Origin of the sequence: Aporhodopirellula rubra (genome assembly GCF_014192335.1) — a bacterium.
Taxonomy (GTDB): Bacteria; Planctomycetota; Planctomycetia; order Pirellulales; family Pirellulaceae; genus Rhodopirellula; species Rhodopirellula rubra.
Window position 1 is genome coordinate 1 of record NZ_JACHXU010000028.1, and the last position, 115343, is coordinate 115343.

Consider the following 115343-nt stretch of genomic DNA (forward strand, 5'->3'; position numbering starts at 1 on the left):
GCCGTCGGCGAATCCCTCACGCTGACCTACACCATCACAGTCACCGACAGCCAAGGCGTCACCGACACGCAAGACGTCCTCATCACGATCAACGGTACCAACGACACCCCCGATATCACGACCGAGACCGGCGACAGCAACGCGGAAACGCTGACGGAAAACAACACCACATTGACGACCAGTGGCACCCTCACGACAACCGACCTGGATCTCTCCGACACCACCGCCTCCACGGTCAGCGGTGTCGTCGCCAGTGGCAACACGAGCGGCCTAGCGTCGGACAACGCTGCCCTGCTCGCAATGTTCAACTCGACCGCATCTGTCCTTGACGCGACCGAAACGTCAGACACGTTGACATGGAGTTTCAATTCAGGCAGCGAGCACTTTGAGTACCTCGCAGCAGGGGAATCGCTCGTCCTGACCTACACGATCACGGTCACCGACAGCCAAGGCACCACCGACTCACAGAATGTCACCATCACAGTCAACGGCAACAACGACCTACCGGTGATCACCGTCGAAACAGGTGACAGCTCAGCCGATTCGCTCACGGAAACCGACACCACCTTGAGCACCTCGGGAACACTCACCGTTTCGGACATGAACCTATCCGACACAGTGACATCCGCGGTCAGCGGAGTCGTCGCGAGCGGGACCACCACTGGCCTACCGTCAGACAACGCGGCACTCTTGTCGATGCTGAACTCAACGCCAAACGTCATCGATGGTACCGAAGACACCAACCAACTGACATGGACGTTTAACTCCGCTGGCGAATTCTTCGATTACCTAGCAACCGGGGAATCGCTGACGCTGACCTACACCATCACCGTCACCGATAGTCAGGGAGCAACCGACACGCAAAATGTCGTCATTACCATCAACGGAACCAACGACGCTCCCGATGTGACGATCGGCGGCGGCAGCGCTGCCGTGACGCTCACCGAAACCGACACAACGTTGTCCTCCACCGGAACGCTCACCGTCGACGACCTCGACTTGTCCGACAACGTGACCTCAACCGTCAGCAGTGTTGTCGCGGGCGGAACGACAGCAGGGATGGCGTCCGACAATGCCGCCCTGCTCGCGATGCTGACCTCAACGGCCAACGTCATCGATGGAACCGAACTCACCGACACGCTAACGTGGAACTTCAATTCCGCAAGTGAAGCGTTCGACCATCTGGCCGTCGGAGAGTCACTCACACTGACCTACACCATCACAGTCACCGACAGCCAAGGCGTCACCGACACACAAAACGTCCTCATCACGATCAACGGCACCAACGACACCCCCGATATCACGACCGAGACCGGCGACAGCAACGCGGACACGCTGACGGAAAACAACACCACATTGACGACCAGTGGCACCCTCACGACAACCGATCTGGATCTCTCCGATACCACCGCCGCCACGGTCAGCGGCGTCGTCGCCAGTGGCAACACGAGCGGCCTAGCGTCGGACAACGCTGCCTTGCTCGCAATGTTCAACTCGACCGCATCTGTCCTCGACGTGACCGAAACGTCGGACACGTTGACATGGAGTTTCAATTCAGGCAGCGAGCACTTTGAGTACCTCGCAGCAGGGGAATCGCTCGTCCTGACCTACACGATCACGGTCACCGACAGCCAAGGCACCACCGACTCACAGAATGTCACCATCACAGTCAACGGCAACAACGACCTACCGGTGATCACCGTCGAAACAGGTGACAGTTCAGCCGATTCGCTCACGGAAACCGACACCACCTTGAGCACCTCGGGAACACTCACCGTTTCGGACATGAACCTGTCCGACACAGTGACATCCGCGGTCAGCGGAGTCGTCGCGAGCGGGACCACCACTGGCCTACCGTCAGACAACGCGGCACTCTTGTCGATGCTGAACTCAACGCCAAACGTCATCGATGGTACCGAAGACACCAACCAACTGACATGGATGTTTAACTCCGCTAGCGAGTCCTTCGATTACCTAGCAACCGCGGAATCGCTAACGCTGACCTACACCATCACCGTCACCGATAGTCAGGGAGCAACCGACACACAAAATGTCGTCATCACCATCAACGGAACCAACGATGCTCCGGTGATCACTATCGAACCTGGTGATAGTACCGCATCAGCGATCACCGAATCAAACACCGGATTGACAGACAGCGGCACATTAACGATCACCGACCTTGATCGAACGGACAACGTCACCGCGACCGTCGATGCAGTCAGCGTGAGTGGCACCGGAATAGCGAGCCTTCCGGCAGGACTCGACAACACCACCCTAGAGAGCCTTTTATCTTTGACGCCGTCCGCCATTTTGGACGGAACCGAGACCAGCCAATCGTTGACTTGGAACTTCAACAGCGGCAGCGAAGCATTCGACTTCCTCGCAACCGGTGAAACACTCATTCTGTCCTACACCATCAGCGTCACTGATGACGACGGTGCTCCGTTGACCGACACCGAAACCATCACCGTCACGATCACCGGAAGCAACGATGCTCCTGTCATTACCGACGGACCGGACACACTCGCGTTAACCGAAACCAATTCCGGATTGACCGGCCTCGGTTCACTAACAATTGGTGACGTGGATATGACCGACACGGTCACCGCAGCGGTTGACAGCCTGACCGTCAGTGGCACTGGGGCCGGCAGTGTCCCCGGATCGTTAACCAACACCATGATGGAAGGTTTCCTGTCGGTTTCGCCGTCTGCGATTTTGAACGGAACCCAAACCAGCAATTCCCTCGGATGGTCTTTCGATAGTGGCAGCGAAGCTTTCGATTTCCTTGCCAGCGGCGAGACGTTGATCCTTACCTATACCTTGAGTGCGACCGACGACGACACCACGCCTCTGAGCGACACCGAAACGGTGACCGTCACGATCACCGGAACCAACGATGGCCCGGTCGCAGTCATCGACACTGCAACAGCTGCCGAAGCCGGCGGAATTGCCAACGGGACCCCAGGCGTGGATCCCTCGGGTAACGTACTGGACAACGACACCGACGCAGACATCTCCGATACGAAAAACGTTAGTGGAGTCGTTGCAGGCATCTCCGCGAGTGCGTCGGGTTCGGTGGGAGCCCAGGTCACCGGTGTTTACGGAGCGATCACAATTGATAGTGATGGCAATTACACCTATCTCGTCGACAACGCCAACGCGACCGTTCAAGCACTGCGGACGTCTGCGGACACGCTTGACGATGTCTTCACATATACTGTGATCGACTCCGACGGCGCTGAATCGAGCCAACAGATTACGATCACGATCCAAGGTGCGAACGACACACCTCACGATCTCACCGCAGTGGGAATGACGATAAACGAAAACCCAACCAACGGTGACATCGCTGGCAAGGTATCGACCAGCGACGTGGACACGGGTGACACTACGACTTACCAATTGACCGACGACGCAGGAGGCCGATTCGACATCAACAGCTCCGGCGACGTCATCGTGATCAACTCGAGTGGCATCAACTATGAGGTCAATTCGCAACACGACGTCACGATCGAAGTGACGGATACTGCAGGTGCCACTTATCTCGAAACATTCACGATCTACATCAACGATATCGACGAATTTGATGTCGTCGGCTATGGCGACTCAGACGGGTCCGCTAACGAAGTCGATGAAAATGCCAACTCCGGAGTCGGTGTTGGCATTACCGTGTCCGCCAGCGACGCCGATGGAACCAACAACACGATCACTCACTCGCTGATCGATGACGCAGGGGGACGATTTGATATCAACCCGAGCACCGGAGAGATCATCACCTCGTCATCGGCGCCACTGAACTACGAGGTCGACAGCTCCCACAACGTCACCGTCCGGAGCGTTTCCTCCGACGGCAGCGAAGTGACCCAGACCTACACCATCGCGATCCGTGATATCAACGAGGCTTCCGTCGCCAACGATGACTCGTACAACACGCTCGCCGGACAATCAGTTACGCTCACGACCCCCGATCCGTTGGGCAACGACACCGACGTTGATGGTGACGAATTGGAGATGTTCCTCGTCACCGGTCCTTCATCGGGAACACTCTCGATCGATTCCAACGGTGTGATCACTTACACACCACAATCGGGATTCTTCGGCACCGACACGTTCACGTACCGCAGCGACGACGGCATGCTATTGAGCGATAACGTGGCTACCGTTTCGATCAACGTTCAAGCCGGAGGCGGTGGATCCGGAGGCGGATCCGGAGGCGGATCGGGAAGTGGCTCGGGCAGCGGATCGGGCGATGGCGGTTCCGGTGACGGCGGCGGCTCCGGCGATTCCGGCAGCGGAGACGGCGGCAGCGGTGACGGAGGAAGCGGCGACGCAAGTCCCACCGATTCAGCAGCGTCGGGCGAAACGCCTATCGGTGGTCTCGCCAACGACATCGCTGGTGATTCACGCGGCCAATTCGACGCCAACACGACACAGGCAAATCGCGGACCATCACAGCAAAACGGTGATTCGAACGAACAAGAAGGCACGGCAAACGAAAAGCGAGACTCCATCCTCGGCAGCAACTCAAACCACGTGCTGAACTCGACACTGCGAACCTCATCGACCCAGCAAACCGAAATGATGTCCGTCGCGTCAATCTTTCAAAAAGGACTCGCCGATGCCCTTTTGGAAATCGACGAAGACTCACTGTTATCTTGGTACGCACTGACCAACCCGACCCAGCACGCGACGGGTGAAGCTGAAGAACACGAATTCATGGTCGGCGGTGTCGGCACCACGCTCGGCATCGCATCGATCGGATATGTCCTGTGGGCACTCCGCGGCGGCATGTTCGTCGCGACCATGTACGCGGGTATCCCGGGATGGCGAATGCTCGATCCAACCACCCTTCTCAACGCCTACCGAGGCGACGACTCGCCGAAAGACCGAGTCGAAGAGATGCTCGATGCCGAGGAAAAGTAAGAAGCAACCTCAAACGGTTCACCGGGGCTTAACGGCCCCGGCAAAGGCTCTGCCGGCCCTCCGGGCCTCATTCTGGTCGTCAGTAATGCCGTTCATGTCCCCTGAGATCACTGCGTGAGTTACCGCTAGGCTTTGCGGATGAACTCGAACGTGTAGCAACGTACTTCGCCGCCGCTGAGCACTTGCACCATTAGGCACGGCGTGCCGACACAATCACTGCCGGGGGTGCCAACCCCCGGCAACAAAGTCAACGACGCAGGCAGGCCCGGAGGGCCGATACAACCTTTAGCGACCTGCTGCAGAACCGTCCTTGTGTCGGCCCTTCAGGCCTCTCGCGATGAAGGGATACGTTCACCGGCGTTTAACGGCCCCGGCAAAGGTTCTGCCGGGCCTCATGCCGGTCCCCAAACTTCCCAAACCAATCTCGCTAATTAACTTGCACCGGGTTGGTTGCCTGTTTGATCTTTTGCCTCATCAGATCCGTTGGTGCGTCTTGGCCGGTAAACAGACGGTACTGGTACGCTGCTTGACGGACGAACATGTCGACGCCCGTGATCACGCGCGCGCCCTTACGTTTGGCTTGCTTGATCAGCAGCGTGTTCTCGGGGTTGTACACCGTATCAAACACAACCATGTACTCGTTCAACGCGGTCATACTGTACGGCGAACTGTCGACGTTCGGATGCATTCCCACTGGCGTGCCGTTGATCAACAAGTGAGCCTTCGTTTCATGCCGCTGGTCCCACTCGACCGCGTGGCAGCCCAGTTCACCGGCCAACATTTGAGTGCGTTCCATCGTTCGCGACGCGATGTAAACGTCGCACTTGCGTTGACGCAATCCCCACGCGAGAGCACGCGAGACACCACCGGCCCCGAGGATCATCGCGACTTTACCCTGCATCGAATTTTCTTGGCCACGCTTCAATCCAAACGTCTCTTCGATGCAGTCCATTGCCGCGCGATAATCGGTGTTGTATCCGATCCGATCCTCGCCGTTGAAAATCATCGTATTGATCGCACCAATCCCCGTCGCACTCGCTTCGGCTTGGGTGCAGTACGCCACCGACGCCTCTTTGTGCGGGATCGTCACGCTGATGCCCTCAACGCCGATGCTGTGGCACGTGTTCATGAACGTTTGCAGATCGTCTTTTGGCAAACGAAACGGCAAGTAACGCGCGTTCAATCCCGCGTCAACAAACGCGGCGTTGTGAATCAGTGGGCTGTGACTGTGGGCGACCGGGTCGGCAATCACACCGAACAACGCGGTGTCCTTATTGATCGTCTCGTAATGGTAGATGCTGTTCATCTCCTTCCAGTTCAGCTGGCCCGGCGCGAGCTTTTTGTCAGTGCTGAAAGTCGCGTACGTGAACGGCGATCCAACGCGATTGGCGAGGATCCGCGTCAGCATCCCCAACTCGCCCATGCAGATTCCGATCGTGGGAACGGTTGCCTTTTGGACCAATTGAATCATCCGGACGTTGTCCGAAAACGTGTTCGCCATCGTCGCGATCTTAACGATGTCCGCATCCTCGGCCGCCATCGCCGCGTGCAGTTCCTCCAATTCGTCCGGCGTGCCCGAGAAATCGTGGTAACTGATAATCCGTTTCGTCGCCCCGTATCGCGGAATCTGAGACGCCACGTCGGCTTCGATGTCGACGTATTCCACGCCCGCCGCGATGGCACTACGCAACAGAACCAATCGCTCCTGTTCGGTGCCTTCCCAGCGTCCGCCGTCCTCTTTCCGCCGAACGGACAAAACCACGGGGCCCGGTCGATCTTGGACGAGTCGTTTCAGATTCACCGCACGGGTGATGAAATCCAGACGTAACTCGACGAGCTCAGCCCCCTGTTCCACCAAAAATTGGTGTTCCGCAATCATTTTTTGGTGGCGGGCACGCCCAAGACTAACACAAATCATTGAAAATAAACTCGAAAGGCAAACAGATTGGTTCCGGCATCCGGTCGGTCCCCGGTGTCCGACAGTTTATAATAGTCCGTATGAAATCGAATAGACCGTGAACGATCGACAGCGGTTCACTCGTTAATGATTTGCGATGCCATCGGCTCGTAAAAAACTCCGCGGTTCGCGAAAACGCCTCCCCACCGCAAAATCCCACCCATTCGCCAGCCCACCCCCATTCACCTGCCCAATAACACGATCTATGACCGCAGCCATTGCTCGATTGACGTTCACCGCATTGGCGGTGCTGAGTGTTTTCCATCTCGGCGCGAACGACATTCTTCACGCGAGCGACAATCAGCCTGTCGCGTCACCACCATTACCGACGTGGACCATGTCGCGGGCGGACATCGGCGCCAGCGGCGCGGTGCCTCAAACCTTGCCGCGAGATTTGAAAATCCTCTGGGAGACTCAAACCGAAGAAGCCATCGAGACCACGCCCGTCAGCGATGGTGTTCGCGTCTACATCACCGATGTGATGGGAAGCGTCGAAGCCCTCGATGCGCAAACCGGAAAATCGATCTGGCGGCGATCCTTTGACACCGGCTTTGTCGCCCCCGCGGGCCTCTATCTGCCCTCGTCGGTCACGCCGAGCGACTCCATCGAAACCGCGAAACTCCCAGTGATCGATGTTCAAAAGAGCATCACCGACGCGTCATCCGATCCCCTCAGCAACGACGACACAACCGGCCGCACATCGGGGTTCGAACAACCGCTCCTGATCGTCGGCGACGTGGAGGGAAACGTGGAGGCCATGAATCCGGAAACCGGTGAATCCCTTTGGAAATTCACAACCGACGGTGAAATCAACGCAGCCCCCGCGTTCTTTGCCGTCCCACTGCAACGCGATCCTTCCTCGAGCAACGCAGAGAAGTCCGAACAATTCGAAATCCGATTGTTGCAAACCAGCCAAGACGGATGCCTTTACTGCCTCAACGCCCACACCGGCGAGTTAGTCTGGAAATACGAAACCGGAGACCAGATCCGATGTGCCGCATCGATCGGTTCGGGAAAAACTTTCCTGGGCGGTTGCGACGGTGCGTTGCACATTGTTGATTTAGCGACCGGCGAAGCGGCCCGCGAGGCGATGCCTTTGGGAGGCCCGACCGGCAGCACCCCGGCAGTGATTGGCGACGAAGTTTTTCTGCCGATCATGGACGGTGCCGTGTTCGCGTTTAATCCCACCTCAGGTGAGATCCGATGGAAATTCGAAGACCCGGAACGTTTGCAGGAATACCGCAGCAGCCCCGCGATCGGCCCCGACCGGATTATCGTCGGCAGTAACAACAAACACATCGACGCCCTCGATCGCAAAACCGGGGAACGAATTTGGCGGAAAACACTCCGCCGCCGAGCAGACGCCTCGCCACTGATCGCCGGAGACGATGTCTGGATCGCATCCACCGATGGACTGCTGCAACGTTTGTCTTTGGCCGACGGTGAAGAAACCTGGTCGTTCGAATCGCGTGGCAAATTCATTGCCGCCCCCGCGATCCTCGGTGACCGTCTCATCATCGCCGACGACGACGGCCTCGTCCGCTGTTTCGCCGCCCCGAGTCCCTAACGTTAAGAGAAAACCACGCCCCACACGTTCTCTGGACACAATCAATCCTGCGTCCAATCGCCTCCCGCGTTAGAATGAGACACACGCGTTAAAATCTCTGACACGCCGCCTCCCCAAAACGCCAACCTTCTCCCACCATCGCTCACACTCCATCGGCGATTCACGTCCTACCCGCACCCCCGAGCCACCATCGATGACCAGCACTTCCAGCGACGATAAAACCGAAGTAGGCAGCGTCTTTATTTCGAACTACCCGCCGTACAGCCAATGGAATGCCGAGGCTCTCGAAGACGTCCGTACGCGGATGCAGTCACCACCGGCCAACGACAACCCGCTCGGCCTGTACTTGCACATCCCGTTCTGCCGCAAGCGTTGCAAGTTCTGTTATTTCAAAGTCTTCACGGACGTTAACGCGGGCGAAGTCCAACGGTACGTCGATGCGTTGTGCGACGAAATCTCGATGGTCAGCAAACTGCCTGTCATGGGCAACCGACCGTTTCGATTCGTTTACTTCGGCGGCGGCACACCCAGTTTCCTATCACCGAAACAACTCACCAAACTCGCCGACCGCCTGCACGAACACATCACATGGGACGGCGCCGAAGAAGTCACGTTCGAGTGCGAACCGGGCACTCTGAGCGAAACGAAAGTCAAAACTCTTCGTGAAAAACTCGGTGTCACCCGCCTCAGTCTCGGTGTCGAAAACTTCAACGACGCGTTGCTCGAAGAAAACGGACGTGCCCACCTCAGCAAACAAGTCTTTGCGGCGTGGGAATGGATCGAAGCGGCAAATTTCCCGAACGTGAACATTGATTTGATCGCGGGCATGGTTGGCGAAACATGGGACAACTGGCGTGACAACATCCGGCGCACGATTGAGATGTCACCCGAGAGCGTCACGATCTACCAAATGGAATTGCCGTTCAACACGATCTACAGCAAAGACATGCTCGGCAACAAAACCGAGAGTCCGGTCGCCCCATGGCAAACCAAACGCGATTGGGTCGACTTCGCCTTCGATGAACTCATCGCCGCGGGCTACAAAGTCAGCAGCGGTTACACGCTCGTCAAAGACACCGGCAAAGTGAACTTCTCCTACCGTGACAATTTGTGGCGGGGTGCCGATTTGATCGCCACCGGTATCGCGAGTTTCGGACACGTCCACGGTGTGCACTACCAAAACCTCCCGCACATGAACGAGTACCTCGAAACCGTCGAGGCGGGCAATCTGCCACTGGGCCGTGGTTACGTGCCCACGCCGCATCAATCACTCGTCCGAGAACTCATCCTCTTACTCAAACGCGGCTTCGTCGAACGCGACTATTTCCAAGAGAAGTTCGGCGCCGACATCCTGACGCAGTGGCGTGAGGTCTGGGATCGCTACGTCGAACAAGGGCTCGCCGAAATTCACGACGATCAGATCCGTCTCACCCGCGAAGGACTCCTACGCGTCGACTCCTTGCTGCCCGCGTTCTTCGAACCCGAACATCAAAACGTGCGGTACACCTAGAACGTCGCAAAGGTTGAACTGCCGCTTTTCAACGTCCCTGGACTGATTCAGACGTCCGGCCTCCGAGGCCTGACAACATTGGCGATCGGGCGGCGACGTTGGCTCAAGCATTTCCCAACGGATGTCGACGGTGAACACGAAAAAAGCCCACCCCGTTCGGCCGTGCCGATCGAGATGAGCTTTCGCGACGACGGGAACCACATCGACAGGGTGACTCGGACGCTCTCTGCTTACGCGGTCTGAATTCTGCTCTACCGCAACTCATTCAGCCTATTGCTGCGGACGCAGCTCGCTAGGTTCTCGCTGATCCCTCAGCAGTTGCTCAGCAGAGCGATATCTAAATCAAAACTCGTCGCTAATGACTTCGTTGGATCCACGCGTGCCGAGCGATCCCCACAACCCGAAGGGGCTCGCCGAACCAGGAACGGACAACGTGTCATCGTTCTGGCTATCGACAGAAACCATCGCTCGACCGGATAGATTTCCTGCGTCGATGGAATCAGTGATGAACCGAACGGCACCATCGCCCATCAAAACGTGCGCGCCGCCTTGGTGACGGCTTCCCGGCGGGCACACTGCCTCAGCCTGGTGCCAGTTGGCACTGAAGCACAACTCTCGGTTCGGTGGCAAAACCGTGTAGACACCGCTATGGAGATGCAAGCCCCAGGCCCAACGATAACCACGCCGATTGTCCACGGCACTCGAGGTGAACGGTGCACCGGAGTCCCAGAACGAAGGTCGTTCCGCGTCGACGAATGACTCACAGGCCACCGCACCGCCGGTCGACTTCAACGGCCCGGTCGGCCCAGATGTGCCGTTCACCGGTCGTGTCCGTTTGTCATCGTCACCGATGTCGGTGACCATTTCACCCATCGCGATTGTGTTTGAAAGGCCGTCCAAGACATCACGAAAGGCGGACTTTAACTGACTCTTAAAGAAGCCTCGATTGCTCGCGTTGGCCTCCTGAAAGATCGATGACGATTTCGGCGTTCCGTTAGTGTTGTACACCTGACCAAGATTGGTCGCGTCAATCGAGTCGCCCATGCAAACGCCGTAATTGGTTCGCCCCATCGCGGGAAGCCCGACGCCCGGATCACTAGGACAACGGAACGTTGCGATATCCGATTCGTAGGGATCATATGGACCGGCATCGGATGCAACGAGACGGCTGAACACGCGGCCTGGGTAAGGGCCCATCGGAGCGTAAACATTCCCCGCTCCCGGAAGCCCCGCGGGAACTTGATACGGGTTGGAAACCTGTTCCCAAAGCGTCTGCTGTTCGATGAACGGTGTCAGGCCTACCAACGCGGACAATTCGAGACTGTTGCTTCCGGGAACTTTTTCCCGCCCCGAGATCAGGGTCGAGGTCCCACCGCCTTGAATGGGCAATTGATTGTAACTGGAGTGATAGTTGTGAATCGCCAAGCCGATTTGCTTGAAATTGTTACTGCAACTCATTCGGCGTGCCGCTTCTCGTGCGGATTGAACGGCCGGTAGCAACAAGCCTACCAGCACGCCAATGATTGCGATCACCACGAGAAGTTCCACCAACGTGAAACCACGATCTAATTTTTGCCTAGACAAAATTCACTCTCTCTTATGTAGGTTTGCCGGGATACAACGAGCCAGAATGCTCTCATGACGTCAACGCGCGAAGTCTCGTCCTACCAACCGTGCAACTCGTGGGGTGAAGCACTAGATCGAAAGAACGTGAACACCACTGTCCAACGTCAGCGACAAACAATAGACAGGCCGCTGGTCTTGCTATTGGAAGAAACAATCACCAAAACGATATCGATGCGCACACCAAAACAGCGTGCGTGTCCCCTCCCTGAAACGGCCACTAAAGACACAATGTGTCCCCTTCTGATTCGCCGTTTTCGCAACCCTGGTAAAGAACTTTGACGGCATGGATGCCTATCGCTGCCCCCGAGGACCAGCAACTCGCCACTGCATTCCGTTACGGTGCGGGTTTTCGCCGAAAAGAATCAAACTCGCTGTCGAGACATTTTTTTGAGTATTTTTCGCTGACCAGCGCAAGAGCCTGAAAAGCTAGCCGAGCTTTCCTGCAAGTGCCGTAGGCTTTCAAAGGCGCCTACGTTCACCGGACCGTGCCCCACTCTCCGTCGACGGTGCCGGCGCCAAATTTTGTAGACTCAGAATGGGCATCATTGTGGCATCGGTTCTCAGACCGATCGGATTGGGTGTCGCAACTACCGGCCACCGGCCCAAACGCCTCAGTCGTACAAGCCCAAGGACGAACAAAGGCTCGCGACGCGCCAACACTCAGAAAAGGCTAGCAAGAGACGAGTGCGAGTTGAGTCTGCCTCGTCGCTATGCGCTGCTTTTGGCGGCGTACAGTTCGGCGTATTCGATTGCCCAGGTATCGATCAGCTGACTGAACTCGTCCGGATCGACGTCGGCGATTTTGGCGTAGTACGAACGGTTGAAGATCTCACGATTGAGCACCGTGCCCTTACCTTTGAGATCGAGCACGCGGAGATCGCTGTAAGGACGGATCGCGATTTCGAGCCGGCTGTACAGGTTACTGCGTTTACCGGCATCGAGCCGCAAATCGTCGCGATAGCAGGCTTCGCCCCATCCCTCTTCGCCGAACACCGATTCGGTGCGGAAGCCGGGAAAGTGATCGGCGACTCGCTGCACCGCTTTCTCGATCTTCTCCGACAGCGTCAAACGATACGAAGCATGCAGCCGCTTCAGATCCTCTTCACTGAGTTCCTTGCGGCGTTCTTCAGATGCCTGATATTCAGCTCGACGACGACCGCGTTCGATCGCAGACTCGAGCCGTGACTCGAAATCGTCGCTCATCACGCATTCTCCCCCGAAGGGTTCGTTTCCGCGGTCGCGGCAGCCGATTCAGACGGGGCTTCCGGTTTCGACTCGGCAGGAGCCTCAACGGCGACGGGTGGTTCAGCGGCGGGTGCCTCTGGCTCGGCCGGTTTGCTCGCTTCGGGTTTCTTGTCTGCCGGCTTCTTCTCAGCCGGTTTCTTCTCGGCTTTCGGCTTGTCCTTGTTGAACAGTTGCATCAGGTCACCGAACGATCGCAATGGTTCTTTGCCTTCTTGCATCGCGTCGGAGAGCGGAGCCGAATCGGGTTCTTTCCCGACGACTTCGTAGACTTCTGGACGCCGTGGGCCGCGTCCGCCGCCACGTTGTTGGTCGCGTCGACCACCGCCGGCTCGTCCGCGTCCGCCGTCACGTCCTCCCCCGCCACCGCGGCTGTCACGACGTGGCCCGCCGCCACCGGATCGCGATCGATCGCCTTGCCCCTTGCCTTGGCCGCCCCGTGCAGGTCCTGCACCAGCGGTTCCGCCGCGGCTTTGCGGTGCTCCGCCGGATTCGCGTGCACCCGCTGCGGCTGCACCTCGGCCACGACCGCCTCGATCACCACCGCGTGGCGGACGTGAATCATGACGTCGTGCTTGCAACTCCGCTTCGCGTTGTGGCGAGATCGCACTGAGTCCGACGCGGCGACGCTTGCTGTCAATTCCGGTCACCCAAGCGGTCACGACGTCACCGACCTGGACCGCCTCATGAAGGTCTTCGACGAAACCATCCGAGATTCGGCTGACGTGAATCAGCCCGCTGCACTCGGGGGTCAGTTCGACGAAAACGCCGAACGGCATCACGCCGACGACAACACCGATGACTTGGTCGCCTTCCTTGAGTTCATTCAACGCTGGCATGGTCGTCATGACGGCCGGTGCCGGTCCGTTGACCGTGCCCTCACCAAATGGTTCGCACAACCAGTCGACGATTTGTTTGGATCGACGAACGCCGACCTGCCATTCTTTGATCAGTTTGTCGACCTTAGCACGCTCCGGCTTCGGTTGACGGAATGGCTCGGGAACCGACGGCGCGGCCGGAGTCTCTGCAGCTGGTTGTTCCTCCGGTGCGTCTTCGGATGATTCAGCAGCGGGTGCTGCAGATTCGGCCTCGCCTTCGGTCGAATCAGCGGAAACCTCTTCGGCGGGCTTCTCTTCCGTAGGTGCGTCTTCGGTCACGGGAGCCGCATCGAGCGAAGCCGTCTGATCCGCAGGTGCAACCGGCTCCGATTCGGAATCACTGGATGCTTCCGTAGGCGTTTCGGTTTCGGCGGATGCTTCCGCACTCGAATCGTCTGAATCGCTCGGCCCGAACGCTTTTTCCTCATCCGCGGAAGCTTCCGCGGCTGGCTTGTCACCAGCCTCTGCACCGGAGTCCGCAATCGTCTCGACCACGGTCGGCTTCGGCTCACTGTAGTCGGGCAGTTCATAGCCCGGTGGCGTTTGTGGTGGCAACTCGATCTCGAGTGCTTTGGCCAATCGCTTGGCGAGCGCGTAATCCTCAGGGTGAATCAGCGTACCGTCGAGAGTCTCTTCGCTGCCGAAGACTCGCAGGAACGGCAACGCCTGACGCGTGTGAATCGGCGAGGCCCACGCGGCACGAGCGAGCAAATCGTCACGCGAGGCGATCAGTTTTTCACGGCGCTCCGTATCGATCCTCGCGGCCGTTTGTTCCGTCATACCCGGCAAACGTTCCAACCATGAAGCGGTGGTCGAGTTCACGTCGACACCTCCGCGAGCGGCACCGCTGACGAGGACGTCTTCGAGCGCGTCCAAAACGGCTTGGTCGGACAACTCACGTTGGAAGGAACCTAAACGCAGTTTCAGTGGGTCGACTTTAACCATCGCCTGCGACGGTTGCAGAGTCGAGAACGCGATCCACGCCGCTGAACGGAAACGTCGCGGGGTCGAACGCATTTCTTGGTCACCCGCGGCACTGCCGGCGTAGGCGTCAGCACCACTGCGATCGGCGAGCGTCCAGCGAACCGATTGGTCGGCGGACTGTTTGATCAATTCACCCACCGCGATCATGCACGCCCGGCGGGCGGGACCGTTGCTGATCACGATCAGATCGACGTGATACTGATGGATCAACTCACCCATCTTGGTCACCGCGAGGGTTCGCATCGCGGCGGACAATTGGCAAGGAATGTCTTCGTTGTGCAACACGCGTCCGTCGGCGGCAACGATCGAGGTCGCTGCGGTGCGCGGCCCGATTGCGTCGATCGACATCACGACTTTGGCTTCCACGCCACCGCGATTGATTTGCCGGTGCAAATTATCTGCAGCGATCGCAACGAGGCGAGCCGAGGCTTGCTCTTGAATTTCGTCCCACCACGCACTCTCGGCGGCGTCACGAAGTGCGGCTTCGTTCGCCAAAACGATCGCAGCAAGCCGATCGCTGAAGTGACGGTTCAGATTCGAAGCGGCCTTTTGAACTTCCGCAACGAGCTGGGCTGCGTCGTAGTCGAACGCACACGTGGCCACTTGGCTGCGCAACGCCCGGCTTAACATCACGATTTGGAAAGCGCTCAGTTTGTTCGCTGGCATGCGTTTGCCGGCGAGCGGTTTGAGCGTGCTGACGAGCCAACGACGACGACGTTGACGCGGCGACACCTTTTTCTTCTTCGCGGGTTTCGCCGCAGGAGCCGCTTTCTTTTCGGTCGCCGTAGCTGCGGGTGCTGCCGCAGCCTCGGTCGCGGGAGCCGCTTCCGCAGCGGTGGGCTCGGTCGACTCAGCAGCCGGTGCCTCGGCCGCTGGTGCCTCGGCCGCTGGTGCCTCGGCCGCTGGTGTTTCGGTCGCGGGCGTTTCAGTGGCATCCGCGGCAACCGGTTCAGTCGCGGCAGCAGGCTCCGGCTTCACTTCCTCAGCGTGAGGAGCCTCAGCACTTTCGGTTGCGGGCGACTCGGCAACGGATGTTTCAACCGCTGGTGTTTCGGATGCGGGCTCGGCAACAGCTTCAGCAGCAGGAGATTCCGTTGCCGGGGCATCGGTAGCGACCGCGTCAGCAACCGGCGTTTCAGCCGAAGCATCCGCAACGGGTGCGTCCGCGACAGGAGTTTCGGTGGGCGACGCTGGCTCGGACTCATTCGAGGACGCCGAGGCGTCGGCAACAGGCTCGCTGCTGACTGACGCATCACTCGCGGGTTCCGTGACTTCAGGAGCATTCGCGGCTTCGCCGGTCTTGCTCGCTTCGGCTTCGGCCGATTTACCTTTTTTCTTTTTCTTGTTCTTTTTGCCCGACTTAGCCGGCTGCTCGTCGCCTTCGTCGCTACCGCCGTGCGGGTCGGTGACTTCGAGAATGTGAATTTTGGCGTGGCGTGACAGCCAACGAACGGCGGCGCCCATGATTCGCGGGTCTCCGCTCATCCGTTTCGCCAACGCGTCGTCGAGTTTCGCGATTGCGGACTCTGCCGAAGGAGCCGACGGTGTGCCGGACTCAGTCGAATCTTCTGGGGTCGCCCCATCTTCGGACACGGGAGCCGCGGAATCCGACTCCGACGGTGCCTCTGGGGTCTTGGGCGTTTCGGGCGTTGGAGTCGCAACGGCCTGCATCAACTCCCCAGCGAGTGCCTCGAGATTATCGCCGTCGCCTTTCTGAGGGCTCAAAACGCGAACCGCCAAACGCTGAGTCAAACTGCCGGACTCACCCGATTCCGACTTCACCCGGCGACTGAGTCGGTCGAGCAAACGACGTGATTTCGCCCCTGAAATCGCCCGTCCGATCGCGGGATCGGCCAATTGCGTCGCACTCCACGCCGAATGCAACTGCTCGCGGTACTCGTCGAGCCGTTGTTGGGTGCGGACGGCGTGGGAGAGGGCCCACAGGCTGGGTTCGTCGAGACCGCCTAGCTCATCACGCCGGTATCGGGCGAGAAATGGCGGCGTGTAACCTTGCTCGATCAACGGCAGGGCCAAACGTAAACTCGAAACCTCGCAACGCCCGCGTTGGGCGATTGCGTCCAGATCAACGTTCATCAGATGTTCGGTCGCTTTACTAACTTTGGGGGAACGACACGAGAGTCAAACGGTCGTCCACGAAACACGCGAAAGTGGTTATATGATCGAGCGGACGCCGTCGCTTGGGTGTACCGAAAGGTGCCAGCACGCATTCTTAAAACGAATGCAAAACCGACCGAATCGAAACGCTGCGAGGACCATAGACGAACCGCTCTAGATCGAGCCTGGGGAGAATAAAGCCGGGAGCCCCTCATTGTCAACCATCGCACATTTTGCCATCCCCCAACGATCCCATCCCCAATCGCCCCTCAATCACGTCAAAGCGACGAGCCACGAGAGACGAGCGACCTGTCACCTGTCACCCCCAACCAACCTCCACAAACAAAACGCCATCAATCCCCCTCGCATCGACCACGCGATCGTGCGGATCCAATTACTCGACACCAGACGTCGGTACACCTGTGGATCGAAACCGTCAGCCAATCGTGAGTGACAGGGCACCTGCAAAAACGCCGTGCTCGCCCAAATCACCACCAGTAACACGAACCCGAACACCATCCAGGACCGCGGGACAATCTCCGATCCCCAAACAATCAACCCCGCCGCACTGACGATCTCCACCAGCATCGGAACCATGACAATCGGCGTGATCAATCTCGCGTGATCGACCGCATACCGCGCGAACGCCTCCTCACCGACGCGGTCGAACATCTGATAGTGAACGATTTGCACCATCCAAATCAGCCCCACCATGTACCACGTGGAGACCAGATTCAGCACGAATAAGAGTTGCGGGATCATTCAATCTATCGTTTTGTATGGTTCGTTTCAGTTCGCGGCCGAATCAAACTTCGACGCACGAGCGACCTCAAACTTCCGAGGGCAGCCGGTCTTTTCCGAGCGAGTAACTCAGCACTTCGGCGAGCGACTGAAAACGGAACTCGTACCCGCTCGACGATAACTTTTCAGGAATCACCCGCGTGCTGGCGAGCAACAACGCATCGGCCATTTCACCGACCGCAACCCGTAACGCCGCCGCCGGTGCTGGAAACAACGCGGGACGACCAAGGACACGGCCGAGCGTTTTGGCAAATTCACGATTGGTCATCGGAGACGGTGAAACAAAATTGACCGGCCCCGACACCGAGTCGGTGTGGATCAAGTGAACGATCCCACCGAGAACATCATCCAACGCGATCCAGCTCCAGTACTGCCGCCCGCTTCCGAGCGATCCACCACAGAACTTCGCCGGCACCAGCATCTGCTCGAGCGCCCCGCCCTTGGGCGACAGCACAATTCCGAATCGAGCGTTCGCGACTCGCACGCCTGCCTCGGCCGCCGCCTCACACGATCCTTCCCATTGCTGCGACACGCCCGCGAGGAAATCGTCGCCCGGTGCGGACGTCTCGTTCAATATCTCGTCGCCGCGGTTGCCATAAAATCCAGTCGCCGATGCACAAATCAAGGTTTCCGGTCGGTTGGACAGCTTCGCCATCCGTTCGCACAACTCTCGCGTCTTCAAAACGCGACTGTCACGGATCTCTTGCTTGACGTCATCGGTCCAACGCTTGCTCGCGATCGACTTCCCCGCGAGATGAACGACCACGTCGACATCGTTGAACTTTTCAAACTCTTCATCGCTCGACCAAGCCGCGATCTCATCCTCACCACCGGTCTTTCCTCGCGTGATCTTGACAACGCGGTGCCCCAAAAGCGTTAACAGATTGCACAATGCGGAACCGACTAACCCCGTCGCTCCCGAAACCGCAATCGTTTTCGGTTCCGACGGATACTTCGCCATCAACGCCAGATCGTCTCGCGTCACGCGGTGCCGGTACGCGAACATTGCCTCCAACTTCGATCGCACCATCGATCCGCCTAGCACCTCGCCAAACGTTTTCATGGGCACCTGATACGACACGTCATCGGTCATCCGCGACGCATTCGGGCCCGTGCCTTGGAACCGATGCTGGTGATGCCAAAACGCGAACGGACCGGAATCTTGCACGTCCGCGAACAGGGTCGGAGGATCGTACAGCGTATGGCGAGCCTTCCATCGCAGCGACACACCAAACAGCCCCGTCTTCAACACCACGCGACTGCCAACGGCGAGGCTGTTGTCGCTGTGTTCGATTTCGACCGATTCCCACGGCGGCACCAATCGGCCCAGACAACCAGGACGCGAGTGGTAGTCATACGCGTCTTCCACCGAGACCGGCAAATCCACTCCCGCCACATACCGCGACGCACCGGCGGGCGTCTCCACGGCATCCCCGCTCGCGCCGCCGTCGGCGGTCTCCGCACCGTTACTCATGCCGTTGCCCGCACGCGTCATCGCATCGTCACCAGTAAGATCGCTCGAATCTTGCAAAATCTTTGCCTATATAAGTGGATTTCATTCGTACTGTTAGAGAGGGTCAACACACACGCGACTCTCAGTAGACCATTCGGCATTGAAACCTGCTCTGCCATTCGCCGGTTTAACCTGCTCTACCATTCGGCAGGAAAACCTACACCGCCCTTTGAGCGATGCGCGCACACAGCCCGAGCACCATCGACTCAAGACGCGGCGATGCAAATCACAGGCCGTTCGTTGTCAGACACACGCCCCGCCGGGATCGTCCAACGCAATGCGTTGCCCCGGCTTCCCAATTCGCAGACTCACCAATGCCTCCCTTCATCAAGATACAATGACGCCGGTCGAGTGAACCCTTTCTCACGGTGGTCCACTTTCCTGCCGATCCCCATTCCCACCTGATTCCCACGCCCCACCATCATGATGATTCGCTACCAGCCTCGGATTCGTCCTTCGTTCCTGACTCCGCCTCGAACATACCGTCACCCCCAAAACGCTGCGACTCGTGCCCTGTGGGCGTTCAGTTTGTTTCTCGTGTTCGGTTCACTATTCGCACCTGCCCGAACAGTTGATGCCACCACGCCTCCCAACGCGTTGATCATCTTAGCCGACGATTGCACGTTCAACGATTTGCCGGTCTACGGCGGCGTGAATGCCAAGACGCCGAACCTCGATCAATTTGCCACCGAAGGCATGGTATTCAATCACGCCTATCTCGCCGAGGCGATGTGCCAGCCCTGCCGCGCGGAACTTTACACTGGGCAGTACCCGATGCGAAACGGTTGTGCATGGAACCATTCGTCTAGCCTCAGCGAAACGCAAAGCATGCCTCATCACTTGGGCAAAATCGGATACCGAGTCGGCTTAGCGGGCAAAGTCCACGTCGCACCTCGCAAAGCGTTCCCGTTCGAAAAAGTCGACGGCTTTGAACCCGCCTGCACGCACAACCCCACTCGGCCCCATGACCTATCGTCGGTGCGTGAATTCATCACACGCAGTGGCGACGAACCTTTCTGCCTCGTCGTTGCGTTGGTCGACCCGCACGTGCCGTGGGTGATGGGCGACGCGTCGAAGTACCCGCCCGCTGAACTGGAGTTGCCGCCCAACATCGCCGACACGGAACTGACACGCGAAGCGTTCTCACGCTATCTCGCCGAAATCACTTACATGGACGGCCAAGTCGGCGAGCTGCTCTCGATGCTCGACTCCACCGGCCACACCGATGACACGTTGGTGATGTTCTCATCCGAACAAGGCTCACAATTCCCGGGCAACAAATGGACGAACTGGGACACAGGACTGCATACCGCGTTGATCGCGCGATGGCCGGGCGTGGTTCCACGCGGCGTCCGCACCGATGCGTTGGTCCAATACGCCGACGTGCTCCCCACCCTCGTCGACGTTGCCAGCGGTACGGTCGACACCGATGCTTTTGATGGCACCAGCTTCCTGCCCGTGCTCAAACAACAGACCGACACGCATCGGCAATATGTCTATGGCGTGCACAACAACGTGCCTGAAGGACCTCCCTACCCGGTTCGCTCGATCAGCAACGGCACCTACCGCTACATCCGCAACCTCAGCCCCAACAATCTCTATATCGAGAAACACGTGATGGGCACGCAGCACGAAACCAACGTCGCTCGTAACTATTGGCGCACCTGGGTTTGGGACTCCACGACGTCGCCGGACATCTACAATCTCGTCCTTCGCTATCAACATCGGCCCGCCGAAACACTCTACCACACCGCCAGCGACCCGTATGAAATGCAGAACCTAATCGGCTCCGATTCCACGGCATCGATTCACCAGGAACTCAGCAGCGAACTCGATCGTTGGCTCGAATCTCAAGGCGACCCCGGCATCGATCAAGACACCATCGCCACCCACCGTGCCGCGAAACAAGGCAACCACCTCTACCGTGCCCCGGCGGCCAAATCAGATTCGAATTAGCGATGCGTCGTCGATAAGAACGGGCGGCACGAGCAGCCTTGCGAGTAACTTCGTTCTGCATACGAGCGAGGTTCGCCAGGACCTGATCCACCGCCGAGCGACGGTGGCTACAACCAAATGGAAATGCTCTAGCGCGGGCGGATTCAGAAGACGTGGAAATGCTTTCAACCATCGCGAATGCGGATCGGCTTCTGGCAGACCTCCAGCCCAGCAGACCTCCAGCCCCAACCGCGACTGACGCTTGAGGCACCAAAGCAATCCGCCTATCGGCTCGCGATCGTATAGCCGCTCCAGTAGTCCGGTTCCGACTTGTCGGGAAAGTCTCCGATAGGCGCAACGGGATCGTCGAACTGATGCTGCATAGGCAAAACTTGATACGGCACGAGCGGAAAATGAAAAGTACGTTCGCGATCCGCATCGATCGCTTGGTGGGATGACCTGAATCCGAGGGCTCGAGACATCGGAAAATCAAAAAGCGCCCCCTCGCAATTCTCCGACTCTGCCGCGGGCTTGGGTGCGATGCCGTTTATCCAATCAGCAGCAGAAGCAAACCCGGGCGACAAAGCGATCACCACCATCAAAACGCCTGTATTCAGTTTCCCTGTATTCAGTCTCATCGTACACTCCTTGTAAGAACGCGTGAAACTCGAAAATAGCGACCCAGCCCCCCCCGACAGATCAGTTTCGCCTTTTAATGAACTCTCGTCGAAAGTGGCAAAGCGGCTTCGTTCTTATCGAGCCGCGTTGGCAGTTCAATAGGCCGAAAACTCAGCTTTTGTGTCTAGCAAGATCGCCAAAACATCCTCTCGTTCCCTCGTCGATAAGTGGGCGTATTTCTCTCGAGTGTCTTTCCCCTGGAGCACCTCTCTCAGCCGACGATACACGGCGTCGAGCAACGGTTGTGGAAGAGCGTCGAACGATTCAGAGTAGATCAGATAACTACAGCGATATCGAAAAACGGTCTGTTGTAGGTTCAACTCTCGCAACGAGCGGCCACTGCGATCATGGGGGCCACGTTCAGAAAACGCTTCTGCAAATCCGCTCGTCCCTGACACCGGCTCGCTCAATTCGACTTCGCCAACCATCAATACCCCGTCAACCAAACGTTCAGCGATTTGATCCAAAATGATTTCATCCTCGGCTGACAACCCAAGCGATTCCTGTCCCCTTTTTTGACTCCTTTGCTCCGATCGATGAATCATGATTCGTGCTCGATGGTTGGACTCGGTGAGCAAATTATGCATCGAAACTTGATGCTGCAAAACAAGCAGCGCCACCAGATCGCTGTGCGGCGACAAATACTTCGACACATCGAACCACTTCGACAAATCAACCACATTCCCATTACCGTGGTTAACCTCCCCGCTGACCTCGTTACCCCGATCGATCATCAGGTTCCCCAAATGCGATTGATTGCCATGTCGACCGCTGACGAACCAACCCGCCCAACGTGTTTCGATCGGTCCGGCCGCATTGGGCAATATCGAATCGGAAGGGAACATCCGATCGCCATTTCGATTCACGAACACCGATTGCATCATCAGCCCGGGAACTCGTCCGGTGTCACTCGACGCGTGACAAAACAAACACCGCTCCGTCTTGCGAACAACCTGAACCGGCGTACTCGGTTGCGATTGATCGACGGTGTAAAAAACGGTTCCTAACAACGCATCCGTCGATGCAATCTCGATCGTTTCGGCACCGGGAATCCACGCAACATAGGTATCGTCATTGAAGTAAATCGCACGTGGATTGGCGGACGAGATCAGATGCCGCTGGAGGCTCGTTTTGGAAAACACGAGCGTCTGTGACGACACCGGAATTTCCAATTCGGTCAACAGCGAAACTAAGTATCCATATTGAGTGTCGCTCGCGAGCGTGCTCTCGCCGCGTTCAATACGCTGCTGCAACGCGGATACAGGATCGGTCGCGGTTGCCTTGGAATACTCGATCGGGCGCTGCTCGTACGACAACTGAGCAGCAGCACGGTTGCCTGCCATGCCAATCACTAACGTCACGAAAACGATCGTACTCGATGGCCACGTTTTCATGCTGACGGTTCTCAGTCTAAAGGATGGATCAAAACGATATTGTATTAGGAAGATCATTCGGAAACGACATTAATTCTTGCGCTGCGATCACTTGCTGCATATCACGGGGCATCGGTCGCTCTCATTTTCTGCCACGAAACGCAACCACCGGGAACAGACGTTCCTCAATGCTCCTCGATTCGCGGGATGCTATATTCCCAACCCTTATTCGAAAGTACTACCGCGACCTATCAAACGACGAGAACGAGAAACATGAAACCGCTTCCGCTCTTTCGACTTGGACTCCTCTTCTTCACGTTGATCACGGCATCCACGTACACTCGTCTCGCGGCTGAAGAGTTCACGCTGCGTGGAATCGTTCGCGATACGAGCGACAATATCTTGCCGGGTGTGTCGATCGAAGTTTCCGGCTCGGAGGTCGCAACCCGTTCCGATGAAGACGGGGCGTTTTCTCTGGCGATCGATTCCTCTGAATCAATCCGGTTGGACTTGTCCAAGGATGGGTATCTCGCCAAACAAATGCTGATCTCGCAGCTCGGCAAACCAATCGAAGCCACACTCGTCGCGAAGACCGATGACACCGGATTGATACGACTGATCAAACCGATCTCAATGTCACACAGTCTGGGTGAGATCCGCCGTGATCGTGCCAAATACGAGAATCGAGCGATGGACGAGAAACTCTACCAAGAGATCGTCGAACGCTATGGTGAAAAGCCCGCCGAGGAAGCCGCATTCCGAATCTACCTCCCTCCACGCGTCCCCACGATCAATGGGTTGTTCCTGATTTCAGAACACGGCGTCGGTGGCCCGATGATCGAACATCCTCTCGTCAGAGAATTTGCGGACCGACATCACTTGGCATTGATCGGAGTCCTAGGAAACGCGATTCAACGGGGAATCTTTCCGGCCAGCGTCTTGGATGAAATCCTGGTCGACATCGCCCAACAAGTGAACCATCCCGAAATCGCGTCGGTTCCGGCATTCACGTTCGGACACTCCAACGGCACGGGGTTCTCCGCGTCCTACGCCGCGATGCGACCGGACCGAGTCATCGGCTGGGTTTCGTTTCACTCCGGCGGCAGTTGGCATCTTGTGTTCCCCGGTGTCGAGAAAGTCCCAGGGCTCGTGATGCACGGAAACCAAGATAGTTATTTCGATCAAGGACAGACGGAAGCCGTCGAGAGCCTTCGACGCGAACGTCAGGCGCCGATCGCACTGCTGGTCGACGGTGAGTCGGGGCATTGGCCTCGCAACCGAGAGCACACCTTTTCGTTGGTACTCGCGTTCTGCGAATCGTGCCTTCGCATCCGCTTAGCGGCCACCGATGAAATTGACAGCGACAAAACGTGGAACCGCTCCGAATTGCAACCCGCGGTAATTCAATCGGGCTGGCTCGGCGGCGCCTATGATCGCTCCGCCGGCGGAATGCAAATGCTCGAAATTGCTCGCTTTGCGGACTTCCCAGGCGACCGAGATATAGCCAACTGGTTACCCGACGAATCCTTCGCCAAGGCCTGGCAAACCTATGGAGCCACTGGGGCTCCGTTCACAGCACCTGCTAGTGCCCCGCTCGCGGAATAGCAACGCAGCCCGACACGAACCCGCTCATCGGTTGCCGGATTCTCAAACCAGACGACGCCCCACCCGCCGTTTTCTTCGGTGGTGGAGATGTCGGTGTCTCCGTCGACATTGCCATTGCCATTGAGATCGAGGTCGAGATCAACCAGGTGGGCGTTATCGATCTTCTTACCCGACTCCGGGCCGGGCACGTCCATCAAGGTGCTCGTCCAGTCACGCGGGAACATGCCGTCGCCTGTCAAAGTCAGATACCAAAGCTGGGCTTCGTACTCTGGAATGATCACGATTTCGGGATGACCGGAATCGCCGTTGATCTCCATGATCGCAACGCCTTTCGGTTTGCCCTCTAACTTCACACTTTCAGGAAGGGTTGGCGCCGGCACGGTGATCTTTTGGTACCGCGGTGATCCGGCGTCATTGGTGCGGATGTGAGACTGAACGTGCTCACCAACAACAAACCCAATGCCGTTATTACCCGCATCCAATTCAAAGCTATCGTTCCATTTGCATTTCCGTGGGCTCTTTCGTTCGCCGCGGTTGTAAACCAAACGCGATGATCTTCGATTCGATGATGGCCCTCTTTTTCAAGACGGCACGAACCAAAACGGGGCGATTCGTTTCCTCTTTCTCTTATTTCGTGAAATTTCCGTACGACGTGTAAGAAAGGAGGCAACGCGTGTCACTAACGGGGTGTTCGGTGTCCGAACCGCTTTTCATCCCCCGTTCTGAGGAAAAACAACATGCCCCACATCGCTCGCAGCAAATGTCGTAAACCGATCCCGAAAAACTCACGTCGCCGGTTGCTCTACCAGACCTTCGAAGATCGACAGGTACTCAGTGCCGTCGGTGTGCTCTCCGATGGTGTTGTGAACATCCAAGCGAATGATCAAGACAACAACATTTCGGTTCACACCGTCCGCGAAACTCAAACCCTCGTCGTGACTGTGGACGGGCGAGTTGCCGAGTTCCCAAACGCCCGTGTTCGGCACCTTCAGATAAATGCTGCGGGCGGCGACGACATCGTAACGATCGATGACAGCGTTCGCCAAACGACGAGCATCCGCGGCGGACTCGGCAACGACGTGATCTTCGGCAGCAAACAAGCCGATCGAATCGCCGGAGGACCAGGCTACGACACGATCCACGCCGGGGCCGGCAACGATTTCATCTCGGGTGGGGCCGATGGCGACTATATCGAAGGAGGTGATGGAAACGACAGAATCAAAGGCAACGCCGGAGTCGACATTCTGTTTGGTGGGGCGGGCAACGATCGGATCGAGGCAGGCGACGGCGACGACTACGCCATCGGCGGGTCCGGCAACGACGAACTGTCCGGTGGCGATGGCGACGACTGGCTGTTCGGCGACGCAACGAACAGTTACCCGGAAGGATACGTGGATCCGGTCGAATACGCTCGCGATTTTTCGGACAGCAACCGTGGCCACGACGTGATCGATGGTGGTGACGGCAACGACAAGATTCTCGGCGGCCGCGGTGATGACCTTCTCTACGGCGGCGCCGGCAACGACATGATTCGTGGTGGAGCAGGCGACGACGGCATCCGAGGCGGCAATGGCGACGACGAAATCCACGGTGGCATCGGCGACGATAAACTTGGCGGCGGTGAAGGAAGCGATGAAATCAATGGCGATGCGGGCGACGACGTCCTCATCGGTGGTGCCGGTCGGGATCGCCTCAACGGCGGTGAAGGGCGTGATCAAATCAATGCCCGCGACGGCGTCGTCGATTTCATTCTCACCGACGGATTTGACGATCTTCGCGTCGACCGATTCGATGTAATCGCGATCCACGTCGACGAAGATTGACGTATCACGAAACCAACGCCGTTCGCTCGGTCAACGCGTGCCCCAGCATCGCAAGGCAGAGCAAACAAGGCTGAGCGAACGGGCCCCCATCAACTGCTCGCGACAACATCGACCGACACAGGCAGGTCACGTGATTCCAGAATCGCCGCGTCTCCGGTATCCACATCGTGTACCATCGGTTAACACCGCGAGTGAGCATTGTTTTCCAATCGCGGTTCTAAACCCTTTGATCGAATTCCAGGCCTATTAAGTTGCAGCGAACCAGGTCCGCCGGCTGCACGGATGTCGACGCGCCAACCTCACACGACGAAGATCGTGCGTTGGTGGATCGACTGCTGCGCGGTGACGCAATCGCTTGGCAAGAGTTTGTCTCACGTTTCGGACGGATCGTTCGCAGCCGGGTTGCCGACGTCGCGGTGGCGTTCGGCAAAGGCAATGACGATGATGCCGTTGATGACGCAACCGCTGACGTGTTTGCCGTCATCTTGGCGAACGATGCCGCGGCACTGCAGGCATACGAAGGCCGCTCTGCGTTGGTGACCTACCTCGCGGTGATCGCCACCCGCTGTGCGACGCGCGGGTTCGCTCGCAAACGTATCGACGTATCGGACAACGAGCAAAATGAGTCGCTCGAATCAGCGGCAAGAGGCGATGATGAACCCGTTCGGCGAATCATCCTCAAAGAACAACAGCAACGATTACTCGAAACTCTCTCCGAACTGCCTGAAAAGCAACAACAGGTGGTTCGATTGTTTCACCTCGAGAGTCGATCCTACACCGAAATTAGCGAACGGTTGAACATGCCGATCGGGTCCATCGGCGTGACCCTACGGCGTGCCGAAGAACAGCTCCGACGAAAACTCGAACCTGATTCGTTCGACTCATCGTAGATCGCTCCAACGCGGCCGCGCTAACCAAGACAACACCAACCTTCGACTGACTGAAACCTCTTTTTCGTGAACCAACAAACGCTCCTCGAAACGATTCACCGACACCTCAGCGATTCTCGCAGAGATACCGAACCGGTGCGCACGCTGAGCGAAATCGTATGTTTGGTTGCAAACGACATTCGTCAACAAACGCCTCCCGGCGATGTCCGGTCACAAATCATTCCGATCGGAGTGGTGACGGCGTTCGTCGATGGGAACGTTTCGGACGACGAAGCTCAATGGGTCCTCAATGCTGTCCAAGTCGACAACAGCGTCATCGCTGAACTGGTCGCAGCCGTGAAGGCGAAACAAGAAATCCAAACCGAAACGACGAGCATTTCCGACACGCTCAGCAGTCGTCTTCTAAAAATGGGGCCACCAACGGTCTCCGCAATCGGTGGCATCGACACGCGTTCAAACGCGGACGCGGCAAGCGACACGATTTCGCAGCCGATCACGTCAACGCTCCCCGACGTTCAACCGATCACTCGCTCGAATCCTCGATCTCGATCACCACTGAAGTGGCTCGCATTGGCAATTGCCGCAACTGCGGCTGCCTGGTTGGCGTTTATCTCGATTCGTCCGAGTAACGAGTCTTCGTCGCCTGAAAATCGAATCGTTCACAGCCCTGGCCCCGATGTCGAACGCCTCCCTGAAACGAACGACCTTCCCAACCCCGAAACATTCCCCGAAGAACGTAGACGCGAATTCCAAATCGTCGAGTCTCCTCCTCCGGTTGATCTCGCCCCAACCGAAACACCCAATCCTCGACCGTCACTCCCGGCGGCAATGGATAACCAACGCAACACCGACGACAAAGTTGCCGCCACGCCTGCGTCCCCGACTCCCTCCCCCATTCCCGCTCCGACTCGGGAGGTCACCCCATTTAACCAACTCGTTTGGACTCGCATCACGGGCTTGGCTGCGACTCAGCCGGAGGCCCCCGAAAGTCTTGATTACGGTCGTGGTGAAAGATGGTCTGCTCTCGAGGAGTCCATCACTTCGATGGGTGATGCGCGCGAGCGCACCTCCCTGAACGTGGTGACGTTGCCGTTGTCGCGCGCCGAAGCCAAAGTTCAAGAAAACGGGCGTTTGGTCCTCGCACCGGACTCGCAAATCGAACTGCGACGCGATGCCGGTATCGCTGCCGTTCGACGTGACGCGTCCTGTGTGATCGATGTCCTGCACGGATCAGTCGCCTTGGCCGACATCCTTACGGGGACAGTCGTTGATGTGCGTGCGGCCAGTCAACCGATCGCGAAACTGCGTTGGGACACCGACGGTTCTGTTGTGATCGGTTTCCTCCCTGTCGGTTTTGCTGTTGAAGTCCATTCTGGCACCGTGTCGATCGATGACGATGCCTTCGAAGACAGCTTGCTGGTCCTGTCGACGCACGACAAACATCGCGTCGAAGGCAACGCGAAACGGATGCCGGGCTGGGTCAATCGCCCGATCGACACGATCCCCGTGACAAACGTCGTGCTCGCTCAACTCTCAACGTCGAAAAACATGCTGACCGACATCGCAGGGCAAACCAAGCGACTCGCGTCGCTGCCGAACAGGAACGCCAACGACGCACGAACGCTCGCGACTCTGGCGATGTGGCAGGCATCGCTGTCGAATCAAAACCTCGCACGCTTGTTCAGCCGAACCGAACCCGAAGTCCGAAACCCCGCATTCGCTCGATTGATCGAAACGCCCGCCTGGGACGCTCGCTACGATGCGATTTGGGCTGGAGTCAGCCGCATTATGCGTTCACCACGCACTACTGCGCAAGTCCAACAAATGTGCGAGAACCTACGCCAAAGGATCGGATTAAATTCGAACCAAATTGATCTGTTGTTGACCGGGCTCGCCGGACCGTCACTCGCACACCGTGCAATGTGCGACTATTTGCTGCGCAGTAACTACGGAGGCGGGCCGCCATTCGACCCCGCCTGGACCGGCCAAAATCAAGTGCGAGCGATCAGTCTATGGCGCCGCGCCGCAGGCAGGTAACACCGAACGCCCCCTGCATCCAGTCAATCCAAACGGCTAGGCCGCAGGCCAGAAAAAGGCGAAGATCAAACCAGTAACCGCGGCGTACACGACCCCATCGAGAATCTCCATCGCGATCCGTCGCTTGAACCAAAACACGTGCGGGAAGTGGGCGGCGCAGTGTGTCAGCAATCCCGCCGTCGCCACGAATTGAATCACTTTCCCAAACGGTGCCCCTGGAGCCAACGCGAGAGAAGCGAGAGAAGCGAGATATCCGATTACGAATGCGGACACAAAAAAGAACGCAATCGTTTTCGCGATCGCAGTCCCCATGTTAATCGGCGCGTCCCACAGGATCAACGTCCCCGTGCACTTGGCTTGTTTGCCCTTAAACGCTTCCGATTTCATCTCATCGGGACGGTCACAAAACGGCAGCATGTACTGCCCGGGCGGAATTTTTTCTAAGACCACCAGATCTTGAAGCTGATCTTCCGACGGCAATTTCGTCCACTCAGGCTTGTGGTGTGGAAACACCATCCAATTCAACGTGCTCAGAATATGCGTTGCCAAACCAGACAAAAGAATCGGCAACCAAAGATCAAAAACGCTCATCAGAAAGTTCCGAGGTTAGGAAGGGGACTCTTGTCAATCTCAACCAAATACAGCGTCATAATCTAGCCTCCTGCTGCCTCCATATATAACGCCCTGATCGAAGTGAAAAGGGGATGTCCCGTTAGTTGTTGAAACTCGCAATGGTCTCTGTGGTAAAAACGTAGGTGATCGGGTTTGAGTGAGCAACAAGCCCCATCTCCTTGAGCTCGGTTTTGGTTCAGGTTTCGCCAACGCTACCAACAGATGTGGTAGTGAGTTGCATCCAGTGATCCCGCGGAAGACTTTCTCGGCCTCCCGCAAAACGCATAAAAGCCATCGGCTTGCTTGGTCCGCCTCTGCCCGAAAACGCGTTACACGGTCGAGCTTGCGACCTGTCGTGCGGAACGAGCTCTCGATCGCATTGGTGATCAGCAGGTAACGAAGAAGCGTCCGTTCGGCAGTCGCTACTGCTTACAATGCCATCCCCCGACCCAAGCGATCTTAGTTGCCGCCGAAGCAACGATGGACTTGTTGCCGGACGTCGAAGATGCGTTGGACGCCGGGGAACAATCTGCTGACGCAGGCCTTGTATGAGTCGGCCGAAAACACAGCCTTGAATGCCACGACGATCGCATCAAAACCATGCTAAAAAAAGGAGTTTTCGAGGAACCGAGTGTTCCAGCCAGCTTTTTTCGCTTCTGCTTCAGGCTTCGCTTCGTACTGTCCCGTTTAGGCAGGGTTGTCAGGTAGCGTCTTCTTCAGTGTGTTACGGATCTTGCGAGCAGCTTCTTCCGTAGGGACCGGTATCAAATCGAACGCTGCCGACGCGTCAACACTTGTTGGGTGGCACCCAGGACAGATCACGTTGGGATCTTTCACCACACGTTTGTTTTCGAAACGCCACTATTTCCGAAACGCCACTTGGACACCCGATAGCCAAAGAAAACGCAAACCGAGCTTCGACGGGTTTGATCGTTGCTATCGTTTCGTTGAGTTCTTAGAAACCTTTCGAATCCACGTTTGATGTCCTGGACATCACTGCGGCGATTCAGGCTTGACTGGCGTTTGTCGCAATATCGCGGTCACGGGGTAATGATCCGACGGGGTCCGTCCATCACGTGACGTGCGATCGATATTCGCCGCGAGCACATCGATACCCCCGGCCACGGCGATCCAATCAATTCGAGAACCGTCGACGACGCCGGCGCGAAAACCTGAAAAGGTTGCTTCGCCGGGCTGGTCCTTCGGTGCCACCTGTCGATACGTGTCGGTGAACAGGCGAGGGCGAGGTGAATCGGATCCCGGTGGACGACGTTGTGATTTGTCAAACAGCCGTTGGTATGGCAAACTATCCACAGCGGCGTTGAAGTCGCCCGTCAAGATAATGTCACACCCCTTGCCGAGCACCGAGGCCGTTTGCCGGATCAGCTTGGCCGATTCTTCGCGAGCCTCTTTGCCCTTGTGATCGAAATGGGTATTGATGAACAAGATCGGTCGATCAAATTGGCCGCGTCGGTCTTTCAGTCGCACCCATGACGCCATCCGTGTCAAGCTGCTGTCCCAGGAAATACTACCGGTCACGTCTGGAGTTTCCGACAACCAGAAATGTCCTTCGTCGAGCTTTTCGAACCGTTCGGTTTTATAGAACAACGCCGTCATTTCACCGGTATCGCCGCCGTCATCGCGTCCTACACCCAACGACGTGTAAGCGGGCAATTTTTCGTTCAGATAGTCTTTTTGAAATCCCAGTGTTTCCTGGGTGCCTAATAAATCGGGAGAAAATACTCCGATCGTTTCAGCAACAAACTCTTTGCGTTTGTCCCAATGGTTGCCGCCATCGCGGGCGGTCCCATAACGGAGGTTGAAACTCATCACGCGCAGATCATCCGCAACCACCGACATCATGGGCGAAACGATCAAGAGCAGTAGACACCAAATTCGATTCATGATTGTTGCACTGTTGTGAGGTGCATTCGCCCGTTCACACATCAATCTACTGCGGGACCGACAAGAAATGCCTTGTCGGATTCGTTCTTCCAATGAAAACGATCTTGGAAATCCGACGGGGTGAAAATGCGGTTGGATCCGTCTTCCAGCAGGACAGTATAAACCAAGTGAGAGTCGATCGCTTCACTGCCGCGATAATGACCGTTCGCTCCAATCACAACCCACTGGTCTTCAGCAACGTCGCCAAACAGCACTGGTAAACGCGTTGAAAACAACCATCGATCACACGCCGCCACTGCAGATTGTCCATGGCCAACAGGCCACGCATCGTGGTCGTCCCCGGATCGCTCGACGAATGTTGCGAATCGGATGGAAACAATTGGAGTTCCCTCAGTCCTTTTCGATTTGAGAAACGCGTTAGAATGCGTACGCGACGGCTTGTGTGGCCCGCCAGAATCCGCAAGGGGATTCGGTGTTGATCGTGACGTAAAAGACAGATAGTAATCGATGACCGACCACATGGAACTATCCATCACTCACTGGTTCACATCGCTTCGCGAGCGAGATCGGGACGCAAAAACCGTTTTGTACGAACACATTTTCCCTCGCTTGGTCCAGCTCGCTCGGCAACGCTTCGATGCAGATCGTGATCCGGCGCAGGGTGCTGACGCAACAGCATAGAGCGTTTTTAAATTGCTCGCCCATGGAGCCAAACGGGGCCGGTTTGATGGCGTGGCCGATCGCGATGACCTGTGGCGACTTTGGGTGTTGGCCACTCGTCGCAAAGTCATCGACCAAACTTGCAACCGACAGGCGATCAAACGTGGTGGCGGAATGACGGAAACACCATTATCAGCAATCGTGGAAACCTTGGCGGCGACTCCGGATGCGATCATGGCAATGCAAGAAAAAATGCACCACCTGCTAGTCAACTTCGCGACGACACGTTTCGACCAATCGCTCTGGACCGTTTGGCGGGATACATGAATGGCACAGTCATTTGCGTAACGACTTGTTTTCAAACGAGTTGTCTCCTTTGGCCGAGCGGGCACGCAATTCTTCGTGGGGTTGCATCATCAAGTTGTAGTTGCTGCCGCGTTTCTTTCGCACACGCGGTTCAAACCGACCTGGCCTCCTGATAACAAGGCACTTGCCAATCTGCTCAATCCGGCCGCAACAGTACTGGCGATGCGCCATGCCCGTCTTTTCGAGAACGACGTCCCAGGCTGCAAGAAAACGGCCAACAGCTGACATCGCTTATCCCTCGTGGCTTCACACCGGTCCCCAAGCTCCACCAAGGGCCGTCGTCTGGATCGCGTTGCATGCAAGCATCGTTACCCAGAACTCCTTGCGGACCATCTCGGGAATCTAGCACCTGAGTTGATGCAAGTTCATTTGTGTCTTGATTCTGCGAATGTCCAGCTCCACGTAGCACCGAAAACCAAATAGCTCCGCGAGATCTTCCTTCGTCACACCATCCTCACCGGCAACCTCGAGCATCTCCGCATCGATGCTAAAGTCGGCTAACGGGCCTGAGTACGAAATATTTCCGGCGTCTTGAACCTCATCGTATCCGCCACGATTTCCCGCCGCATCGGTTGAATACGCTTTTGAAAGAGAGGTGCCGCCAGGCTGCTCTGACAAATCCGATACCACTTGGCCCCGTGCGTCGTATTTGAATGGTCATCGGGTGGGCGGCACCATACGCTATACTACCAACACGGCGTGTTCGTCGACGAAGCCACGGGCTGGGATATTTATGGGTACGAGTTTTAAGATGAAAACGAACCAACGTCATGGGGTCTCGCAAACCTGTTTTCGACAATGCGTTTGCATTATTTTTTCGATACTCCCACTATCAGGCTGCATGGAAGATTTGACAATGCCGAAGATCCCCGGCGTGAAACGGACCTTTCATGAGGCGGTTGGTTGGAAAGCCGAAGACTTCTTCAATGACTCGGCGGTCGTCGAACTCTGTAATGCGATTGAGGCCAATGACATTGCGAAGATGAAACAATTGATCGCCGAGGGCGTCGACGTCAACGCGATCGGGGAAGGTGGTGTCACGCCATTGCTTTGGGCATTCGTGGACAACCAACCGGAACGATTTCAACTCCTTCTGGAACACGGGGCTAATCCCAACATCAAGACCACCACCCGGCTCAATGCCCCCAATGCATTCGCCGTCGGCGATTCGGTGACCACACTGGCCGCCAGTTCCTATTTCGTCGGTCCGTATGAAGCGGTGCTTCAACACGGAGGTGATCCATCCATCGTGGGTCCCCACAAGCAGCCTATGTTGCACGTCATTGTCGCCGCCCCAATCTCTCAGGAATTGAAGAAGAAACGCATTTTAATGGCAGTGGAATACGGTGCGGACATCAATCAAAAAGACTCCAAGGGAACGATCGGCAGAACCGCCGTCGCTGCTTTCCAGCAATGGGAACTCGCCCTTTGGCTCTTGCAGCAGGGCGTCGATCCTCATTACTATCCACCCCATGATGACACCAACATGGTAGGGTCTGCACTTAGCCATGGTGAGCTGATCACGCCCGGTCGAAAAGAAGCTTACGAAAAGCTCCTACAGTGGTTTCGAGAGGACGGTTACGACTTAGAAGCGATTCAAGAGACGACACGTCAATTGCGTGAAATCAAGGTGATCAAAAGCAGGAAACGTTTCATCCAACGCAAAATTGCGGAGCAAGTTCGCCAGGGACTTCGTCCCGATCCGAACCTTGACGCGGAAGCTCAAGACGAATGGTATGCCGAGCGGCGTCGAGCACGGCAAAGGCAAGCGGAGTGATGATGGGCTTGCAAGCCATTCATCACCAGCCTTGGTGGTTGCTAATTTGCTTCTCGTTGCTGTTGTCTTTGATCACCGGCTGCATGGAAGATTTGACCACGTTGAAAATCCCCGGCGTGAAACGGACCTTTCATCAGGCAATTGGTTGGGAAGCCGAAGACTTCTTCAATGACTCGGCAGTGATCGAACTCTGTAAGGCGATTGAGGCGAACGACCTTGCGAAGATGAAGCGATTGATCGCCGAAGGCGTTGACGTCAACGCGATCGGGGAAGGTGGTGTCACGCCGCTGCTTTGGGCATTCGTGGACAACCAACCGGAACGATTTCAGCTCCTTCTTGAAAATGGAGCCGACCCCAACGTCAAGACCACCACCCGGCTCAATGCCCCCAATGCGTTCGCCGTCGGCGATTCAGTGACCACACTTGCCGCCAGTTCCTATTTCGTCGGTCCTTATGAAGCGGTGCTTCAACACGGTGGAGATCCATCCATCGTGGGCCCCCACGAGCAGCCCATGTTGCACATCATTGTCAGAGCCCCGATCTCTCAGGAGTTGAAGAAGAAACGCATTTTGATGGCAGTGGAATATGGTGCGGACATCAATCAAAAAAACTCCATGGGAACCATTGCAGCTACCGCAGTCGGGGCTTTTCAGCAATGGGAACTCGCCCTTTGGCTCTTGCAGCAAGGCGTCGATCCTCATTACTACCGACCTGTCGAGAGCACCAACATAGTTGGAGTCGCGTTGAGTCATGAGGATCGTTTGACTCCTAGTAGAAAAGAAAGCTATGAGAAGTTAATGCAGTGGTTTCGAGAGGACGGTTACGACTTAGAAGCCATCCGAGAGAGTTCTCGTCAGATCCGTGAAATCCGGGTGCCCAGTAGCAGGAAACGTTTCATCCAGCGCAAAATTGCGGAGCAAGTTCGCCAGGGACTTCGTCCCGACCCAAGTCTGGACGCGGAAACTCAAGACGAATGGTATGCCGAGCGGCGTCGAGCACGGCAAAGGCAAGCGGAGTGATTATGGGCTTGCAAGCCATTCATCACCAGCCTTGGTGGTTGCTAATTTGCTTCTCGTTGCTGTTGTCTTTGATCACCGGCTGCATGGAAGATTTGACCACGTTGAAAATCCCCGGCGTGAAACGGACCTTTCATCAGGCGGTGGGTTGGAAAGCCGAAGACTTCTTCAATGACTCGGCGGTGATCGAACTCTGTGATGCGATTGAGGCCAACGACGTTGCGAAGATGAAACAATTGATCGCCGAGGGAGTCGATGTCAACGCAGTCGGTGACGGTGGTGTTACGCCACTGCTTTGGGCATTCGTGGACAACCAGCCAGAACGATTTCAACTCCTTCTGGAACACGGGGCCGATCCCAACGATTCGGAATCGGTTCGCAGTTCCGTCGACCTGATTCACGAGCGGGCACATCAAAATTCCCGATCGCTGATCGTCCGGGAATGGTCGCACTTGGATTGGATCGGATTTCCTTTCGAGGCATCGCCGCCGATGCGTTTCACTTGGGATGATCCGAAGAATCAGCGGATAGCGATAGACGAACCAGTCGAGTGGTGGATCCACAGCATCTTTGAAAAGGTCGTCACGGCAAGCTCGTCGATGGTTCGACTGAAATTCAAAAAACACTCAAAGTGTGAGCCCCGTGATTCCAACCTCTCTAACAATCACAGCCTCTTTCGGATTGTCAGAAATTAGTCGGTGGTTTGAGCGAAGCGAACACCAATGGAAACTGATTGATCGATATCACTTTGACTCTGAAGGACTCATCGATTCTGCGACCATTTCAGGGTCGGTGGTTCGCTTTTTCGTTCCCGGGGGTGCGCTGCTGCGCAGCAACCCCCGGCTAATCTCTTCCATCCCGGTCGGGATATCGCTCCAATTTGCGGACCCCAAACGGACAGGTAAAGACCTGTGTCAGGCCGACTTTTTGGCGTCCAGGCCAACACAGCTAATACACTGGAAGACTGCTGGCGATACGCTTAACGTCGCCGCAACAACGATGGTGACCATCGAGTCGCATCTCCTCTGGACCTTAGTGCATTTCCATTTTCGTTGTAGCCACCGTCGCCCGACGGTGGACCACGTTCTGGCGAACGTAGCTACCTTTGAAAACCTACGTCATTGACAGAGACGCTCTACACAGGCGGTTGGTACGGGTTGCCGCTTTCGATCGGTGTTCCTGTCGAGGTTACCGAATCATCAGTTTCTGACGCGGAGCATTTTCGCGTGCAAAACCGGACAACGATCAGCCGAATGACGAGCAGCGAGAGCGCAACCACGCTGAAATTTAACATCGCGACAAATCCGTTGAAGAAAGGACCAATGACCAAATTGGCTCCATCGGCCATCAACGCGTTCATGTCGGATTCGGACATTTGGTCGGAATGAAGATCCGCCCATTGCCCGCGAATCCGCCACTTCTCTTGGATTTCAACGGCGGACGAATGCGTCGCGAAAATGGTCAGCCCGATGATCGCGATCAGTTTCGCGATCCGGCGCAGCACCGTGCGGCGGATCAACGAAAGAAGAATCAATATAGCGATGCCCGACCAAACCACGCAGGGATAAACCCACGAGTAACCGTTGACGCGAGACGTCTCCCAGACCTGTTCGAAGGTTTCCATCGATCGACGCCTCTTCGTGGATTGTTACGCAAAGACGCCCGCATCGTGTCGTGTCGTGTTGGCTATGCGATCAGTTGATCGACCACGTGTCCGTGGACATCGGTGAGTCGGAAATCGCGGCCTTGGTATCGGTAGGTCAAACGCTCGTGGTCAATTCCCATCAGGCGTAGGATCGTTGCGTGGAGGTCGTGAATGTGAACTCCGTCTTGCACCACATTGTAACTGAATTCGTCTGTCTCGCCGTGGGAATGGCCTGCGTTCACACCACCACCGGCCATCCACATCGTAAAGCAACGTGGATGGTGATCGCGTCCGAAACTGTTCGCGGTAATCTTTCCTTGGCAGTAACTCGTTCGTCCAAATTCGCCACCCCAAATAACCAACGTGTCGTCGAGCATGCCTTGGTTCTTGAGGTCTTGGATCAAACCTGCCGTCGGCTGGTCCGTCATTCGGCACTGATTCTTGATACCGCCGGGCAGCCCAGCGTGTTGGTCCCATCCCGGTTGGTACAACTGGATGAACCGAACGCCCTTCTGAGCCAAACGTCTCGCCCGCAGGCAGTTCGCGGCATAGGTTCCCGGCGTGGTGACTTCGTCGCCGTAAAGCGCGAGCGTCTCTTTCGACTCCCCTGAGATATCGGTCACTTCCGGAATCGAGGTTTGCATTCGGAATGCCATTTCGTACTGCGAAATCCGATTTTCGATCGCCGGGTCGCTGGTCGCCTCGAGTTGCAACTGATGCAGTTCACCGATCCGATCGAGAGCCTTCCGGCGGCTCGTCCGATCGATCCCCGCGGGACTGTTCAGATACAGGACCGCGTCTTTGTCCGAACGCAACTCGACGCCGTCATACTTGCCAGGCAAAAACCCGCTTCCCCAAAGCTGCGCCGTGAGCGGTTGCCCACCTCGCTTGCTGGAGACCATCACGACAAACGCAGGCAGATCTTCGTTTTCGCTGCCGAGTCCGTACCACGACCACGCTCCCATGCTGGGACGGCCCGGGAACTGGGAACCGGTTTGCATCATCGTCACGCCGGGGCCGTGGTTGATCGCCTCCGTGTTCATCGACTTGATCACGCACAGCTCGTCGGCGATTTTGGCAGTGTGCGGTAAAAGATCACTCATCCAATGACCGCTCTCACCATGTTGAGTGAATTTGAACGGCGAACCCACCAACGGGAACGACGCTTGGTGCGCGCTCATTCCGGTCAGACGTTGTCCCATTCTCACCGAGGCGGGCAGTTCCTGACCGTTGATCTCGTTGAGTTTCGGCTTGTAATCGAGCAAGTCCATCTGCGACGGAGCACCGGATTGGAACAGGAAAATGATGCGTTTCGCTTTGGGTGCAAAATGCGTCGCAGGTGTGATGGCCGAAGGCGCGGCGATCGCACTGTCGGATTGCAACAACTCCGCAAGAGCCATCGATCCCAGACCATACCCGAAACGGCCGAGCCATTGACGACGCGATAAGACCGATGGGTCAAATCCGGTACAGATATTCTTAGTCATCGATTTACCTTGTGAGTGATTGGATAGATTTTGCGTCGTGTTCACTGGTGCCTCACGCATTCGTCGAGGTTCATGACCGAACTGACCAAGACGGTCGCGGCGGCTAGTTCAGCGGGCGAGAGTTCCGACGAAGGTTGAGCCTGTCCAACACCGAGAAACTCCTTCGCCTGCTCAGGGCTCTTTGCAAACCCGTCGAGTTGTTCGCGATAGAGCTGTTCGAGAATTTCTGCCTCACGCGAGGACGGCTGACGGCTGGTCAATCGTTCAAAGGTGTCACACACCATCACATGGACATCGTCACCGTGATCCGTCAGCAGATTCCCTGCCATCACCCGAGCCGCCTCAACAAACTGAGCACCGTTCATCAGCACGAGTGCTTGCAGTGGCGTCGAGGTGATCTCGCGTCGCAACCGGCAAACCTCGCGGGTCGGCGTGTTAAGCGTCATCATCACCGGTGCCGGCGAGGTCCGTTTCCAGAACGTATAAAGACTGCGGCGATAGAGTTTGTCCCCCTCATCGACTTTCAACGGATTGTACGCGAGTGCCACGTCATAGGTTTTCACCGGCGGACCGCCGACCTTGTCAACCAACAGGCCACTGACGGCGAGCATGTTGTCGCGAATCATTTCGGCTGACAAACGTTGTCCCGTACCACGTGACAGATACAGGTTCTCAGGATCCTTATCCCGCTCTTCCGCGGACACGACGCTGCTTTGTCGATAGGTCGCCGACAACGCGATTTTGCGTAGCAATTGACGAACGTCCCAACCCGATTGAACAAAATCTCGAGCCATCCAATCGAGCAAATTGGGATGAGTCGGTGGAGCACTTTGGTTGCCGAAGTCTTCGGACGTGCGGACCAATCCAGAACCGAACATCATTTGCCAATAACGGTTCACGGTGACGCGTGCGGTCAACGGGTGTTCCGGTTGCGTGAGCCACTGCGCGAACCCGAGTCGATTGCGAGGCATGTCGTCGTCCATCGGCGGCAAGAATTCCGGCCCTCGAGGCTGGACCGGTTTGCCAGGTTGGTCATACACGCCTCGTTCGAGCAGGTAAGCTTGGCGTGGCGTGGCACTTTCTCGCATGACCAAAATCGCAGGCGTCGCATCGATCGCGTTGTTCAATTCCACGCGAGCGGATCGCAACGCCTTGCGCAACTGAACCGCTTTGGCGTCAACAGCCAACGTGTAGTACGAACGCAATTCGGCAAGCTCTTCATCGGAAAGCTGATCGACCGGACGTATCAAGTTCGCGTACAACGCCTCTCCGTCATACAACTGAGCGACTTCGAGGTCACTGAGTTGACGATCGAACGCGTCGAACTGATCCACACGTCCGCCGACAAACCCGCGATCCCGATAACGTTCTCCGATCGCCAAATCAGGGTACCCGCCTCGCCACTGTGTGATATTGCGTGTCAGGTGGTCGACGACCACACGCGTTGCCGCGGGCTTGCCGTCGACAAAGATTTTCAGGCCATCGGCGCGGCTCGAACCGTCGTAGACCATGGCGACGTGAGTCCATTTCTCGGCGACGAGTTCGTCCGTCGTTTCGATCGCGATCGCATCGCCGGGCCAAAAATGACAGAGCTTTGCGACGAGTTTGTTTCCCTCACGCGTTAATTCGTACCCAATCGATCCGGCGTCATCCCAACCACGAGAACGACGGATCAGCACACCACGTGTTTCCACCTCCGGTGACCAAATCCACATCGAAAACGAGAACGGATCATGCCGTTCGAAGTGTCCTTCACCTGGCATGAAAATGGAGTCGTCCCCGGTCAGCTCGATCGCCTTGCCGAATTTCCCTTCGACGTGCGTGTTGGCGAGAGGCGTCAACGCAAATTTTTCAGATTGACCGGCCGCCTCGTTGGGCAATGCGTGAACCGTATCAGGCAAGAGCTTCTTTTCCGTTTCCGATATCAACTCGCCCGGACCGGGCTTCTGCAATTCGTCCATCGACAGTGCGACGACGTGTCCCGGCATCGGCGAAACAGACCGGCGGCGTGCTAACCAAGCATCGAATGCCTCGTCGATTCCCGTTTGCACGTACTCGCGATATTCGGCTTCGGCGGTCTCAACACTTCGCGTCGCCGCATCGATCACGGCAGCCTGTTTTTCATCGGGCAGTGGCATCGCCGGAGTGGGAACCGCGTCGGTGAAGTACGAGATCAAACCGTTCTCATCGATGTCATCGAAAAACGCTGACATCGAGTAGTAGTCTTCCGCGGTCAGCGGGTCATATTTGTGATCGTGGCAACGACAACACTCCATCGTTAGGCCGAGAAACGCGGCGCCGACGGTGTGCGTTCGGTCGGCAACGTTTTCGACACGGAATTCCTCAATCGCCACACCACCTTCTTTCTTATGCGAGTGCAGACGGTTGAATGCGGTTGCCAGTCGTTGCTCCTGAGTCGCGTTAGGAAACAAATCTCCCGCGAGCTGCCAGGTGATGAATTCGTCGTAGGGCATGTTGCGATGAAAGGCGTCGATCACCCAATCGCGATACGGCCATACAAAACGCTCGTCATCTCGTTGATAGCCGTATGTGTCGGCGTAACGAGCAACGTCCAGCCATTCGCTCGTCAGACGTTCCGCACACGCAGTACTCTGCAGCAAACGGTCGACGACCTTTTCATAGGCGTCCTCAGAAGTGTCATTGAGAAACTCGCGAATTTCGGGAACCGTCGGTGGCAAACCGGTTAAGTCAAACGTGACCCGGCGGAGCCACTTCTCGCGGCTGGCTGGTTCGGCATGAGTCAATCCTTTTTGTTTGACGACATTTGCCACGAAGCGATCGATCGGTCCTTTCGCCCAATCGCCGCCGGCGTCGGGAACCTCGACTTCCGAGGGCAGGGGCACGAACGCCCAGTGAGCTTCGAATCGGGCACCTTCGGAAATCCATTGGTCCAAGATCTCGATGTCTTCCGGTGTGAGTTTTTTCAAGTCACCGACCGGCGGCATGGGATCGTCCTCGTCGTGAATCCGAGCATGCACTTCGCTCGAATCGAGGTCTCCCGGGACGATGCCAAAGTAGCCACCCAAATCCGCGGTCGCGTTCTCAAACGAATCAACCCGAAACTCCGATTCCTGGTTCGCCGCATCCGGCCCATGGCACTTAAAGCACTTGTCCGAAAGGATCGGTCGAACGTCACGGTTGAAGTCGATCTCGGCATGCACTGGAACGGAGAGACCCACACTCGCGGTCGCAGATACGATCAACGCACCCAACCGCAAGGAGACACAACGGATGAAATCCATAGAGATTGACGATTTGAGAGAAAGGAGGCGGGATCGCGTTTACCAGTTGGCATCACGACTCGGGCGAGAGGAGGCAGCGGCACCGAAACGGCCGTTTTCTATACATTTAAGAGACCATTGCCCTCGCTAGTAATAGACGCATTCTAATCGTTAGGGAACGTCAGTCTTGTAACAACGGGGGCGTTTTTTGGTACGTTTTGACGATGCCCAATACACTCACTAACGCGAAAACGTTCGCCGCCGATTTCTTCGCCAAACGCCCGCTCGCCGATGACGTGATCGAGCTGTTTCGATTCCTACCGACGGTTTACTTTTACGCCAAAGACGCGAATCATCGTTACATCGCCGTCAACACACCCGTCCTGCGAGATGTCTTTGGGCTCGAACGTGACTTGGACCTGATCGGCCGAACCGACTCGGACTTCCAACCTCCCACCCTCGCCGAAGCCTACCACCAGGAAGATCGACGGGTGATGGAAGGCGGTGTGACGATCGCCAATCAAGTTTGGTTAGTGCCTCACATTCGCGGCACACCGCATTGGTACAAATCGACCAAAACTCCGCTGCATGACGGCAACGGGATGATTATCGGATTGGCGGGCGTGATGTACCCGATCAATACACCGGAGGAACAATCGACGAGCTTCCGCGAACTGGCCCCCACGATCGAATTTATCGAAGCCAACTACAGACAAACGATTTCGATGAAAGAGATGGCCGAACGCGCGGGCCTATCCACGACACACTTCAACCAACGGTTCCGCGAACTGTTGCGAATGACTCCGACTCAATTCTTACTCGCTCGACGCGTCGAGCACGCGCGACGTTTGCTGACCGAAACCGAAGACTCGGTCGCCGAGATCAGTGGCGCGATCGGGTTTTACGACCAAAGTCACTTCACCAAACGGTTCCGCCAAGTCACCGGCCTAACGCCGCTGGCGTACCGCAAGAACTTTCGCGATTAAAGCGTATCCACAAACGACGACCGTCCCGGTCACATCCACAGGAGTCGCCAGCAACGAACCTGTTAATGTCCGGCGACATTTTTTTAGACCGTGCTCCGGCCCGCGAAGCTCTGACTCGCGACCGAACGAACTTCATGAAGCGGGACGCAAGCCTGCTTGGTCGGCAGCGTCTTCGAGGAAGTAGTTGATATCCGCGTGTTTGTCAGCGTGCAAAATTTCGTACGCGTGAGCGGGACTTCGCGCGTGGTAAAGCTGCTCGACCAAGTTCGCGTCACGTGTGATTGCGGTGGCGAATGCCGAGAGGACTTGCAAGTGACGGGTGCGTTCGACTTCCGGAGTCGCCAACAACAACACCGCGTGAACGACGCGTCCGTCGGGCGTGTCGAATCCCAAACCTTCGGGACTGATGCCAAGGACACCTCGAATTTCGTTGCCCTCGCCTTCGTCCAAAATGGCGTGCGGGATCATCAAACCGTTCCCGAGACAGGTCGAGTGTTCATCATCTCTCGCAATCACCCGTTTGATGAATTCCTCTTGGCTGAGTTCCATCTTCGACGTTGCGTATAACTGCGCGGTCAATTCACGAATCGTGGCTTCACGATCGCTGCCCGTCAGACCAACCGCGATACGATGTTCCTGCAAGAAGTCCAGCAACCGGGCGCGGTCTTTGTGAGCCTCGCCTGATCGTTCCAACGCGAACCGAGTCGCGCTGGGACCGAGCAACTGATTGATCGCCAATGCCGACAATCCGACCGTATTGACGAGCGTTCGGACCTCTTCGCTGAACCCAGAGTTCTCGCCTGATATCAACAAAATCAAACCGACGGCGACGCCCCCGTGCGGCAATAACGCGATCCCCAAATAACCTCGCACGTTGGCGGTCACGCCAGCCAATGACATCGCGGAATACGCACTGGCGCATTTGCCGATCAAACGGGCAAAGAAATACAACGCGACCAAGGCGGCTGCCTGTGGGACTAATCCGAAGTCCAAACGCATTCCCGCGAACGTGTAAAACAGTGCGAACAACGCACCGCTGATCGTTTGCAGATAGGCCTCCCCGGAACGTACCAAATCGTGACGGACATTCGTCACCACGATCCCAGCAAACGTGCACGCCAGAATTCCGCCCGAGGTCCCGAACCCGGCGGCAAATCCCCACGCGCCTAAAACCGCCGCAACCATCGTCGGCCCCAAGAATGCGGGGCTGACCAACGTCCGTGTCAATAAAATCGCGAGCATGCCACAACCACCGCCGATCGCTAACGTCACGCCGAACTGAATCACGACACTCTGCAACGCATGCGACCACCCCGATTCGTCACCTAAGATCGTCGTGATGAATACGAACACGGCCACAGCGATCATGTCGATCAGCCCAATCGCCGCGAGCAAAGTACGAGTCAAGATTCCACGCGCACGGGCCTCCTGGATCACCAACACCGTCGTGCCCGGTGCACCGGCGATCGCAATCGCTGCTAACACCAGTGCGGGTTTCGCCGTCATCACGTCACCACCAGGAACCAACGGCCCGAGGAAGTAAAGCAGCAATCCGACAACGACCGGCGTGACCAGCAATTCGCCCAGCAGCAAGAACCCGATCCGCTTGGTCGTGTTTCGCAAACTCGCGAAATACAACGTCGCCCCGACCGTGAACGCGATGAACCCCAACACGAAATGCATGTAGGGCAAAAACCGATCGAGGCAGACGGGGTCCACCTCGGTGTTCATGCCGGGAAGGGCGAGCCTTCGTAACATGATCCCGGTCGCAATCCACCCGGTCACTTTGGGTAGTTTGGCCAATGCAAAAATTTCGCCGCCGACGATTCCCGCAATGAGGACCGTCGCCATATTTAACAGCGGGTCATCGAAGTGCAGGTTAAAAAAAGACTGGAACAGTGTTCGACTCCTCTCCGGAGTTGGAGGATTAGTAAGGCCTCACTTGGAGAACCGGCCAACTTCAATCAGGACCTGCTGAAACACGGCCCCTGTTTGAACACGGAGAACGAAGCCAAGCAAAATCGATAAGAACGTGACCAGAGGAATCTTGCTCGCTGCGAGGAAGACGAGAAGAGATTCGACGCACATCATGGCATATCCCTCGGCGCGCCGCACCCACACTACGCCAACGGCGGCGTCAATTCGGCGACCAACCTCGACCTCGCGTCGACGATAAATGAAATGATCCGTCCCGACGTCCCTCGATTGGATTGCCAACTCGAGGCGTGGAACTCCAGTGTGATCTGATCATCTCGGCGGCTCGCCAAGATACGGCGTGAGCGCAAACCTGTCCGGCCATCACGCGACCAGAGACGAGCGAGTGTGATCACAGTAACTGAAATCACGGTGGCTGAAATCACAGTGTGTGAAGAAACAGTACGTGAAGAAACGGTGCACGGCGATAGATTGCAAGGCAGAACGGTGCACAGTGAACAGTGCACAGTGAACGGTGCACATTAAACCCTGCAAAGTGAAGCCCGCACAGTGAAGCCTGCACGGCGCCCCGAGCAGACAGAATTTCTTGCACAAACCGACTCGCGGGTGGGTCCAAGCTCACCACAAACTGGCATTTTCCGCACACTGTCGCAAAGGCACGGCATTCCGCCCCAACGCGTTTGCAATCCCGCCGCAACCGGGGCGACTGCCATGCCCCCCACGCTCCTGTTCCGATCCGTGAATCGCGAGAAATCACTGTGATTTGCGGATTCAAATCGGCTCGTTCGCCAAAGAGTCCTACGCCGAGAGGAGATCAAAAAACGCCGCATCGACGGAATGTCGGGAGTGTCATTTCATACTGTGCGGAATGTGAATTTGCGTGAAACTCATCTAGCGATGTGTGTCACTTTTGACTATTCACGTCGCACATCGTCTTATTTCGCCAAAAATCCCGCTTTTGGCTCAAGTCGATGTTCGTCTCTACCGAGACGCGGTCGCCATGAGGGCGACTGAAAAACCGTCAATGACCCCAAACGGATTTGGGCCACCAGCCGATGAATATCGACTTTCTGCTCCAGCAGTTTCGTACACGCTCCACTCGCAAGAACTCCAAACTCGCGAGTCGCAAACGCAAGCAGAGCAAACTCGGCACCCGTCTATCACGAATCGAATCGCTCGAGCAACGGCAATTATTGGCGGGTGACTTCGAAATTGAGGGGAACATCCTCTCAAACAAAATCGTGATCAGCACGTCGGGTGGCAACCTGAATTGGTCGCTCGACGGTGTCGCCCAAACATCCAAACCGATCGCCGAATTTGACAACCTGAAAATCGACGGTTTGGGTGGCAACGACACGATCCACATCTACGGTGCGTTTGACATCGGTGCATCGAAGAACCTCCAGATCATCGGTGAATCCATCTTCATCGGCAGCGACGGCACCGGCGGCGGAACCGGCACGTCCACCAACGTCGCGACCACGACGTCTCTGACCGCAAACAACATCACGATGTCGAGCGTCGGCGATGAGATAGGCGCAGGGATTACGGACAATTTGCCGATCTCAATCGCGTTGGACGATCGACTGATCATGGTCGGTGATAACGTGACGATCGATGCCAACGGCAAATTGGACCTATCGGCAAACCGCACGAGTTCGTTCATCGGTGGCAAACGACCGTTCGGCTACGGCGAAAAGAACGTCGACATCCGAATCGGCTCCGCAGACATCGACGCCGCCTCGGTCAGTATCAATGCCACGGCAGCGGACGAAAACCTCGCCGATCAATTACCCGAATGGGCCCAAAACAACATCTTTGGCCCCATTCAAGAATACATCAACGACGGCATCCTGCCGAACATCCCCTTATCGGTGATGATCCGCGAGAGCGGTGCGTCAATCGACCTCGCGGGAACGCAGATCACCGCCTCAGGCGACATCGAAATCAACTCGACGACCTCCGTGGACGCGTCCACAGACGCGGTCGCCGTGAAAGACACCGAAGACACGTCCGGAAAGTCGGCGCTCGGAAAGATTCTCTCCGCAGCCAACAACCTCAGCGCGGGATACAGCCAAGCGACCTCGCGTTCGATCATCAACGTTTCCGGCGGCGCGTCGATCACCGCCAACACCGGCAGCGTCTCGATTATCTCCGATGCGACCACCACCGCAGAAGTTTCGGCGAGTACCGAAATCAACGCCGATGCGGATGAACTCGACGACAAAGACGAAGCCGCCGAAGGTGACGAATCAAAGAAAGAAGCCTCGCCGGCAAATACGAACGCGCTCGGTGCCTCGATCGCCGTGTCCAACACGAAGACGACCAGCACCGCAACCATCGCTCATGGCGTGACGATCAACGCCGCCGGGAACGTGAACATCCACGCAATCGGCGACGTCACCAACGCCGCTACCAGCGGACTGGAAATCTTTGTCGACGGACGCGGCGGGATCGGCGTTGCCGTCGGACTCGACGACGCGAATATCACCGCGACCGTTGACGGCAAGATCACTGCGGGCACGGCGACTTCCCTCATCGGATTCGCCAAGACCGATGCCGACAAGACCGTCAGCTCGATGACCAACACGATCGAGATAGCGGACCACGGTTTCGAAACCGGCGAGGAACTCATCTACCTCGCTCAAGACGCGACCGACCTGAGTGACTCACCGACCGTTGGAACTGCAATCGGCGGATTGACGCACGGACAAACCGTTCGCGTCGTCGTGATCGACAAAGACCACATCCAACTCACCCGAGAAAGTTCGATCGATCTGGATGCGAGATTGATTGAGGCCGGAACGACTCACACATTGCAACAAAGCGATGCGATCGTCATCGATCCCACCGCCGCGGGCGTCGTCAACACGGCCGATAATACGATTGCAGTCGGCAATACGGTGTTTACGGTCGGACAACGAGTGAAGTACGTCATCGGTGGATCCGATCCTGATACCCAGCCGATCGATTCACTCCGACCGATCGGCGGATTGGCTGACGGCGAGACTTACATCGTCGCCGAATACGACGGAACGGGCAAAACGATCAAACTGTCTAAGCCCGTTGCCGAGGGCGATCCGCTCGTCGTGATCAACCTGACCTCGGGTGCCGTTGGCGACTCGCATGCGTTCGGATTTACCCACACACCGATCAGCTTTCAACCAGCAACGACCGTCGACAACGACGCAGATCACATCACCTTCACCGCTGACCACGGGTTCGTCACCGGTGACCAAGTCACCTATCGCACTGACCCGACCAACGTCGGCACACAGACATACGGCCAATCCGCGTATCTGGCCGCAGCGGCGATCACCCCGGCAACGACCACCAGCGTTTCCTCTTCGACGATCATCAACGCTGCCACCAACGAGATCACGCTGCCCAATCACGGTTTCGAAACCGGGCAAACGGTCCAGTACACTGCCGCGGGCAACACGGCGTTCGGACTATCCGAAAGCACCGATTACTACGTCGTCAAAGTCAGCGGCGACGTGATCAAGCTCGCAACAACGCAGATCAACCCGTCAGCCAACATCGTTAACCTGAGCGATCCAGGAACGATCACACTCGGTGCGGCTATCACGAGCGACTATGTCGTCGTCAGCTTCGACGGTTCACGCACCTCGCCTTTGATTAACGGCAACCAATTCAACATTCCCCAACACGGCCTCGTTGACGGAACCACAGTCGTCTATCGCACCGGTGGAGGCGATGCCGTCGCACCTTTGATCCCCAACGAAACCTATTTGATCGATGTCGTCGATGCGAACACGATCCAGTTGCAAACCACCGCCGGTGCGCCGATAACGATCACCGGCGGCGCCACACTCGGTGCCGACTTCCATGCCTTCGAAGTGCTCTACGGTGACGCCGATGTCGACACCGAAACGTTGTTCTTAACCGATCACGGTTTGCTGACGGGTGACCTCGTTACCTACCACGCCGACGGTTCGAATTTGTTCGGGCTCGTCGACAACACTACCTATGAAGTCGACGCCGTCAGCCTCGATGAGATCAAACTGCGTGTCGCTCCCACCGGTGACAACGCGGTCGGATCAGGCAGCGTGATGAATTTGACCACCGCGACCGCGGGACAAACTCACCGACTGACCGCCAACGATTCCGATATTGAGATCACGTTCACTCCGTACGTGACCGCGCCAACCGAAACCATTGGTCTGGTTCGATTCGATCCGACCGCTGGCCCCACCGTCAACGCGACCGACAATACGATCACGTTCCCCGGTCACGGTTTCGTTGACGGCGACGTGATCACTTACCTCAATGATGGCGGCGTCGATATCGACGGCATGACTGCCGGGACGCAGTACACCGTTTCGGATGTCGATGGCGAAACGTTTAAATTGCACGACGGCGTCGGTGAAGTTGACCTGACCGACCCGACAAATGTGAGCGGAAACAACCACTCCTTCGAACGGCTCAGCCAAATCACCGTTGGCGACTCGGCAATCCGTGGCCTCGGCGGCGGACAAACCTACTACGTCACTCGGATCAACGACAGAACCATCCGATTGAGCGAAACGCGATCAGACGCATTCGCGTCCGCACCGATCGAACTGACCGTCTCGGGCGGCACATCCACGAATCATTCACTGCAGACGATGATGGGTTCGGGCATTAAGGTCGCCGCATCGCTGACCGCGTCGAACGCGGTTGAAACGGGCGCCGGTATTGGTGATGAACCAAAGGCACGCGATAAAATCACAAAGGGTCAACGCCAAGTCAAACGGGACGACGATGACGATTCCGACAGCGACGACTTCGGACTGAGCAATTTTTCGGGCGAAGCCGGTGAAGCGTCCGGTCAAGTCGACAACATTAACAGCAGTTTCTCGATCGCCGGTGCGGTCGCATACAGCGATTTCACGCACACGGTTCTCGCCACGACGGGGCCATTGTCGGAACTTGAATCCGACGGAGACATCGCGATCACCGCCGAGACCGAGCAATCGGTCAGCGTCAAATCGCAAGGCACTGTGATCTCCGATGGCGGCGACGAAGCCAGCGACGACGGCGATCCCAACACCGAACCCAAGAAACGCCGCGTCCGCGACAAAGACAAAACCTTCGCCGCCGGACTCGCGCTCTCGATCGGAAATTTCACCAACACGGTCGACGCCACAGTCAGCGGCGGCAGCCAACTCGATGCGAAACAAGCCATCGACGTTACGAGCGAACTCAACTATCCGATTCTCGCCGATCCGTTCTGGGTCGATCCGATCGCCGCACTGCCCTTCGGCGAATTGACACGCTCGACGATCGAAAACGGATTTGATGCCGAGACGTTCTTTTCCACTGACTTCCGCGAGGAACTGAACACGTCGATGGGTCCTGATTTGGGACTTGGCGAGACCGTCAACATTTGGGCGTCCACCCAAGTCGCCGGCAACGGGACCGATCCTGAAAACAACCCGGCAGGAGTCGAGGGCGCCGCCAAGTACACGATCGCGGCCTCGATCGCCGTCGTCGACTATGACAACCACTCCGGTGCAACGATTGGCGACGGTGCACAAATCAACCAAAAGGTCGCCTACCAAACGAACGAACAGAGTGTCAACGTGGACGCGTCGACCAACATCGAACTGGTGAATCTCGCCGGTATCGTGACGATCTACGCCTACGCTGAAAACATCGCCAACGTGGCCAAGGGCAAAGAGAAACTCAAAGACACCCTTTCACCGATCGGTAATCGGGCCGGTGTGGCGGGTCTGGGCGGATCGGCACTCCTGCAAACGATCGATAACGAAACTCTTGCCACGATCGGCGACGGTGCACTCATCCGGGCCGGCAACGATGGCGACGTCAACGTGTCGGCCACCGAAGTCATGGTCAGCTACGATCTCGTCCAAGCGGGCGGCGAAGCGGGCAAGGTCGGTGTCAGCGGCAGCGTCAGCGTGCTCAACCAAGACAACACCACCATCGCGCAAATCAAAGACGACGCGGTCGTCTCGGGCGGAAACATCAGCGTCCTCGCCGACGACGAAACATCGCACGTGTCATTGGTCGGTGCGATGCAGACGGCGGGCATTGCCGCGGTTGGAATTTCGGTCGGCGTGCAAGACGTCAATCGTGAAACGGCAGCGATCGTCGGCGAAAAAGGGAACAGCCTCACGCCGCCCGCATCAGGTAGCACTCTCGACATTGATGCCGACGGAGACATCCTCGTCGACGCGAACACGTCAGGATCGCTGTGGACGCTCGGCATTGCCGGCACCAAAGTCAGCAAAACCAAAGCTCGTAACGCGACCGCGAAATCGCCTAAGAGCAGCGGCGCCAAAGGGAAGAACTCCTTCACCAGCGGCATCGGCCTCGCCGGTGACGTCACCTGGAACTCTGTCACCGATTCCACGCTCGCCTACATCAACACGTCCGGCGACGTCGACGCGACCGGCGACCTGACGGTTTCCTCCCAAAACGAAACCAGCATTTCCGCCGTCTCCGGTGCAGTAGCCACCGCCAAAGCCGGCGGTCTCGCACTCGCCCTGGCCGGATCGTTCGCACGCAATGATCTCGAACTTGACACTCAGTCGTGGATCGCGGGCACCGACGTCCACGCTGATGGCGACGTCAGTGTGACGGCCGATGCCGAATCCGACATTCTTGCCATCACCGCGGGAGTCTCCGGTTCGAAGAGCAATCGCAAGAGCGGCGCGAGCGTCGGGATCGCAATCGCCGGTTCGTTCTCCTGGAACACGATCGACTCGGACACCCTCGCGGTCATTGACAATGCAGACGTGACTTCCGGCAGCGACATCTTGGTGCAGGCAATTGATGCCTCCAACCTGCTCGCCGTTTCCACCGCCGTCACCGCCACGCTCGCCAAGACCACGAAGGGTGCCGCCGTCGGCGTCGCCGCGTCGGGCTCGGGAATGATGAATCAACTCGACCGTCAACTCGTCGCGGAAATCCGCGGCGCCTCGGTCGTCACTGCGGGTCTCGATGACGGCGATCTCGGAACGACCGAAACCGGCCACGTTCATGTCCTCACCGAAGATCAATCGGGCATCCGTGCCTACGCCGTCGGGGCTGCGTTGTCGCTTGCGTCGGGTTCATCGGGAACGGCCGTCAGTGTCGCCGTTGGGGTCTCGATCGCCGAGAACGAAATCGAAGGACAAACGATCGCCCGCATCTCCGCCGGCAGCATCGTGACCAGTGACGACGAAGTCCGCGTGGTCGCACAAGCGTTGGGCCGTCCCGGTGAAGCTCTCGGTGGCGGGCTTTCCCAGACCGACCTCGACGACGCGGCCAAAGCCGACTCCGACGATGAAGACACCGTCGCCAATGAGTACAACACTGATCGTTCGGCGGACGCGACGATCAAAGCGACGCTTTACCAACAAATCTTTGGTGTCCCCGCACCGGCCGGACAAGTCCTGACGCTCTCGCAACTCGGCACCGAGACCCTCGAACCGGTCGAAGACGCCGACGACGAAGAACTCACCGATGAAGAAAAAGCCGCTCGCGACGCGCAGCAGTCAACCGACGAGGACGCTCAATACGAACAAGACCTCGCCAGCGACGGCAGCGAAAAGGAAGACGACGCCAACCTCGCCGGAACGTCGTGGATGTTCGTTGACGAAACCGCCGGCAAGACTTACATCATCTTTAAAGAAGGCGAAACGCTTACCTTTAGCGAATCGTCGATCTCATCGGTGGCCGTGGCCGCATCACTCGCCGCGTCCGGTGGCAAGAACGGACTCGCTGCGTCCGGCGGTGGAGCCTCGACCGGCAACACGATTTTGACCGAAGTCCTCGCGACCATCGTCGGCAGTACCGTGATTGTCGACGTGGCCGATGGCGATGAAACATCGAGCGGCAATCTCGATGTGATCGCGACCAGCCAAGCCGGCATCGTCTCAACGGTAATCGCAGCCGCCGCATCGGCGTCGTTTTCCAGTTCCAGCGGCGGATCGCTCGCCATCGGAGCCGCCGTGGCCGACAACACGATCGGTGACACCAGTTCGTCGAACAACTTCGGTTCGACCCGCGCGATCATCGATGGTTCGAAAACCCTGATCGAGCACGACGTCAACGTCAGCGCGATCGCAGGCCAACGGATCAGCACCACCGTCATCGCGGGCAGCGTCGCGATCAGCGGCTCATCATCGACCGCCGTTGGACTCGCCGGCGCCGGTGCCTCGGTTGAGAACACAATCAACGCGGACGCCGAAGCCGCCATCAAGAACGTACCGGCGCCGACGGACGAAACCGATCATCAATTTTATGCTCAAGACGTTTCCGTGGTTTCGGAAAACACATCTGAAATCAACGCTCTCGCCGGAGCCGCCTCGCTCGGAATCGCCGTCGCGGGCAGCAACGCGGTGTCGGTCAGCATCAGCGTCGGACTCGCCAAAAACACGATCACGTCACAAACGCTCGCTTCGATCGACAACGCCCATTTTGAACGCGCCGTGGACACGGGAACCGTCATCCCCGACAGCAGCCCTGAAGAAACCTATCTCGTCCGCGACTTCGCCGTCAACGATGTCACCGTGCGTGCGAACTCCTCCGGTTCGATCGACGCCATCGCCGCAGCCGCCGCCATCAGTGCGAGCTTCGGCAGCACCGGTGTCGCAGTCGCCGGTGCCGGTGCCGAAGCCACCAACCGTATCAACGCCACGACTCTCGCAACGATCGTTGACAGCCGCCTGTCCGCGAACGGTCACGTCGATGTCGATGCCGAACAATCCACCGCGATCGACTCGTTCGTCGTTTCCGCCGCGGTTGCGATCGCCGGTGGATCCAACGCCGTCGGCGCCGCCATCGGTATCTCGCTGGCTCGAAACATCATCGGTCAAGCCGACGTGGCCGTTGCGATCGATCATGACCTGACAGACCGCAGCATCACGATCACCAACGGACAAACCATCCAAGTCACCGCGGGACCTGGTGCCGGTGATGTCTATCGCTACATCGGCGTCCCCGCGATGAGCGATCCCAATCCGTCGGCCGACGAAAATTGGTTGACTCGATTGGATTTCAACGACCGTGAGAAATGGGAACGGGCCGACATCGCCCCTGTCGCCCAAGACATCAATGATCCAACGATCGGCAAAGCCGTCGGTGCGATCCTGCACAACTCCGCGATCGTTGCCACGGGCGATTTGACTGCCGACGCGGAAGCCCGTTCGAAGATCCAGTCATTTGTCTTCGCCGCCTCGGTCGCCGCCTCGTTCGGATCCAACGCGGCTGCCTTGGCCGGTGCCGGGGTGGGTTCCTACAACGAGATCACGCTCAACGTTGCCTCGACGATTGATGGCGAACACTCCGCACCGACAATCAAAGGCTATCGCGGAACCGACGGGGCGTTCATCCTCACGAATGATGCAGCGGAACTCGCCAACTTCTCTACGACATCCTTCCCGACCTACCACACCCGCAGCGTTTCGCTCGATGCCGACGACAACACGCAAATCGATTCGTTCGCCGGTGCTGCTGCGATCGCCGCCGCATTCGGTGCTAATGGGATCGGACTCGCGATCGGAGTGTCGCTCGCCACAAACGTGATCGAGAACGACGTCGACGCCTCGATCCGCGACGTGACTCGTGGCATGTACACGACCGGTTACTCAACCGTCACGACCGAGCGCACCGAAGAAGACATCAGCGGCGAAACCGTGTACTTTTTCACGCACACGATCGAAAACGAATACGAAGGCGACATTTCGCTGACGGCGACTGAAAACGCGACCATCGAATCGGTCTCGGTGGCCGCCGCCGTGTCGCTCGCGTTTGGTTCCGTCGGCATCGCCCTATCGGGTGCCGGAGCGACCGCAACCAACGAAATCAACAACGTCGTCACGACGACGATCGACAACTCCTTCGCGGTCGCCGACGGGGCGTTGATTTTCGCCGTCGAAGATCAATCACCTTCTCTGGACACTCCCGACCCTGACCTTGCCGAGACCGTGCTCATCGGGGTCACCCGGTCGGACATTCTGCTCGACGCCAAAAACACGTCGCATATCGAATCGAAAGTTTTCGCGGTCGCCGCCGCTGTCAGTGGCGGCAGCGTCGCCGGCGCCGGATCGATCGGCGTCGCCCTCGCCGACAACACGGTCGGAACCGAAGGCGCCGCGTCAGGATCCAACACGCACCAAACGATCGCATCGATCACCGATTCAACGGTCTCGGCTGGCAATGACATCGACGTGCTTGCCAAGAGTACCGAGACTGTCCGCACGCTGTCCTTCGCCGGTGGAGTCGCCATTGCCGCGGGCATTGGATTCGCCGGTTCCGCCACCGGAACGACCAGCGACACATCGCTGTCCAACGACACACACGCCTACCTCAGCCGAACGTCCGCCGGCGCGGGCGAAGACATCACGGTGAAGGCCACGGCCGATTCACGTGTTTTACGAGCCACCGGTGTCGGCGCCTCGCTCGCGGTATCACTCGGCGCGGTTTCGGTTGCCGTCACGCTGATCGAAAACACGATCGACGCCGACGTGCGAGCGTGGATTGACGACAACGATTCCGACGCCAACGACGAAGCCCTAAGAGTCATCGCGGTCGGCGACATCATGGTGATAGCCGACGCCGAAGCCATGCGGGTCGACAAAGTCACCGGTGTCGTCGCCTCGGTCTCCGGCGGCCTCGTCTCAGCCAGCGGTGGCGGTATGGACATTACCAACACGATCGCCAACGACGTCAAGGCGAGCATCGCCGATGGCGTTATCGTGCAGTCCAACGAAACCGTTACCGTCCGCGCCAACGAAGACGCCTACGTCGATGCGGACGCCACCGCCGTCACAGTCGCGATCAGTCTTGGTGCCGCAATCGGCGTCGCCACCGTCACGAACAATCTCGCCAGCACCGTGGAAGCGACCGTCGAATCGGCTCGCGTCGAAGGCGTTGACATCCTCATTCGTGCGGACTCGGATGCCCACATCGACCGCACCACGACCGCGGGCGTTTCAGCGTCACTCGTCGGAGTCGCCGCCAACTCGGCCAACGCCAACCTCAGCACCACGGTCAACGCGGTCGTCGACGACTCGACCGTCATCGCATCCGAAGAGTTGTCCATCCTCGCCGATGGAGAGAGCTACGCCCGTGCGGACGCGCTCGGTGGCGCATTCGGCGCCATCGCCGTTGGTGTGATGTTGTCGGAAATCAACCGTGGCACCGACGCCGCAGCTGATGTCACTTCGATGATCGACAACGGATCGGCGATTTCGGCAGGCAGCCTGATCATGTCGGCAACCTCCTACGACGACTTACTCGCCACCACGGTTGCCGCCGGTGGCGGTGTCGTGTCCGCATCGGCATCGGACAGTAGCATCACCAGCAACCAGAGCACGCTCGCCAAAGTCGGCACCGATGTCGTCGTTATTGCTGGCCCCGTCAGTATCACGTCGGGCAACACACAACACGCCGACTCGACAGCCGATGCGTATTCGGTAGGCCTCGCCACCGGAGCCGGTGCCGGCACCCACAACACGCTCACCGGTGATGCCGACATAGAAATCAATGGTGGCGCGGAAATCTACGCCGACCACTTCTCGATCGGCGCCACCAACCGCGTCCACAAAGACGGCATCGACAACGGATTCAACCTACAGAGCGGTTCGGTCGGGCTCGGTTCGCTAACCATCCTCGAGAGCCAAACCGACATCGGAACGACTAGCGATAACGTCGAAGCCTTGATCACCATTAGTGACGGAGCCTTGATCGAAGTCGATGGCGGAACGGCCGACAATCCCGGCCGGCTCGACATCGAATCCATCGTCGTTGCTGAAGCGTTCGACCGGACGAAGATCGAAGCCGTTTCCGGTTTCGGAGCCACCCACGCTAACAGCGATATCAGCTCAAACACGAACTCCAACGTCATCGTCACCGGCGCGTCGTTGATCAACAAACGGGGCGACGTCAACATCGCGACCGTACACGACGTCGGCCTCTTCCCGAGCAGCAATCTGTTCTCGGCAGGAGTGAGTGTCGTCGCCGGCGCCGATGCCAACGCCAACGCCAACGTCGACAACACCATCACCGTCGACGACAGCCTGATCCGTGGTGCTCAGGTACAAATCATGTCGGGGCGGAGCAACTTCCAAATCCCCAACCTGGTTTCACTCAGCAGTAACGTCGACGTCTTGACCGCCTCGCTCGGCCCCTCGGTCGCCGTCGGCACGCCCGACGCCAACGCGACCTACATTAACCGCGTCGAACTTGAGAACGGAGCCAGCGTCGAAGGTTTCAAAGACGTCGTGTTCGTAGCCGAACAAAACATCGACATCCCCGTTCGCGTTGACACCGACGGACTCGTACTCAGCCTCTCGCTCGTTCCCTATGGCTACGATGTCGGTGGCAACACCTCACGCAACGGCACGTCCGAAGTCACCGTATCGACCGGTGCGGGTGCGTCGCACGTCACCGCGGGCATCTACAACAAATCCGTGATGGTGGTCCGCAGCGTTGCGTTTGACCAACAAAAAATCACCGAAGCCGCCGGTGGCTCCGAACCCGCTCCCGCCGGATACGTTTTCGACCCCAACGGCGGGAACTTTGTCGAAGCCGACGGCGACTATGAGTTCGCTGAATTCCTCGGCCTCGATCTTGATTCACAAATCCCATACGAGTTCGCGACACTGACCGTCGATCAAATCGCGGTCGACGTCGCGATCGGGAATATTGTCACTGTCGAGAGCGGATACAACGACGGTGGCGTTGCGGGCCATTCCTACCGTTATCGGCCCGTCGACGCGCAAGGCAACATCCGTGCCGAGCTCGACGATCAACAACTCGTTCTGCAAAACATCGACTACTCCGACACCTCCATGTGGGAGCATCTCGGTGCCCTGACTCCATCTGAAGCCGAAACCGCATCGAACGAATCGGTCGTTTACACCAGCGGCCAAACTGCTGTCTTCGAAGCCAGCCTGAACAACAAGTTCTACGTCATCAAGAACCCCGACATCGACATGCCAACGCTGTCGTACCGCAATGTCGGAAACCTGTTGCTCGAACAACGCGAGCAGGTCATCGAATGGATGAACGCCCACTCGAACAACCCCGAAGCGATCGCGAGATACGAAGTCCAACTCGCTCAAATTGACGCAACGCTTTCTGATCTCGGCCTCACCGAACAACGCACGATCGAAGAAGCAGGCAGCAACGGCACCGTTACGAAAACGATCACCGTCGTCCGCGAAGAACTCGATGCGATGTTCATCGAACTGCCGAACATCTACGCCGCCCCTGGTTCGGTTTACGTCGATGCGACTGCGTCATTCGACTACAACCCCAACGTGATGGCTCGGGATGAATCCAGCATCACGATTGAAAACAACACGCCGTTCATCCCGATCGTCAGCGAGACCATCGTCCGCGACAACCGACGCGTCGTCGTGATCGACGATGAACTCGTGCAATTCGAACCCGGATTTGTCTACCACAACTATCGCAAAGTCCTCCCCGTCGCCGACCCGAATGCTCCTGCAGGACACGCCGGAGCGACGACCGGTGACAACTCGTCGAGTTTCGGTACCTCGACGATCACGATCACCAACAACACGATGACACCGACGGACGCGGGCATTGCCACTCCGAACACGGAATTGGACGGTGGCGGATTAGCCGACGGCGTCCCCACGTTCACCGCGCCGAACGACCTTTACATCAACGGCGACGTCGTCAACGAGAACGGCTCGGTTCACATCGTCAACGCATTCGGCAGTATCACCGTCAGCGGCGAAGTCCGTGGTGCGTCGGTCAACATTGAGGCCGGCAAGGACTTCAACCTTAACAGTGAAGACTGGCTGCACACCAATCGCGACCCTCGGCAGTACATCAACTATCAGTACTACCGTAGCGCCGTGTTCAACAAAGACGGAACGCCACGCTACCAAACGTTCGACGATGCCGACGAAGTCGGTGTCCCCCAATTCAAGGTCTATCGAATTCGATTATTCGGCAGCCATTACTTCACGTTCTACGTGCCCATCGCCGGTGGCGGTGGCAACAACCTCGAAGAATCCATCAACGAAGACGAATCCGCGATCACCGCCCAGGGTGCGATCACGATTACCGCTCGTCAACTCAACGTCAACGGACTCATCCAATCCGGCGTCGACACGATCACCGTCAATGTCCCTTCGACATTCCATCAAAATTCCTCAACGACATCTCTGACCGACAGCAACGGCAACGGAATCGGCGGGATCACGTTCACCAGCGACGCGGAACCCGTTTCCGTCCCCGTTAGCGGATACTTCGACGCGGCCAAACAAGCGATTGTTTTCAACCCGATCACTCCCACCGGCGGACGCATCACACTCGCCGGGCGGCTGATGTCGACAGGCAACGGACGCATCGTCGCCGCTCATGGACACGCCAACGTTAAGATCGATAACCAAAGCGGTTACGACGTCATCCTCAATGAGATCGACACCACGACCGACCGCGTCGGCCAAATCATTCTGCTCGACACGGAAAGTTTGACCAAAACGGTCTACACGATGAGCGACTCCGGCATGGAGGCTCGCAACTACGTCGGAGAGTTCATCGAAGGCGAATCAGACGCAGCATCCGGAGTCGACGCACTTTCGCGCATTGAATACTCACTGCACCCAACCGATCCGACCAGCACGGACGCCAGTCCCAACCCGGTCATGCAATACCGTCCAGGTATCGTCAACCAATTCGGCAGCAGCGATCCCGCTCCCGAACTGCTCTACGTCTGGGTCGAAGGCCAAGACAAAACGAAGGTCGTCGTTCAGAAGTACGAGAAACGTTCATTCAACCTGTTCGGTGACAACGCCTTCGGCGACTTCCTCGTCAAAGACGGATCCTTCAAATGGGAAACCGTTAACTTCCGCGACGCGTTTCCGATTCTCGAATCCGAAGTCCTCGTCGGTGTCGGCGAGGCAGGCTATCCCGTCAACGAACTAGGCCAACAATATGCCAACGGCAAAGCCTACACGATCAAGTATCACCAAGCTCCCGATGCCACCGTCGAAGTGGACCACCAAACCCACGTCTATATCGTAGGCGACAACCACGACGGACTGAACGGATCGAACCAGTACTACAAATACGTCGGTACCGTTCCCGCCGAATACGAACTTTCCAAACAGGACTACGGAAACACCGACAATTGGGAAGTCGTTGCGTCCGGTGATTTCCCGAAACCTTCGGGTGGCATTTTCCCAGGCAATGTCGTCGGCAGTGATTTTAAGAACGAGAGCCAAAACGCGCGTCGTTGGACCACCGGTGGTGGATGGCTGAGAAAGAAAACCATCCACACCGAAATCACCACGGCCACCGGTGTCACGGACTACTACACGCACACGCTCAAAGCCGACTACCCGATCGACATCTCGTTCATCGGGGGCGACGCCACGTCGACAATCGACATTCACTCCGGTGGGAACATCATCCTCAAAGGCGACATCGACGCGCCCGAAGGCAGTTCGATCCTGTTCAGCGCCGGCAAAGACGTTATCGGCGCCGGCACGGTCGGTTTCTACGGTGTTACGCCTGAAATCCACACCGGTGGCAGCATCGACGTGAACGTCGAAACCGACAACGGACCGCTGATCATTTCCGCCGGTGGTACCGTCCGCGTCGACGGCATCACCAACCAACTCATCCGGCAACAACAGGAAGAACAAAGCTACAACGATCTCGCACCCGCCGCCGAACCCGCGCCGGCAGCCTTTGCGAGCTTCGGTGCCGGTGAACCCGAGCCCACCCCGGGCACGATCACGATCGACCGCATCGACGCCACCGGTGACGTCTTCATCACCGCCGCCGAAGGAATCGTCGTCCTCGCCGATTATCAGCGTGACACGACCACCACGACCGAACCCGCCACCAACTGGCACATTCGCGGCAACCACATCGAACTGAAAACTCGTTCGGGAACCATCGGCGCCAACAATAGCCCGGTCCGCATCGACAGCAATATCTACGGCGATGGCGGGCTATCGGCGTTCGCTGAACTCGACATTCACGTCGAAGAGGAAACCGGCAACCTCGTGCTGCTCTCGCCTAAGAGTTACAGCAGCCAAGTGACCGCGGACCTTTCCGATCCCGACGCGACGAAAGAAGGCAAACCCGCCTCCGAATATCGCAAAGACATCTCCGTCCGCTCGCTCCACGGCAGCATCTACCTGACCACCCTCCACGGCGACATCCGGGACGGGATCGAAGAAGTGTTGCAGGGCCCGACGATTGACGAACTCAACGCCCTCAATGCCGAACTCGCGATCACGGACAAAGAGGCCCGCGAGGCCGTCGAGTACGGAATGATCAACCTCGAGTCGGGGCTGACCGAGCGTTATCACCGTTATTGGACCGAAACCCGAGGAGCCAGCCGCACCGAATCGATCGCTTCCGCGGTTGACGCGGCCAACGATGAACTCGTCTTCGGATCCGATCAAGGACTCACGACCGGTGACGCGGTGATCTTCAATCTCACCGAAGACACCTTCGTTGACATCGGATTGACCGACGGCAGGCTCTACTACGTCGTCGTCGACCCCGCGAACCCCGAACGCGTCGCCTTCGCCGCATCACACGCCGATGCCGTAGCCGTTACCCCAACGCTGGTTCCCCTCTCGCACGGTGGCCCCGTCGAAGCATCCGACTACTCGATCCGCCGCGACGTCGCGACCGAGATCAGCATCACGTCGATGAACCACGAAACCGATGTCATCACCACCTCCGCAGCGCACGGATTGTCCGACGGTGACGAGATCACGTTCGACATCGGATTGGTTCCAGCACGCGACGCACTGAGCGGTGCGAACTGGACCGCGAAAACGATCAACCACACGCAAGACGAAAACGACACCCAAGTCGTCAACCTCGCCACCGGCGATATCATCCTGTTGCTCAGCGGTGACCTCATTCACTACACCGGCACAGGCGAAACCGGTTTCGATTTGCAATCGGGCAACTTCAGCACCTCCGATTTCAACTCCTCAACAATTCGCCTGGACGCCCGCACGCTGAACTTCACCGATCGCGTCGAGTTCCTGCCAGGCGATTACGCCTTGGACCTTTCCGGCAATCTGGTGCAGTACTCCGGAACGAAAACCAAAGCCGTTGAACTCGCGGCAACGAGTCTCTCAGACACCGGTTCGTTTGACCCCACACGTCAAGGTCTCCGCGCCGGCGTCACGTACTACGTCGCCGAATCGACGGCGACGACCTTCAAATTGGGCATCACCCGTGCCGACGCGGCCATCATCGGCGGACACCTCGATCCCGAAACACCGTTCGACGGTTCGACCGATTACCTCACCGGCAAAACGCTCGATCTTCCCGAAATCAGTGGCGGGTTCGGCGACCTCTCGCAGCTCAATTTCCTGCGTTACCACTACACCACCAACGCCGCCGAAATCACCGACGAAACCCTCGGCCTGAACAGCACGATCCGCAACGGCGGTTACAACGAAGATTACTTCTTCGTACTCGATGAAACGAATCCTGTGCCGAGCCCGACGAGCGAATCCGAGATGCTCGACGACCGGCAAACCCGTCGCACCGACCGAGCACTCTCCGCCGCCCAACTCGCCTCGCCGTTGGCCGGACCGCTGCGTCGATTCCTGTTCCCACACACCGAACAAATCGGCTCCGGCGCATCCGCTGACACCTCCGAGACACTCAACATCCTCGGTGTCAACATCGAGTTGTTCGTCAACGGCTCGGGCGACGCCGACGCACCTCCATCGGGACGTATCGGCCAATTATCGGCCGTCAACACGTTCGACATGTCCCAAGGACTCGGCATCCCGGTACAGGATGTCGGCGAATCCGAAGGCGATTTCCAAAATCGACTCGATGAATGGAGCGAACGCAAATCGTTCCTCGCACGAACGGCCGTCGACGACGTCATCGGTCGTCACTACACCACCTACCGCTACACCGGCACCGACGTCGGCACGTTCGCGTTTGAAGGCGTCGACTTCGCAACCCACCCGGACTTCGAAGCCATCACGGTGGACTTCAACACCACCGACGATGCGATCGCACAAACGGTCACGCACGGCAACGTGGTCCTCGTCGAGTACGACACCGTCAGTTACGGACTCTACGAGTTCGTCGCCGGAAGCACCGGTCACAGCGAAACGTTCACCTTCGCGACCGAAGATTTCACCGACACGAACCGGTGGACCCCGATGACGATCACGCACGAAAGTCATGTCGATGTGCCACGTCAACTCGGCCCCGACTTCGATGCGTCCGCGTTCCTGACCGCCACCTCGGTCGCGCACGGGCAAACCGTCGTCGTCACCGCCGACGCCGCACTGAAGATTTACCGATTCGTCGGCGTGGACGCTGGCAACAGCGAAGACGTCACCTTCGCAGATGAGGATTTCACCGAGACCGATCGATGGGAATTCGTCGTCGACGGAGCCACCATTCCGTTGTCGCTCGAAAACGGGCAACTCGTCTCCGACACCGCGGACCTGCAACGCGTCACCATCCAAATTGTTGACGACGTCAATATCGAAACTCTGGATTCCGACTCGCACAACGGCGAAAACGACGGCACCCTGTTGGTGACCGCCGATGGCGATGTCGCACTCAACGGGGCCAGTGACCTGTTTGTCAAACAGATCGTTTCGGCAGGCAACGTGCGCGTGCGTTCGATCGGCGACCTCGTCGACCTGGAAACCGCCGACGGTGCCGCGGTCATCGCCGCCGGGGACGTGAACCTCAACGGAAAAATCATCCGCGGTGTCAACCTTGTCGACGGAGTCAACTCGCCGCTGCGTGTTCTCGTTCCGCGGACCGCAGAGTTGTCGGGATCATCCGACGCCGACTTCCGCGTCATCCAAGGCAACGGTACCTATGACGCCAATGGCACCAACATCACGTATGATGACCTGATCGTTTCCCGTGCGTATGCCCGTGGCAACATGGACATCACCGTCACCGATGGCGACCTGACGATTGGCAAACTCGAAGCCCTCGGCATCGTCACCCTGACCACCAACCAAAACCTCGTCGACGGTTCGCCATCCGCAACGCCCACCGACTGGAACGTGTACGCACCGCAGTTGGTCCTGAACGTTGACGGCAACGTCGGATCACTCACCAATCCCATCGACCTCCGCATCAGCCACGCGTTCGCGGATGCCCTGACGGGAGTCATCACGGGCGGCATCAGCGGCAACGTGCAGGGCGACGCCTATCTCCGCAGCGACGTGTCGACGACGATCGGCAGTTACGAGAAGGACGACGAAGACAACGACGTCAAACTCGCGTTGACCGTTGAAGGAACCGTCTTCCAAATCAGCGTCACGGGCGAACTGAAGTTCATTCAACTCGATGCCGAATCGGCAACGACGACAATCAACAGCACGGGCAGTGTTCTCGACGGACGCATCGTCACGCCGGACACCGACGCGCACATCGTCACCCACACGCTCTCGATCAACGCCACCAGCGTGCCAACCCAAGACGCCACGATCGGATCGATCGCCGACCACTTGTTGATCGACACGACCGACGATGGCAGCGGATGGCTCAACGCGACGGCGGATAAATCGATTTGGATCGACGAAGTTGCCGGGCCGCTGATGGTCAAACAAGTGCTCAGCAATTCGGGCAACGTCACGCTGTCGTCCGCCGGCAATCTGCTCGACGCCGACAACACCTCCGCCGATGACGTGATCGGCACCTCCGTCGAACTGTTTGCGGGACTCGCCGACGCAATCGATGCCGTCACCCACAGTTCGATCGGTCTGCTCGCACATCCGATCCAAGTCGACACTCGCTCGACGTACACCGTCGAGGCCGACGATGACAGTCAACCGACCGAACGTCTCGGCGCCACGACAACGGGCAGCATCTACCTGACCGAAACCGCGGGTTCGGCCGTCATTGGCGACATCATCAGCACGGTCGCCGGCGATATCGTCGTCACCCTGCCCGACACCGCGGCAACAGGCGAAGACATGTTGCTCGACGTGGCTAGCCTCGTAATCGCCACGGACGGAAACGTGACCTTCGACGTCGGCGATAGTTTCCGCATGTCACGCAACATCTCCGTTGACGGGGAAGGCGATCCTGATTCGACGATCACCGCGAGCGGTGAGTTCATCCTCAACGTTGACATCGGTGACATCGACGACATCGGCACCGTCATCGACATCTTTGAAAACATCGCCGCACCGATCTCCCGCATCACCAGCGGCAACGACGAAGACACCGTCAACATCGAGTATCTCGACGAGAACCGCTACTACGTCGACGGCACCGGCGGCACCGACGTCTACAACATCACCCTGTCGGGCACCGGCAGCGAACGCATTTCGATCGACGACACCGGGGCTCCGGATGACGGCGTCGACTCGATCCTGATTCTCGGAACTGCGAATAACGATCTGTTCCTGTTGCGTGAGAAATTCGTCGCCCTTCTGCAAACGACCGATGAAGTCGGTGACGAAGACGGGCTCGAAGACACCTACGAACGCGTCGACTACACCGACGCGATCAACGCCCGTTTGCGAGTCAACTCTCTCGCCGGCGACGACACTTTCGTCACCGATGACAACTCCGTGATCACCACGCTCGACGGCGGCGTCGGAAAAGACACGTTCCAAATCGGTCAGGTCTTCAGCGGCAACCCGAACGAAACCGGCGGCGTGGCTGTCGAAGATCAGATCGCGTTGTTGGATCTCAAAGGGGACAACTTCCTCAGTCACGGTATCTCCATGCCAATGGTGATCTACGGCGGTGACGGCGGCGACAAATTCACCGTCTTCAGCAACAAGGCGGCGATCCGGCTCGAAGGCGAAGGCGGCAACGATGAATTCATCATCCGCGCCTTCATCATCGACGGCGAAACCGTCATCGAAGGCGGCGACGGCGAAGACACCATCCGATACAACATCAATGCCCCCGTTAGCATCAACGGTGGCGACGGAACCGACACAGTGACGGCCGTCGGTACCGAAGCCGATGACTCGTTCGTGTTGACCGAAGACGGCGTGTTCGGCGCCGGACTCAACGTGACGATCGACGGCGTTGAAGAAGCAGTGAAGGTTGACGGGCTCGAAGGCGACGACACGTTCTACGTCCTCGGCACCCGCAACGGTGTCGCTTACACGATCATCGGCGGACTCGGATCCGACACCGTTGTCGTCGGCGGCGATGTCACTCAAACGATCGTTTCGACCGATAATCGCGGTTCGTCCGCGGTCGTAAACCACGGCACCGAAAGCCTGACCAACTCCGACTACGATCTCGCCGTGTTCGGTGGAATTCCCGTCACCGTGGCCGGTTCCGGTTCGGGCAGCGTCGAGACCAAAGTCGCCGGTGCGATCCTGATCTCCGAATCTGGCGGTGCGACCAGCGTCGTCGAGGTGAACTCGCAGAAACCTGACGTCACCGACACGTACACCATCGCGATGGTCATCCCTCGCACCAAGAGCGACGGGACCGAAGAAGAGAACTACGACTACACCGACGCGTTCGTGTACGTCACCATCTCCGCCGCCGGGGCATCGACCACCGACATCGACGACAACGGCAACCAAGGTGCGATGCTGGAAATCTCGATCGACGGCGGCACGACTTGGGTCCGCTCCGCCGTGGTTGTCTTCGACGGCAGCGACGTGGCCGAATGGAACAAGACCTACACGGTCCAGGTCCGCGGGATCGCCGACGACGCCGAGGAAGGTCAACGCCTCGCTCAAATCAATCACTCGGTTCTGTCCAACAAAGCCGACTTCTATCGCTTCCCGTTGGCGGACGTCCAAGCCACGATCTTCGATGACGATCAAGGCGGACTGATCATCAACGAGACCGAAAACAACACGCTCGTCCTCGAAGGTGACACGGTCAGTGAACGGGTCGACGACAGCTACACGGTCCAACTGACTAGCCAACCGACCGCCGACGTCACCGTGACGCTCGGCCAATCGATTCCCGACGACGACGTCGCGCAGGTTCAGTTCTTCGATCAGTTCGGCACCGAGATTTCGACGCTGACGTTCACCCCGGCCAACTGGAACACGCCGCAATCCGTCACCGTCCGAGCCATCAACGACACCGACGTCGAGAACATCAAACCTCGCACGCTCACGCACACGATCACCGCGGGTCCGTCCGAATTCACCTCGCACCCCGACGGCCCGACCGTGTCGATCGACGTGCTCGACAACGACTCCGCCGGCGCCCTGATCGTGCAGTCCGACGGGAACACTCTGGTCAGCAAAGACGGCACGCTGACGGACTCGTACACGATCCGTTTGACCAAACCGCTGACCGGCACCGACATCGTCGATGTTCCCTTGATGGACGACGGCCAAGTCATCTTGTCCGCTCCGGGCATGTTCCCGGCCGTCGGCGACACTCCCGGCTACCTTCGCTTTGACGCGACGAACTGGTCCACGCCAATCACCGTCACCGTGACGGGCAACGCGGCGTTCTCCTCCTCCGGCCAACCCGAACTTTCGTTCGCGTATTCAGCACACTTAGCGGCCAGCATCCAGGGCCCGATCGATTTCATCGGCGGTATCGGTGCGGAGAGCAACGAAGCCATCGCTCGCGCGGTCATGTTGCCTCACGAAACCGCATTCGACGTCGATCGTGGCGTCGACCCGACGGACGAGACAACGCAAACCGACCGTTTAGAAGTCTACAACGACGCGTCTCGCACCGACGATAATTTGACCGTCACCGCGACCAACATTTCCGGCATCGGAATGGGCACCACGCCCGTAATCATCGAGGGCGAAGACGGCGAGCCCGACACGACTCTGCCCGCTGGCATCAACTACAGCGACCTGGAAGTTGTCGAAATCATGCTGGGCAGCGGCAACGACAACATCGTCGTCAACTCCACCGCCGCGGGAACCATCACCGTTATCCACGGTGGCGGTAACACGATGCTCGAATCAGCCGTCATGGGTGGTGACACATTCACGGTCACCGGCGGAGGCGTCGACGGAGACATCAATCTCGAAAACGACACCGACGCGCCGCTGATTTTGCTCGGCGATACCTTCCAAGACGGAACCCGCTATGCCGCACCCGGCGATGTCGGAACCGGTGCCGCGATTCGATACGAGAACGCGGGCAACGACGTCTTCAACATCACTTCGTCCAACGGCGTGACCGTCTACGGCGGCCTCGGCAACGACACCATCAACGGCGGATCGGGCGACGACCTGCTGCTCGGCGGTGGCGGCAACGACACGATCTTCGGCAACGACGGGCATGACTCGATCCTCGGCGACTCGGGTCTGAACGCGGACCTGTCCATGCGGATGGATCTCGCGACGTCGATCCTCTCGATCGTTCACAACAATACCGCGTTGACAGCGGAGCAAAAGACGCTCTACCGCACCACCGCTGACTACGCGTTCAATTACGACGACATGACCGGTGGCGATGCCGACAACCGCAACGACAACCTGTTCGGCGGAAACGGCAACGACCTGATTTTCGGCGACCACGGCAGCATCACGTTGGACGTGATCCGACCGTTTGATGATAACGGCACGCCGGAAATCCTCACCGACGACACCGCCGCATCGACGGCACTGTTGCTGTTGACCAGCCGCGCGGTCGTCAACGCCCGCAGCGAATCGACCGACATCGGCGGCAGCGACCAGATCACCGGCGATGCCGACAACGACCGTATCTTCGGCGGATTCGGCAGCGACTACGTCAACTATTCACGCGACGGCGAAGTCCTCAACCCGGTTGGCGAAACGGGCCTCGACATCATCGTCGGCGACTCCGGATCGCTCACCTTCAGCCACGTCGACAACGTCGTCGAGACAGACGGATTCGGAATTCTCATCACCGCCGAAACGATCGCCTGGGAAGACGGAGCGAGCGATTGGATCACGGCGGGTGCGGGACGCAAAATCATCCTCGGCGGTGCCGGCGACGATCGCTTGCTCGCCGGTTCTGACACCGTCGCTGACTTGATTCTCGGTGACGAAGGCGTCGCCAACTTTGACGCGACCACCGGCATCATCACCACCGTGCAAACCACGACTCCGGGTGAAGGTGGCAATGACATCATCACGGCCGGCAACTCGACCAACATCCTGATCGGCGGCTTCGGCGGTGACATCATCACCGGCGGCGACGCCCGCGACGTGATCCTCGGTGACAACGGACGAGCCACGTTCAATGAAACCGGCGACCTGGTCTTCATCGAAACAACCGACACCGCGATCGGCGGCAACGACATCATCACCGCAGGCGGTGGCGACGACGTCGCACTCGGTGGTGCCGCTGACGACACGATCGACGGCGACGCGGGGCTCGACGTATTGATGGGCGACAACGGACGCATCGACTACACGCTCGACGGCGACTTCAGTACCCTCGATCAAATCATCACGATTGATCCGACGATCGGTGGCATCGACACGATCAACGGTGGCGACGACAACGACACCATCATCGGTGGTACCGCGGGCGATATCCTGCACGGCAACGCCGGTCACGACATCCTGCTCGGCGACCACGGCGAAGTCGATTTTCGACGCCCCGTCGACCGCCGTGTGATCAGTCGCTTCATCGCGGCCCTTGATAGCGGCGGAGACGACACCATCGACGGTGACGACGGCGATGACTTCGTGTTCGGCGGACAAGGCGGTGACACGATCCGCGGCGGTGCCGGACAAGACGACCTCGTCGGAGGACACAACGTTCCCTTCGGTGCCGACGGCGACGACATCATCCACGGCGGTGACAACGAAGACGTCATTCTCGGCGACAACGGCTTGATCTCTCGCACGTTGCTCAGCACGCAACTCGGCACATGGGAAAACTACCTCGCACCGATGGACGCAATCGCCATTCGCGAAATCAACGCGTTCGACGATCGCGACTTAATCGGCGGCAACGATGAGATCTACGGCGACGACGCTCAAGACATCCTGATCGGACAACGTGGCGACGATACGATCCACGGTGGAAACGAATCCGACGAGATCGTCGGCGGCCTCGGCAGCGACACAATCCACGGCGACGCGGGCGCTGACTTCATTCTCGGCGATGCCGGACAGATTCTGCGTGCGTTCAACGAGGACGGCACGCCGCGCCTCAACCAAGACGGCGTGTGGCACCGTGACCTGATCACCGAACAAATCGGTACCGTCAGCGACATCGTGCCGATCGATCCGATTCAGCTGCAAAACCCGCCCGCCGATCTCGCCGCGAAACTGCTCGCCGCCGATCGAGTCGTGTTCTCGGGCGTGCACCTTCCCGGTGGAGCGAAACTCTCCGACAGCGAAACCGGACTTTGGCAAACGGTCGCGATTCTGATCGATCTTGTCGACGCCGATGATGATACCGTCAACGGTGGCGACGGCAACGACGTCATGCTCGGTGACCGCGGCAACGACATTCTCTTTGGCGACGCTGGCGATGATACCGTTATCGGTGACCAAGGGATCAACCTATCACCGGCTTGGACCGATCTACCGCAAATGGTCGACGCGATCCGATTGATCGGGGTCGACGCGATCGCCGACGACTGGACCGGGCTCGAATTGAGTCTGCACCCCGACGGACACGTGATCGTCCCTGAAATGGTCGCCCGAGTCGGTGACCTGATCGCCGAACGACCTCGTTGGGACCGCGTCTCGAACGTGAATCCCGTCCTCGCTCAAATCGCCGACGAAGACTCCATCACGACCACCAACGACCTGACGCTCTCGCCGTCACTTCTCGCCCTCCCGCACTTCTTCGGGCATGAAGGCGACCTCGACGGAAACGACACGCTCAACGGTGGCGATGACGACGATCTGCTCTTCGGCGATTCCATGATCGTTAACAACGAACTGCAATCGGGCATCGAGCACATCGACTCGGCGTTGAACTCCGTCGAGACCGCGATGGCAGGAATCATGCAGGCCCTCGAAGGCCTTGCCCTCGATCACGAAATGGTTCGCAAGTCCATCAACAGCGAAGCGATCGGTGGCGACATCCGCGTGGGCAGTGACACGATCAGCGGCGATGCCGGGAACGACACCATCGTCGGCGATAACGCCATGTTTGAATTGCCCGCAACCCGCGGCATCGGAGGTTCCGGCACACCGTTGGAAAACGCCGTCAACCTGCAGCGATACCTGGCCGACCTCGAAACCCTCGCCGCCGACGCAATCGGACTTGTTGGCGTGGCCCACCTCGGCGTCATCGACACGTTGCTCGACGATGCCGCGGCGACCCGGCCTAGCCTCCCCGCCCTTTCGGCAAACGAAGTCCAACACGTATTCTTGCACGACCTCATTATCGGTGAAGACGAGATTTACGGCGAAGCCAAAGACGACGTCACCTCATCCGGCAACGACACGATCATCGGCGGTGACGCTCTGTTCCTCATGCCGCTCATCACCGGCACGGTCACGGACTTCCCTGAAACGCCAATCACGGTCGGCCTGACCGCGGATGAACTCGACACGTTGAACGACACGCTGCGTCTCGCCGCGGACGCCAACACACTCGATCTTCAATCCCGTCGCGACGCCCGCGTGATCAACGTCACCAACGAACTCCGCGACCGGACTCCACTCGACCGGATCGCACTCGTTCCACGAGTTGACCGCGAGATCGATCAAGACGAACTCAACGGTGGACTCGGTGACGACGTGATCTTCGGCGACGACGGATTCCTCGTCCGGCCCCTCGTTCTGAACACGCCGACCAACGTCACCGAACAGCGTGAACTCGATTACCGCGTCAGCAAAATGCTCACGCAGACCGTGACCGCGGCCCGCCAAGACGTCGCAAACGACTACCAAAACTACCTCGGCCGAACCCGACTCCGCAGCGAAGGCGCCGAAGTGTTGCTCCCCGAAGCACGTCACAACCAAATCGACGGCAACTGGGATTTGAAGAACGATGGCCTTCGCGGTGACGACGGCAACGACGTGCTGCTCGGTGACGACGGAGCCCTCGTCAGCCCCGTGTATGTCAACGACACCGGCTACTATCACTCGCTTCGCGGATCCGAATATTCGGTCGAATACATCGACCACGCCGCCCAGACCTTCTTCGACGATCCGGCCCTTCAAAAGGTCGACATTGACCGCAACGAAGATGACCTCGAAGGCGGCGCCGGCAACGACGAATTGCTCGGCCAAATCGGCGACGACGTTCTCTTTGGAGGAACCGGATCCGACGTGCTTCGAGGCGGCAACGGCGACGACCATATCATCGTCATGTCCGGTGACCGACGGTACAACGATGGTGCCGACGTTCCACGACTCGATCTCGGCGAAACGATTGGCACGCACCGCAATGCCAACACCACGTCGGTCGAACAACGCCTCCTGCTCGATGCCGCCGCATCGGCGGACAACGCGGCTGAATGGAACGTGACACCGGACCCCGACGCAGGAAACGAAACCGATCACGGCGACGTCGATCCGCCGACGCCCGTGGAACGGACACTCACGATCGTTCCGCCGACTGCGTCGACCGTCATCGGACAGGCGACCACAATCGCAGTCACCATCGCGGATCTGCCGGTCACTGCCGTCGCGAACCTCGTTTGGCAAATCACTGATTTCGAAGGTGCCACGATCGCCCAGGGTTCAGGCGAAACGTTTGATTTCACACCGCCGAGCGGCGGCACTTACACCGCAACCGTCACCCTGTCGGACACCGAAGCCGGATTCGGCTCCGCGACGCTTGATCTGACGTTCGCCGCCACGGACACCACCGACGATTTGGCAACGCCGGGCATGAAGATACTGGTTATCGGCGGCACGGACCTCGATGACGACATTATGTTGCTCTCCGTTCGCAACGAACCGAACTCGGTCGAAGTCCGAACGCGAAACGGCAAAGGCCCGTGGACCCGAGTGACGCATCAAAACATCAGCCGTGTCGAAGTTTACGGTGGTGCCGGCGACGATGACATCTCGACCGATCGCCGACTCATCATCCCCGTCGCCCTGTTCGGAGGCGTCGGCGACGACAAACTGCGTGGCGGTGGAGCCGGCGATTATCTTTCCGGAGGTGCGGGCGAAGACCGCCTTCTCGGCAGCAACGGGGACGACATCTTGGTCGGCGGTTGGGGAATCGATCGCCTCGATGGCGGACGCGACGACGACTTGCTGATCGGTGACGAACTCGCAATCGTTGACGGAAAGACCGACCACGAAACGCTGTTCACGCGTTGGTCCGAATCCGCCGACGATCCGGCCGACCGCCTCGCCGCTTTGATCGACGATCTCTCCGCAGCCTCCGAAAACGACGGTGCCGTGGACCTGATCGATGGTGACCGAGGAGTCGACGCGTTCTTCGCAACACTCACCGACCGAGTCCAATTCCGAAGCCGCGACAACGACGTGAAGCATCTGTTTTAGTCGTGGGGGGATTGAGTGACAGCAAGACAGGCGACTGGTTGCAACCTGCCAACCTCTCCACCCCCTTATCTCGCTACTAGGTTCCCCGATATCCCCTCAGCCATTGCCCCGGTGAAAAAACGTTGCTGAGCCAATAGGATGTGAGCGGCTCTTTTCCACCCTTTCTTTCACTTTTCAAAAGTCTCGGCCATGGTTTCTTCCAGTGTTCTTGCACTCGACGTTGGGCAACTCGATCGCGATTGGCAGTGGCTACTGGAGTCACTCGCGACCGTACTCAAACGCGGCGGGGACGGAGAACTCGCGGACCTGCTGCCGATTCCCGGAAAAACGTTCTCCGACAGTGCCGCGCCGTCGGACAGCGTTCAGTTGACTCAGGCGTATTCGATCGCGTTTCAACTGCTCAGCATGGCCGAGCAAAGCTCCGCGGCCCGGTTCCGCGACCGGATCGAGAGCGAAGAGCCCGCCGATCCGTTACCCGCGTTGTGGGGAGACAGTCTTCGGCAACTCATCGACGCCGGTTGGACCTCGACTCAGATCGCTCAACATCTCCCATCGATCCGCGTTGAATTGGTTTTGACGGCCCACCCGACGGAAGCCAAGCGGGCCACCGTGCTGGCCCATCACCGTCGCCTCTTCGACCGCTTTCAACTTCGCCACGACAGCGATCTGCCGCCGTGGAAGCGTGACGAGAACGACGCCGCGATCGAAGCCGTACTGAATATCCTGTGGCGAACCGGCGAAATCTACCTAGACAAACCCGACTTACAATCGGAACGACGCAACCTGATGGACTACCTCAAGCACGTCTTCCCGCGTGCGCTGCGTCCATTGGACTTGCGACTCCGACAAGCTTGGAAGGACGTCGGATTGGATCCCGCCGCCATCGCCGACCCGCTCGCGCTACCGCGAATGACGTTCGGAACCTGGGTCGGTGGCGACCGTGACGGACACCCGCTGGTCACGCCGCAAGTCACCGCCGAAACGCTCTACCAACTTCGCAGCGAAGCGATCGGACTGCTCCGCGCCCAACTCGTCGAGTTGGCACGCCTGGTCAGCCTGTCCGCCTATTGGCTGCCCCCGTCGAACTTGTTCCTTTCGCAGGTCGCCGCCCAAGCCGAAACGATGGGCCAAGTCGGACGCCGCGCGCTCTCACGCAACCCGAACGAACCGTGGCGTCAATTCATCAACCTGATGATTTCAAAACTGCCATCGGACGGACCACCCGCAAATCCAAACGACGCGCCACCGTCTTGGGTTTACCAACACGCCGACGAATTGCTGGCCGACCTGCGGGTACTGCATCGCAGTCTCGTGGCCGTCGACATGTCTGACACCGCCGTCCATGCGGTCGCGCCCCTGATGCGGATCACGCAAACGTTTGGCTTCCATCTCGCCGTTCTCGACATTCGTCAAAACAGCAGCAAGCACGACATCGCGATCGAACAACTGTTACACGCCGCCGGTTTCCAAGACACCAACTTCTCGCGTTGGGACGAAGCCAAACGGATCGAGTTTCTCGACCAAGAACTCCGTTCGTCGCGGCCGATGGTTCACCCGGACTTCTCCGCCGGTGCCGAAGCCGAAGCAGTTCTCGGTGCACTGCGTGTCGTCAAAGAACACTCGCAGGCCTACGGCATCGACGGGTTGGGCGCGCTCATTGTCAGCATGACTCGCAACGCATCGGACTTGTTGGCGGTCTATCTCCTCGCCCGCGAAGTCGGCCTGCTCCAACCAACCGACGAAGGCCCTGTCTGCCCATTGCCTGTCGTGCCTTTGTTCGAAACGATCGACGACCTCGACCGTTCCCCCGGCATCTACGAAACCTTCCTGAGCCATCCGATCACGCAACGCAGCATGGCCGCGATCGCTCGCCGTCGCATTGCCTCGATCGACCTGACGTCCGCTGCCAAGGAATCGAAAACCGCAGCAGACCTGTCATCGCTGGAAGACCAAAAAGTAGGCCAGGTCATGATCGGGTACAGCGACAGCAACAAAGACGGCGGCATCCTCGCCAGCCTCGTGGGGCTTCGGCAAGCCCAGCGACGACTCACCCAAACCGGACTCCGTCACGGCGTTCGCGTACGTTTCTTCCACGGACGTGGGGGCACGATCAGTCGCGGTGCCGGCCCAACGCATCGCTTCATCAAGAGCCTCCCCGACGGCACGCTCGCGGGTGATATTCGGCTAACCGAACAAGGCGAAACGATCGCCCAAAAATACGCTCACGAACCGACCGCCATTTACAACCTCGAGCTATTCCTCGCGGGAGCGACGCGGAAAACGTTGATGGACTCGCGTGAAAATGACGGGCCACACCCGCTCGAACCGACGCTAATGGAACTCGCCTCGTGGGCGCGCGGCGCCTACACGGACCTGCTCCATACCGACGGGTTCGTTGAGTTCTTCCGTTCCGCGACGCCGATCGACGCGATCGAACAAAGCCGTATCGGATCGCGCCCATCCCGACGGACCGGCCAACAAACCCTCGATGACTTACGTGCGATCCCGTGGGTCTTCAGTTGGGGACAGGCACGTTGTTATCTGTCCGGATGGTACGGGGTCGGCACCGCACTCTCGCGGCTCAAAACCGAACAACCCGATGCGTTTGCAAAGATCATCGAGTGCCTTCGCGATTGGGCGCCGCTGCACTACCTGATCAGCAACGTCGCCACCAGCGTCTCGGCGGTCGACATGGTCGTGATGAAGGAATACAGCACCCTCGTCGAGGATGACAAGCTTCGCAAACGATTCGTCGAACGAATCGAATCCGAATGGGGACTTGCCACCGCGATGGTCGAAGAGGTCTACGGCGGCCCCATGGCCAGCCAACGCCCCAACGTTGAACGAATGATCCAACTCCGCGGTGAAGGTCTGCGTCTGCTCCACCGCCAACAGATTTCGTTACTGCGGCGATGGAGAAGCTATCGCAGAATGGGCGAACAGCAGCAAGCCGATCAACTCCTGCCCAGCCTTCTGCTCAGCGTCAACGCGGTCGCATCAGGACTCGGAACGACCGGCTAATCGTTCCCCGAAAATGCCACAGGCCAACAGCAGGTTGTGATGTTCACCCAAACCTGTCCCACCGTCTGACGACGGCGGCGACAGGCGAATGATCGTCACGACGATGCCTTCGCACCCTGACGACCATCGACGTAGTCCTTGACGAACTTCTCCAGTTCCGGTTGATCGCATTCAAAGCCCATTTCCTTCGCTTTCTTAAGTGCCTGATCGCCGGACATGTCGTTCTCGACCGCCGTGTGCATCATCATCATCGCCCCGGCCCGTTTGCCTGACTTGCAATGGGCGAAAACGGGCTTCGGTAGAGCCTCGTATTGCCGGCGCACCGCGTCGACTTTGGTTTCGTCGATCTCGTCGATGGATACCGGGACGTGCAAGTATTCCATCCCATGGGATCGAACGAGGTCACCCTCATCGTCCGGCGAGAGCGGTTGATCCTCTTCGCCCTCGGTCCGAAAATTGATAACCGCCTTGAATCCATCCGCAGCCATCGATTTGATTTCCGCCTCGGTAGGCTGCGCCCCGACGGTAAGCTCGTCATTGAACTTCATTTGATTCGACATATTGTTCTCCTATCAGAAGGTTAGTGATCTCATCTGGTGAGGTTGCAATTGATGTTCCATCCTTGAGGAGTTTCACCATTTTCAATCACCGGAGAAACATCTCGCGAACATTCACGCTCTTTTCGGCAGTCCCAGTGACCGCCAATCCGGCATGATGGTCGCGAATCAAACAGCCCGCCGTCTGCCCGCTCGATGCGTGTTGCGTTCTACCGCGATACCGCATAATCACTCGCCGCGTTAGCCACCACAAACCCTCCGACCGTCGGACCAACGCATTTCCCGGCATCTTCCAAACTCGCCGGCAAGACATCCTGCTGACCGATGGACGCGCAAGCCGCGTTTACGTTGCGCGGCGGCAACTGCAGGAACATGTCCTCGTCGTAGCGACAAATCAACTGAATCTGTCCGTTCTTTCGTTCGACCAATCCGGTGCAATTCTCAACCCAATCGCCGGTGTTGCAGTACCACGTGTTATCACCGGAAACGATGTCAGGAGTATGGATGTGACCGCAAATAACTCCGTCGCAACCGTTTTGCTTGGCATGTTCCATGATCTTATTTTCAAACCCGCTGACAAAACGGATCCAACGTTTGACGCGATCCTTCAACACCGAGCAACCACCGTACGGATTGCGATCGTGCGACAACCACGTCTGATGCCACCACCGGTTCAGACTCAAGCAGGCGTCATAAAAAAGAGTACTCCCTTTGGACAACCACCGCGCATTCTCTTCCACGCAGTCAAACCGATCGCCATGCGTAACCAAGAACCGCCATCCACCGAGCGTCTCCATCACGAACTCGTCACCAACCTCCAAACGCGGGAACGCGGCCAAACAGCCTGATTGGAATGCCGGGTTTCGCAGGAACGCATCATGGTTACCCGCGACGTAGTAGATTCTCGTTCCCCGGTTGGTCAATTCAATCAAGTGCGCAATCACATCGTCGCACGCCTGCGTCCAATGCCAACCAGCATTGACCTTCCAACCGTCGATAAAATCGCCGACCAAGTACAACGAATCGGGCTGAAAGCCACGTAGGAATGCCAAAAATTCCTCAGCACGTGAATGCTTGCACCCGAGGTGCACGTCGCTTACGAAGAGAGTTCGAACCGGCGTGGGGGCAGGCCGCTGCATGTCCGCTTCCTTGACAGAGAAGGATGGGGGAACCGGTCGATTTTTTCCCGCGAATCCAATTCACGAGAATTGCATGCTCCAAACCGAACCGGTCGTCCGTCAAATGAATTTCACTTCTGCAGCAGACTCTAGCAGACCGTTATGACGTTCCTGTTAACGGCCAATGCGGGTTGAAGGAAACTTCGCTGGCTCCGGCGAAACAATTTCCTTGCAAAAATAACAAACTCGCCAAGAACTTTTTGCCGCACGAACCAGGCAAACGCTCTGAAGTCGACGATATCGGATCCTCACCAACGCGGCGTGTTGCGCACAAGCCAATTCACGCGGCCAGGGCGATCATGCGCAACACGATGCACGAACGATCATCTCGGCGCAAAGGTTTCCACGACGATCCATTACGGCTTCAAAGACTTCACGATGCCTTCGCGGTGTTCGCGTCGATGTGTCGCATGTGCCCCAGTCGTGCGGACGACTTCACCAGTAGTCCCGCCCCGGCATCTCTGGCAAAATCGCCTCCTATCAAAAACAAAAGAGTAACAGCAAACGTTGCGCGGGCTTCGTCGCCCCGTTGCCTCGACCTCGTTGCCCCGTCACACCGTTGCCCCGTTTTCTCGTCACACCCTCCGTCGGCAACTCGATCGGCTCTCAAACCTTTTGCCGCAACAATCAGATCGCATTGAAAGAACGAACATGAAACACATCCTTCTTATTATGTGCAGTTGCATGTTTTGCCCACTCGCCTATTCGCAAGACGCATCCAATTCCAAAGTCTCCAATTCCCAATTCATTGACGAGCAGTCATTCGACCCCACTTCTATCCTCTGGTACCAACAACCCGCCGGCGTCTGGGAAGAAGCTCTGCCCGTCGGCAACGGACGCCTGGGTGCGATGGTGTTTGGCGGAAACGCGGAAGAACGAATCCAACTTAACGAAGAGACTTATTGGACGGGCGGCCCCTACTCGTCGGTCGTCAAAGGTGGCGCGGAGTTCCTGCCCGAGATCCAACGATTGATCTTCAATGGCAAACCACTTGAGGCACACAAGCTCTTTGGGCGTCACATGATGGGATACCCCGTCGAGCAGATGAAGTATCAGTCACTCGCGAATTTGCATCTCTTCTTTGAAGACGAAGAAGTGACCGACTACCAGCGGTGGCTCGATCTCGAAACGTCCACATCGAGCGTGCAATACAAAGCACATGGAGTGACCTTCCGTCGAGACGTTCTTTCATCGACGCCGGACCAAGTGATCGTCGTGAGATTGACGGCCGATCAACCGGGCCAGATTTCTTTCCGAGCACAACTGCGGGGCGTGCGAAATTCGACGCACTCAAACTACGCCACCGACTACTTCCGAATGGACGGCGTCGGCGATCATGGATTGATGGTCAACGGCAAATCCGCCGACTACCTCGGGATTGAAGGAAAGCTGCGATACCGAGCGCAGCTCAACGCGGTTCCCGAAGGCGGATCGATGCACGTCAAAGGGGCCGAATTATTTATCAAGAATGCCGATGCGGTCACGCTCGTTTTTGCCGCCGCGACGAACTTCGTTAACTACAACGACATCAGCGGCGATCAGATTGCTCGCGTCAATGACTACTTTAACAACATCCGAAACAAGAGCTTCGCTGAGATTTCAGATGCCGCGATCCGCGACTATCAATCCTTGTATCAACGAGCCGAATTAACTCTCGCCAATACGACCAACTCGGCATTGCCAACCGACGAACGGATGGCCGCGTTCGAAACCGCGGACGATCCCTCCTTGGCCGCACTGGCGTACAACTTTGGTCGTTATCTGCTGATTTCCTCTTCTCGCCCCGGGACGGAAGCCGCCAACCTGCAGGGCATTTGGAACGAAAGCCAAAACCCTAGCTGGGATTCCAAATACACCACCAATATCAACACCGAAATGAACTACTGGCCGGTTGAATCGGGCAACCTTTCCGACTGCGCTGAACCTCTCATCACAATGGTTAAGGAACTCACCGACCAGGGCAGTCAGGTGGCTCGCGAGCACTATGGCGCCGACGGTTGGGTCTTCCACCAGAACACCGATCTTTGGCGTGTGGCGGCTCCGATGGATGGTCCCACCTGGGGCACGTTCACCGTTGGCGGAGCTTGGTTGACGACTCATTTGTGGGAACACTACCTCTACACCCTCGACCAAGAATATCTGGAGGAGATCTACCCGGTTCTCAAGGGTTCCGTCGAATTCTTCATGGACTTTCTAGTGGAACATCCCGACGGTAAAGGATTGGTCACGAACCCTTCCAATTCGCCCGAGAATCCACCGAAGGGTCCAGGCTATGAATATTTCTATGACGAAGTCACGGGAATGTATTACTTCACAACGATTTGCTACGGCGCCAGCATGGACATGCAAATCATCACGGATCTGTTCGCCTATTACGCAAAGGCCACTGAGGTCCTCTCGCGTGATCAGGATTACGCGAAAAAGGTCCTCGACGCTCGTTCGCGAATCATGCCTCCGCAAATCGGAAGCGACGGCAGTCTGCAGGAGTGGGCGGAAGACTACGAGCAACTCGAAGATAAGCACCGGCACTTCTCGCACATGTACGGCCTCTACCCCGGCAACGTCATTTCCGCCAAACGAACCCCTCAATGGATCGACGGGTGCAAAGCGGTGCTGGAGCAACGCGGCGATGGAGGCACGGGATTTTCACGCGGATGGAAAATGAATCTTTGGGCGAGACTCTACGACGGAGAGCGGGCTCACAAAATATTCAAAGGCTACATCAAGGAGCAAGCCTATCCCCAGCTCTTTGCGAAGTGCAACACACCGCTGCAAGTCGATGGAACCTTCGGTGTGGCAGCCGGGATCACCGAAATGCTGATGCAATCCCACGAAGGCGTGATTGACCTGTTGCCTGCGTTGCCCAGTTCATGGAACGCCGGACGGTTCGATGGCGTGTGTGCCCGAGGAGCTTTCGAACTGGACATGCAGTGGGACCAAAATCAAATCACACGCGTCGAAGTTCAATCAAAGAAAGGCCAAACCTGTCGGATCAATCCCAAAACCGAAGTCGATGTGACCGTCAACGGCACAACCGTCAGTACGAAACCGACTAAAGACGGTGGCATTGAATTCGAGACCGAACCGGGTGAGACCTACGTCCTCATCGCTCGTCAGCCCTAAACATGGAACGGGCCCAATCGTGTCGCGTAAATCGGACCGGTATGGTTCGAGCCGTCCGTTCTCAACCTTGATTTTTGATGCTAACAGTTTTTGATGCTGACAATTGTTGAGGCTGACAGAGCGTCAACAAACACGAAAAAAGCCGCGTCTACTTGATCGCGGCTCGTCGGCATCCAATCTCCTGGATTCACGCAATCAGACTACGGCGATTGCGGGCGATCCGTCGAAGACGCTCGTTCTTTTTGCTGTGCTTCCAGCTCAGCACGAATTTCTGCTAACTGGGTTTCCTCGGCACCTTCGAGCATGTTTTCCGGAGCCGGCTCACTGCAACCAGTAGCGAGACACAGACAGGACATTAACAGGAACAACTTAATCAACTTCATGGGACTTACAACTAATTGTAAAGAGGTTTTCAAAGAACGTTGATCGAAGCCACGGTGCCAGCAATGGCGAGTCATGACGTCGAGAAGACGAAGCCAGGCTGCTTCCTTAGCAAAGGCAACAGCCTGGCAAAACATTTGAGATCTCGTAGGCATCAACGGGGCAGGAACGCTACCGCAGTCGGCAGGCGGCTAACCCGATGAGAGTTTTGCCTAGAATTCTTGGTCAATCGTTTCCTTGGCAGCACGACTACCCAGAGCCCCCCACAAACCGTAAGAACTCTTGTCACCAGGGCGGTAGTTGCTATCCGGTGCTCGGCTTCGTGAGTCGCCGGCTTCGATGGAGTCGGTAATGAACTTCACCGCACCGTCGGACATCAAGACATGAACCCCACCTTGGTGACGGCTCGATGGTGGTGCAACCGTCAACCAGAAGTCATGCGAGAAGCCGCACAACTCACGGTTGGGTGGCAGGATCGTGTTCATGACGGTGTAAGGGGTTAGTTGGTCAAACCAGCGGTAACCACGACCGTTTGTCGAAGTCGAGACAGTCGTTCCCGACGCCCAAAATTGTGGACGCTCTGAGTCGATCAAACCGGCGGTGTCAGTGCAAATCGAAGGGTTGCCGATGTTTTGACCACCCCAGAACTTCGAGGAAGTTTGCGAAATGGTCCGTTTGTCCTTGTCACCCAAGTCAGTTGCGATTTCACCCATCGCGATGGTGTTCGACAAACCATCCAGGATGTCACGGAAGCGAGTGGTGTGGAAGTTGATGAAGACGCCTCGAGCCGATCCCCGAATCTGGTCCGCTTCGGTGTTGTCCATCTTGTCCAAGTGCCGGCCGTTAGGCAGTGGGCGATAGCCACGATACATGTAGTTGCCTGAGTCGCCGAAGCAGACGGCGTAGTTCGTTCGGCCAGCCGCTGGAAGTCCTTTACCTGGGTCGCTTGGGCAGCGGAAACCGGGGATTTCGGTAACCCATGGCACATATCCGCCGGCGTTGACCCAATAGTTCGGGCTCGGGCCCATCGCTGGCCACGGATCGGTCGTTGGACGGGTGGTGCCGTCCGCGTTTTGAATGCTGGGGTTGGCCAGTTGCTCCCAGATCGCTTGCTGCTCGATGAACGGGAGAAGGCCACCCATTGCGGACAATTTGCCCATGGTGGCGTCTTGCGATTGACTCCACCAATCTCCACCGGTGCCGTAGGCGGCATGGTCATCGGTCCCACTGCCGTGGCGTGGGAGCTGGTTGTAGGCGCTGTGGTAGTTGTGAATTGCCAATCCAATTTGCTTGAAATTATTACTGCAGCTCATTCGACGAGCGGCTTCACGAGCAGCCTGAACTGCGGGCAGAAGCAAACCGACCAACACACCAATGATGGCGATGACCACGAGCAGCTCTACCAAGGTAAAGCCGGTGCGAATAGGACGTTTCATGTTATCAAACCTCTGTAAAAATCAAAAAGACGGACGAGTTAATGTGCCCAGCAGTCCCCCAAGGACCGCTCAATACGTACAAATTAGACCTCGAACCGTTAACAGTCAAGTGTTAACAATCTTCAAAATCACCAAATCTTGCTTTTTTTGGCGGAACATTTACCACTAAATTTGCGTAGCGACGCACGACATTGGCTGCCATCGACCATCGCTCTGCCCCTACCAAGACTACCCGTAGGCACCAGAAGCGACGTCTTTCCTCAGAGCTATTTCTGATGTGGAGTTCTGGGAGACGTGGAGTTGTGGGAGACGATGCCAAGAGCAATGAGTCCAGAACGCCCAACCCCGGCGTTCGCTTTCTCTGGCGTCCATGAACCACCGACGAGGACGAGGGACACGCGCGTGATAGTCCCGACGAAATCCGGCGAAGGCCGAAAACGCGGCCTGCAATCTCAGTGACACGTCTAATAGTGGGTGTAACGAAAGTCAGCCGCACCGAAGTTGGCTCGTTGCAAAAGAGCGTCTCTCGCGGATTGGGTCTGCGCCGCACGAACACCGCTCCACCGTCCTCGTCGGAAATCGCAGGTGCAAAGCGTCGTTGCCCAAAAGGTGACAGACGACATTCTGCGATTCACTTTGGAAAAACCCCAAGAGACAATTTGCAAAAAGTTCGATTCCAACGAAAAAGGGGACGCGCACGAAACCGAAGTAGCGTGTACGTCCCCTTTTCAAGCATGACGCTGATTATCTATCGCATGGCGAGCGGTTGTTTTTCCGCGGCTACGAAAACACGTCGATCGTACTCCGCGATGGCGCGGAGTGAACGCATTGACATCGCCAATTCATGCGGACTCAGCGTCGTCAACTTTTCGCGTCTCCGGTCGCTGGCTAGTCCGTTGTTGACATGAATCACTGCACGCACGATTTCGGGTGACTGCAATTGCTCGGGGGTCAACGACATCGTCAGCCATAACAAGATGCTCCCGGTGCTGTAGAGAGACTCTTGCCGAGCAGGCACAACGAGTTGCCTTGCAAGCGCCGCAGGATCGGTCGATCCGGAGTAGCCCAGGTAAAGCGGTCCCCACGATCCATCGCGTCCTTGCAACTTCAACGCGTGCTCGTGAAAACGGGCGATGTAGCGTTCCACTTGGAGATGCCGCCCCGTTCGAGGAACATCATGTTTGCGTGCCCAAACAACGTACCGCGTCAATCCCATCAATCGATCGATGGAGTCGGCTTCGGTGACGGACACCTTGCGGCTGAGTTCCTCGCCGGCGATTCGGTCGAGTGACCAAGTTTCCCCGGCTGCGTTGGTCCAAGTGGTGTCGGCGTCGAGATACGTGCTCAGTCCGAAGAGGGTGAGCGACAAATCGACTCCGGACTGCACGCTCGCTTGCTCCCATCGCACGAGGTCCCCCACCGTGCCACTGGATTCGCCAATGCGGATTTCGTTCTTGGTGCTGATCGCAGACATCGCGAACGTCGATAACAATTCGCCGCGTTTGGTTTGATACCCATGCCCGATACGGGGCATCACGTTGTGCTCCGTCGCGACCAGCAGCCGTTTACCTGCACATGGGTAATTCCAACACAACGCACCAACCGCGTTGACGCGTTGGCGAGTCCGTGTGTTGATCACCAATTCTGTCTCACTGCCAAACGCGACACACGCGTGCATCACTGCCGTGGGTGGCATGACCTGAGTGCTGAGAGGTTGTTTGTAAAGATTGAACGTCGCGCGGATCGCCTTTCGCAGCGAGAGCATCTCGGGCGTCCATTCGACGACGGGTACCGAGACGGCTTCGGCGAGTTCGTCAGCATCCGCATCGGTCGATGATTCACGCGGCACTTGGTCGGCCAACGAAAGTTCATCCGCGGTCGGCTCTGCGAGTTCCGCTTCCTCAGTCTCGGCTTCTTCGCTCAGTGAGACATCTTCCGCAGAGTCGTCTTCAGAAGAGTCATCATCTGCAGATTCGATTGCAGTGGTATCGATTGCATCTTCGTAGAGCTCTTCCACTAACTCATCCAGCGACGCACCGTCGAGATCCATCTCCACGGCAGACTCATCTTCCGCACCCATCGCTTCTTCAGCATCCATCGCATCGTCCGCAACGGGTTCGGCATCGACAGCATCGTCGACATTCTCGATTGATTCCGAATTGGTCATCGGCGCGTTGAACGCAACGCCCCCGTCCAAACGGTCAATCTCCAACGAATCATCCGCCTTGTCTTTCGCCGGTGAAGCGCTGACTTCGTCTACGATTGCCGACAACGCAACTTCGCCGGAATCGTTGGCCGAATTGATTTCCGTCGGCTCATTCAACTCGACGGCCGAGCTGATTTCCATCTCGGACATCACGTCGACTTCATCGACCAAGTCATCCTCAACAGTCTCATCATCGACCGCCTCGTCTCCAACGACTTCGCTCTCGACGAACACGGGGACCGCCGGAGGTGCGACGGGGCGTGGTAGAGGACGCAGCACGACGAGTGGCCGGATCGTTTTTCCGATTGGCGGAACGGGCGGCTTCGGTTTATCTTCCTCGTCGCCTTCCCCGAGGATCGCCCCAAAGAAGCCACCACGAGGGCTGGCCGATGCCGTTTCAACCACCAGGATGAAACCTAGTAGGCATACTAACAGTCGCGGTAACAAGATGACGGTCCACCGGCGTTGCATGATCAAAGAGTCCTTTCTCAATAACATTGTTCTGTACTTGATCGCTAGCGTCGTGAGGAATTGCGTTGGGTCGTGTTTGTTGTCGCGGTGCGACGCCGAGTGTTCGTATTCGAGGTCGTTTGCGGTTTCGCTTTGACCTCAGGGCTGAAACGATCGATCAGGAATCCTCCGTTACTGCCACGGCGCGAGATGCTGTTGTTTCTCACCCGACTTCCATAGCCATCCGTTCCACCGTGATCGATCAGGAAGCTAAAGTTGCCGCCGCAATGGGGCATCTCGTGATAACTGATCGAACTCGACGCATAGCCTTGGCTGTGATTGCGATAGCGGTCGTCTCCGTCATAGTCGAACAGAATCCCGAGGCCCGCCTGCGATCCGTTACCTTGGGTGGTCTTGCCGTTTGATCGATATTGATCATCGCCCGAAAAATCACTGAGCAGTCCGATCGAGGCGTCCCACGCGTGACCGAGTCCCATGATCGTTCCGTTGTACGTGTCATTGCCCTCGTCATCGAAACAGAATCCAGCGGCGTAATGGCAGCCGAAGCCCATCCCGAATCGTTGGAACGAAGGTTCTCCGCGACGTCCGCCTGAGAAACTCTTCACGGTCGCACCCACGCGTTGATCGTTGCCACCGAAGTCGCGTGCGAACCCGAGGCCGAGCCAGTAACCACCGCCGTGCGACAGATAGTCGAACTCATAGATATCATCGCCGCCGCCATCGAGCATCACCCCGATCCCGCCGCTGGCCACGGACCTCAATCCCGCACCGACACCTTGCCCCCAACCTTCGTAACCAGGGGTCGGGTTGTCTTCGTCATCGGCATAGGAACAGATGAAATGACCGCCGGTGTAGTAATGATCGCGGCCGTCCATGTCGGCGAGCATCCCGAAACCGAGCGTGCAGCCCATGCCCTGCGTCCACATGGCCCCATGATATTGGTCGTTGCCGTCCCGATCGAGCAACAACCCGATTCCCGCGAACGCCTGCCCCTGAACCCGGCGGAATCCGGAGTATCGGTCGTCTCCGGAGTGGTCGACCAGAATCCCGGCACCGCCCAAACAAGACGCCTGGGCCATGTCTTTCGCTTGATAGCGGTCGTTCCCGGCCAAGTCGACCAGCATCGAGATGCCGAGAATCGCGGCACCTTGAATCCCCGGTTTTGACCCGACATATGAATCGTTGCCGTCGAGGTCGAGCGTAATCAAGACCGGCCGGTCCAACGAAACGGTGCCTTCACGATAAACGTCGTTCCCACCGAGATCGATGACCACGTTCACATCCGACATCGCATCGAGGTCATACGTGTTCGGCCCACGTCCACCGATCACGATACTGCCCGACGGCGTATCGATTCGTTTGACTACCGTGCCGGAAACGCCCTCCACCCGAACACGAGTGTCATCAGGTATTCGTTTCAATCGCTCGAGGAAGTCTTTGTCGCTGAGCGGCATCATCACTTCGGCGGCGTCATGAATCGCACCACGATCCATTTTCTCTAACATGTCGCAGATTTTGCGACCGCGGCCACGGTTGGCCAACGTGTAACCGACATCGTTTTGCGAAACCAGCAGCGGATACAGCTCTCGGTTGAGTTGACTCAATTCGGCAGGCGTTAAGGGCGCCAATGATTCAGAGTGACTTTGCTGCACACGTTCGAGTACCGCGTTGACGAACGCCAACGGGTCATCCGATTCACGATCGAACGGAATCCCCGCCTTCGTCTTCAACGGTACGTCCATCTTCGAACGTGCCATCGCCATGGTTCGATCGAGCCCACCGTTTTCATTCTTCAACGACTCAAACAGATATCGCGTGAAACCTTCCGATTCCGCTGGCGTCGTCAACGGGTTCCGCATTAAAGCGTCGTACCACGAGAGTCGACAATTGCCGGTGACCTCGTTGACGTGGCGGGTGCCCGTGGAAAGGTTGAGCTGATAGCCGGTGTAGTTTTGAAACTGCAACAGACTCTGATCGAGTTTCCGCTGACGCAATTGCGACGTGATTTCGTCGGTAAGAATTGTCATCTTCGCAGCACTGCTACGAGCGACCGGCTTGGTCGACGCCGAGGCCGGTAACACGACAAGAGATTCGCCGGATTGAAACGTCGAGCGAAGTTCACCTTCCTGTGCGTCGGCTTTCATGCCGCCACCACAAACAACACTCCATCCCAACAATGCTCCGTAGAACGGAACCGTTAATACAGACCTCAGCCATCGCCTGCGTTCGTTCCGAAATCGGCGTCTCATCCTTGAAATCTCCCAATCTTTTTTGATGTCCGGATCGCAGCAGACTGCGTCCGTGATGATTCTCGGCTCTCACCCGACCACTCATGAGCGACTCTGCCGAAGTGCACAGAGATATCGTCGGTTGTGACTTCTCAGCACAGCAAGTGACCCAACGGGCACGATTTAGAGGCACCGCGTCACGCCACAACTTCGTTCCGCACGCCGCTAAAAACGAGCGGTCCTGAAGCTGTTTCGCACCCCCGCACTCCAGACGCCGCTGCAAACCTCCGCACCTTCCGTCGATGCCTCAACGCGAACCGACCACAGACCTTCCGCCGAGAACCGACCGCACAATCGCGAAGAAACATTACCCTTCTGCGTCGGCATGCCCGGGACGCCCGCTCAAGTCGACTCGGATCCCCGCGAACTCCTTTCCAATACCCCGGAGTTCGCCCAAATTACCAGGATCACGTTCGTGTCACCAATTAACGCGGTGCCGAAATTCGCACGTGAATCTTTTGGAAAAACGCGATTTACGATCGAGCCGCATGGAGTCGGCTTGCGAGGAAATGGGCAACGCGTTGAACGGTCAATCGTCCCGCCCACTGGGCGATGCCGACTTTTTCAAAGTCAGACTCTCGGCGATGCGTCCAGCTCGCCGTCGTTGATCTCCGACGCGGCGCGGCGTCCGTGTGCGAACGCCTCCTCGAACAACGCCATCCCGCTGAGATCCGTGCAGGCAAAGTGCACGTTGCCGATCGGCTCGGCGGCCGTTTGCCGCGCGGGATGAAAGAGCATACCGACGCGAGGTTGCGGCATGGCGTGTCCCCATATCATCACGTCGAGTCGCGTGACCAAGGCCCTGATATCGGGATGAGCGAGTTCCAGATCACTGAGCACCGTCTCGGCGGCTTCCGCCCATGTGAGCTGAATCAGTTTCATGCGACGTTCCGCCGGCAAATCGTCCGGCAACGCCTGGTACCACGTTAACACGGTCGGTCCATGATCCCGACCGGTTTGATGCGTCGAGTTCACATAGCCGAGCGATCCTGACGCTAACGTCACATTATCCCAACTCATTGGGAATGACCGTTCAGCCGGTCGGTCGCTCAAATGAACGTTTGCCACCAACCAGGAACTGTACGAGAAAGCCTTTCGATCGATTTCGGGTGTCGCTGATTCGGCAAGCGGGGATTCAGCAGAAGGGGATTGAAGCCCGGCGTGTTTGGTAGCGGCACCTCGCTCGTCCGCCAATTGCGATGACAACATTCGCGACGCAATGAACTGCGGCACCGCAACGATCACGTGCTCGGCGTGAATCGTCGATGCGATGTTCGACGACGCGTCCACGACATCCAGCCTCAACGACGAGTCTCGCGAGTCCGGATCGATTCGCGAAACCCTCATGACTGCTGTGCCGAGTCGCAAACGATCGCCGAGAGGTTCGCACAGACGATCGACAAGAAACCCGTTCCCCTCGGGCCATGTCATCACGGGCTGTGACTCACCGTGCTCGTCAGCGACCCGCGCCGAGAAGTAAAACAGCCCGGCCCACGCACTGGTTTGATCCGCCCGCAAACCGTAGTCGTCTCGGCAGGCGTAATCGACTAGCCAAATCAGCAACGGGGAATCGAATTGGTTTCGACGCATCCACTGGGCCATCGAGATCCGATCCAGTTCGCGAACACTCGCATCGGCGGAGCTTTCACTGCAAGGAATCGCAAACCACCGCCGCCCATCCTCGCCGCGCTGGACCGCCATCCGTGTCACCTCGGCCCGAAAACGCTCTAACTGGTCGCGGTCCTTTTGTGTTGCGACGGCAAAAGGAAACAAACCTTCGTGCCACTGTCCATCGGCGAAAACGCGTTCTTCCGGATCACGGCATAGATAGCGTTCCGCCGCGACAAAGGAATTTTCGCCCGATGGTTCCAACACGCCGCACTCAATCAGAAACTCAACCAAGGGTTTGTTGTCTGGCATGGGCACGGGCAAGTAATGGGCTCCCCACGGAAAACGCCCGCCATCCCACTTACCGCTGCGAGACGTTCCGCCTGGGACCGACTCCAATTCCAACACAACAAAGTCATCGATGCCGCTTTGCAACAAATGCCGGGCCGCGGCCAAACCCGCGACACCCGCCCCGACGATCACACACCGATGCGATTCAGACGGTTCGTCGACATTCGGTGCCTCAGCAGCGGACGCGGCAGGAGCGTCACGTAAACGATGGCCGAGTTGATAGTTGGGCGATAACAGATCACCGTTGGGCGGAAGGGCCCCCGAGAACATTCGATCGAGCTGATCGCACCCGACTCCGCTGGCCATCACCCCCGACAACGCGGCCGCCCCGAATACCATCTCAATTAATTCACGTCGGGAATACCGCAGCGGCTGGCTCCGCCGGTCATCATCACGTTGCGCCAGAGACTCACGTTGCGATAGAGACAGGCGAGCGTGATCATCCATCACAGCGCACCATTCATGGGTGCCTCACCCAACAACGCCCCGCTAGAGATCAACAGGTAGGCGACGTAGCCGAAATACAACAACACCATCATGCTGCCCTCAATCCGCGTCACCGTTCGTTGGGTTCTCAAGAACACCCAACTCAATATCGCCGCACCGATCATGATCGGGATGTCAACATGTTCGATCGATTGCAACACGTTGATGCCGACCGGTGACACGCATGCCGAAACACCGAGCACCGCCAAAACATTGAGAATTGTGCTGCCCACCGCATTTCCGATCGCGATACCTCGTTCGCCTTTGAGCGTCGCTGCGACGGACGTAACGAGTTCGGGCAACGACGTGCCCACGGATACAATCGTCAAACCGATCACCGCTTCGGACAATCCGAAACGCCGAGCGAACGTCACCGAACCATCGACGAACCAATCACAACCGAGAATCAACGCGCCGATGCCGATGGCAAGAACCACGAGCTGCAACAGGACCGCGCCGACTTTACTAGTCAATGTCGGTGTCTCGAGAGGTTCGCCCGCCACACCATCGACAAACTCTTCAATCTCCTCCGTACCGTGTCCCCTGCCCAATCGATAGGAGATCGCAAAGTACACGACCATCGCGACCAAAAGCACGATCCCGTCGAAACGGCTGATGTTGCCGTTGAATCCAACAACCCACATTGCGACACACGCCCCGACCATCGCGGGAACATCAAACGAGGTGATTTGCCGATCCACCGTCAACGCGGACACCATCGCACTGACGCCGACGATCATCAGCATGTTGAATAGATTGCTGCCCACGACGTTGCCGATCGTGATATCGGCCTTGCCCTGCATCGCCGTCGCAACACTCACGGCCATTTCGGGTGCACTCGTTCCGAGCGACACGACCGTCAATCCGACAAATAGCGGACTGAGCTTTGCCAGAATTGCCAACCGCGATGCGCCACGCACGACCCACTCGCCTCCGAAGAGCAGCAGCAAAGAACCCCCGAGAAGTTGTGCGACGGCAAAAAGCATAGGTATGGGCTGGGCAGGTTTGAGGGCGAAAATTCACGAAGGCAAACCCAAACTCACAATCGGCACACGTCGGAATCGATCGCGGGGTCTGCAAAACGCTCGGAGAGTTCGCCAAAAAGAGTATCAGAGCGACACCTGATCGTCATCGTGGCTGACATTCCTGACATACACGCCACTTCCCTGACAAACACGCCCCTCAAACCGCCGCGTGCCGGGACTCTTTCACGCGAGGATGACCGGCAAGATGACGCCGACGGGAACCGCCCCCGCAGGACAGCCCATCCAATGAATTAGCCCGTCGCATGAAGTCGCATGAATTTCCCTGTCGATTGAAACAACGCGGACCCGACCGCGCATGAAAAAACCCACTTACTGAGACCAAGGTAACCATCTCAGCAAGTGGGCAAAGCTCGCGTTGTTCTCAATTACTGAGACAAGCTCAAAAAGTGAGTGTGATCGCGAGTGGGGTGGCCGACCCAAGCGTCAGCCCGCCGACTTTCGTCAAGGGTTTCCACCCCGTTGGCTAGTACAGCAATAATCCACTTGATCACCTCCTTTAGAAAACATTGTTTGACGTGGCCCTCATCCAGGTGCCAACCAGAACGGACAAGGCTACGTGCGGAAGTTTTGTCGCGACGCGTATCGCGACCCGGTGACGACATTATCGTCAAGGGTCAAGACGATTGCAAGACAGATCAGGTTCGCGCGAGCTTCTCCAAAGCAGTCCGGTTATTCTAAAAGTGCAGTTCAACCGAGCCCGAGATCGCCACAACCCGACCACCCACCCTCGTGAAGCCCCATACACCGGCGGCAGTCTGCAACGGCCTGGTAAATCAGGGCGTGTTGCGAAAATGCAACGTCTGTGGCGTTGAGTCTGCAGGCAAGGCGATTTGGCGAAAATGTCCCATCATGGGGCGTGCAAAAGTCGTGATTTTCGAAGGTTTTTTCCACAATTGTCTCAAGTCTTGCCTAGGCTTGTACAGCGTGGACATTTTCGTTCGCGGCTCAGTTTTTTCCTTCGAAACGCACGGTCGCTGGCCCCACAATTGCAGACCATGGGATTTCCCTCCGGTTCGCTCGAGGCTAATAATCGTACGCGCGGCATTGGAGCCGCGTGCCGGGGAAAAGATTGACCTGCCAGTCCGATTGTTACGGTCCACGATGGTTCAACAAGGAACACCATGAAATTGACTGTCATGAATATCTCGCAAACCAATTTGCTCGATTCAATCTTCGCCAAATCCTCACTCGCTGCCCTCGCCGCTTCCATCGGTATCGCGGGCGCACCGATCAGCTCGGCCCAAGACGCGTGCTGCTTCCAGCCCGAGTACCGCCTCGAGTGCGAAACAGTGATGCAGCCCGAGCTCGTCGAGCGGATGCGCGTCACCTACGAAACCCAAATGGTCGAAGAGGAAGTCACGAGCTACCGACCCGTTCTGAAAACGCGAACCGAAGAACGCACCTACAAGGTCGCCAAACCGGTCACCGAAACCAGCTACCGGGAAGAACGCTACACGATCTATCGCCCCGTGACGGAAACGTCCTATCGCGATGAAACCGTGACCCAAACTCGGTACGTCAACGAAACCGCCGAACGGGAAGAAAAGGTCACCACCTACCGTCCCGTGACCGAAACGCAAATGTACCAACAGCAGTACACGGTGCAGCGACCGGTCACCGAAACCCAAATGTATCAGCAACAGTACATGGTTCAGCGTCCCGTCACTGAGACTCAGTACCAATCGCAAACGGTGACCTCGTACCGTCCGGTCACCACCATGCGACAACAAACCGTTGACGCCGGTGGATACGTGCCTCAAACGACAATCACCCCGGGTGCGGTTCAGAATTCGTTGGTTTGGAACCCGAACGCCTACTACCGCCCCGGCCCGCTCGGCATCCTCGCCTATCGCCGTGGTGCGCCCGCGATCGCCCAAACGGTGACCCCACCGGTCGCGCAAACCCAAATGGTTTACCGCCCGAACTACGTCAACCAACAGATCGCTCAGACCTCGTACGTCCCTGAAACTCACCAGGTCCAACGTCCGGTCCAGGTGACTCGCATGCAATCGGAAGTCGTCACCCAGAACGTGCCGGTCCAAGTGCAGCGAATGCAATCCGAGGTCGTCACACAGAACGTCCCGGTTCAACGTACCCGGATGGTCCCCGAAACCACCGTTCGCAAGATCCCCTACACGGTTCAACGGCCAGTCACGGAAACACTGACTCGGAAAGTTCCCGTAGAACACAAACGATGGGTCGCCGAAGAACGCGTCCGCAAAGTGCCCGTACAATCGACCCGCATGGTCTACGAAACGCGTCGCGAGCCGGTCACGATCAACTACTACGAACAGGAAGAAGTTCGCCGCAAAGTGATGCGTCCTGTCACGGTACCGAAGTACGAACCGTACACGGTGCAGCGAATGGTTCCGCGTCAAATCGTGCAGCGTCTACCGCTGTCGTACGTCGACCCGTTCAGCCCTGCGATCCGCAGCGGTTACTCGTCGCTCTCGCCGATCATCGAATCCTCGCCGATCCCGAGCACTTCGTACCCGTCGACGGAATACCCCAGTTCGTCGTCGATCGTCACTCAACCCAGCGATTCGGTTCGCAGCAATCGGCCTGCCACGGACGATGGCGAATCGGTTCTCGAAGGGCCCGCTCAATCAGACGATTTCGAACCTCAGTCTCGCATGGGTGGCGTTGAGTTTGGTGCCCCTGAACGGGACTCGAGCGACGACGCCAAACAACTCGACGAGATGTTTGACGACAGCGACAACCTCCAAACGTTGCCAGACCCACGCGATGGGCAGCCTATCGAGACCCCAGAACTCGATGACAAGCAAACGCGATGGAACACTCGTCCGTCCACCAACGCTAGCTTCCGCCAAATCGGACACCGCGTTCAGTGGAACCCAACGTTCGCCCGCGAAATCTAAAACACAACGTCATCGGCCAACTCATTGGTCGAAAACGACAACACGCCGAAGCCGCCCGTTTGATCTCATCCGGGCGGCTTCTTTCGTTTTCAAACTCATCAACGCAGAGCCTGTAGAACACTCTGTAGAACAATTGCCCCAATTGTTCGTCCACCAACATCCACCCAACACAAACTCGCCGCCAAAACCCTACCCACGCACTCAATGAACGGTTGGGACAACCGTTCTACACACTTAGGCGACCTTGAATCTGCATCGCGTTATCAAAACAGATTCGAACCATCCGCAAGCCCCAGCACCTCGTCGTCGTCTGACAGACCGACGTTGTCAAAAACGTCATCCACGGCCGACGACCACGACGAAACGACAGGCTCGCCTTCCGCTTCGCTCGCGTTGAGCAAGTTGATCACCATCAGGGCATCGAGTGCCGAAATCATCCCGTCGGCGTTGACATCTTCGTCCTGAAGCGTGCCCGATTCCGATCCCGTGACGCCTGACGACTCGCCGGAAGCGTCAATCGCGTTCATCCGGTTAATGATCCGCAACGCATCGAGCGCCGTGACATACCCATCACGGTTAACGTCATAGACGACTTCGCCTTCACCACGCTGCGGCGTCGCGGGTTCACCACCACCGATCCCGCCACCTGCTGTCCCACCACCCGTAACAGGCGCCGCCCCCGTGGGCGACAAAGAACTGTGCTCGGTCGTCTCGAGCAGCGGCACTCCGGGATCCTTGATCGGACCGAACTGCGCGAGTTGTTCGTTGTCACCATCGAACGAAATCGTGACGTCCGCAACGATCACCGCCCGCAGCCATGTCAGAACATCCTTGACGGCACCGCCATCAACGAGGACCTCGCAGCTTCGCACCTCGTCGACTCCTCGTTGAACGCAGATGTCGCCCGGGTTCAAATTCGATTGGTCGCCCCCGTCGAGGAACTCACCGTCCTCGTCGAAATTCTCGTCTGATCCAAAGTTGCGATCCGAGAACAGCACATCGTTGCCGCCACGTCCGAACAATCGATCCACGTCCGGCCCACCGGCGAGAGCATCTTCGGCGACGCCTCCGAGAAGGTCGTCCGCACCTTCGCCACCGTTAATCACGCTCTTGGCATCGTGCCGCACCGAGATTTGATCATCGCCGGCGAGTCCATCAATCCGGACGAACTCAACGTTGTCCGTTTCAATCGGTTCGAGCGTCGCGTCACCGGATCGATATCCGACCGTGATGCGATCATCATTGTCGGTTCCGACAATCTCGAGTCGGTCGATCACGCCATCGTTGGCGACACCGCCACCGTTCCAACGGATCGCTTGGTCGCTGCCTGCGATCCCGTACGCAATCAGACTACTGATCGTCAGCGTGTCTTCGGCCGTTCCGGTGTTAATCTGAATCGTCTCGACGCTGACCGAATCGACAACCTCGTTGCCCGTTGTTTCGCGAGACGCTTGATCCGCTGCAGGCGTCGTTGTCGCCAAGACTCCGGTTCCCGCTCCCGTAATGACGTAGCGGAGATCCAACGACACAACCGAAGAATCCGCGTTGACATTGATCACGTCGCCGACGCCCTGCCCCGTGACCTGCGTATCAAAGGCTTGCTTCGCCGCGTCGATCAACACGCCTTCGGTAAAGTCACGTGTATCGGCTGCGTTACCACCACCATCGATCAACAACTCTCGTGTGCGAGCCTGTTCGTCTTGGCCGGCTACATTGATCGGATCATCATTGATTCGGCCCAGGTAGCCCGCCGCGTCGGCTCCATCGGCGTTGAGGTTGAACGTGTCATTATCGGCGCCACCCCCGAGTTCGACAACGGTTTCGAAGAACACTTCATTGACAATAAACTCGTCCGCTCCCGAACCACCGTCAACATTCACCACCGCAGTCGCGTCGGTTTGAACCGGCGTCAGTGCGGTCGCGTCTCCCAATGTGATCATGTCATCGTCGGAACCGGACTCAACCTCGATCCCCGACGCCGCACCCCGATCGACGATCGAAATGGCATCTTCCCCATCGGCCGTATCCACCAACACCACGCTTCGGTCACCCGTCGTTTGAATCGTGACGGTATCCTGCCCCTGCTCCGTATTCAAACGCAGGATACTGTCGTCGCCGGTCGTCTCGATCGTGACGGCATCGTTACCAGCGTTAGTGTCAATTGTGACTTGGTTGTCATCGACAGTGGACAAAACGCTAAGAGTGTCGTTGGCCTGTCCGGTTTCGATTTCGACCGTCTCGACCGTTTGATAATTGACAACGCCGGTCGCCATTGCGGCGGTGCGTTGAAACGTCGTCGAACTCAACACGTAACGATTGTCGGCAAGACTCGCGTCGTCACTGATGACCAACACATCCCCCTCGACGGTGCTCGCCGACACGCTCACTGAATAACTCGGTGGTGCTCGGCGTGCCGTGACGCTCGCCGACGCGGTGGGTAGATCGGCGTGCGATTCACCGATCACATAGACGTCACCGAGAATGCCATCGAGCGTTCCGGAATTCGCATCGGCGTCCGATGAAACATTGAACCTGTCGGTGTCGCCTCCGCCATTTGCAAAGATCGAATTGTCCGCGTCGGTCGACTGAATATTAAAGACATCGTTACCCAACAACGCGAGAATCGTGATCGAGCCAAGCGTGTCATCGTCGTAGAACAAGGTGTTGGCATTGATTTCAATGGTATCGTTGGTTACCAGGATCGTGTCGTTTCCGTCCGTCCCCAACAACGGGCAGAGGTTCCCGCCGACGTTGGTACCGAACGCGTTATCGACGATCGAACCTTCGGGATTGAAATACGACAAACCACACTTATCATTGCCATCGATGACGGAGTTCAAAACATGCATTTCGCCGGAGTTGTTAAACGCTCCGCCACCCGACGCCAATCCCGTATTGGCGACGTTGTTGGTCAGCGTAACGCCATCGAGCCGAAGTGTCCCCGACTCATTGAACGCACCCCCTCCGCCCTGCCGTGCTCCCGCCCCCATCGCTTCGTTGGAATCGATCAAGGTCCCCGTGACGTTCATCGTCCCATCACCGTTCCACAACCCGCCGCCCTCTTCGGCCGCGATGTTGCTCTGAAAGGAACCACCGTTCACCGTCGTCGTGCTCGTGCCGCTGGCGTGAAGCCCGCCGCCGTTGATACCCGCCGTGTTGCCATCGCTCGCGGTCGGTCCGCCGACATCAACGCTGGTAACCGTCACCATCCCCGCGTTGTTCTCGATCCCGCCGCCCGCACGGGCCGCGTCGTTGTTCGCGATCACACCGCCGTCGATGGTCACGTTCCCACCGACGGTCATCACACCGCCGCCGTTTCCGTTGTTCGCCGTAGCGAGGTTACTGGTGATCGTCGCGTCATCGATATCGAGCGTGCCGCCATCATTGAAGACACCGCCACCGCCCTGGTCGTTGCCCGCGTTGTCACCTGAGTTCGCGGTGTTCTCGGTTACCGTCGTGCCGTTGATTCGCAACGTCCCGGCACCATTCCAAAGCCCACCGCCTTCTTCATGTGCCATGTTCAGCCGGAACGTGCCACCGGTGACCGTCACATCGCTGGCTCCGCTCGCGTGCAATCCACCGCCATCGCGACCGCTCGCATTGGAACCGATAAAGGAATCATCAATCGTGACGGTACCGCCGACTGTCATCACACCGCCGCCGTTACCATCACCGGCAACAGCCACGTTTTCGGTAATGGTCGCCTCATCAACATCCAACGTTCCGCCGATATTGAACACTCCACCACCGCCCTGATCGTTGCCGACGTTGTTGCCCGACCTGGCTGTGTTCTCCGTGATGGTGGCGCCGTTGCGGATCGTCATCACGCCGCTACCGTTCCACAAACCGCCGCCCTCTTCATCGGCGGCGTTATTTTGAAAAGTTCCGCCATCAACAACCGTGGTGCTCGCTCCGCTGGCATGGAGCCCGCCGCCGTTAACTCCCGCGGTGTTACCGTCACTCGCGAGCGGGCCCCCAACCGTGACACCCGTCAGTGTGACGTTGCCCGCATTGTTTTCGATGCCGCCGCCGGCACGGGCCGCGTCATTCGCCTGGATCGTCGTGTCATCAATCATCACGATCCCGCCCACGGTCATCACCCCGCCGCCGTTACCGTTGCCCGCAGTCGCGATGTTTTCTGCGATCGTTGCGTTATCAATGTCGAGCGTTCCGCCGATGTTGAACACACCGCCGCCGCCTTGATCGTTACCCGCGTTAACGCCAGAGTTGGCCGTGTTCTGCGTGATCGTCGTGCCGTTGATATTCAGTTGCCCCGCACCATTCCACAAACCGCCGCCTTCCTGGTTCGCGACATTGTTTTGGAACAAACCGCCGTTAACGGTCGTGACGCTCGCCGCACCAGAGGCGTGGAGCCCGCCGCCGTTGACCTCAGCGAAATTCCCCGACGCGACCGCGGGACCACCCACCGTCTCGTTGGTGATCGTGACGTTGCCGTTGTTGTTCTCAATTCCACCGCCCGCCCGACCGGCTCGGTTGCCTTGAATCGAACTGTCGTCAATTGTCACGGTTCCACCGACAGTCATGACTCCGCCACCGTTGCCGTTGTTCGCGGTGGCAAGGTTATTCGTGATGGCTGCGTTGTTGATGTCCAACGTACCATCGATGTTGAACACACCGCCGCCGCCTTGATCGTCGCCGGCGTTGTTGCCCGAGTTCGCCGTGTTTTCGGTGATCAACGTGTTGTTGATCGTCAGGCTGCCGTCGCCCAACCAAAGCCCACCGCCTTCTTGGGCCGCGACGTTATTTTGAATCACGCCACCGTTGACGGTCGTGACACCGCCCGCACCACTGGCGTGCAGCCCACCACCATTAATACCCGCGATGTTGCCATCCAAAACGGCGGCTCCACCGACGGTGACGTTGGTCAACGTTGCGGTACCGTTGTTATTCTCGACACCACCGCCGGCGCGTGCGGCCTCGTTGCTTTCAATCACCGTGTCATCAATCACCAGCGTCCCGCCCACGGTCATCACACCGCCACCGTTGCCGTTGTTGTCGATCGCCTCGTTGTTGGTGATGGCCGCGTTGTTCTCGATCGTCAGCACACCGCCGTTGTTGAACAGGCCGCCGCCACCCTGATCGTTCCCGGCATTGTTTGCCGACCGAGCGATGTTTGCATTGATCGAGGTTGCATTCACGATCATGGTTCCCGCATCGCTGTTCCACAGCCCACCGCCCTCTTCTCGGGCAAGATTGCCTTGCACCAACCCGCCGCTAAACGTCACGCCCGCGAGGCCTGTGACATGCAAGCCACCGCCGTTGCCGGGACTCGGAGTCGTGGCCGTGGTGCCGCCGCCGTCGACATCGTTGTCGAGCAAATCAACACTCGTCAACGTCATCGTGCCCGCGACGATTTCGATCCCACCGCCCGCTCGGTTGGCCGAATTGTTCTCGACCGTTGTATTATCAACCGTGACGGTTCCCGCCAATGAAAAAAGTCCGCCACCGCTGCCCTGAACCCCATCGGCCTGGTTGCCTTCGATGGTGGCGTCATCAATGTCGAGCATGCCCGAGTCGTTAAAAATCCCACCGCCACCATTGTCCGCCGCATCACCGCTCGCGGTATTCCTTTGAATCGTGGTACCAGTGACCGTCATCGTGCCGGCCCCGTTCCACAAACCGCCCCCTTCACTCGCCGACACGTTATCTGAAACCGTTCCGCGGACAATCGCGACATTCCCGTCACCGGTCACGTGCAAACCGCCACCGTTCCCGGGAGCCCCCACGGCGGGCAACACGCCCGCGTTGTTACCATTGATCTCCACGTCGGTGAACGTGACGACCGTTCCGGCGACCGTTTCCACGCCGCCGCCCGCACGATTCGCGAGGTTGTTATTGATGAACGAATCCGTCACCGTCAGCGTCCCCGCGTTGAACACGCCGCCTCCACTGCCAGCCCCAACGGTCGCCGTGTTCCCCTCAATCCGAGTGCCACCGCGGACAGTGAGATTTGCACCGTCGTTGTAAACGCCACCGCCCCCGTCGGTCGGCGCCGCGCCACCACTCGCCGTGTTGTTTTGAATCGTCACGCCGTCGAGCGTCGCTGTCGTTGTGGTCTCGGATGAGTTGTTGATCAGCAAACCGCCACCGATGGTCGCCGAGTTGCCCGAGATCATCCCGCCGTTGATGAGAACCGTTTCCAGTTCGCTGAGTGTCAAACCCCGTCCAGGCGTATTGATCAGATCGACATCCGTGGTCGTCAAAACGTCGTCATCGGAGTCACCACCATCAATGATCAGCGACGCTGCATACAGCGAGTCGAGCGTACTAACGTTGATGATGTCGGCTCCGGTGCCCGCATTCACGGTCAACGAATTCGTGGGACTGACAAACAGAACGCTCTCGCCTAACGTCGAGTCGATCAGGTTCACGTTGTCGCCGGCGGCACCACCATCGGACAACGCAATCGTCTCATCGCCGCCAGTGAAAGTGAAAACGCGATTGACCGCGTTGAGGTTATCGATAACAGGTTCCAAACCGGTGTAGTCGATCGTTGCCGTTTGGCCGGCCGCCTCGATCGCGATCGATCCGTCGTTCTCGTTGACGAACGTGTGATGAATCGATTCGGCCGCCGCACCGTCAATATCGCCACCGATCAACTCGATGGAGTCGCTCCCGCTCGTCGATTGTCCGCCGCCCTCAAACACGATCGGCGTGCCGATGAAACCGCCGCTGTAATCCACACGCAATGTGTCGTCACTGTCCGATCCGACCACTCGCAACGAGTCAATTGCCGCCGCGTCCTGACGCAGAAGTTCACCGCCGACACTTCCCGAGACCACGATTTCCGCCCCGTCCATGACCACATCCAACGTCTCGCCACCCGCAGTCGCAAAGACATCGGTGGCCAGGAGTTGCCGATTCTCAAGCGATTCGAACAACCGACGTCGCTTGTGTTTCCGCGTTTCCGTTGCCGTGACAGAGACCGATCGAGACCGTTCGATCCAACGCTTGAGTAGACCACGGCGTGAGGAGTTTTCAGCAGGCATGTTGTGTTTCGTCGGAAAAGTCAATGGATGCAGATCATCAGACGCGAGCGGCGAGCCCCTCGTAAGATAGGCAGTTTACACCAGTGTCTGGGGGGCGAGTCATTTTAATTACACCGGTCGCACGGCGTCAGAATCGTCCCAATCGTCCACAAAACCCCACCGAGAGACTCACCCAGCAAATCAATCTCGAGTCCGCAATTCGGCTGGCTGACCCGTTGAACTCCAGCGGCGAACATCGCAGCACGAAGATTGCCCCGGATCCAAAATCTGCTCCAGAAACGAAGATTGCCGCAGCGCCAGAGGCTCTTACCAGAGCGGCCACCAAATTGCCGGAACGCTGCCCCAGGCGGCTCCCGATCCCGAGAGCAAACGCAAACACTCACGTGTCTCGGCTCAAGCGGTGCGTGCTGCAGGATGAAAGAGACCTGCAGACTTAGAATTCCATACCTAATCACGTCCCCGATCGCGTCCGTCGAGAATTCCCAGACGGAGCGTTCAAGGGGCGGCTAGCGGTTTATCGGTCCTTGACGTACCAACCCGATTCCTGCGATTGGCTGCGAACCTTCGACTGCCAATCGTTTGCCGATCCGGTCGGTGCGGCGGGCCGCTGGGTCGAAACCGGTTGGCGGCGTTCGGTGTACGATCGAGTCGGCACACGATCTTGCGGTCCCTGCACGGATGCTTCCCGGACCGGAACGCTCAACCGCTGCGTGCCGGAGTAACCCGACGAACGATCCACGCCCTGATTGAACTGCGTCGTCGGTGGCGGCAACGCGGGCAACAGATCAGGTGCTTTCAACCGTTCAGTCGTATCGAACGGATTGCGATAATCCTCCGGTGCAGGGATTGGTCGCACACGCGGTGCCGAAGTTCCCGATCCGGTCGCATACCGGCGATCAACGTTCGGCCGTTGCACACCGGTTGTCAATTCGCGCAGGTCCTGTTGATCGCGTTCAATCTCCCAACGACTCCGTTGGTTAGTCTCCTCGGTTGAGGGCCGAGTGTTGGCCGGTGGCATGAGCTGGTTGTACGACTCCGGCGTCGATTCATCGGCACCCTGGTCGGCGTCGGATTGATCGTAGTTGTTCGAATTCCCATAGCCATTCGAATCGTTGTACGATTCTTGATTCGCACCATAAGGAGTGTAAACCGAATCACGCTTCGCCTCGGCCTCTTTCTGCAATGCCGCACGACCGGCTTCGTAACCTTGACGATACGCGTCGTCGGCTGACTTCGAGTCCGAATAAGCATCCGGTGAAGCGGGACGAGCCGATTGCAGAGACGGAGCCGGGAACGGTTCGCTGTCTTCTGACTCGAACGACGGTTGGTAACTCGGCGAACTGCCCGTCAGCGGCTGCAGGTTCGTGCTCGGATAGCTCGACGACGGCTCCGAATAGCTCGGCTCCATCGAGTAACTCGGACGCCCCGAATAGGTTGACGTCGAAGGCAACGTCGGAGGCGATACCGGCTGCAAATCACCGCTACCGCCGATCGGTCCCACGCTTCCCGGCGACGTCATGCCCGGTGACAGAGTGCTGGGCGACAGGTTGCTAGGTGGTAACGTGCTCGGGATCGGCGACGCACCGTAGAGCGATCCGCTCGGGCCATAGGATTGGGCGCTGCACGGATCGATACCGCTCACGGGATCAACGCCACACGACGAACCCGTTATCGGTGCCGCACCGGCGTACGGTGCCGGTTGCAACGTGGCATACGGCGTGCGTTGAAGTTGTTGTACCGTCGACGTGCACGGTTGCTGAACCGTGACGGTCGTTCCCGTTACCGGATCCACTGTCGTCGCGGGACGATAGTAAGTGATCGGGGCGGTGTAGTAAGACGTGCGATATCCGGTTCCGAGAAAGGAATTAAAGAACCGAGCCAAACCGCTGCGGATCGGCGTCGGATACGTTCGCTCGATCGGCAACGCAACCGTCGATCCCATGTCGGCCCGATAGGACGTCACAGGTTGATTGACCACCGACGGCGACGCGGAAGCATAGTTATTTGGGTAAACGTTTCCGGTGCCGTAAAACGAGTTTCCCGCTGTCGCGGCGCCACGATAACCCGAGATCACCGGCTGACCGGTGTAGACCGACGGGTTGTCCAAAGGCACAGCGCCGTAGGCAGGTCGCTGAACCGCGTAAGGCGACGACGGAGCGTAGATGCTCGTACCGGCCAGCGGCAACGAAGTCGTATTCGGGGCGGCCGTGACGATCGGTGTGTAACCGGCCGTGTAGGGCGTGTATCCGGCCGCGTAAGGCGAGACCGTCGGTGTTCCAGGTGTGATCGGGATGGTCGAGACCGGAACCGGCGGCGCGAGCGCGTATGCCGGTTGTCGACCGTACAACCAATCCGTCAGGCAGCATGCTGACGCCGATGGCGCAGCAGTGACCGCGGCAGTCGCGATCATTGCGAACAGAACCCGACGCGCAGGATGTTTGCGGGCGGAATGCGTTCGAGCAGGGTTGGTTCGGATCAGGCGGGCAGGCATTGGCCATTCCAGCGGTTAGCGTCAAAAAACGAGACGAGCAAATCGGAACCACTCGATCGCCGTCGAACCGTATGTCATTGAATTCATGACAGTCATTGAATCCATGACCGTTCAATCCACGAGGCGAGCGTGTTCCGGTGCAAGTGAACGTCTCAGCCCCTGCAGGGTCAATGGTTCTTGAGCCGAAATCAGAACGTTGAGAAGGTTTGCCGTTAGCGAGAAATCGGTTGAAACGATTAGGCAGAATAATTGCCCTAACGACTCGGACACGTGGGCTGACCGCGTTTAACCGTACACGTCGGCGGGATCGACGAGCCGAGGCTCTCGGACATCGACGCTGCCGTCCGAATCGACGTTACGAAAGAAACAACTTGCGTAACCCTCATGACACGCAGCACCGGTCTGGTCGACGTGCAAAAGAATTGTGTCGGCATCACAATCGACTTGGACACTGCGTACGATCTGTTGATGGCCGCTCGTCTCACCCTTGCGCCATAACTTGCCCCGCGAGCGACTGAAATAAACCGCGCGCCCGGTTTGCATCGTCTCCGTCCACGCTTCGAGATTCATCCACGCCAACATCAATACACGCCCCGAACGGGCGTCCTGAGCGATCGCGGGCAGCAACCGATCCTCACTGGCGTCGCAGAGGACTCCCGCGTCGAAGTTGGGCATCAATGCATCATCGGACTGGGATGCGTCACCCGATTGGGATGCGTCGCCAGATTGAGGTGCGTTGTCAGATTGAGAGGAAGTCATGATTCTGGATTACTCGTAACAATGATTTTGCCGCACAACCGATCGCTCTGCCCCAACGTGGCCGACTCTTGGAGTGCGTGAGCTTGGGCTGCTTCGGCGAGCGTGAAACTCGCGCCGATGTTCGCTTTGACTTTTCCCGTCGCCATCATTCGCGAAAGCTCTTCCGCGGCCGCTCGCATTTCAAACGGAGTCGCCTTGAACATAACGAAGCCGTGCAGAGAACACTCTTTGACGTAGAACGGTCCAACGGGAAACGGCGGCTGCGCGTCACGGCCTGCCATCAACACCATCCGCCCACGCTCCGCCATGACGTCGACCGCGGTCGCAAAGTCAGGCTCACGGCGGGTTTCCCAAACGACGTTGACGCCCCGCTCGCTAAACTGACGGACTTGCTCGGCGATCGACTGCGTCTTGTAAAGGATGACTTCTTCGGCGCCAAAGCCCCGTACCTTCTCGGCTTTCTCGTCACTGCCCGCCGTCGCAATCACGCGAGCCCCCGATGCCGCGGCCATCTGAACCACCATCGAACCGACGCCACCGCTGCCGCCGATCACCAACACAGTCTCGCCGGGTTGCAACTGAGCTTCGCGAAACAACCCTAAGTGTGCCGTGATGCCGACCAACGCACAGGCCGCGGCATCTTCAAACGAAACCGCGTCAGGCAAACCGAATACCCATTTTTCGTCGACCGCAATCTTTTCGGCAAACGTTCCCTGCCGGCCCAGCAGACCTTGATTGGTCGTCCAAACCCGGTCACCGACTGCAAACCGCTTCACGTTCGCACCGATCGCCTCAACCACGCCCGCGGCATCGCAACCAGGGAAATACGGCCATGGCAGATCCATCGCCACCACTCCCGAACGGACGTAGGTGTCAATCGGATTCACCGACATCGTGTGTGTCCGAATCAGAACCTGATCACCATCGATCTGAGGGTCAGGTACGTCGCCATATTGAATCGCCTCCGGCGCACCGGTGGCTGTCAGGAATGCTGCTTTCATAAAATCGACGCGTTAAGAAACTAGAATCCGAAGTAATAAAGAAGAACGAGTTATTGATGGAGCAAATAAATGCATGGAGGCAATCGATTCAGCGAATCCGGCTTAACGCAAATCCTTGATTTGGATCGCGCTATCCGCGATCAACGTCGCGATATTCTCTCGAACCGGGTACAGCCGATCCTTCGCGGAGTTAACCATTCCGGCATCGATCGGCGTCTCAACTCGCGTGCCCAATTGATCTCGAGCGGCACCCGCGGAAATCGCCTCGTTGACCCGCTCGACCAGTTCCGGTTCCGCCAGAACCAGTGAGTCACCCCCAAACGGACAGCGTAGGATAGGTAAAATATCCGGGGTAATCATCATGCGTTTCTATCCGCGATGGGTTTTGGTTTTAATGCGTTCGGGTACCGATGTCCGATCAAGATTAGCATTGTCTTCTCTTTTAGATCACTCGCCTAGCCTCTCTCGGCGGCGAGTGCTCCTCACGCACGACGAGGGATTGTCATGCGACATGTCGCACGTTTTCGCAAGCACATGCTTACCCTGATCGCTGGTTCGACGATCATGGTTGGTTCCCCTACTCTTTTGCAGGGCGAAGATACGCCTGGATATTACACCGATCCATCGACAGGAATCGTTTATCGCAAAGTCGTCCGGACCATCGAGCGTCCGGTCGTGGAGACCAAAATCGCACAACGACAGGAAACCGTTTACAAACCCAAAACCGTCGTCGAAACGCGACCAACGACTCGCCGCACGTACACTCCCGTGACCGAATTCCGGTGGGTGCCTCGTGTCGAAGGCCGTTGGAATCCGTTCCGGCAACCCACCGTCGCCTACCACCACGTTCCCGAAACCCGCTGGCAATCGCGAGACGAGGTCATCGCCGAAACGAAAACCCAGGTGCAATGGGAAGCCGTCACGCAGACCGTCGACGTGCCACAGCGTTTGACGCGGATCGCCAGAGAGGAACAAGTCGACTTTGAACCCGTCGGGCGAGTAGCCCCCCCGGCGGCGAGAACTCTCGCCAGCAACGTCGCTCCCGAGATCGCCGCCCGATTGCGGCCGCTCGATACGTCGGCCCCCGTTCAACCGCTCGGCACGAGCGGCGCCACCCCGACGAGCAGCAGTTTCGTTACCCGAGACGACAATCGCTCGTCCTTGCAATCAGGACTGCGGGCGACCGAATTGGCCCCCGATGCGGCTCGCGGCTACACCCAACCGCTGGGGATCGGCAACACGACAGGCGTCGCGGGACTGTCCGTTCCTCGGATCTGGCGTTGAAAATCGTCCGGTTTCAAGGGTTTTCCGAGTTGTAACCTCCTGTCAAACTGTAGCATCTGGATAATTCAGGTCTAAGGCGGCGTCCTTAGGCCCTCATGCCGATGAAGATTTCTGTCAGGGAAGTTAGACTAACTCGTCGAAAGCTCGTAACCGCGATAGGTTGAAACTGGTGGATCTGCAAAAATACTTCTCAGGCGACTTGCCCCCGCGGGACCATTTCGTATCGATCCTGCGACATTGGGAGCAGGCCCGATCGGACAGCATGGCGTTCTCGTTCACCGATGGTGAAGAATCCGAAGAATCGCTCAGCTACGCCGAGTTATGGGACGAAGTCCGGGGCCTCGCCGGGTATTTGCAAGGCCGATGCGGCATCCGCCCGGGCGACCGAGTCCTGCTGCTGTATCCTCCCGGTCTGGATTTCGTTGTCTCGTTGTTCGCGGTCTTCGCCGCCGGAGCAATCGCGGTCCCCGCCTTCCCACCGCGACGTAACCGCAAGGCATCACGGATCCGTTCGATCGTCCTCGACGCTGACGCACGTTGGGCGTTGTCGACCAGTTCGGTCATCGAACAACTCTCCGGCCCCGACCTCCACGAAGACCTCGTCGGTGTCCAATTGCTGGGGACCGATTCCCCCGACCACCGCGACGGGTCGTACTGGCGATGCCCACGACTCAGGAGCGACGCACTCGGCGTTCTGCAATACACCTCGGGTTCGACCGGATCGCCCAAAGGCGTGATGCTGACGCACGAGAATTTGATCGCCAATAGCGAACTGATTCTGCACGCGTTCCAACCCGATCAATTCATCGTCGGCGCCTCTTGGTTGCCCACCTATCACGACATGGGTCTGATCGGTGGCGTCGTGATGCCGATGTTCATGGGACGGCCCAACGTCTTGATGAGCCCGATGGCGTTCCTGCAGCGTCCGGCCCGATGGTTGCAAGTCGTCTCGAAGTACAACGTCACGGTCAGCGGCGGGCCCAACTTCGCCTATCAATTATGCGTCGACAAGATCGACGACGATGAAGTCGCCGGCCTCGACCTTTCCTCTTGGGAGATCGCGTTCAATGGAGCCGAGCCGATTCGCGCCTCAACGCTCGACGCGTTCACGCAGCGGTTCAGCAAACTCGGATTCCGCGCCACGTCGCACCTGCCGTGTTACGGAATGGCCGAAACGACGCTGATCGTCACCGGCGGCCCGAAGGATAACGGCGCCGACATGAAACGGCCGGTGTTGACCGCATTCGACGGCCCCTCCCTCGACAACAAAACGGTGCGTGCCCCCGTTGATCCGGATTCCGCCCGCGAACTCGTCGGCTGTGGACGCGTGCTACCTGGTGAACGCATCGAGATCGTTGATCCAGACACCCGCCAACTGATGCCCACCGGATCAATCGGCGAAATTTGGGTGCAGAGCCCCTCGGTCGGTCGCGGTTACTGGCAACGCCGCGAAGAATCCAACAAGACGTTTGCCGCGATGACCAGCGACAAACAGGGCCCGTTCCTGCGAACCGGCGATTTGGGTTTCTTGCACGAAGGTCAACTGTTCGTCTCCGGTCGCCTCAAAGACATGATCATCGTACGGGGCGTCAATCGTTACCCGCAGGATATCGAGGAAACCGTCGAACGAGCCAGCGACGTGGTGCAGGCCGGTTCCGTCGCCGCTTTCGCGATGACCGACAGCGATCGCGAACAATTGGTCATCGTCGCCGAAACGATTCGACGCCGCGACCTCGATTGGGACGACCACCTGCAATCAATCCGCCGCGCCGTGACGGCCGAACATGACCTGCCACCCGATGCGGTCTACCTCGTCCGCAACAGCAGCGTTCCCAAAACGAGCAGCGGCAAGATCCAACGTCACGCCTGCCTGCACGCCGTCCGTGATAACGAACTGAAAATCGTCGCGCAGTGGATCCGTGGTGAAGAATCCTCTCTGCAGCCGTCGGCGTTGCAGGGTGAAACGATGATGAAGGCCGCCGCGGGCAGCAGCGGACTGAACGCACCGGCCGACCCAGTCATCATCGACGCGATCGAAACGCACGTCCGCCGCGTCGCCGGTGAACGGGCCGGGCAAATGTCGACCGACACGAACATCGTTTTGGACCTCGGACTCGACAGCCTCGAACGGCTCGAGATCGCACGAAGTTTGGAACGGACCTTCGGCGGTCGATTCCCCGAACAAGTGCTCGACGAAGTCGAAACGATCGGACAAACCGCCGCCGCCGTCGAACGATACCTGTCCGCCGGTGCCCGGGCTCGCGCCGAAGCCTTCCTCGCCGACCCCAACCAACAACTCGGCGCGACCGACGACCAAATCAACGGTACCAATCTGCAGGACGCGATCTCGTCTCACTCCATCGATGGGAACGTCACACGTCCTATCCGCAGTGTCACGGTCGCTCCCGAGGATGACGTGACTCAGTTTACCGAGTACCGCCGCCTCAAAGCCACGATGCGGCAAATGCAACTGACGGGCTGCCCCAACCCGTACTTCACCGTCCACGACAACATCGTCGGCGACACGACGATGATCGACGGAGAAACCTACATCAGCTTCGCCAGCTACAACTACCTCGGCCTCAGCGGGCACCCGGAAGTCTCCACAGCCGCCTCCGATGCGATCGCCCAGTACGGCACCAGCGTTTCAGCGAGCCGTTTGGTTTCCGGCGAAAAACCGATCCACGGTCAACTCGAACGCCGCATCGCGGAATGGGTCGGCGTGGACGCCGCGATCACCATGGTCGGCGGTCACGCGACAAACGAAACCACCATCGGACATCTCGTCGGCCCCGAAGATCTGATCCTCCACGACGCCTTATCACACAACAGCATCGTCCAAGGTGCACTGCTTTCCGGTGCCAAACGACGCCCCTTCCCCCACAACGATTACGAAGCACTCGATCGCATGTTGACCGCCCTGCGGCATCAATATCGTCGAACGCTGGTTGTCATCGAAGGCGTTTACAGCATGGACGGCGACTTCGCCGATGTGCCAAAATTCATTGAGATCAAAAAGCGTCACCGATGCATGTTGATGGTCGATGAAGCCCACAGTTTCGGAACGATGGGCAAGACCGGCCACGGCATCGCCGAACACTTTGGCATCAACCCAAAAGATGTCGACATCTGGATGGGCACCCTCAGCAAATCGGCCTCGTCGTGCGGCGGTTACATCGCCGGCTCGCACGCACTCGTCGAACTGCTCCGGTACACGGCCCCCGGGTTCGTCTTCAGCGTCGGAATGCCGCCGAGCCAAGTCGCCGCGGCGATCGCATCGCTCGATGTACTCGAACGCGAACCCGAACGTGTCGAACGACTCCGGCATAACAGCCAACTGTTCCTCTCGCTGTGCCGCAAAGCGGGTCTCGATACGGGCGACAGCGGCGGAACGCCCGTCGTGCCTGTCATCACGGGCAACTCGCTGGTCGCACTGCGACTGAGCAACCGGCTCAAGAAAGACGCGATCAACGTGCAACCGATCTTGTATCCCGCCGTCGATGAATCCGCCGCACGACTGCGGTTCTTCATCACCAGCGAACATTCCGAAGAACAAATCCGCTTCACCGTCGACCGCACCCAGTTCCACTACAACGAACTGCAAGGCATCCCCGCCACATCCTTAGCCGAAACCGGCTAACCAACGCCCAAGCAGTGGATCATGCCATCGTCCCCCAACGATCGATCGCAGCGGATTCTCGGCGTTGTTCTTGCCGGCGGTCGTTCCACGCGAATGGGGCAGTGCAAAACGACTCTCCCTCACCCCGACGGCGGCACTTATCTCGAGCGAGCCGTCAGGACGATGCGGGGCGTCTGTAGCGAAGTCGCCGTTTCACTCGCCGAAGACGCACCTCCTCCGCCAGCGAGCTTTCCCGCGACCGTTCATGCCATCGTCGACTCGCAACCCGATTGCGGCCCCGCCGAAGGAGTCTCGCGTTCACTCGAGTTCGCCGGAACACTTCACTGCACCGGAGTCCTCTTCACGCCTGTTGACGTCCCTGCGATCAACGCAGAACATCTAAACCGACTGCTGCGGCGGTTCGAAACCGATTGCGAAAAAATCGTTTGCGCGCTCAACGAAGATCCGTCATCAAACAAACCGCTGCAACCTCTCGTCGCAATCTATCCGGTCTCGTTGACGGACGAACTGTGCTCGCTCGCGAGGTCATCGCATCGCAGCCTGTATCGTTTCATACAATCATCCGAACATGTCACCGTCGGACTCCCCGCCGACGCTCTCCATAACGTTAACTCACCTCACGATCTCCTGACATGAAGCGTTTAGCCTACGACAGCCCAAACGATGCGATCGCTGCACTGGCCGCACCGCTCGCTCCGGTGGACGTCCAACACGATTGCCGCGATTTGCTCGGCCGAGTTCTCGCCTGCTCTATCGTTGCTGACCGCGATCACCCCGCCGCCGACGTTTCGGCGATGGATGGTTACGCTCTCGCAATGCGCCGTCCCGCCAACTCCGGCGAAATTCACTGCAACGAAGAGATCCCCGTCACCGGCGAAAGTATCCCGGGCTCGCCTCCGCCTGATTTTTCCGACTTCGGCGTCATCCGCATCTTCACCGGTGGGATGGTCCCCGCAGGCTGCGACCGGGTCATCCAACGCGAATACACAATCGAATCACCGGGCAACGATTCGATGCCGTTAGGCACGGTCCGCTGGCGTGCCGAAGCCAAACTCACCCAACCGGCCGCCAACATCCGAGGACGCGGTGAAAACATCGAAGCCGGCGAGGAAGCCCTGCCGTCCGGCGTCGTCGTACGCTCACCTCAGGTCGCCGCCATTGCCAGTTTCGGAGTCGAGTCGGCGAGCGTGCGTCGCCGCGTCCGTGTCGCGATCATCACCACCGGCGACGAACTCGGCCGCATCGACTCGGCCACAAACGAAACACTTCCGCCATGGAAGATCCGCAACAGCAACGCGCACGCACTACGCGCCATCGTCACACCGCGGCCCTACGTGAATCCGCCGACGATGCTACACGCACCCGACGAACCCGAGCAACTGAAACAAGTCGTTTCCGACGCCGTCGCGGACCACGACATCGTCCTCTTAACCGGCGGCGTCTCAATGGGCGATCACGACTATGTTCCCAAAGTCGTTTCCGAAATCGGCGCCCAAACGGTATTCCACAAACTGCCACTACGCCCGGGCAAACCAATTCTCGGCGCCCTCTACCATGTCCCTGATTCTGCGACCGCCAAACCGATCATCGGGCTGCCCGGCAACCCCGTCAGCGCCACCATGGGCGCGGTGCGGTTCGCGTTGCCGTTGATCGACAAACTCGCCGGCATCACTCGCTGGGAACCCAATCCGCCGTCGATCATGTTGGACGAGATTGGAACGAAAACGCTGCACCTGCACTGGATGCGAGCGGTCCGCATGACGGGCCCCGGCACCGCTGAACTCGTCGTAGGAAAAGGATCCGGCGACCTCGTTTCACTCGGCGCGAGCGACGGTTTCATCGAAATGCCCCCCACCGCCCACCACCCAGGCCCCTGGCCCTTCTTCGCATGGTAGCCTGACAACCACCGCCCCCCACACCCTGTCACCTCCCTCCCCACCCTCAACGAGGTCGACCAGAATCGTCGACGCGGCAACATGACCCGACCCTGCCATCAGAACGTTGTCTCGACGACACCTTCACCTCCTCAAACCGTCTTCCTCGGCATCGACGTCGGTGGAACGAACGTCAAGTTGGGGCTGATCGAAGACGGAGGCCAGATCATTGCTCAACACGCCGTCCCCACGCCTCCGCTGAAAACACCCGAGCGTGTGATCGAGTACGCCCTGAGCTTCGCGAACGAAGAAACGACCAGCCACCAACGAATCGGTGGCGTTGGACTCGCGATCCCCGGCATCCTCGATTCCGAAGAGATGGTATTACGAGAAGTCGTCAACCTGCCCGGATGGATCGACCGGCCATTGCTGCGATTGCTGTCGGATCAATGCGACACTCCCGCAATGGTCGTCAACGATGCCAACGCGGCCGCCTTCGCCGAACATTCTCGACGTGGACTCGGCGACCGATCACTCGCCCTCGTCACTTTGGGAACAGGAATCGGTTGTGGTGTCGTGATCGGCGGTCGGCCCTTCAGCGGCGATCACGGCTGCGCCGGTGAACTCGGACACATTGCCATCCGCTTCGGTGACGACGCGTTGCCCTGCACCTGCGGCAGCCGCGGACACTTGGAAACCTACGCGGGTGCCGGCGGCGTCCTCGCGCGGCTTAAATTGGCCTACGCAACCAATCCGAAACATCGCATCCCCGCCTCCCTGCAATCGCCCCTGGCGTCGCCCAAAGACATCGCTGACGAAGCAATCAAAGGTGACACGATTTGTCTCGATGTGATCGACGAAACCGCCATCCACGTCGGCTCAGCGATCGGAATGCTCGGCCAAACCATCGATCCCGCCGTCGTCCTGCTCGGCGGCGCGATGACTTTCGGCGGCAAACAATCTTCAACGGGAATCCGTTTTTTGGAAAAGGTGCGAGCCACGGTCCGGGAGACCACGCTCGTGCAAGTCGGAGGCAACCTGATTGTCGATTTCGCGTCGCTCGGTAACGATGCAGGCATCGTCGGTGCGGCACTCGTCGCAAAACAAGCCGCCGCAGACGCCTGTTTCAACAACTCATGAAGATCGACCGTTCCCACCATGCTCAATCCCAACGAACGGATTCCCTGTCGCATCTACGACCGGGCCTCTGACGCGAGTGTCGCCGCCGCAAACGAGATCGCCGGACTCATTCGGCAACATGCCGCTAGCGGTGATCGCTGCGTTCTCGGCCTCGTCTCGGGTTCCTCACCGGTAAACGTTTACAACGAACTGGTCCGACTGCATCGCGACGAATCGTTGTCATTCGCCAACGTCGTCACGTTCAATTTGGATGAATTTTTTCCGATGCAGCCGTTCGAACTGCAGAGCGTCTCGCGGTTCATGCATGAACACCTTTTTGATCACGTGGACCTCCCCGAGTCCCAGATCCATCTCCTCGACGGCTCCCTACCGCGGGACGAAATTGCTGCACACTGTCAAAAGTACGAGCACGCGATCCGCGATCACGGCGGACTCGATCTACAACTGCTCGGCATCAACCGAGCCGGGCACATCGGACTCAACGAACCCGGGTCCGATCGCGGTTCTCGGACTCGGATGATCACGCTCGACCAAATCACGCGAACCGATGCGGCGAGTGATTTCTTCGGTGCCGAAAACGTTCCACGCCACGCACTCACCATGGGAGTCGGCACGATCCTCGAAGCCCGACGGATCCTCTTGCTCGCATTCGGCGAAGGCAAAGCCGGCATCGTCAAACGAACCGTCGAAGGTTTCGCCAACGCGAGCACCCCGTCCACCTTTTTGCAAGATCATCCCGACGTCACACTCTTGCTCGACGAAGCCGCCGCTTCCAACCTCATGCGTGTGCAAAGCCCCTGGCTCCTCGGCGATGTGACATGGGACGCGTCAACGATCCGTCGCGCCGTGATCGACCTTTCCGATTCCACCGGCAAAGCGATCCTGAAACTCACCGACGCCGACTACAACGAACAAGGACTGCAAGACCTCCTCGCCGCTCACGGCAGCGCCTACGACATCAACCTTCGCGTCTTCCGTCACCTGCAATCCACCATCACCGGTTGGCCCGGTGGAAAACCCGACCATGCCAAACAAGCCGGTGACCGCCCCGGCAACCGCGACGATATCTTTCCCAAACGGATCCTGCTGTTTTCGCCCCATCCCGACGACGACGTGATCTCGATGGGCGGCACGCTGATACGTTTGGTCGATCAAGGACACGAAGTCCACGTCGCCTATCAAACCTCCGGCAACATCGCCGTCTTCGACGAAGACGCACTTCGCTATGCCGAATTCGTCGAAGAGTTCTGCCAACAATTCGGATTGGCCGCCTCCGGACTCGATGAACTTGCCGATCACGTCGACACCTTTCTTCGTAACAAGAAAGCCGGCCAGATCGACAGCGACCAAGTCCAAAACATCAAAGGACTGATCCGGCGGAACGAAGCACGCCAAGGTGCCCGGTGTTGCGGAGTCCGCGACGAACATCTGCACTTTCTCGACCTGCCGTTTTATCAAACCGGTCGAGTCAAAAAGTCACCGATCTCCGACGCCGATCTCGACATCACCATCGACCTGCTACGCCGAATCCAACCTCACCAAATCTACGCCGCTGGCGATCTGTCAGACCCTCACGGCACCCACCGCACCTGCCTGTCAGTGATCCTGCAATCGTGCTTGCGATGCCAAAACGAGCCCTGGTACGAGTCCGCAGTCGTCTGGTTCTACCGCGGAGCCTGGCAAGAATGGTCGACCCA

55 protein-coding genes and 2 pseudogenes (1 of these 57 running past the window's edge) are annotated in these 115343 nt (G+C 58.0%); 24 read left to right on the plus strand and 33 right to left on the minus strand.

Going from position 1 to position 115343, the window contains the following annotated elements; genetic code table 11:
* The coding region (locus FHS27_RS26550; protein ID WP_184308762.1) for a beta strand repeat-containing protein at nucleotides 1–4926 on the plus strand (4926 nt) is incomplete at its 5' end.
* 427 nt (nucleotides 4927–5353) lie between these two features.
* On the opposite strand, the gene aroE is transcribed toward FHS27_RS26550, so the two are convergent.
* The gene (gene aroE / locus FHS27_RS26555; protein WP_009094909.1) at nucleotides 5354–6844 is read right to left on the minus strand and encodes a shikimate dehydrogenase; all 1491 of its coding nucleotides are present in this window, start codon (nucleotides 6842–6844) and stop codon (nucleotides 5354–5356) included.
* Nucleotides 6845–7088: 244 nt separating this feature from the next.
* Here aroE and FHS27_RS26560 point away from each other — a divergent pair, with 244 nt between their 5' ends.
* Complete coding sequence (locus FHS27_RS26560; protein ID WP_184308764.1) at nucleotides 7089–8450, plus strand: outer membrane protein assembly factor BamB family protein; 1362 nt, start codon at nucleotides 7089–7091, stop codon at nucleotides 8448–8450.
* A gap of 193 nt (nucleotides 8451–8643) precedes the next feature.
* Nucleotides 8644–9960, plus strand: a complete 1317-nt coding sequence (locus FHS27_RS26565; RefSeq protein WP_184308766.1) for a coproporphyrinogen-III oxidase family protein — start codon at nucleotides 8644–8646, stop codon at nucleotides 9958–9960.
* Nucleotides 9961–10302: 342 nt separating this feature from the next.
* On the opposite strand, the gene FHS27_RS26570 is transcribed toward FHS27_RS26565, so the two are convergent.
* The 5 genes from FHS27_RS26570 to FHS27_RS26590 form a co-directional block, all read right to left on the minus strand.
* Complete coding sequence (locus FHS27_RS26570) at nucleotides 10303–11544, minus strand: DUF1559 domain-containing protein (RefSeq protein ID WP_184308767.1); 1242 nt, start codon at nucleotides 11542–11544, stop codon at nucleotides 10303–10305.
* Between the two features lie 750 nt (nucleotides 11545–12294).
* On the minus strand, nucleotides 12295–12789 hold the full coding sequence (locus FHS27_RS26575) for a hypothetical protein (protein WP_184308769.1): 495 nt from the start codon (nucleotides 12787–12789) through the stop codon (nucleotides 12295–12297).
* Nucleotides 12789–16784 carry a S1 RNA-binding domain-containing protein gene (locus FHS27_RS26580; RefSeq protein WP_184308772.1) on the minus strand — a complete coding sequence of 1332 codons (3996 nt, stop codon included), beginning with the start codon at nucleotides 16782–16784 and terminating at the stop codon, nucleotides 12789–12791. The genes FHS27_RS26575 and FHS27_RS26580 overlap by 1 nt, the downstream gene beginning before the upstream one ends.
* Before the next feature lie 333 nt (nucleotides 16785–17117).
* Nucleotides 17118–17567: a hypothetical protein gene (locus tag FHS27_RS26585; protein WP_184308774.1), complete on the minus strand. Its 450-nt coding sequence runs from the start codon at nucleotides 17565–17567 to the stop codon at nucleotides 17118–17120.
* 67 nt (nucleotides 17568–17634) lie between these two features.
* Complete coding sequence (locus tag FHS27_RS26590) at nucleotides 17635–19080, minus strand: TIGR01777 family oxidoreductase (protein ID WP_184308858.1); 1446 nt, start codon at nucleotides 19078–19080, stop codon at nucleotides 17635–17637.
* Nucleotides 19081–19542: 462 nt separating this feature from the next.
* Between FHS27_RS26590 and FHS27_RS26595 the strand changes: the two genes are divergently transcribed.
* Nucleotides 19543–21075 carry a sulfatase family protein gene (locus tag FHS27_RS26595; protein ID WP_184308776.1) on the plus strand — a complete coding sequence of 511 codons (1533 nt, stop codon included), beginning with the start codon at nucleotides 19543–19545 and terminating at the stop codon, nucleotides 21073–21075.
* 263 nt (nucleotides 21076–21338) lie between these two features.
* Here FHS27_RS26595 and FHS27_RS26600 read toward each other — a convergent pair whose 3' ends face one another.
* Both FHS27_RS26600 and FHS27_RS26605 read right to left on the minus strand, forming a co-directional pair.
* Nucleotides 21339–21692: a hypothetical protein gene (locus FHS27_RS26600; RefSeq protein ID WP_184308778.1), complete on the minus strand. Its 354-nt coding sequence runs from the start codon at nucleotides 21690–21692 to the stop codon at nucleotides 21339–21341.
* A 135-nt stretch (nucleotides 21693–21827) separates the two neighbouring features.
* On the minus strand, nucleotides 21828–23126 hold the full coding sequence (locus FHS27_RS26605; protein ID WP_184308780.1) for a hypothetical protein: 1299 nt from the start codon (nucleotides 23124–23126) through the stop codon (nucleotides 21828–21830).
* A gap of 252 nt (nucleotides 23127–23378) precedes the next feature.
* On the opposite strand from FHS27_RS26605, the gene FHS27_RS26610 reads away from it, so the two are divergent.
* Entirely contained in the window at nucleotides 23379–24710 is a 1332-nt protein-coding gene (locus FHS27_RS26610) for a carboxypeptidase-like regulatory domain-containing protein (protein WP_184308782.1), read from the plus strand.
* Here the strand turns inward: FHS27_RS26610 and FHS27_RS26615 are convergent.
* The gene (locus FHS27_RS26615) at nucleotides 24653–25255 is read right to left on the minus strand and encodes a hypothetical protein (protein ID WP_184308784.1); all 603 of its coding nucleotides are present in this window, start codon (nucleotides 25253–25255) and stop codon (nucleotides 24653–24655) included. The two genes, FHS27_RS26610 and FHS27_RS26615, sit on opposite strands and share 58 nt — an antisense overlap.
* A 192-nt stretch (nucleotides 25256–25447) precedes the next feature.
* Between FHS27_RS26615 and FHS27_RS26620 the strand changes: the two genes are divergently transcribed.
* From FHS27_RS26620 to FHS27_RS26630, 3 genes are all read left to right on the plus strand, one after another.
* Complete coding sequence (locus tag FHS27_RS26620) at nucleotides 25448–26533, plus strand: calcium-binding protein (protein ID WP_184308786.1); 1086 nt, start codon at nucleotides 25448–25450, stop codon at nucleotides 26531–26533.
* A 251-nt stretch (nucleotides 26534–26784) separates the two neighbouring features.
* Nucleotides 26785–27423, plus strand: a complete 639-nt coding sequence (locus FHS27_RS26625) for an RNA polymerase sigma factor (protein WP_184308788.1) — start codon at nucleotides 26785–26787, stop codon at nucleotides 27421–27423.
* 66 nt (nucleotides 27424–27489) lie between these two features.
* Nucleotides 27490–29460, plus strand: coding sequence for a hypothetical protein (locus FHS27_RS26630; protein WP_184308789.1), 1971 nt, complete (start codon nucleotides 27490–27492; stop codon nucleotides 29458–29460).
* A gap of 36 nt (nucleotides 29461–29496) precedes the next feature.
* On the opposite strand, the gene FHS27_RS26635 is transcribed toward FHS27_RS26630, so the two are convergent.
* Both FHS27_RS26635 and FHS27_RS31235 read right to left on the minus strand, forming a co-directional pair.
* Nucleotides 29497–30051 (minus strand): hypothetical protein, encoded by a 555-nt coding sequence (locus tag FHS27_RS26635; RefSeq protein ID WP_184308791.1) that lies wholly within the window; start codon nucleotides 30049–30051, stop codon nucleotides 29497–29499.
* A gap of 207 nt (nucleotides 30052–30258) precedes the next feature.
* Nucleotides 30259–30480: pseudogene (locus tag FHS27_RS31235) on the minus strand (IS256 family transposase); the annotation flags it as partial.
* On the opposite strand from FHS27_RS31235, the gene FHS27_RS26640 reads away from it, so the two are divergent.
* Nucleotides 30376–30624: a hypothetical protein gene (locus FHS27_RS26640; protein ID WP_184308793.1), complete on the plus strand. Its 249-nt coding sequence runs from the start codon at nucleotides 30376–30378 to the stop codon at nucleotides 30622–30624. The pseudogene FHS27_RS31235 and the gene FHS27_RS26640 overlap by 105 nt on opposite strands.
* Before the next feature lie 441 nt (nucleotides 30625–31065).
* Here the strand turns inward: FHS27_RS26640 and FHS27_RS26645 are convergent, their stop codons facing one another.
* Both FHS27_RS26645 and FHS27_RS26650 read right to left on the minus strand, forming a co-directional pair.
* Nucleotides 31066–31977, minus strand: coding sequence for an endonuclease/exonuclease/phosphatase family protein (locus tag FHS27_RS26645; RefSeq protein WP_184308795.1), 912 nt, complete (start codon nucleotides 31975–31977; stop codon nucleotides 31066–31068).
* 214 nt (nucleotides 31978–32191) lie between these two features.
* Entirely contained in the window at nucleotides 32192–32356 is a 165-nt protein-coding gene (locus FHS27_RS26650; RefSeq protein WP_184308797.1) for a hypothetical protein, read from the minus strand.
* Between the two features lie 140 nt (nucleotides 32357–32496).
* On the opposite strand from FHS27_RS26650, the pseudogene FHS27_RS31240 reads away from it, so the two are divergent.
* Nucleotides 32497–32964, plus strand: a pseudogene (locus FHS27_RS31240) (ECF-type sigma factor).
* Between the two features lie 9 nt (nucleotides 32965–32973).
* Here the strand turns inward: FHS27_RS31240 and FHS27_RS26665 are convergent.
* Complete coding sequence (locus tag FHS27_RS26665; RefSeq protein ID WP_184308803.1) at nucleotides 32974–33231, minus strand: hypothetical protein; 258 nt, start codon at nucleotides 33229–33231, stop codon at nucleotides 32974–32976.
* A gap of 114 nt (nucleotides 33232–33345) precedes the next feature.
* Nucleotides 33346–33621, minus strand: a complete 276-nt coding sequence (locus FHS27_RS26670) for a hypothetical protein (protein WP_184308806.1) — start codon at nucleotides 33619–33621, stop codon at nucleotides 33346–33348.
* 238 nt (nucleotides 33622–33859) lie between these two features.
* On the opposite strand from FHS27_RS26670, the gene FHS27_RS26675 reads away from it, so the two are divergent.
* The 3 genes from FHS27_RS26675 to FHS27_RS31245 are packed head-to-tail and all read left to right on the plus strand — an operon-like array spanning nucleotide 33860 to nucleotide 36491.
* A complete protein-coding gene (locus FHS27_RS26675) occupies nucleotides 33860–34780 on the plus strand; it encodes an ankyrin repeat domain-containing protein (RefSeq protein ID WP_221225420.1) in 921 nt (306 codons plus the stop codon).
* Nucleotides 34780–35799, plus strand: coding sequence for an ankyrin repeat domain-containing protein (locus tag FHS27_RS26680; protein WP_246421011.1), 1020 nt, complete (start codon nucleotides 34780–34782; stop codon nucleotides 35797–35799). The genes FHS27_RS26675 and FHS27_RS26680 overlap by 1 nt, the downstream gene beginning before the upstream one ends.
* A 2-nt stretch (nucleotides 35800–35801) precedes the next feature.
* Complete coding sequence (locus tag FHS27_RS31245) at nucleotides 35802–36491, plus strand: ankyrin repeat domain-containing protein (protein ID WP_246421012.1); 690 nt, start codon at nucleotides 35802–35804, stop codon at nucleotides 36489–36491.
* Between the two features lie 440 nt (nucleotides 36492–36931).
* Here FHS27_RS31245 and FHS27_RS26690 read toward each other — a convergent pair whose 3' ends face one another.
* The 3 genes from FHS27_RS26690 to FHS27_RS26700 all read right to left on the minus strand — a co-directional run bounded on the left by FHS27_RS26690 (nucleotide 36932) and on the right by FHS27_RS26700 (nucleotide 42191).
* Nucleotides 36932–37420, minus strand: a complete 489-nt coding sequence (locus FHS27_RS26690; RefSeq protein ID WP_184308808.1) for a hypothetical protein — start codon at nucleotides 37418–37420, stop codon at nucleotides 36932–36934.
* Nucleotides 37421–37482: 62 nt separating this feature from the next.
* The gene (locus FHS27_RS26695) at nucleotides 37483–38928 is read right to left on the minus strand and encodes a DUF1501 domain-containing protein (RefSeq protein ID WP_184308810.1); all 1446 of its coding nucleotides are present in this window, start codon (nucleotides 38926–38928) and stop codon (nucleotides 37483–37485) included.
* A 41-nt stretch (nucleotides 38929–38969) separates the two neighbouring features.
* Nucleotides 38970–42191: a DUF1553 domain-containing protein gene (locus tag FHS27_RS26700; protein ID WP_184308812.1), complete on the minus strand. Its 3222-nt coding sequence runs from the start codon at nucleotides 42189–42191 to the stop codon at nucleotides 38970–38972.
* A gap of 203 nt (nucleotides 42192–42394) precedes the next feature.
* Between FHS27_RS26700 and FHS27_RS26705 the strand changes: the two genes are divergently transcribed.
* A complete protein-coding gene (locus FHS27_RS26705; protein WP_184308814.1) occupies nucleotides 42395–43156 on the plus strand; it encodes an AraC family transcriptional regulator in 762 nt (253 codons plus the stop codon).
* Nucleotides 43157–43288: 132 nt separating this feature from the next.
* Here FHS27_RS26705 and FHS27_RS26710 read toward each other — a convergent pair whose 3' ends face one another.
* The gene (locus FHS27_RS26710) at nucleotides 43289–45007 is read right to left on the minus strand and encodes a PTS sugar transporter subunit IIA (protein WP_184308816.1); all 1719 of its coding nucleotides are present in this window, start codon (nucleotides 45005–45007) and stop codon (nucleotides 43289–43291) included.
* 269 nt (nucleotides 45008–45276) lie between these two features.
* Nucleotides 45277–45501, minus strand: a complete 225-nt coding sequence (locus FHS27_RS26715; protein ID WP_184308818.1) for a hypothetical protein — start codon at nucleotides 45499–45501, stop codon at nucleotides 45277–45279.
* 645 nt (nucleotides 45502–46146) lie between these two features.
* On the opposite strand from FHS27_RS26715, the gene FHS27_RS26720 reads away from it, so the two are divergent.
* Both FHS27_RS26720 and FHS27_RS26725 read left to right on the plus strand, forming a co-directional pair.
* Nucleotides 46147–73416: a hypothetical protein gene (locus FHS27_RS26720; protein ID WP_184308820.1), complete on the plus strand. Its 27270-nt coding sequence runs from the start codon at nucleotides 46147–46149 to the stop codon at nucleotides 73414–73416.
* Nucleotides 73417–73605: 189 nt separating this feature from the next.
* Nucleotides 73606–76437 (plus strand): phosphoenolpyruvate carboxylase, encoded by a 2832-nt coding sequence (locus FHS27_RS26725; protein WP_184308822.1) that lies wholly within the window; start codon nucleotides 73606–73608, stop codon nucleotides 76435–76437.
* Between the two features lie 95 nt (nucleotides 76438–76532).
* Here FHS27_RS26725 and FHS27_RS26730 read toward each other — a convergent pair whose 3' ends face one another.
* A complete protein-coding gene (locus tag FHS27_RS26730) occupies nucleotides 76533–76997 on the minus strand; it encodes a beta-lactamase hydrolase domain-containing protein (protein WP_184308824.1) in 465 nt (154 codons plus the stop codon).
* 206 nt (nucleotides 76998–77203) lie between these two features.
* A complete protein-coding gene (locus tag FHS27_RS26735; RefSeq protein WP_184308826.1) occupies nucleotides 77204–78133 on the minus strand; it encodes a UDP-2,3-diacylglucosamine diphosphatase in 930 nt (309 codons plus the stop codon).
* Between the two features lie 690 nt (nucleotides 78134–78823).
* On the opposite strand from FHS27_RS26735, the gene FHS27_RS26740 reads away from it, so the two are divergent.
* Nucleotides 78824–81295 (plus strand): glycoside hydrolase family 95 protein, encoded by a 2472-nt coding sequence (locus tag FHS27_RS26740; RefSeq protein ID WP_246421014.1) that lies wholly within the window; start codon nucleotides 78824–78826, stop codon nucleotides 81293–81295.
* Nucleotides 81296–81495: 200 nt separating this feature from the next.
* Here the strand turns inward: FHS27_RS26740 and FHS27_RS26745 are convergent, their stop codons facing one another.
* From FHS27_RS26745 to FHS27_RS26770, 6 genes are all read right to left on the minus strand, one after another.
* Nucleotides 81496–81678: a secreted protein gene (locus tag FHS27_RS26745; RefSeq protein ID WP_009105465.1), complete on the minus strand. Its 183-nt coding sequence runs from the start codon at nucleotides 81676–81678 to the stop codon at nucleotides 81496–81498.
* Between the two features lie 210 nt (nucleotides 81679–81888).
* A complete protein-coding gene (locus FHS27_RS26750) occupies nucleotides 81889–83112 on the minus strand; it encodes a DUF1559 domain-containing protein (RefSeq protein ID WP_184308828.1) in 1224 nt (407 codons plus the stop codon).
* Nucleotides 83113–83860: 748 nt separating this feature from the next.
* Nucleotides 83861–85789 (minus strand): hypothetical protein, encoded by a 1929-nt coding sequence (locus FHS27_RS26755; protein WP_184308830.1) that lies wholly within the window; start codon nucleotides 85787–85789, stop codon nucleotides 83861–83863.
* A gap of 44 nt (nucleotides 85790–85833) precedes the next feature.
* Nucleotides 85834–88038, minus strand: coding sequence for a hypothetical protein (locus tag FHS27_RS26760; protein ID WP_246421016.1), 2205 nt, complete (start codon nucleotides 88036–88038; stop codon nucleotides 85834–85836).
* A gap of 609 nt (nucleotides 88039–88647) precedes the next feature.
* Nucleotides 88648–90483 (minus strand): FAD-dependent oxidoreductase, encoded by a 1836-nt coding sequence (locus tag FHS27_RS26765; protein ID WP_184308832.1) that lies wholly within the window; start codon nucleotides 90481–90483, stop codon nucleotides 88648–88650.
* A complete protein-coding gene (locus FHS27_RS26770) occupies nucleotides 90483–91508 on the minus strand; it encodes a calcium/sodium antiporter (RefSeq protein WP_184308834.1) in 1026 nt (341 codons plus the stop codon). The genes FHS27_RS26765 and FHS27_RS26770 overlap by 1 nt, the downstream gene beginning before the upstream one ends.
* A gap of 1181 nt (nucleotides 91509–92689) precedes the next feature.
* Here FHS27_RS26770 and FHS27_RS26775 point away from each other — a divergent pair.
* Nucleotides 92690–94447 carry a hypothetical protein gene (locus FHS27_RS26775; RefSeq protein WP_184308836.1) on the plus strand — a complete coding sequence of 586 codons (1758 nt, stop codon included), beginning with the start codon at nucleotides 92690–92692 and terminating at the stop codon, nucleotides 94445–94447.
* Nucleotides 94448–94710: 263 nt separating this feature from the next.
* Here the strand turns inward: FHS27_RS26775 and FHS27_RS26780 are convergent, their stop codons facing one another.
* The 5 genes from FHS27_RS26780 to FHS27_RS26800 all read right to left on the minus strand — a co-directional run bounded on the left by FHS27_RS26780 (nucleotide 94711) and on the right by FHS27_RS26800 (nucleotide 106071).
* Nucleotides 94711–101457: a dockerin type I domain-containing protein gene (locus tag FHS27_RS26780; protein ID WP_184308838.1), complete on the minus strand. Its 6747-nt coding sequence runs from the start codon at nucleotides 101455–101457 to the stop codon at nucleotides 94711–94713.
* A gap of 514 nt (nucleotides 101458–101971) precedes the next feature.
* A complete protein-coding gene (locus FHS27_RS26785) occupies nucleotides 101972–103948 on the minus strand; it encodes a hypothetical protein (protein ID WP_246421017.1) in 1977 nt (658 codons plus the stop codon).
* Between the two features lie 285 nt (nucleotides 103949–104233).
* Nucleotides 104234–104623 (minus strand): phosphoribosyl-AMP cyclohydrolase, encoded by a 390-nt coding sequence (gene hisI / locus FHS27_RS26790; protein ID WP_184308870.1) that lies wholly within the window; start codon nucleotides 104621–104623, stop codon nucleotides 104234–104236.
* An 80-nt stretch (nucleotides 104624–104703) separates the two neighbouring features.
* A complete protein-coding gene (locus FHS27_RS26795) occupies nucleotides 104704–105708 on the minus strand; it encodes an NADPH:quinone reductase (RefSeq protein WP_184308840.1) in 1005 nt (334 codons plus the stop codon).
* Between the two features lie 102 nt (nucleotides 105709–105810).
* A complete protein-coding gene (locus FHS27_RS26800) occupies nucleotides 105811–106071 on the minus strand; it encodes a Trm112 family protein (protein WP_246421019.1) in 261 nt (86 codons plus the stop codon).
* 141 nt (nucleotides 106072–106212) lie between these two features.
* Here FHS27_RS26800 and FHS27_RS26805 point away from each other — a divergent pair, with 141 nt between their 5' ends.
* The 6 genes from FHS27_RS26805 to FHS27_RS26830 form a co-directional block, all read left to right on the plus strand.
* A complete protein-coding gene (locus tag FHS27_RS26805; RefSeq protein ID WP_184308842.1) occupies nucleotides 106213–106992 on the plus strand; it encodes a hypothetical protein in 780 nt (259 codons plus the stop codon).
* Between the two features lie 160 nt (nucleotides 106993–107152).
* Nucleotides 107153–110632, plus strand: a complete 3480-nt coding sequence (locus FHS27_RS26810; RefSeq protein WP_184308844.1) for an aminotransferase class I/II-fold pyridoxal phosphate-dependent enzyme — start codon at nucleotides 107153–107155, stop codon at nucleotides 110630–110632.
* Nucleotides 110633–110653: 21 nt separating this feature from the next.
* Nucleotides 110654–111268 carry a molybdenum cofactor guanylyltransferase gene (locus tag FHS27_RS26815; RefSeq protein WP_184308846.1) on the plus strand — a complete coding sequence of 205 codons (615 nt, stop codon included), beginning with the start codon at nucleotides 110654–110656 and terminating at the stop codon, nucleotides 111266–111268.
* The gene (locus tag FHS27_RS26820; protein ID WP_184308848.1) at nucleotides 111265–112527 is read left to right on the plus strand and encodes a molybdopterin molybdotransferase MoeA; all 1263 of its coding nucleotides are present in this window, start codon (nucleotides 111265–111267) and stop codon (nucleotides 112525–112527) included. Before FHS27_RS26815 ends, FHS27_RS26820 begins: the two co-directional genes overlap by 4 nt.
* An 81-nt stretch (nucleotides 112528–112608) precedes the next feature.
* Entirely contained in the window at nucleotides 112609–113646 is a 1038-nt protein-coding gene (locus FHS27_RS26825; protein ID WP_184308850.1) for an ROK family protein, read from the plus strand.
* An 18-nt stretch (nucleotides 113647–113664) separates the two neighbouring features.
* A protein-coding gene (locus tag FHS27_RS26830; protein WP_184308852.1) for a glucosamine-6-phosphate deaminase crosses the window boundary here: on the plus strand, nucleotides 113665–115343 show its 5' portion. It continues 244 nt past the right edge of the window; the window shows 1679 of its 1923 coding nt (coding positions 1–1679); its start codon is at nucleotides 113665–113667; the stop codon falls past the right edge of the window.

Excerpts from the sequence above, each read along its gene's own strand:
- hisI (WP_184308870.1), bottom strand. The coding sequence starts at position 104,623 with ATGCCCAACTTCGACGCGGGAGTCCTCTGCGACGCCAGTGAGGATCGG.
- FHS27_RS26620 (WP_184308786.1), top strand. The coding sequence starts at position 25,448 with ATGCCCCACATCGCTCGCAGCAAATGTCGTAAACCGATCCCGAAAAAC.
- FHS27_RS26720 (WP_184308820.1), top strand. The coding sequence starts at position 46,147 with ATGAATATCGACTTTCTGCTCCAGCAGTTTCGTACACGCTCCACTCGC.
- FHS27_RS26635 (WP_184308791.1), bottom strand. The coding sequence starts at position 30,051 with ATGAGCGTTTTTGATCTTTGGTTGCCGATTCTTTTGTCTGGTTTGGCA.
- FHS27_RS26755 (WP_184308830.1), bottom strand. The coding sequence starts at position 85,789 with ATGCAACGCCGGTGGACCGTCATCTTGTTACCGCGACTGTTAGTATGC.
- aroE (WP_009094909.1), bottom strand. The coding sequence starts at position 6,844 with ATGATTTGTGTTAGTCTTGGGCGTGCCCGCCACCAAAAAATGATTGCG.
- FHS27_RS26750 (WP_184308828.1), bottom strand. The coding sequence starts at position 83,112 with ATGAAACGTCCTATTCGCACCGGCTTTACCTTGGTAGAGCTGCTCGTG.
- FHS27_RS26645 (WP_184308795.1), bottom strand. The coding sequence starts at position 31,977 with ATGAATCGAATTTGGTGTCTACTGCTCTTGATCGTTTCGCCCATGATG.
- FHS27_RS26815 (WP_184308846.1), top strand. The coding sequence starts at position 110,654 with ATGCCATCGTCCCCCAACGATCGATCGCAGCGGATTCTCGGCGTTGTT.
- FHS27_RS26765 (WP_184308832.1), bottom strand. The coding sequence starts at position 90,483 with ATGGATGATCACGCTCGCCTGTCTCTATCGCAACGTGAGTCTCTGGCG.
- FHS27_RS26735 (WP_184308826.1), bottom strand. The coding sequence starts at position 78,133 with ATGCAGCGGCCTGCCCCCACGCCGGTTCGAACTCTCTTCGTAAGCGAC.
- FHS27_RS26740 (WP_246421014.1), top strand. The coding sequence starts at position 78,824 with ATGAAACACATCCTTCTTATTATGTGCAGTTGCATGTTTTGCCCACTC.
- FHS27_RS26780 (WP_184308838.1), bottom strand. The coding sequence starts at position 101,457 with ATGCCTGCTGAAAACTCCTCACGCCGTGGTCTACTCAAGCGTTGGATC.
- FHS27_RS26560 (WP_184308764.1), top strand. The coding sequence starts at position 7,089 with ATGACCGCAGCCATTGCTCGATTGACGTTCACCGCATTGGCGGTGCTG.
- FHS27_RS26730 (WP_184308824.1), bottom strand. The coding sequence starts at position 76,997 with ATGTCGAATCAAATGAAGTTCAATGACGAGCTTACCGTCGGGGCGCAG.
- FHS27_RS26785 (WP_246421017.1), bottom strand. The coding sequence starts at position 103,948 with ATGCCTGCCCGCCTGATCCGAACCAACCCTGCTCGAACGCATTCCGCC.
- FHS27_RS26775 (WP_184308836.1), top strand. The coding sequence starts at position 92,690 with ATGAAATTGACTGTCATGAATATCTCGCAAACCAATTTGCTCGATTCA.
- FHS27_RS26605 (WP_184308780.1), bottom strand. The coding sequence starts at position 23,126 with ATGAAAACGTGGCCATCGAGTACGATCGTTTTCGTGACGTTAGTGATT.
- FHS27_RS26805 (WP_184308842.1), top strand. The coding sequence starts at position 106,213 with ATGCGACATGTCGCACGTTTTCGCAAGCACATGCTTACCCTGATCGCT.
- FHS27_RS26680 (WP_246421011.1), top strand. The coding sequence starts at position 34,780 with ATGATGGGCTTGCAAGCCATTCATCACCAGCCTTGGTGGTTGCTAATT.
- FHS27_RS26710 (WP_184308816.1), bottom strand. The coding sequence starts at position 45,007 with ATGGCGACGGTCCTCATTGCGGGAATCGTCGGCGGCGAAATTTTTGCA.
- FHS27_RS26760 (WP_246421016.1), bottom strand. The coding sequence starts at position 88,038 with ATGAGACGCCGATTTCGGAACGAACGCAGGCGATGGCTGAGGTCTGTA.
- FHS27_RS26610 (WP_184308782.1), top strand. The coding sequence starts at position 23,379 with ATGAAACCGCTTCCGCTCTTTCGACTTGGACTCCTCTTCTTCACGTTG.
- FHS27_RS26770 (WP_184308834.1), bottom strand. The coding sequence starts at position 91,508 with ATGCTTTTTGCCGTCGCACAACTTCTCGGGGGTTCTTTGCTGCTGCTC.
- FHS27_RS31245 (WP_246421012.1), top strand. The coding sequence starts at position 35,802 with ATGGGCTTGCAAGCCATTCATCACCAGCCTTGGTGGTTGCTAATTTGC.
- FHS27_RS26600 (WP_184308778.1), bottom strand. The coding sequence starts at position 21,692 with ATGAGACTGAATACAGGGAAACTGAATACAGGCGTTTTGATGGTGGTG.
- FHS27_RS26575 (WP_184308769.1), bottom strand. The coding sequence starts at position 12,789 with ATGAGCGACGATTTCGAGTCACGGCTCGAGTCTGCGATCGAACGCGGT.
- FHS27_RS26695 (WP_184308810.1), bottom strand. The coding sequence starts at position 38,928 with ATGACTAAGAATATCTGTACCGGATTTGACCCATCGGTCTTATCGCGT.
- FHS27_RS26565 (WP_184308766.1), top strand. The coding sequence starts at position 8,644 with ATGACCAGCACTTCCAGCGACGATAAAACCGAAGTAGGCAGCGTCTTT.
- FHS27_RS26700 (WP_184308812.1), bottom strand. The coding sequence starts at position 42,191 with ATGGATTTCATCCGTTGTGTCTCCTTGCGGTTGGGTGCGTTGATCGTA.
- FHS27_RS26725 (WP_184308822.1), top strand. The coding sequence starts at position 73,606 with ATGGTTTCTTCCAGTGTTCTTGCACTCGACGTTGGGCAACTCGATCGC.
- FHS27_RS26745 (WP_009105465.1), bottom strand. The coding sequence starts at position 81,678 with ATGAAGTTGATTAAGTTGTTCCTGTTAATGTCCTGTCTGTGTCTCGCT.
- FHS27_RS26590 (WP_184308858.1), bottom strand. The coding sequence starts at position 19,080 with ATGAGTAACGGTGCGGAGACCGCCGACGGCGGCGCGAGCGGGGATGCC.
- FHS27_RS26595 (WP_184308776.1), top strand. The coding sequence starts at position 19,543 with ATGATGATTCGCTACCAGCCTCGGATTCGTCCTTCGTTCCTGACTCCG.
- FHS27_RS26675 (WP_221225420.1), top strand. The coding sequence starts at position 33,860 with ATGCCGAAGATCCCCGGCGTGAAACGGACCTTTCATGAGGCGGTTGGT.
- FHS27_RS26580 (WP_184308772.1), bottom strand. The coding sequence starts at position 16,784 with ATGAACGTTGATCTGGACGCAATCGCCCAACGCGGGCGTTGCGAGGTT.
- FHS27_RS26705 (WP_184308814.1), top strand. The coding sequence starts at position 42,395 with ATGCCCAATACACTCACTAACGCGAAAACGTTCGCCGCCGATTTCTTC.
- FHS27_RS26795 (WP_184308840.1), bottom strand. The coding sequence starts at position 105,708 with ATGAAAGCAGCATTCCTGACAGCCACCGGTGCGCCGGAGGCGATTCAA.
- FHS27_RS26690 (WP_184308808.1), bottom strand. The coding sequence starts at position 37,420 with ATGGAAACCTTCGAACAGGTCTGGGAGACGTCTCGCGTCAACGGTTAC.
- FHS27_RS26820 (WP_184308848.1), top strand. The coding sequence starts at position 111,265 with ATGAAGCGTTTAGCCTACGACAGCCCAAACGATGCGATCGCTGCACTG.
- FHS27_RS26665 (WP_184308803.1), bottom strand. The coding sequence starts at position 33,231 with ATGTCAGCTGTTGGCCGTTTTCTTGCAGCCTGGGACGTCGTTCTCGAA.
- FHS27_RS26585 (WP_184308774.1), bottom strand. The coding sequence starts at position 17,567 with ATGATCCCGCAACTCTTATTCGTGCTGAATCTGGTCTCCACGTGGTAC.
- FHS27_RS26800 (WP_246421019.1), bottom strand. The coding sequence starts at position 106,071 with ATGATGATTACCCCGGATATTTTACCTATCCTACGCTGTCCGTTTGGG.
- FHS27_RS26825 (WP_184308850.1), top strand. The coding sequence starts at position 112,609 with ATGACCCGACCCTGCCATCAGAACGTTGTCTCGACGACACCTTCACCT.